At 62.6% G+C, this 115343-nt stretch carries 103 protein-coding genes, 1 tRNA gene and 4 pseudogenes (1 of these 108 only partly in view); 55 read left to right on the top strand and 53 right to left on the bottom strand.

Annotated elements, in window-relative coordinates:
• Positions 1 to 71: 71 nt before the first annotated feature.
• The 5 genes from BLT09_RS10685 to BLT09_RS10665 form a co-directional block, all read right to left on the bottom strand.
• The gene (locus tag BLT09_RS10685; protein ID WP_023796744.1) at positions 72 to 1403 is read right to left on the bottom strand and encodes a UDP-glucose dehydrogenase family protein; all 1332 of its coding nucleotides are present in this window, start codon (positions 1401 to 1403) and stop codon (positions 72 to 74) included.
• Between the two features lie 61 nt (positions 1404 to 1464).
• Positions 1465 to 2334 (bottom strand): endo-1,3-1,4-beta-glycanase ExoK, encoded by an 870-nt coding sequence (gene exoK, locus BLT09_RS10680; protein ID WP_167366402.1) that lies wholly within the window; start codon positions 2332 to 2334, stop codon positions 1465 to 1467.
• Positions 2335 to 2479: 145 nt separating this feature from the next.
• Positions 2480 to 2878: a hypothetical protein gene (locus BLT09_RS10675; protein ID WP_091592800.1), complete on the bottom strand. Its 399-nt coding sequence runs from the start codon at positions 2876 to 2878 to the stop codon at positions 2480 to 2482.
• A 266-nt stretch (positions 2879 to 3144) separates the two neighbouring features.
• Positions 3145 to 4158, bottom strand: coding sequence for a glycosyltransferase family 2 protein (locus BLT09_RS10670; protein WP_091592797.1), 1014 nt, complete (start codon positions 4156 to 4158; stop codon positions 3145 to 3147).
• A gap of 406 nt (positions 4159 to 4564) precedes the next feature.
• Positions 4565 to 4885, bottom strand: coding sequence for an exopolysaccharide production repressor exox (locus BLT09_RS10665; RefSeq protein ID WP_236473765.1), 321 nt, complete (start codon positions 4883 to 4885; stop codon positions 4565 to 4567).
• Positions 4886 to 5439: 554 nt separating this feature from the next.
• On the opposite strand from BLT09_RS10665, the gene BLT09_RS10660 reads away from it, so the two are divergent.
• The 3 genes from BLT09_RS10660 (at position 5440) to BLT09_RS10650 (ending at position 8456) form a co-directional block, all read left to right on the top strand.
• On the top strand, positions 5440 to 6114 hold the full coding sequence (locus tag BLT09_RS10660; RefSeq protein ID WP_091592795.1) for a sugar transferase: 675 nt from the start codon (positions 5440 to 5442) through the stop codon (positions 6112 to 6114).
• Positions 6115 to 6284: 170 nt separating this feature from the next.
• Positions 6285 to 7493 carry a polysaccharide biosynthesis/export family protein gene (locus tag BLT09_RS10655; RefSeq protein ID WP_091593002.1) on the top strand — a complete coding sequence of 403 codons (1209 nt, stop codon included), beginning with the start codon at positions 6285 to 6287 and terminating at the stop codon, positions 7491 to 7493.
• A gap of 204 nt (positions 7494 to 7697) precedes the next feature.
• Positions 7698 to 8456, top strand: coding sequence for a class I SAM-dependent methyltransferase (locus tag BLT09_RS10650; RefSeq protein ID WP_091592793.1), 759 nt, complete (start codon positions 7698 to 7700; stop codon positions 8454 to 8456).
• 133 nt (positions 8457 to 8589) lie between these two features.
• Here the strand turns inward: BLT09_RS10650 and BLT09_RS10645 are convergent, their stop codons facing one another.
• Positions 8590 to 9852: an O-antigen ligase family protein gene (locus tag BLT09_RS10645; protein WP_091593000.1), complete on the bottom strand. Its 1263-nt coding sequence runs from the start codon at positions 9850 to 9852 to the stop codon at positions 8590 to 8592.
• Positions 9853 to 10307: 455 nt separating this feature from the next.
• On the opposite strand from BLT09_RS10645, the gene BLT09_RS10640 reads away from it, so the two are divergent.
• From BLT09_RS10640 to BLT09_RS10630, 3 genes are all read left to right on the top strand, one after another.
• Positions 10308 to 11237, top strand: a complete 930-nt coding sequence (locus tag BLT09_RS10640; RefSeq protein ID WP_091592790.1) for a TIR domain-containing protein — start codon at positions 10308 to 10310, stop codon at positions 11235 to 11237.
• 213 nt (positions 11238 to 11450) lie between these two features.
• The gene (locus BLT09_RS10635; protein WP_091592787.1) at positions 11451 to 12203 is read left to right on the top strand and encodes an SDR family NAD(P)-dependent oxidoreductase; all 753 of its coding nucleotides are present in this window, start codon (positions 11451 to 11453) and stop codon (positions 12201 to 12203) included.
• Between the two features lie 51 nt (positions 12204 to 12254).
• On the top strand, positions 12255 to 13595 hold the full coding sequence (locus BLT09_RS10630; protein WP_091592785.1) for a glucoamylase family protein: 1341 nt from the start codon (positions 12255 to 12257) through the stop codon (positions 13593 to 13595).
• Positions 13596 to 13779: 184 nt separating this feature from the next.
• Here BLT09_RS10630 and BLT09_RS10625 read toward each other — a convergent pair whose 3' ends face one another.
• Positions 13780 to 15216 carry an aldehyde dehydrogenase family protein gene (locus tag BLT09_RS10625; protein WP_208602495.1) on the bottom strand — a complete coding sequence of 479 codons (1437 nt, stop codon included), beginning with the start codon at positions 15214 to 15216 and terminating at the stop codon, positions 13780 to 13782.
• Between the two features lie 262 nt (positions 15217 to 15478).
• Between BLT09_RS10625 and BLT09_RS10620 the strand changes: the two genes are divergently transcribed.
• Positions 15479 to 16510, top strand: a complete 1032-nt coding sequence (locus BLT09_RS10620) for a hydroxyacid dehydrogenase (protein ID WP_091592779.1) — start codon at positions 15479 to 15481, stop codon at positions 16508 to 16510.
• Between the two features lie 29 nt (positions 16511 to 16539).
• Here BLT09_RS10620 and BLT09_RS10615 read toward each other — a convergent pair whose 3' ends face one another.
• From BLT09_RS10615 to BLT09_RS10565, 11 genes are all read right to left on the bottom strand, one after another.
• Positions 16540 to 17025 carry a hypothetical protein gene (locus BLT09_RS10615; protein ID WP_091592777.1) on the bottom strand — a complete coding sequence of 162 codons (486 nt, stop codon included), beginning with the start codon at positions 17023 to 17025 and terminating at the stop codon, positions 16540 to 16542.
• Between the two features lie 90 nt (positions 17026 to 17115).
• Complete coding sequence (locus tag BLT09_RS10610; RefSeq protein WP_091592775.1) at positions 17116 to 19821, bottom strand: nitrate reductase; 2706 nt, start codon at positions 19819 to 19821, stop codon at positions 17116 to 17118.
• A 3-nt stretch (positions 19822 to 19824) separates the two neighbouring features.
• Entirely contained in the window at positions 19825 to 20160 is a 336-nt protein-coding gene (nirD, locus tag BLT09_RS10605) for a nitrite reductase small subunit NirD (protein ID WP_208602492.1), read from the bottom strand.
• Entirely contained in the window at positions 20160 to 22610 is a 2451-nt protein-coding gene (nirB, locus tag BLT09_RS10600; RefSeq protein ID WP_091592773.1) for a nitrite reductase large subunit NirB, read from the bottom strand. Before nirB ends, nirD begins: the two co-directional genes overlap by 1 nt.
• Positions 22611 to 22629: 19 nt before the next feature.
• Positions 22630 to 23871: an MFS transporter gene (locus BLT09_RS10595; protein ID WP_208602494.1), complete on the bottom strand. Its 1242-nt coding sequence runs from the start codon at positions 23869 to 23871 to the stop codon at positions 22630 to 22632.
• A gap of 115 nt (positions 23872 to 23986) precedes the next feature.
• The gene (locus BLT09_RS10590) at positions 23987 to 24178 is read right to left on the bottom strand and encodes a hypothetical protein (protein WP_091592996.1); all 192 of its coding nucleotides are present in this window, start codon (positions 24176 to 24178) and stop codon (positions 23987 to 23989) included.
• A 398-nt stretch (positions 24179 to 24576) separates the two neighbouring features.
• On the bottom strand, positions 24577 to 25374 hold the full coding sequence (locus BLT09_RS10585; RefSeq protein WP_023796767.1) for an ABC transporter ATP-binding protein: 798 nt from the start codon (positions 25372 to 25374) through the stop codon (positions 24577 to 24579).
• A gap of 11 nt (positions 25375 to 25385) precedes the next feature.
• Positions 25386 to 26282 (bottom strand): nitrate ABC transporter permease, encoded by an 897-nt coding sequence (ntrB, locus tag BLT09_RS10580; RefSeq protein WP_091592770.1) that lies wholly within the window; start codon positions 26280 to 26282, stop codon positions 25386 to 25388.
• A gap of 59 nt (positions 26283 to 26341) precedes the next feature.
• Positions 26342 to 27658: a CmpA/NrtA family ABC transporter substrate-binding protein gene (locus BLT09_RS10575; RefSeq protein WP_091592768.1), complete on the bottom strand. Its 1317-nt coding sequence runs from the start codon at positions 27656 to 27658 to the stop codon at positions 26342 to 26344.
• A 360-nt stretch (positions 27659 to 28018) separates the two neighbouring features.
• Positions 28019 to 29257 carry a CmpA/NrtA family ABC transporter substrate-binding protein gene (locus tag BLT09_RS10570; RefSeq protein WP_167366395.1) on the bottom strand — a complete coding sequence of 413 codons (1239 nt, stop codon included), beginning with the start codon at positions 29255 to 29257 and terminating at the stop codon, positions 28019 to 28021.
• 2 nt (positions 29258 to 29259) lie between these two features.
• Positions 29260 to 29859, bottom strand: coding sequence for an ANTAR domain-containing response regulator (locus BLT09_RS10565; protein WP_023796771.1), 600 nt, complete (start codon positions 29857 to 29859; stop codon positions 29260 to 29262).
• A 690-nt stretch (positions 29860 to 30549) separates the two neighbouring features.
• On the opposite strand from BLT09_RS10565, the gene BLT09_RS10555 reads away from it, so the two are divergent.
• From BLT09_RS10555 to BLT09_RS10535, 6 genes and pseudogenes are all read left to right on the top strand, one after another.
• The gene (locus BLT09_RS10555; RefSeq protein ID WP_091592765.1) at positions 30550 to 30840 is read left to right on the top strand and encodes a hypothetical protein; all 291 of its coding nucleotides are present in this window, start codon (positions 30550 to 30552) and stop codon (positions 30838 to 30840) included.
• A gap of 1490 nt (positions 30841 to 32330) precedes the next feature.
• Positions 32331 to 32507: pseudogene (locus tag BLT09_RS36005) on the top strand (ATP-dependent DNA ligase); the annotation flags it as partial.
• A 43-nt stretch (positions 32508 to 32550) separates the two neighbouring features.
• On the top strand, positions 32551 to 32709 hold the full coding sequence (locus BLT09_RS36000) for a DNA ligase-like domain-containing protein (protein WP_461435578.1): 159 nt from the start codon (positions 32551 to 32553) through the stop codon (positions 32707 to 32709).
• Between the two features lie 63 nt (positions 32710 to 32772).
• The gene (locus tag BLT09_RS35995) at positions 32773 to 33171 is read left to right on the top strand and encodes a hypothetical protein (protein WP_461435577.1); all 399 of its coding nucleotides are present in this window, start codon (positions 32773 to 32775) and stop codon (positions 33169 to 33171) included.
• A gap of 459 nt (positions 33172 to 33630) precedes the next feature.
• Positions 33631 to 33924: a hypothetical protein gene (locus tag BLT09_RS10540; protein ID WP_091592992.1), complete on the top strand. Its 294-nt coding sequence runs from the start codon at positions 33631 to 33633 to the stop codon at positions 33922 to 33924.
• Positions 33925 to 34082: 158 nt separating this feature from the next.
• Complete coding sequence (locus BLT09_RS10535; RefSeq protein WP_139172577.1) at positions 34083 to 34334, top strand: hypothetical protein; 252 nt, start codon at positions 34083 to 34085, stop codon at positions 34332 to 34334.
• A 149-nt stretch (positions 34335 to 34483) separates the two neighbouring features.
• Here the strand turns inward: BLT09_RS10535 and BLT09_RS10530 are convergent, their stop codons facing one another.
• Positions 34484 to 34816, bottom strand: coding sequence for a hypothetical protein (locus BLT09_RS10530; RefSeq protein WP_091592761.1), 333 nt, complete (start codon positions 34814 to 34816; stop codon positions 34484 to 34486).
• Between the two features lie 147 nt (positions 34817 to 34963).
• On the opposite strand from BLT09_RS10530, the gene BLT09_RS10525 reads away from it, so the two are divergent.
• From BLT09_RS10525 to BLT09_RS10515, 3 genes are all read left to right on the top strand, one after another.
• Positions 34964 to 35440 (top strand): hypothetical protein, encoded by a 477-nt coding sequence (locus tag BLT09_RS10525; protein ID WP_091592759.1) that lies wholly within the window; start codon positions 34964 to 34966, stop codon positions 35438 to 35440.
• 402 nt (positions 35441 to 35842) lie between these two features.
• Positions 35843 to 36040 (top strand): hypothetical protein, encoded by a 198-nt coding sequence (locus BLT09_RS33625; RefSeq protein WP_139172573.1) that lies wholly within the window; start codon positions 35843 to 35845, stop codon positions 36038 to 36040.
• Positions 36041 to 36066: 26 nt separating this feature from the next.
• Positions 36067 to 36513: a potassium channel family protein gene (locus tag BLT09_RS10515; RefSeq protein ID WP_236473766.1), complete on the top strand. Its 447-nt coding sequence runs from the start codon at positions 36067 to 36069 to the stop codon at positions 36511 to 36513.
• A gap of 1111 nt (positions 36514 to 37624) precedes the next feature.
• On the opposite strand, the gene BLT09_RS10505 is transcribed toward BLT09_RS10515, so the two are convergent.
• Both BLT09_RS10505 and BLT09_RS10500 read right to left on the bottom strand, forming a co-directional pair.
• A tRNA-Ala gene (locus BLT09_RS10505) sits at positions 37625 to 37700 on the bottom strand.
• A gap of 169 nt (positions 37701 to 37869) precedes the next feature.
• Complete coding sequence (locus BLT09_RS10500) at positions 37870 to 38256, bottom strand: TIGR02300 family protein (protein WP_091592989.1); 387 nt, start codon at positions 38254 to 38256, stop codon at positions 37870 to 37872.
• Positions 38257 to 38452: 196 nt separating this feature from the next.
• Between BLT09_RS10500 and aroA the strand changes: the two genes are divergently transcribed.
• From aroA to rpsA, 4 genes are all read left to right on the top strand, one after another.
• Positions 38453 to 39811, top strand: a complete 1359-nt coding sequence (gene aroA, locus BLT09_RS10495; RefSeq protein WP_091592754.1) for a 3-phosphoshikimate 1-carboxyvinyltransferase — start codon at positions 38453 to 38455, stop codon at positions 39809 to 39811.
• A 9-nt stretch (positions 39812 to 39820) separates the two neighbouring features.
• The gene (locus BLT09_RS10490) at positions 39821 to 40180 is read left to right on the top strand and encodes a hypothetical protein (RefSeq protein WP_091592751.1); all 360 of its coding nucleotides are present in this window, start codon (positions 39821 to 39823) and stop codon (positions 40178 to 40180) included.
• A gap of 56 nt (positions 40181 to 40236) precedes the next feature.
• The gene (gene cmk / locus BLT09_RS10485) at positions 40237 to 40902 is read left to right on the top strand and encodes a (d)CMP kinase (RefSeq protein WP_091592749.1); all 666 of its coding nucleotides are present in this window, start codon (positions 40237 to 40239) and stop codon (positions 40900 to 40902) included.
• A 204-nt stretch (positions 40903 to 41106) separates the two neighbouring features.
• Positions 41107 to 42804, top strand: a complete 1698-nt coding sequence (rpsA, locus tag BLT09_RS10480; RefSeq protein ID WP_027151507.1) for a 30S ribosomal protein S1 — start codon at positions 41107 to 41109, stop codon at positions 42802 to 42804.
• Positions 42805 to 42949: 145 nt separating this feature from the next.
• Here the strand turns inward: rpsA and BLT09_RS10475 are convergent, their stop codons facing one another.
• The 3 genes from BLT09_RS10475 to BLT09_RS10465 all read right to left on the bottom strand — a co-directional run bounded on the left by BLT09_RS10475 (position 42950) and on the right by BLT09_RS10465 (position 46244).
• On the bottom strand, positions 42950 to 43657 hold the full coding sequence (locus BLT09_RS10475) for an SDR family NAD(P)-dependent oxidoreductase (RefSeq protein ID WP_091592748.1): 708 nt from the start codon (positions 43655 to 43657) through the stop codon (positions 42950 to 42952).
• Between the two features lie 161 nt (positions 43658 to 43818).
• Positions 43819 to 45399 (bottom strand): 5-guanidino-2-oxopentanoate decarboxylase, encoded by a 1581-nt coding sequence (locus tag BLT09_RS10470; RefSeq protein WP_091592746.1) that lies wholly within the window; start codon positions 45397 to 45399, stop codon positions 43819 to 43821.
• Positions 45396 to 46244, bottom strand: coding sequence for a dimethylarginine dimethylaminohydrolase family protein (locus BLT09_RS10465; protein WP_091592744.1), 849 nt, complete (start codon positions 46242 to 46244; stop codon positions 45396 to 45398). The genes BLT09_RS10470 and BLT09_RS10465 overlap by 4 nt, the downstream gene beginning before the upstream one ends.
• A gap of 218 nt (positions 46245 to 46462) precedes the next feature.
• Between BLT09_RS10465 and BLT09_RS10460 the strand changes: the two genes are divergently transcribed.
• From BLT09_RS10460 to BLT09_RS10430, 7 genes are all read left to right on the top strand, one after another.
• Positions 46463 to 47275, top strand: coding sequence for an ABC transporter ATP-binding protein (locus BLT09_RS10460; RefSeq protein WP_091592986.1), 813 nt, complete (start codon positions 46463 to 46465; stop codon positions 47273 to 47275).
• 49 nt (positions 47276 to 47324) lie between these two features.
• Positions 47325 to 48119: a transporter substrate-binding domain-containing protein gene (locus tag BLT09_RS10455; protein WP_091592741.1), complete on the top strand. Its 795-nt coding sequence runs from the start codon at positions 47325 to 47327 to the stop codon at positions 48117 to 48119.
• 159 nt (positions 48120 to 48278) lie between these two features.
• Positions 48279 to 49001, top strand: a complete 723-nt coding sequence (locus BLT09_RS10450) for an ABC transporter permease (protein ID WP_208602491.1) — start codon at positions 48279 to 48281, stop codon at positions 48999 to 49001.
• Positions 49001 to 49810: an ABC transporter permease gene (locus tag BLT09_RS10445; protein WP_091592739.1), complete on the top strand. Its 810-nt coding sequence runs from the start codon at positions 49001 to 49003 to the stop codon at positions 49808 to 49810. The genes BLT09_RS10450 and BLT09_RS10445 overlap by 1 nt, the downstream gene beginning before the upstream one ends.
• 175 nt (positions 49811 to 49985) lie before the next feature.
• Positions 49986 to 50987, top strand: coding sequence for an Ldh family oxidoreductase (locus BLT09_RS10440; protein WP_091592738.1), 1002 nt, complete (start codon positions 49986 to 49988; stop codon positions 50985 to 50987).
• 231 nt (positions 50988 to 51218) lie between these two features.
• The gene (locus tag BLT09_RS10435; protein WP_023796785.1) at positions 51219 to 51671 is read left to right on the top strand and encodes a DoxX family protein; all 453 of its coding nucleotides are present in this window, start codon (positions 51219 to 51221) and stop codon (positions 51669 to 51671) included.
• Between the two features lie 117 nt (positions 51672 to 51788).
• Positions 51789 to 52763 (top strand): complex I NDUFA9 subunit family protein, encoded by a 975-nt coding sequence (locus tag BLT09_RS10430; RefSeq protein ID WP_091592736.1) that lies wholly within the window; start codon positions 51789 to 51791, stop codon positions 52761 to 52763.
• Positions 52764 to 52907: 144 nt separating this feature from the next.
• On the opposite strand, the gene BLT09_RS10425 is transcribed toward BLT09_RS10430, so the two are convergent.
• On the bottom strand, positions 52908 to 54278 hold the full coding sequence (locus BLT09_RS10425) for a cytochrome P450 (RefSeq protein ID WP_027151496.1): 1371 nt from the start codon (positions 54276 to 54278) through the stop codon (positions 52908 to 52910).
• Between the two features lie 311 nt (positions 54279 to 54589).
• Here BLT09_RS10425 and gyrB point away from each other — a divergent pair, with 311 nt between their 5' ends.
• On the top strand, positions 54590 to 57061 hold the full coding sequence (gyrB, locus tag BLT09_RS10420; RefSeq protein ID WP_091592734.1) for a DNA topoisomerase (ATP-hydrolyzing) subunit B: 2472 nt from the start codon (positions 54590 to 54592) through the stop codon (positions 57059 to 57061).
• 245 nt (positions 57062 to 57306) lie between these two features.
• Positions 57307 to 58224, top strand: a complete 918-nt coding sequence (locus BLT09_RS10415) for a hypothetical protein (protein ID WP_091592732.1) — start codon at positions 57307 to 57309, stop codon at positions 58222 to 58224.
• 311 nt (positions 58225 to 58535) lie between these two features.
• Here the strand turns inward: BLT09_RS10415 and BLT09_RS10410 are convergent, their stop codons facing one another.
• Positions 58536 to 60317: a saccharopine dehydrogenase family protein gene (locus tag BLT09_RS10410; protein WP_236473767.1), complete on the bottom strand. Its 1782-nt coding sequence runs from the start codon at positions 60315 to 60317 to the stop codon at positions 58536 to 58538.
• Positions 60271 to 61770 (bottom strand): hypothetical protein, encoded by a 1500-nt coding sequence (locus tag BLT09_RS10405; protein ID WP_236473768.1) that lies wholly within the window; start codon positions 61768 to 61770, stop codon positions 60271 to 60273. Before BLT09_RS10405 ends, BLT09_RS10410 begins: the two co-directional genes overlap by 47 nt.
• Positions 61771 to 61813: 43 nt before the next feature.
• On the opposite strand from BLT09_RS10405, the gene BLT09_RS10400 reads away from it, so the two are divergent.
• Genes BLT09_RS10400 through BLT09_RS10390 form a run of 3 tightly spaced genes read left to right on the top strand, consistent with a single transcriptional unit; the run spans position 61814 to position 63116 of the window.
• Positions 61814 to 62086, top strand: coding sequence for a hypothetical protein (locus BLT09_RS10400; protein ID WP_139172571.1), 273 nt, complete (start codon positions 61814 to 61816; stop codon positions 62084 to 62086).
• A 35-nt stretch (positions 62087 to 62121) separates the two neighbouring features.
• Positions 62122 to 62700, top strand: coding sequence for a biotin transporter BioY (locus tag BLT09_RS10395; protein ID WP_091592727.1), 579 nt, complete (start codon positions 62122 to 62124; stop codon positions 62698 to 62700).
• Positions 62697 to 63116 carry a DUF1284 domain-containing protein gene (locus BLT09_RS10390; RefSeq protein ID WP_091592725.1) on the top strand — a complete coding sequence of 140 codons (420 nt, stop codon included), beginning with the start codon at positions 62697 to 62699 and terminating at the stop codon, positions 63114 to 63116. Before BLT09_RS10395 ends, BLT09_RS10390 begins: the two co-directional genes overlap by 4 nt.
• Before the next feature lie 46 nt (positions 63117 to 63162).
• On the opposite strand, the gene BLT09_RS10385 is transcribed toward BLT09_RS10390, so the two are convergent.
• The 10 genes from BLT09_RS10385 to BLT09_RS10340 all read right to left on the bottom strand — a co-directional run bounded on the left by BLT09_RS10385 (position 63163) and on the right by BLT09_RS10340 (position 75239).
• Positions 63163 to 64560 (bottom strand): NAD(P)(+) transhydrogenase (Re/Si-specific) subunit beta, encoded by a 1398-nt coding sequence (locus tag BLT09_RS10385; RefSeq protein ID WP_091592723.1) that lies wholly within the window; start codon positions 64558 to 64560, stop codon positions 63163 to 63165.
• A 6-nt stretch (positions 64561 to 64566) separates the two neighbouring features.
• Positions 64567 to 64992, bottom strand: a complete 426-nt coding sequence (locus tag BLT09_RS10380) for an NAD(P) transhydrogenase subunit alpha part 2 (protein WP_029347614.1) — start codon at positions 64990 to 64992, stop codon at positions 64567 to 64569.
• Positions 64992 to 66263, bottom strand: coding sequence for a Re/Si-specific NAD(P)(+) transhydrogenase subunit alpha (locus tag BLT09_RS10375; RefSeq protein WP_091592721.1), 1272 nt, complete (start codon positions 66261 to 66263; stop codon positions 64992 to 64994). The genes BLT09_RS10380 and BLT09_RS10375 overlap by 1 nt, the downstream gene beginning before the upstream one ends.
• An 86-nt stretch (positions 66264 to 66349) precedes the next feature.
• Entirely contained in the window at positions 66350 to 66574 is a 225-nt protein-coding gene (locus BLT09_RS10370; RefSeq protein WP_091592720.1) for an aa3-type cytochrome c oxidase subunit IV, read from the bottom strand.
• 200 nt (positions 66575 to 66774) lie between these two features.
• Positions 66775 to 66924 (bottom strand): DUF3096 domain-containing protein, encoded by a 150-nt coding sequence (locus BLT09_RS10365; RefSeq protein ID WP_023796799.1) that lies wholly within the window; start codon positions 66922 to 66924, stop codon positions 66775 to 66777.
• A gap of 128 nt (positions 66925 to 67052) precedes the next feature.
• The gene (locus BLT09_RS10360) at positions 67053 to 67823 is read right to left on the bottom strand and encodes an N-acyl amino acid synthase FeeM domain-containing protein (protein ID WP_236473769.1); all 771 of its coding nucleotides are present in this window, start codon (positions 67821 to 67823) and stop codon (positions 67053 to 67055) included.
• Between the two features lie 154 nt (positions 67824 to 67977).
• Positions 67978 to 70287, bottom strand: coding sequence for a putative bifunctional diguanylate cyclase/phosphodiesterase (locus tag BLT09_RS10355; protein WP_091592981.1), 2310 nt, complete (start codon positions 70285 to 70287; stop codon positions 67978 to 67980).
• A 110-nt stretch (positions 70288 to 70397) separates the two neighbouring features.
• Positions 70398 to 73877 (bottom strand): indolepyruvate ferredoxin oxidoreductase family protein, encoded by a 3480-nt coding sequence (locus BLT09_RS10350; protein ID WP_091592718.1) that lies wholly within the window; start codon positions 73875 to 73877, stop codon positions 70398 to 70400.
• Positions 73878 to 74098: 221 nt separating this feature from the next.
• Positions 74099 to 74638 (bottom strand): hypothetical protein, encoded by a 540-nt coding sequence (locus tag BLT09_RS10345; RefSeq protein ID WP_091592717.1) that lies wholly within the window; start codon positions 74636 to 74638, stop codon positions 74099 to 74101.
• Entirely contained in the window at positions 74631 to 75239 is a 609-nt protein-coding gene (locus BLT09_RS10340) for a CGNR zinc finger domain-containing protein (RefSeq protein ID WP_091592713.1), read from the bottom strand. Before BLT09_RS10340 ends, BLT09_RS10345 begins: the two co-directional genes overlap by 8 nt.
• Before the next feature lie 100 nt (positions 75240 to 75339).
• Between BLT09_RS10340 and BLT09_RS10335 the strand changes: the two genes are divergently transcribed.
• The 4 genes and pseudogenes from BLT09_RS10335 (at position 75340) to BLT09_RS10320 (ending at position 79912) form a co-directional block, all read left to right on the top strand.
• The gene (locus tag BLT09_RS10335) at positions 75340 to 76245 is read left to right on the top strand and encodes a branched-chain amino acid ABC transporter permease (protein WP_091592711.1); all 906 of its coding nucleotides are present in this window, start codon (positions 75340 to 75342) and stop codon (positions 76243 to 76245) included.
• 273 nt (positions 76246 to 76518) lie between these two features.
• Complete coding sequence (locus tag BLT09_RS10330) at positions 76519 to 77103, top strand: TRAP transporter small permease subunit (RefSeq protein WP_091592709.1); 585 nt, start codon at positions 76519 to 76521, stop codon at positions 77101 to 77103.
• A complete protein-coding gene (locus BLT09_RS10325; RefSeq protein ID WP_208602490.1) occupies positions 77100 to 78872 on the top strand; it encodes a TRAP transporter large permease in 1773 nt (590 codons plus the stop codon). The genes BLT09_RS10330 and BLT09_RS10325 overlap by 4 nt, the downstream gene beginning before the upstream one ends.
• A 19-nt stretch (positions 78873 to 78891) precedes the next feature.
• Positions 78892 to 79912: pseudogene (locus tag BLT09_RS10320) on the top strand (zinc-dependent alcohol dehydrogenase family protein).
• Between the two features lie 61 nt (positions 79913 to 79973).
• On the opposite strand, the gene BLT09_RS10315 reads toward BLT09_RS10320, so the two are convergent.
• Positions 79974 to 81083 (bottom strand): TRAP transporter substrate-binding protein, encoded by a 1110-nt coding sequence (locus BLT09_RS10315; protein ID WP_091592707.1) that lies wholly within the window; start codon positions 81081 to 81083, stop codon positions 79974 to 79976.
• A 287-nt stretch (positions 81084 to 81370) separates the two neighbouring features.
• Between BLT09_RS10315 and BLT09_RS10310 the strand changes: the two genes are divergently transcribed.
• Positions 81371 to 82144 carry a gamma-glutamyl-gamma-aminobutyrate hydrolase family protein gene (locus BLT09_RS10310; protein WP_091592977.1) on the top strand — a complete coding sequence of 258 codons (774 nt, stop codon included), beginning with the start codon at positions 81371 to 81373 and terminating at the stop codon, positions 82142 to 82144.
• A 17-nt stretch (positions 82145 to 82161) separates the two neighbouring features.
• Here the strand turns inward: BLT09_RS10310 and BLT09_RS10305 are convergent, their stop codons facing one another.
• From BLT09_RS10305 to BLT09_RS10290, 5 genes and pseudogenes are all read right to left on the bottom strand, one after another.
• Entirely contained in the window at positions 82162 to 82557 is a 396-nt protein-coding gene (locus tag BLT09_RS10305; protein ID WP_091592705.1) for a hypothetical protein, read from the bottom strand.
• Positions 82558 to 82647: 90 nt separating this feature from the next.
• The gene (locus tag BLT09_RS10300; RefSeq protein ID WP_091592703.1) at positions 82648 to 83631 is read right to left on the bottom strand and encodes a 2-hydroxyacid dehydrogenase; all 984 of its coding nucleotides are present in this window, start codon (positions 83629 to 83631) and stop codon (positions 82648 to 82650) included.
• A complete protein-coding gene (locus BLT09_RS10295; protein ID WP_091592701.1) occupies positions 83628 to 84650 on the bottom strand; it encodes a LacI family DNA-binding transcriptional regulator in 1023 nt (340 codons plus the stop codon). Before BLT09_RS10295 ends, BLT09_RS10300 begins: the two co-directional genes overlap by 4 nt.
• A gap of 123 nt (positions 84651 to 84773) precedes the next feature.
• Positions 84774 to 84881, bottom strand: a pseudogene (locus BLT09_RS34880) (EamA/RhaT family transporter); the annotation flags it as partial.
• A 50-nt stretch (positions 84882 to 84931) separates the two neighbouring features.
• Positions 84932 to 85338 (bottom strand): annotated as a pseudogene (locus BLT09_RS10290) (DUF2000 family protein).
• Between the two features lie 35 nt (positions 85339 to 85373).
• On the opposite strand from BLT09_RS10290, the gene BLT09_RS10285 reads away from it, so the two are divergent.
• Positions 85374 to 86252 carry an AraC family transcriptional regulator gene (locus tag BLT09_RS10285; protein ID WP_091592699.1) on the top strand — a complete coding sequence of 293 codons (879 nt, stop codon included), beginning with the start codon at positions 85374 to 85376 and terminating at the stop codon, positions 86250 to 86252.
• A 16-nt stretch (positions 86253 to 86268) separates the two neighbouring features.
• On the opposite strand, the gene BLT09_RS10280 is transcribed toward BLT09_RS10285, so the two are convergent.
• Entirely contained in the window at positions 86269 to 86739 is a 471-nt protein-coding gene (locus tag BLT09_RS10280; RefSeq protein ID WP_023796815.1) for a MarR family winged helix-turn-helix transcriptional regulator, read from the bottom strand.
• Positions 86740 to 86965: 226 nt separating this feature from the next.
• Positions 86966 to 87694 carry an intradiol ring-cleavage dioxygenase gene (locus BLT09_RS10275; protein ID WP_091592697.1) on the bottom strand — a complete coding sequence of 243 codons (729 nt, stop codon included), beginning with the start codon at positions 87692 to 87694 and terminating at the stop codon, positions 86966 to 86968.
• Between the two features lie 203 nt (positions 87695 to 87897).
• On the opposite strand from BLT09_RS10275, the gene BLT09_RS10270 reads away from it, so the two are divergent.
• The 5 genes from BLT09_RS10270 to BLT09_RS10250 all read left to right on the top strand — a co-directional run bounded on the left by BLT09_RS10270 (position 87898) and on the right by BLT09_RS10250 (position 94065).
• On the top strand, positions 87898 to 88956 hold the full coding sequence (locus BLT09_RS10270; protein ID WP_091592696.1) for a CobW family GTP-binding protein: 1059 nt from the start codon (positions 87898 to 87900) through the stop codon (positions 88954 to 88956).
• Positions 88957 to 89217: 261 nt separating this feature from the next.
• The gene (locus tag BLT09_RS10265) at positions 89218 to 90192 is read left to right on the top strand and encodes a WD40 repeat domain-containing protein (RefSeq protein ID WP_091592694.1); all 975 of its coding nucleotides are present in this window, start codon (positions 89218 to 89220) and stop codon (positions 90190 to 90192) included.
• Between the two features lie 246 nt (positions 90193 to 90438).
• The gene (locus BLT09_RS10260) at positions 90439 to 91821 is read left to right on the top strand and encodes an aspartate aminotransferase family protein (RefSeq protein WP_091592692.1); all 1383 of its coding nucleotides are present in this window, start codon (positions 90439 to 90441) and stop codon (positions 91819 to 91821) included.
• Between the two features lie 13 nt (positions 91822 to 91834).
• The gene (locus tag BLT09_RS10255; protein WP_091592691.1) at positions 91835 to 93256 is read left to right on the top strand and encodes a glutamine synthetase family protein; all 1422 of its coding nucleotides are present in this window, start codon (positions 91835 to 91837) and stop codon (positions 93254 to 93256) included.
• Positions 93257 to 93333: 77 nt separating this feature from the next.
• Entirely contained in the window at positions 93334 to 94065 is a 732-nt protein-coding gene (locus tag BLT09_RS10250) for a UdgX family uracil-DNA binding protein (RefSeq protein ID WP_425284460.1), read from the top strand.
• 3 nt (positions 94066 to 94068) lie between these two features.
• Here BLT09_RS10250 and BLT09_RS10245 read toward each other — a convergent pair whose 3' ends face one another.
• The 4 genes from BLT09_RS10245 to BLT09_RS10230 form a co-directional block, all read right to left on the bottom strand.
• The gene (locus tag BLT09_RS10245) at positions 94069 to 95334 is read right to left on the bottom strand and encodes a glycerate kinase type-2 family protein (protein WP_091592687.1); all 1266 of its coding nucleotides are present in this window, start codon (positions 95332 to 95334) and stop codon (positions 94069 to 94071) included.
• Positions 95331 to 95834, bottom strand: coding sequence for a heme-degrading domain-containing protein (locus BLT09_RS10240; RefSeq protein ID WP_091592685.1), 504 nt, complete (start codon positions 95832 to 95834; stop codon positions 95331 to 95333). Before BLT09_RS10240 ends, BLT09_RS10245 begins: the two co-directional genes overlap by 4 nt.
• A 74-nt stretch (positions 95835 to 95908) precedes the next feature.
• Positions 95909 to 97222 carry a guanine deaminase gene (gene guaD / locus BLT09_RS10235; RefSeq protein WP_091592683.1) on the bottom strand — a complete coding sequence of 438 codons (1314 nt, stop codon included), beginning with the start codon at positions 97220 to 97222 and terminating at the stop codon, positions 95909 to 95911.
• Between the two features lie 2 nt (positions 97223 to 97224).
• Entirely contained in the window at positions 97225 to 98442 is a 1218-nt protein-coding gene (locus BLT09_RS10230; protein ID WP_091592681.1) for a urate hydroxylase PuuD, read from the bottom strand.
• Between the two features lie 243 nt (positions 98443 to 98685).
• Between BLT09_RS10230 and BLT09_RS10225 the strand changes: the two genes are divergently transcribed.
• Positions 98686 to 99606, top strand: coding sequence for a LysR family transcriptional regulator (locus BLT09_RS10225; RefSeq protein ID WP_023796825.1), 921 nt, complete (start codon positions 98686 to 98688; stop codon positions 99604 to 99606).
• A 21-nt stretch (positions 99607 to 99627) separates the two neighbouring features.
• Here BLT09_RS10225 and xdhC read toward each other — a convergent pair whose 3' ends face one another.
• The 4 genes from xdhC to uraH all read right to left on the bottom strand — a co-directional run bounded on the left by xdhC (position 99628) and on the right by uraH (position 104902).
• Positions 99628 to 100617 (bottom strand): xanthine dehydrogenase accessory protein XdhC, encoded by a 990-nt coding sequence (gene xdhC / locus BLT09_RS10220; protein WP_091592976.1) that lies wholly within the window; start codon positions 100615 to 100617, stop codon positions 99628 to 99630.
• Between the two features lie 77 nt (positions 100618 to 100694).
• On the bottom strand, positions 100695 to 103043 hold the full coding sequence (gene xdhB / locus BLT09_RS10215) for a xanthine dehydrogenase molybdopterin binding subunit (RefSeq protein WP_091592679.1): 2349 nt from the start codon (positions 103041 to 103043) through the stop codon (positions 100695 to 100697).
• The gene (gene xdhA / locus BLT09_RS10210) at positions 103043 to 104524 is read right to left on the bottom strand and encodes a xanthine dehydrogenase small subunit (protein ID WP_091592677.1); all 1482 of its coding nucleotides are present in this window, start codon (positions 104522 to 104524) and stop codon (positions 103043 to 103045) included. Before xdhA ends, xdhB begins: the two co-directional genes overlap by 1 nt.
• A 3-nt stretch (positions 104525 to 104527) precedes the next feature.
• Complete coding sequence (uraH, locus tag BLT09_RS10205; RefSeq protein ID WP_091592675.1) at positions 104528 to 104902, bottom strand: hydroxyisourate hydrolase; 375 nt, start codon at positions 104900 to 104902, stop codon at positions 104528 to 104530.
• Between the two features lie 193 nt (positions 104903 to 105095).
• On the opposite strand from uraH, the gene puuE reads away from it, so the two are divergent.
• The 11 genes from puuE to BLT09_RS10150 all read left to right on the top strand — a co-directional run.
• The gene (puuE, locus tag BLT09_RS10200) at positions 105096 to 106529 is read left to right on the top strand and encodes an allantoinase PuuE (RefSeq protein WP_091592673.1); all 1434 of its coding nucleotides are present in this window, start codon (positions 105096 to 105098) and stop codon (positions 106527 to 106529) included.
• A 29-nt stretch (positions 106530 to 106558) separates the two neighbouring features.
• On the top strand, positions 106559 to 107422 hold the full coding sequence (locus tag BLT09_RS10195) for a bifunctional allantoicase/(S)-ureidoglycine aminohydrolase (RefSeq protein WP_091592671.1): 864 nt from the start codon (positions 106559 to 106561) through the stop codon (positions 107420 to 107422).
• Positions 107419 to 107922, top strand: coding sequence for an ureidoglycolate lyase (locus BLT09_RS10190; protein WP_091592669.1), 504 nt, complete (start codon positions 107419 to 107421; stop codon positions 107920 to 107922). Before BLT09_RS10195 ends, BLT09_RS10190 begins: the two co-directional genes overlap by 4 nt.
• Positions 107922 to 108515: a nucleoside deaminase gene (locus tag BLT09_RS10185; protein ID WP_091592974.1), complete on the top strand. Its 594-nt coding sequence runs from the start codon at positions 107922 to 107924 to the stop codon at positions 108513 to 108515. The genes BLT09_RS10190 and BLT09_RS10185 overlap by 1 nt, the downstream gene beginning before the upstream one ends.
• Positions 108516 to 108568: 53 nt before the next feature.
• A complete protein-coding gene (locus BLT09_RS10180; RefSeq protein WP_091592667.1) occupies positions 108569 to 108874 on the top strand; it encodes a type II toxin-antitoxin system MqsR family toxin in 306 nt (101 codons plus the stop codon).
• Between the two features lie 2 nt (positions 108875 to 108876).
• Complete coding sequence (locus BLT09_RS10175; protein ID WP_167366394.1) at positions 108877 to 109296, top strand: type II toxin-antitoxin system MqsA family antitoxin; 420 nt, start codon at positions 108877 to 108879, stop codon at positions 109294 to 109296.
• An 86-nt stretch (positions 109297 to 109382) separates the two neighbouring features.
• On the top strand, positions 109383 to 111368 hold the full coding sequence (locus BLT09_RS10170; protein WP_091592665.1) for a CocE/NonD family hydrolase: 1986 nt from the start codon (positions 109383 to 109385) through the stop codon (positions 111366 to 111368).
• A 156-nt stretch (positions 111369 to 111524) separates the two neighbouring features.
• Positions 111525 to 113111: an ABC transporter substrate-binding protein gene (locus tag BLT09_RS10165; RefSeq protein ID WP_091592663.1), complete on the top strand. Its 1587-nt coding sequence runs from the start codon at positions 111525 to 111527 to the stop codon at positions 113109 to 113111.
• 16 nt (positions 113112 to 113127) lie between these two features.
• Positions 113128 to 114087, top strand: coding sequence for an ABC transporter permease (locus BLT09_RS10160; RefSeq protein WP_091592661.1), 960 nt, complete (start codon positions 113128 to 113130; stop codon positions 114085 to 114087).
• A gap of 12 nt (positions 114088 to 114099) precedes the next feature.
• On the top strand, positions 114100 to 114924 hold the full coding sequence (locus tag BLT09_RS10155; protein ID WP_091592659.1) for an ABC transporter permease: 825 nt from the start codon (positions 114100 to 114102) through the stop codon (positions 114922 to 114924).
• Positions 114924 to 115343, top strand: the 5' end (the start) of a protein-coding gene (locus tag BLT09_RS10150; RefSeq protein ID WP_091592657.1) for an ABC transporter ATP-binding protein. 1233 nt of this gene lie beyond the right edge of the window; the window shows 420 of its 1653 coding nt (coding positions 1-420); its start codon is at positions 114924 to 114926; the stop codon falls past the right edge of the window. The genes BLT09_RS10155 and BLT09_RS10150 overlap by 1 nt, the downstream gene beginning before the upstream one ends.

Genomic DNA, 115343 nt, shown 5'->3' with positions numbered 1-115343 from the left:
GACACGAGCGCGTTCATCGAAGCCTTCGCGATCGTCCTTGATGTCCTAGCCACCGGCCTGTCCGCCTGATCTCACGCCGCCATCCTGCCGATCGAGTGATATTCGATGCCGTAGCGAGCGATGACCTTGGGGTCGTAGAGGTTTCGACCGTCGAAGATGATCGGCGTGGACAGCGCATCCTTGATCGCGTCGAACGACGGTGCCTTAAAATTCTTCCACTCGGTGGCGATCATGAGCGCATCGGCGCCACGCAGCGCTGCCTCCTTGGTCCCGCACAAGAGCAGATCCTCGCGCAGTCCGTAGACGGCCTGGCATTCCTGCATCGCCTCGGGATCGTAAGCCTGCACTTTGGCGCCGGCCTTCCAGAGCGCTTCCATCAAGACCCGAGCCGGCGCCTCACGCATGTCGTCGGTATTGGGCTTGAACGCCAGGCCCCACAGCGCAAAAGTCTTGCCCTTCAGATTGCCGTTGAAACAGCGGTTCACCTTATCGAACAGGACCGATTTCTGTTCGTTGTTGCGTTCCTCGACGGCGCGCAGCAGCTTGGCATCGAATTTGACGCCTTCGGCGGTCTTGATCAGGGCGCGCACATCCTTGGGGAAGCACGAGCCGCCATAACCGAGGCCCGGATAGATGAAGTGGTAGCCGATGCGCGGATCGCTGCCGATGCCCTTGCGGACCTCCTCGATGTCGGCGCCGAGTTCCTCGGCCAGATTGGCCATTTCGTTCATGAAGCTGATCTTGGTCGCCAGCATGCAATTGGCCGCGTATTTGGTGAATTCGGCGCTGCGCACATCCATCACGATCATCTTCTCGTGGTTGCGGTTGAATGGAGCGTAAAGCTCACGCATCACCGCCTCGGTGTCCTCGCTGCCGGTGCCGACGATAATGCGGTCGGGCTTCATGCAGTCGGCCACCGCGGAGCCTTCCTTGAGGAATTCCGGATTGGAGGCGACGTCGAAAGTAAGATCCTCGCGGCCCCGCGCCTTCAGCGTCACGGCGATCCTGGCCTTAATCTTTTCGCAGGTGCCGACCGGCACGGTCGACTTGCCGACGACGATCTTGGGCGCATCCATCTCCCGGCCGATGGCCTCGGCAACGGCCAGCACATATTTGAGGTCGGCCGAACCATCTTCGCCCGGAGGCGTGCCGACAGCGATCATCTGGATCTGGCCATGCTTGACGGCGGCCGCGGCGTCGGTGGTGAACTTGATGCGGCCGGCCGCATGGTTCTCCTTGACGAGGTTTTCGAGCCCGGGCTCGAAAATCGGAATGAGGCCCTGATTGAGCCGCTCCACCTTTTTCACGTCGATGTCGACGCATAATACCTGATGGCCGACTTCGGCAAGCACCGCCGCCTGCACCAGACCGACATAGCCGATTCCAAAGACCGTCAAATTCATTTGATTTCATTCCTGTTCAAGACTTCGGAGCGCTTTCGGCCCGGCCGGTTCAGATTGGTCTCTACTTAATGCTGCATGCCAGCGATTCCGGAAACTGGCATGGCTGGCCGAGCGCCGTGAATGCGATGCGATCCACTTGCAAGGTAAGCTTGCGACCCGGATCCGAAAACGGCCCGAGCCATTCCTTCATCGTGTTGCTGCCCCAGAGGCTAAAAAATATCTTTTGCGCATGGCTGGGCAGCTTTGCCGGATCGGTGATCGTGTTCACCAGCTCGCCATTGACGTACCAGCGCAGCCGGTCCTTCTCCCAGACGAAGGCGTAATCGTTAAAAGCCTTGTCGGTGCCGCCAGCTACATCGACCACTTTCTCGTTATTGCCCTTGCCGGCGATGTAGGCGTTGACCTGCACTTTGGAGGTGTCCTTGGTCAGCACCTCGAAGTCGATTTCATCCCACGGCTGCTTGTCGGTTGGGCCGATGTAGGTGAAGAAGGAGGCGTTGATGCCAGAGCCCGAATCGGTTTTCATCCGCGCCTCATAGGTGCCATAGCCGAAGCGCTGCTTGGATTGGACCTCGCCGCAGGCAAAGTCGCGATCCTTCACCTTCTGCTTTTCGAAACCGAGCGTCAGCATGCCATTGGAAAGCTTGACCTGTCTTTTGGACCAGATGCAGTTCTGATACTTGCCGTTCGCCCAGCCGTCGGCAATGTACCAACGCGCCCGGTCGAAGCTGGTGAAATCATCGACGAACGATGGCGCAGTCGGGATGTCCTGCGAACGGGAAGGGGTCGGGCCCGCAACCAGGCTGCCGAGTGCGACCAGCAGAAACGCTCCGCCCGAACATAGCTGCCTCAGTTTCCCTTGCCTCATCATGCGCGTGAACGGCCGGTCGCCGGTTGCTGGGGTGGACGTGCTTTTCGAATCCGCGTTCATACCAAACTCACCTTGTGCTGTGCGCCCCCCCAACCCAAGTCGATGTTCAAAACCATGACGAAACGAGCTGATCTTGACCTTCTGCCGGTAGCGTCCCCGGTTGCCTGCTTCTTGCCCAGTGGCGCCAGCCAGGCTCTTTGAAATTTCACCCCGCGCCGGCGGCAGGGTTGGCGAAATCGGCCTTGGTGGCCGAGCCAGGTTGGGCGCTTTCATCGAAGATAGCATCCAGCGAATGCCGGAGACCCTTCATCAATTCGTTCTGGCGGGCGAGCGCCGCGATGCGCCGCTCGTAATTCAGGATCGACTTCGTCAGTTCGCTGACCTCGGAGGATCTGCTGGAGGAGGCCGCGCCATTTTCCATCGCCTCGACCAGGAAGGCGGCGTTGGTGGCCTTGGTCCGGTAGCGATTCTCAAGCCCGTTTTTCTCCGCCTCGATCTCGGCTGCGATCTGGTCAAGCAGCTTTGCCAGGCGGTCAAGGCGCGAGATATCGGTCTGCCTGTCTCGAGCCGGATCCCTTGATCTGAAGCCAAATATCGAGGCCATGCGCTCAGTTTCCTGTCATAGCCGGCCTAAGCTGTCCCTTGTGCCCGGCCGGGCCAAAAAAGTTCTTGTCGCATCGTCCAGCTCCTCTGACAGGCGGACATTTTCGGCCGATTCAAACAGCCAATCAGAATTGCTGCACCGCAACATACATGCCATTCCCAAAGCGAGTAGGCAACCACCTAGTGCGGCGAATCGGAAATTCGCATCGCTTTGAGGCAGGGTAAGGACCTGTTGACATGATCGGTGTGGGGCGCCGGCGGACCAGATCAAGCCTCGCCGACCGGGCTGGTTGCGGCCATGAGAAAGCGCCGCGACGGCACAGGCTGTTTCGAGCCAAAGCCGGCGCGGCGAAACAGCGCATCCAGCTTGTCGGCGGCCACGCCGCGAACGATGGGGATGAGATTGGATTGGCTGGCCAGGGCGTAGGCCGCAGCCGCTGTCAGCCCTCTCTCGTTCTTCACGTCGAGGAAGTTTCGCAACCGATATTTGTCGCGCACCTGCCGTTCGTGCTTTCTGAGCACGGCCTTGGAGCCTTCCGGCAAACTGTCGATCGCCAGCAGCGCCAGATCCGCGTCGGCCAGACGCTTGAGATCCTGCGTCTTGTGCTGGCCGCTCAGCGAATCCGCGCGAACGATCGCGCCGTAGCCGCAGGACCTGATGACCTTGAAGCGCGCCCCGCAAGCAACTGCGCGCGCGTAGAGTTCATAGTCTTCGCCCAGCCGCAGGTTTTCGTCATAGCGCAGCCCATGCCGGTCCAGAAAAGCGCGGCTGATCACCGGTTTGAGAAAACCCAACTCACCTCTCTGCACACGACGACTGGAGATGTTGCCTTCGATGAAGCGCTCGAAATCGAGAAATTCCGGATCGGCCGAAAACCGCGGAGCGGTGATTTTCGAAACGTCGGTCGCCGCATCGTCCCTGATCATCATGATGTTGTCGGCAGCGAAATCCCAATCGGCGCTGGCGAACAACTCGCGAAATCTGCCCTCGAGAAAAAAATCGTCGGCGTCCAGAATGCTGATGAACGGCGATTTGGAACTGACGATCGCGGCGTTGCGGGCGAAGGAAGGACCGCCGTTGACGTCGAGCCGGATGACGGAAAGCCTGCCGCTGCCATCGTCGGCCGCTCGAACGACTTCCGCGGTATCGTCAGTGGAGGCGTCATCGACGACGACGACTTCGGCCACCTCCGGCTCGCGCAAGGCCGATGCGATGGCAACCGCAATTGTCCGCGCCGCGTTGCGAGCGGCAATGATCACGCAGACTTCCGGTTCTGTCATCAATTCGCCTCTCGACTGCACAGGTAGCTCCGAATTTTCTCCCCAATGCAGCTCTCGTTCTCACTGACTGCCCGGCTGTACGAAACGTCAGCCGGCGCCTATGCTGCGAGTGCGAAGCATCGTTAAAATCACTCGCTCCGTCCAGTCTTTCCTTTCGGGGTCGTCATGGCGCAAATCGACGGGCGGTGAAATGCCAGCGGATAGGCGGGCCGCTTCGCACACCGTCCCTGCCCATTCTGGATGGGTGATCAGCGCACTCGAATCGCTGATCACCAGGTCGATCGACAGGGTTTAGGCAGTGGTGGCCAGGGAATCCGAGGCTGAAGGGAAATCACAAGTCGGTTGCCCAGGATGCTGTCGGGCGAGCAGTGCGCCAGGGACCCGGCCGACGCTACCTGCCGTCAGGTCAGTGGAGGCTTCTCCTGGCACTGAACTTCTCGCCATCGGCCGCTTCGGTCGAACTCAGCTTTCGTTCGACGTCGCGAATCTTGTCAGCCGACGTCGGGGTATTTCTGGCAACCATGGCGAAAACGAGCAGAAAGTAGCCCAGTTGAATGACAATGGCGCAGGCTATGGCGCGAAGAAGCGTTGTGCCTAGCGAAGCGCCGTCGAGATAAGACCAGGCGACCACGATCGCCAGCGCGAAAATCATGCCGATAATGAATTTTGGTAGCGACATACCCGACAGCCCGTCAACCTGCTCGGGCAAAAATCGATGATTGACCACCCCGAGCCTCCCTTCGCCATGCGAGCTTGTTGAGGCCACCCGCCTTTTGGCCGGTTGCTTCCGGCCTTCCCACGCTGTCCATACTCTGACAGAAACAATTTGCAACTCTATTAAGGTGTGCAATAGCGGGCAAGGCCAGCCGCAAATTATTTTGCATAAGTTCGGGGGATCGACTCTGCCATGTTGCGACGCACACCCCGGCATCACAACCAATCACCCGGTATGGACTCACGTCAGTAAGAGCCGCAATATTAATCAGTATTTTACTTTAGGAGCGCTTTATATTTTAAAAAGCTACAGCACGATAATTCTCAACCACGCGGCACAAAGAGCGATACGCCCAAAATCAGCCTCAAAAAGGCACTAACTTTTTCAAGGTTGCCCATAATTTGTCACGAACGCGCCATAAAAGGCCAAAATTTGCGCAGGATCGGTTTATTATTTAATCAATGCATGACGCGATTATTTCAGGCGCTCAAGGAATTGTGTGTTGCGATGCAGCATTTTTTTGATATCGTGCGGCAAACCATCCGTTCAACGTATGGAGTTTATGCATGAGGGACGTAGCCAAGCCGGCCGACGCGGATTTTCCACAGGCCGGTATCGACTTTCCACCAATCGGCGGCCTGCTCAAACGCAGCTTCGATATCGCCGGTTCACTGATTGGGCTGGTTGCTCTCAGTCCGTTGTTTGTGATGGTCGCGCTGCTTGTCAAGTTTTCCGACGGCGGGCCGATTTTCTACGGTCACAGGCGGATCGGGCGGGGCGGACGGATTTTCCCGTGCCTCAAGTTTCGCACTATGGTGCAGAATGGCGAACAGGTGTTGGCGGCATACCTTGCCGCCAACCCGGACGCCAAGGCCGAATGGATAGCTACCCGCAAGCTCAAGAACGATCCGCGCGTCACGCGTGTCGGGGCCGTGCTGAGGAAGCTCAGCCTCGATGAACTGCCGCAGATCATCAACATCCTTCAGGGTGACATGAGCCTTGTCGGTCCTCGCCCGGTGGTGCGTGACGAGCTCGAAATCTACGGCAGTTCGGCCGTCTATTACCTGAAATCGCGCCCTGGCCTGACCGGGCTCTGGCAGGTCAGCGGCCGCAATGACGTTTCCTATGACAGCCGTGTCGCGTTCGATCGCCACTATGTCGAAAACTGGTCGCTGTTCGAGGACATTCGCATCATCATCAAGACCGTGCCTGCCGTCTGGATGTCGCGGGGCTGCTATTGACCGGCCGGCAGCCGGTTGTGCGCGGAAGTGACTGTCCAGACGCCAGGCATTCTGCAGCAAGCTTCATCGGACCGGCCCAAAGCGAATCGGAAAACATACAGTTGAAAACAGACATCTTCGAAATCTCCTGGGCCGGCACGGTTAGCAATCGCATGCGACCGATGCGGCTTATGACCACCTGCCTCGCGCTGGCGCTCGCCGTTCCGCAACTCGCCGCGGCCGACGAGTACCGGCTTGGATCCCAGGACAAGCTGACCATCCGCGTGGCCGAATGGCAGACCGTTGAAGGCACGTTCCGCGACTGGACAGCCGTCAACGGAGAATACACGGTCGGCCCGTCTGGAACATTGTCGGTGCCGTTCGTCGGCGAAATGCCGGCATCCGGCAAGACCACATCCGAGATCGCGGCGGCGATCAGCCAGGCGCTCCAGCGCAAGCTCGCTCTGGCGGACCGGCCGGAAGCCTCCGTCGAAATGGCGCAGTACAGGCCGTTCTACATTTCCGGGGAGGTGCAGACGCCGGGCCAGTATCCCTACGTGCCCGACCTGACCGTCCTGAGGGCGATGAGCATCGCCGGCGGTGTCCGGCGGGCCCCCGAAGGACAGCGGTACGACCGCGACATGATCAACGCCAAGGGCGAGTTTGACGTTCTCCAGGACCAACGGGTCCGACTGATCGTTCGGCGCGCGCGCATCGAAGCACAGATCGCCGACAAGCCGACATTCGACGTGCCGAAAGAGCTGGCCGAGGATCCGAAGCTGGCAAGCATCGTTGCCGACGAGATGGCGATCCTGACGGCCGATCAAAAGAATCTCAAACTGCGCCTTCAGGCGCTCGACGATTTGAAGAAGCTGCTGCAGAGCGAGATCGATTCGCTGCAGAAAAAGATCGTCAACCAGCAGCGGCAGGTCGACCTGGCAAAGGAACAGCTCAGCGGCATCGGTTCGCTGGCGCAAAAGGGCCTTGTGGTCAACACTCGGGTTCTGGGTTCGCAGCAAACGATCGCCGACCTGGAAGGACAGATCCTGGATTACGAAACGGCTATCCTCACCGCCAGGCAGTCGATCAGCAAGGCCAACCAGGACGCCATCGACCTGGAGAACACCCAGAATGCCGACCTCGCCACTGGCCGGCAACAGGCAGAAGCCGATCTCGCCGAAACAATGCTCAAGATGAACATGCACACCGGCCTGATGGCCGAAGCCATGTCGGGGAACCCGGCGCTACAAGGCTATCGCGACGGCGAAGAGCCAACGATGTCGTTTGGCCTGGTCCGGATGGTCGACGGCAAGACCAGCGAAATCGCCGCCAGCGAAGATACACCCGTGCTGCCTGGGGACGTCATCAAGGTGAAGCTGGTGCCAATGGCAAGCCAGTAAGCCTTCGAGCGATCGGCGGATCCGATCAAGCCGAACAAGATTCGATCGGCAAAGAGTTCGACCCGGACGAGTTCGACCATGAACTCGTCGACACTGTGCTCGCTGCCCGACAAGCCAGCCTGCCGCCAACTCGGGACGTGAGTAATTACAGCGCAAGGAGATGTTGTGCTTTAGCTGCAACTCAAATCCGAGGAGGACTTCGTCATGCACAGTGCAAGGGACGAAATCGTCAGTCGAGAAAGAGAATTTCACAATCTCAGGTTTAGTCAGGAGGAGGATCCAAGAGGAAGCCTGGACAAGTGGTATCGAACGATTCGACATGGCGCTGAACGTCAAGACGAGCAGATAAAACGGCTTTCGAAAAATGCAGACGTGCTCGAGTATGGTTGCTCCAATGGCGGGTGGTCCCTGCATTCCCTGCACCTGCCCGATCTTTGCCGATCTCTGACGGGGATCGATATTTCGGATGTAGCAGTAAACAAGGCGAACGAACGGGCGAGCGCGCTTGGAAGCACGAACGCTACATTCCTGGCGATGAATGCGGAAGCCATGTCGTTCGAGGACAACAAGTTCGACCTGGTGTATGGACGCGGGATCATCCATCACCTGGACCTGGACCGGTGTTTTTCCGATGTGGTCCGTGTCCTGAAGCCGAACGGCGTGGCGTCCTTCTACGAGCCGATGGGACACAATCCGCTGCTGAATGCCTACAGAAAGCGGACACCCCTCATCCGCACCGCTGATGAACATCCCTTGCTGATTTCGGACTTCGCTTTGGCCCGCCGCTATTTCAGCGATGTCCAGGTGGACTATTTCGGCCTGTGCTCCGTAGGAAGCGCGCTGATGCCGCGAACCATCTCGGAGACCGTCTACACGGTTGGCAAAGCTGTCGATTCAGTGGTTTTGACGCTTCCCTTTGTGAAGCGGTTCGCATGGTACGCGCTCCTGACCCTCAGGGCCTGATCAACAGGCAGCAAACCCGACTCGGGCGAGGCTCGCCTGCTGCCTGTGAGATGAGATGATTGCTTGGCCTTGGCGCTGTCAGGCGGCGTTTTTGTGCGCGCCACCAAAATCAAGGTAATATTTTAGCCCTTGCTTAGCGCCCTGCGGTTTCTGGTTCCGCGAGGTCCGCTGCGGTCCATCGGGGACGGGCGACATGCACCCTGACCAGCTTGAAGTAGCTGTAATACAGGAGGAAGGAGCCCGTGATGTAGGGGTTGAAGGTGTCGATCTCAACGAAGGACCGAATGAACAAAAGCACCATCACGCCGGCAAGAATCACCGACTCGGCTTGCCATGCCCTGAATATCAGGGCCGATATATGGCCCCATAGCGTGCGCAGGATGATCAGCGAAATCAGCGTCGCCCCGACATAACCGAGCTCGACGAGGGCTTCGATATAGGTGTTGTGGAAGTGGAAGCCGCTTCGGGTTGTGATGTAGAATTCGTTCCAGAGCCGCTCGGCCTCGGCGAACCCCTGCACCCAATAGGCCGCGTAGCCGACGCCGAGGACTGGCGCCTGCTGCGCCGCTTCCCAGCCCTGCTCCCAAAGATAGGTCCGTCCGGTGAGCGTGGAATCCTTTCCGAAGGCGCCAAGGACGAAATCCAGAAGTCCTGCAAAGGCAACCGCGGTGACCACGACCAGCCCGCATGCGCCGACCACGAAAATCACCCGTCGGTAGCGGAGTGGAAGCTTTTTGGCCATGGCAAGCAGAGCCACCAGAGCGAGAACTGCCGGTATCGAAGCCGTCGAGGTGGCGGAATGCGCCATGATCAGAAGATAGGCCGATAGGACGAGGATGGGCGCCGTCAGGATGAAGCTTATCCGGCCGCGCCTGAGAAAAACCAGGAAGACAATGCAAAAATAGATGCCAAGGGAGGCGACAAAGCCGATCTGGTTCTTGGAGCTGAATGCGCCGACGAAATTGTACGTCCCGTCGAGCATATCATAGGAATAACCCCCGACCTTGAGCGAATAGAGCAGGACGACAAAAATCCCGATCAGTGAGCCTATCGTCAACGTCCGGACGCTGACGGTGCGCGCGGCGATGTAGGCGCAGGCGATATGGGAGCAATACTGGATTGACGTCCTCAACGTGATGCCGGGGGCATCCGACCAGAACACCGAGAGGCAGACATAGAATGCAAACGCCAGCGGCAGCCACGCGCTGGAGGCATGCCGCAACAGCCGCCGGTAGTCTACCAGAATCAGGGGAAGCCAGACCGCATAATAGGCCAGGATCAGGATCGGCCCGAAAACCGAGGAGTAGGAGAACGCCCAAATGGAGATGGCAACAGCAAATGCGCCGTAGACGGTGCTCTTCTCCGGGTCGACCAACAGAGATTTTGGAATCTTCATCTCGGTAGCGAATTCCCGTCCATGCAGTTCAATGCCGATTCGCCGCCGCGCCATGCGCGAACGCTCTCATTGTGCAGTGCAATATAACCCATCCCCCACAGCCTGTCACCCAAATGAGGCAAAAACAGCCATAAGGCGCCCGAGACAGCGGTAAAAGGCCACGACAGGCCGTGCGGCAAGAACCCGAGCATCCCGGCGCAGGGCTGGGGCATCGCTCTCGGCGCCGTCAAACACCATCGCCGCCGCATTTAACGAGACGGTCGGCATGACCGCCGCGCGGAACTGTTTTTGCAGTTGCTTTCAGCACCGGACCGAAAAATAGCAGCCGGCATTCGTTGCATCCTGCAATGAATGAGGCCCTCCGCGTACGCTATCTCGGGGACAACCAGACGATGGCCACACCAACAATTGGCAGACGCTGGTCGTCCCCGATCTGTTGAGTTGGAGCAAAACGGATGGACAAACCTCGAATCTTCCTGGGCTCGTCGGGGAAGCAGAAAAAACTGCTGCAGGCGCTGACACGCGGTCTTGAAGACATCGCGCATGTGGAACCCTGGACGACGTCCTTCAATCCGGGGACAACCACCCTGGGGCGCCTGCTCGAGCTTACGCGGGAAGTCGACTTCGCCGCTTTCGTCTTCGCCCAGGACGACTGGACCAGTGGAAGCCTGCCAGCATCATCTGCTCCTGTATCCGCTCAGGCTTCTCCGCGAGACAATGTCGTCTTCGAAGCCGGCCTTTTCGGCGGAGTCCTTGGAATGCGCCGAACGTTTATCCTTCATGCCAACGGTTCCAAGCTTCCAAGCGATCTCCTGGGCCTGACGTCCGTGAGGTATGGCGAAGCGACGACCGCCGCGGAGATGAGAGCGGTCAACCAAAAGCTGCGAAAAGCTGTTGAAAATGAAGGCCGCGTCGCCCGAATAGAGGGCCTTTGGTGGCAATTTTCCCTGTCGGAGCGGACCGCAAAGGAACCGTCCGCCGTGAGCCTCCTGCGTATCGCGCGAGACCGCGATGGCGCGTTGGAGTTGGCCGGCCGCTCATGGCAAGAGAATGGCAGTCTGTCAGCCAGATACTGGAGCGAGGCGGTAAAGGAGAGAAAGGAGCCTGCCGGCATCTTCTACTTTTGGAATGGAGAACGGCCCTTGGATGCTAACGCGTCGCAGTTGTACGGGACGGGGGAGATTCGGCTGGAGTCCGCCGATCGCGCGTCCGGGTACTTTACCACACGCGCCGACACGCAGCCAAAACTGAACGCGCGCACCTCAGGCGTTTACTTGCGCGCCGAACCGGAGGACTTGAGCATCCTGGACGGGCGCGACAACCAGCGACGAGTGGAGTTGATCGCGGAGCGGCTGAGCCATTGGAAGTCGATCAAGAACGTTTGAACTGTGCGCGTGGAAGTCGCCTCGCAGAGACGGCAGCCCCAGCATCGAATGGTCAGGTCGTAGCCAAGAGCGGCTCTCAACCGCCTGCTCCTGGCCCGCCATGAACCTGTTCGAGGCTCCAGTCCCCGGCTTGAACTTCTCCGCTGTTGACTTCACATTCGCCGCCGGCGGTGTCGCCAGCGCCCGTCGGGGCGGGCAAATGAGGGAGACCATATGCCAATGAGTTTTGCGGGACGGTTTGCCGGACGATCGGCGGTGGTCACCGGTGGCGCCTCAGGCATCGGCCTGGCCGTCGCGCAACGAATCGTTGAAGAGGGCGGGCGCGTTTGCGTCTGGGATCGCAACTCCACCCAGATCGAGCAGGCCAAGGCTGTCATCGCCGACTTGCACGGCGTGACCGTCGACGTCGCCGATCCTGTAGCGGTCGCACAGGCCGCCCGGCAGACGATCGAAGCCCTTGGCGCGGTCGATATCCTGGTCACCAGCGCGGCCATCACCGGACCGAACATGACGACCTGGGACTATTCGGTGGAGGATTGGCACCGGGTCATCGACATCAACATCAACGGCGTCTTCTACTGCAACAAGGCGCTGGTTCCGCACATGCTCGAGCGCAATTACGGCAGGATCGTCAACATCGCTTCGATCGCCGGCAAGGAGGGAAACCCGAATGCCTCTGCCTACAGCACCTCCAAGGCGGCGGTGATCGGCCTGACCAAGTCGCTGGGCAAGGAACTGGCGAAGACCAAGGTGACGGTGAACTGCGTCACGCCGGCAGCGGTGCGCACCGCGATCTTCCAGCAGATGAGCCAGCAGCACATCGATTTCATGCTGTCGAAAATACCAATGGCGCGGTTTGGCGAGGTCGAGGAGGTGGCGGCGCTGATCTCGTGGATCGCTTCCGAGGAATGCTCCTTCACGACGGCTGCCGTTTTCGACGTTTCCGGCGGCCGGGCGACCTATTGAAGCAACTGGAACGATTTGCAACCTAGGACGCCGGACTGGAGTTTACGTCGTTTGCTTAGGATCGAACCTCCACAGTCCGACGAAGAACTGCTCGACCGCTTCCAGCGCGCCGCCTTCGGCTATTTTCTGGAAACCGTGAATGCGGAAAACGGACTGGTTGCCGACACGTCGCGGCCAAATTGGCCGGCAAGCATCGCGGTCGTCGGCTTCGCCCTGTCCTGCTATCCGGTCGGGGTCGAGCGCGGCTGGATAGCACGAGACGCAGCCGTGAAGCTGACGCTTGCCGCACTGCGTTTCTTCTGGAACAGCCGGCAAGGCGATGGCGACGACGTCACCGGCCACAAAGGCTTTTACTACCATTTCCTCGACATGCGGACCGGCCTGCGCGCCTGGCGATGCGAGTTGTCGGTGGTTGACACGGCGCTGCTGATGGCCGGCGTGCTCACGGCTGGCGCCTATTTCACAGGCGACACTGACGACGAAACCGAAATCCGCGAGCTGGCGGAAATGCTCTACCGACGCGTCGACTGGCGATGGATTCAAGGCAGCAGACCGATCTTGCGACAGGGCTGGAAGCCGAAGAGCGGCTTTCTGCGTTATGGCTGGGAAGGCTACAACGAAGCGACGATCCTTTACGTCCTGGCAATGGCCGCCCCCGACAAGCCAGCCTCGGACGACAGCTATGCCGGCTGGACGGCGACATATCAGTGGGAAAACATCTACGGCTACGACGTGCTCTATGGCGGCCCGCTGTTCATGCACCAATTCTCGCATGCCTGGATTGACTTCGATGGCATCCGGGATGCGTTCATGCGGGACAAGAACTCGGACTATTTCGAAAACAGCCGCCGCGCGACCTACCTTCACCGGGACTATGCGCGGCACAACCCCTCTGGCTATGACGGCTACGGCGAAGCACTTTGGGGACTTTCGGCGGGTGACGGACCCGGCAAATTCCGCGCGCGGATCGAGCGGCGGCCGCGCAAATTTTCCGGCTATGCAGCGCGCGGCGCACCGTTCGGCCCCGATGACGGAACGATTGCGCCGTGGTCGTATCTCGCATCGCTGCCCTTCGCACCGGAAATCTGCCTGCCTGCGCTGCGCCACCTCAGAGAACGCCACCCTGAGGTGGTCGACGGTTTCAGGATGCCGAGCGGCTTCAACCCGACGCTGGCGAACCGGCGGAAGTTCGGGCCGAGCGGCTGGATATCGGATGCGCACTATGGACTGGACCAAGGCATCGTCGTGCTGATGATTGAAAACCACCGCTCGCGGCTGATCTGGGAGCTGATGCGGTCGAGCCCGCATATCCGTCGCGGCCTGTGCAAGGCCGGGTTCTCCGGCGGCTGGCTGTCGCAGCCGGCGAGCCCTCCTCGCAAGGACCCCTGCTGAATGACGGCTAAAACGCGCCGCGTTTGACCGGCCTCCTGCGACGCGCTTTAGGTTGCTGTTTCATGCATGTGCGCGACATGCATTAGCGCCCAGTGGTCGCTGTCGTTTCGGCCACGAAGACGTTCGCCTTCCCGGCAACTCGCGCTGCTGGGAAGGCCGTTCGATTTCGTCTGGCTTGATTTACTTAGCCGGCGAACGTGTAGGCGGTCTTTACCGTAGTGTAGAATTCCGCTGCGTAGCGGCCTTGCTCGCGCGGGCCGTAGCTCGATCCCTTGCGTCCGCCGAAAGGCACGTGGAAGTCAACGCCCGCCGTCGGCAGATTGACCATCACCATGCCGGCCTCCGAGTTGCGCTTGAAATGCGTGGCATGCTTGAGGCTCGAGGTGCAGATGCCCGACGTCAGCCCGAACGGCGTGTCGTTCGCTACCGCCAGCGCCTCGTCATAGTCCTTGACGCGGATGACGTTGGCGACCGGCCCAAAAATCTCCTCGCGTGAAATGCGCATGGCGTTGGTGGCTTGCGTGAATAGCGCCGGTTGCAGGTAGAAGCCGCGGGTTTCGCGATCGAGCCGCTCACCGCCGAAGGCGAGATCGGCGCCTTCCTGGCGGCCGATGGCGATATAGTCTTCGTCCTGTTTCAACTGGCTCTGGTCGACGACGGGTCCGATCTGGGTTTTCGCATCGAGAGCGTCGCCGACGACCAGCTTGGCGAGGCGATCTTTCATCGCATCGACGAAGCGGTCATGGATGCCGTCCGTCACGACCAAGCGGGACGACGCCGTGCAGCGCTGGCCGGTCGAGAAGTATGCGCCATTGATCGCGCAGTCGACGGCGACGGCAAGATCGGCATCGTCGAGCACAACGAGCGGGTTCTTGCCGCCCATTTCGAGCTGGTACTTGCGCATGTGCTCGACGCTGGCGGCAGCCACGCGCTTGCCGGTGCCGACCGAGCCGGTGAAGGTGATGGCATTGAGGTCAGGGCTGTCGAGCATGGCCTGGCCGACTACCGAACCCTTGCCCATGACGAGATTGAGCACACCCTTAGGCAGGCCCGCACGGTGCAATATGTCGACAATGGTCCAGGCGCTCTCCGGAACCAGCTCGGCCGGCTTGAAGACGATGGTGTTGCCGTAGGCCAGGGCAGGAGCTATTTTCCACGCCGGGATGGCGATCGGGAAATTCCAGGGTGTGATGATGCCGACGACGCCGACCGCTTCGCGTGTGATCTCGACACCGACGCCGGGCCGCACGCTTGGAACCAGCTCGCCTGACAGGCGCAGCGTCTCACCAGCAAAGAAATCGAAGATCTGGGCGGCCCGCACGGTTTCGCCAATCCCCTCGACCAGCGTCTTGCCCTCCTCGCGCGCCAACGCCCGGCCGATTTCATCTTTCCGCGCGGTGATCTCGTCCGACGCCTTCCTCAGCACCGCATGGCGTGCCAGCAAGCCCGATCGGGACCACGCAGGAAATGCCGCTTTCGCCGCCGCGATGGCCTGCCGCGCCTGCTCGGCGTCGCCCGACGCATATTCGCCGACCACGTCGTCGAGATTGGAAGGGTTGATGTTGCGGGAGCCGGCATCGCCCACCCACTCGCCATCGATGAGGTTCTTTCGAAACGGGATCATGTCGCTGTCTTCCTTGTCCTTCGATTGCCGTCTATCTGGACCACCAGCCGCCACACCGCAAGGCCGCCAGCGGCAAAGTTCTGCTCCTCGACAGGCATGTGCTAAGCAGGTTTCGGAAAAGTGTTCGATTGTTTTCCGATAAAAACCTGCGACAAACACAAACCCGGCAGGCGAAGCCCGGCAAGCCTGCTTGGGTGTCGAGGTGGTAAACCATGATTCTAGTGCGGCGCGACGCGGATCGCGCCAGGAGGAGGCTGCCATGTCCGACAGCGCGTTGCCGCTGGTGATCAGCGCGCCCGAGCCACGCACGCTCGACCTGATTTTCACGCCCGAGGCACTGGCGAGATTCCGCGCCAGATACCGTATCGTCGAAACGTCGCCAGAAGGCGTCGCGGCCCTGACACACGATGTGCTCGCCGAGGCGCGCTACATCGTTGGCCAGCCGCCGATCGCGCCGGAGACGCTGGAAAGGATGACGGCGCTGCGCTGTGTCTTCAATGTGGAGAGCAACCTCATCAACAACATGCCGTATGAAACGCTGTTTTCTCGCGGCATCCATGTCGTCACCACCGGCATGGTGTTTGCCGAGCCGGTGGCCGAGCTCGGTCTTGCCATGGCGCTCAACCTCGCCCGCGACATCGTCGACGCCGATCTTGCGTTTCGTCAGGGCAAGGAGCTGTGGGGCGGCGAGGGCAACCGGGCGGCGCGGCTTCTCTCCGGCGCGGATGTCGGTATCATCGGCTTCGGCGATCTCGGCCGTGCGCTCAACCGGCTGCTGTCGGGCTTTCGCACGCGGACCAAGGTCTTCGATCCGTGGCTGCCGCCCTCGATCCTGATCGAGAACGGCGTCGAGCCGGCTTCCCTCGACACGGTTTTGTCGAGTAGCGATTTCGTCTTCGTCGTCGCTTCGGTGACCAGCGAAAACCAGGGTTTTCTCGGCACTAAGGCCTTTGCCAGGATGCGCAAAGGAGCCGCCTTCATCCTGCTCAGCCGTGCCGGCGTGGTCGATTTTCCGGCGCTGATGGATGCAGTTCGCAGCGGCCACATCGTCGCCGCCAGCGATGTGTTTCCGCAAGAGCCGCTGGCGCAGGACCATCCTGTCCGCACGCTGCCCGGCTTCCTGCGCTCCGCCCACCGGGCCGGCGCGCTCGACATCGCGTTCAAGCGCATGGGCGACATGGTGCTGGAAGACATGGACCTGATCGACCGCGGCCTGCCGCCAATGCGTTCGAAGCGGGCCGAACGCGAGACCGTTTCGCGCATGCGCTCGAAGCCGGTCGACAAGAACTGAGCCGTCAGGCCCAGCGGCTGCGAGGTCTCTCAGATGGTGAACGACCAGAACAGGCAGGCGAGCTTCGCTGCGGCGAAGACGACAAAGAACAGGCTTCTCAGCAGGATATTGCGGCGCAGTTCGTTCATGAAGAGATGGCAGCCGACGACGGCCACGACAAACAGGAACCGCCAATTCAGCAGTGCCGGCAGGACATTGCTTCGATCGAAAGCCCATCTGGCGGCGAGGCCGCCAATGATGGCCGCGAACAACACGATGACTGTCCAGAAGATCGCATCCGCAGCATGTGTCAGGACGATGCCGGCGACCCTGATCGGCAGGATCATCATCAGCATCGCGCTGAAGAAGTACACGGCCGCGAGCGGGATAAACGTCCCGGCATCGGCGACGTCGTCCAGGCGTTCTGCGCCAATCGCACCAAAGGGATAGCCATGCCTGGCCACCGCCAGGCTGAGAGCCATCAGCAAAGCCGTCAATATGGCCACCAATGCGAATGAAGTGAGGGCTTTGCTCATAATGGTCCTGCTCGGAACGAATCGGATAACGACGTTGGTAGCCCACCGTTTGTAAATTGCTGGTAAGCGCCGCGATGCGCTTTGGACGCCTCACTCCGCCGCGTGAAGGCGCCGCGCCTCGATGATGGTCCTGATCTCGGCGCGGCAGGAGCCGCAATTGGTGCCGGCATGCAAGGTGGCGCCGATCGCTTCGACGCTTACGCAGCCTCCGCGCACCGCTTCGGCGATCTGATTGGCGCCGACCCCGAAACATGAGCAGACGATGGCGCCGCGATCGACGCTGTTGCCGCCCGGCCGCCCCGCCACGATCGCCAGTCGCCCGCGCCGATCGGCATGGTCCGCGCTCAACTGCTCGACCGCCCAGCCGCGCGACACCGCGACCGGCCTGGGCGCAAGATAGAGCGCGCCAGTCAGCCGGCTGCCGGCAAAGCGGGCGAAGCGATAGTGCCCGCCGGCGACATCATGATAGGCGAGCGTCTCGCCTGGCGCGTCCGCCCCGAAAAGCGAGGCCGCGAAACCCGGCCAGTCCCGGTCGGCTTCCAGCGCAAGCTCGAGACGCCAGCCGGCGGCGCAGCGGGCGAGGCTCCAATAGTCGGCGTCGATCGAGGCTGGCCGTTCGGCAAGCACCGCGAAGCCGAACGCGACGGCAGCGAAGCGTTCCACCCTGGCGGCAACATTCTTCGAGGCCGGCTGTCCTGAAATCGGATCGGTGATGGGCGCCACCAGCGCATCGACACGAGCCCGCGCGGAAAACTGGTCCGTCCAGTGCATTGGCACGAAGACCGAGCCTGGCCGCTGCCGCGCCGTCACCAGCGCACGAAGCAGCACCTCGCCATGCTCGGTTGAGACGCGGACGATGTCGGCATCGCCGATGCCGAAGCGCTGAGCGTCGGCCGGGTGGATTTCGGCGAACGGCTCGGCCAGGTGCTGCGACAGCCGCTGGCTTTTTCCCGTCCGCGTCATGGTGTGCCAGTGGTCGCGAACCCGCCCAGTGTTGAGCACCAGCGGGAATCTTTCGTTCGTGCGGGTTTGCGGAACTGGACGGATCGGGATGAAGCGCGCCTTGCCGTCGGGTGTGTAGAAGTTGCCGTTGGCGAAGAAGCGGGTGCTGGCTGAGCTATGTCCAGCTTGAATACCCCCCTCTGGCCAGAGGGGGGTGCCTTGGCTCGGCGCCGGCCATTGGAATGGCGCCAACTCCTCATAGGTCTCTGCATCGACCCCGGCATACGCACCGATGTCGAAATCGCGGGCGCCGTCATTCTCGAACGCTGACAGCGCGGCGTGCTCGGCGAAGATATCGGCTGGCGACGGATGCGAAAACGCTTCGTCAAAACCCATCCGCTTGGCGACTTCGGCGACGATCCACCAGTCGGCCCTTGCCTCTCCGGGCGTGGCCAAAAAGGCGCGCTGGCGCGAGATGCGGCGCTCCGAATTGGTGACCGAGCCGTCCTTCTCGCCCCATGCGGCTGCGGGCAGCCGGACGTGGGCGTGGCGGACCGTGTCGGTCTTGGCCAACACGTCCGACACCACGACAAACGGGCAGGCCTTGATCGCCGCCTCGACGGCATCGGCGTCCGGCATCGAGTCGACCGGGTTGGTAGCCATGATCCACAGCGCCTTGATGCGCCCATCGGCTACCGCCTGAAACATCTCGACCGCCTTCAGGCCGGGCTTTTCGGCGACGGCCGGCGCACTCCAGAACCGCTGCACGCGGTCGCGGTGCTCGGGGTTTTCGATCTCCATATGGGCGGCCAGCATGTTGGCCAGGCCGCCGACCTCCCGACCGCCCATGGCGTTGGGCTGGCCGGTCACCGAAAACGGTCCGGCGCCGGGCTTGCCGATACGGCCGGTAGCGAGATGACAGTTGATGATGGCGTTGACCTTGTCGGTGCCCGAGGACGACTGGTTAACGCCCTGGCTGTAGACGGTCACCGTATTCGCCGTCGCGGCGAACAGGCTGTAGAAGCGGACAAGCTCGTCCTCGCCGAGGCCCGTGGCAGCGGCGATGCCGGCAAGGTCGAGCGCGGAAGCGGCAAAAAGGGCTTGCCCGAAGCCGGTTGTGTGCGCCGTGATATAGGTGCGGTCCAGCGCGTTGTGCTGGCCGAGATAGGCGAGCAGCCCTGTGAACAGCGCGACGTCGCCATCCGGCGCGATCGCCAGATGCATGTCGGCAATATCTGATGTCATCGTGCGGCGCGGGTCGACCAGTACCACCTTCATGTCGGGCCGTTTTTCCCGGGCAGCGGCAATGCGCTGGTAGAGCACCGGATGGCACCAGGCGAGATTGGAGCCGACCAGCACGATCAGATCGGCGAGTTCCAGATCCTCGTAGCTGCCCGGCACCGTGTCAGAGCCGAAGGCGCGGCGGTGGCCGGCAACCGACGAGGCCATGCACAGGCGCGAATTGGTGTCGATATTGGCCGAGCCGATGAAGCCTTTCATCAGCTTGTTGGCGACATAATAGTCCTCGGTCAGCAACTGACCGGAGACGTAGAAGGCGACCGCGTCGCGACCGTGCTCGGCGATGGTCCGCGAGAAGGTCGAGGCGACGAGGTCGAGCGCTTCGTCCCAGTCCGTGCGGCGACCGTGGATCTCCGGATAGAGCAGCCGTCCGTCTAGGTCGATCGTCTCGGCCAGCGCTGAGCCCTTGGAACAGAGCCGGCCGAAATTCGCCGGATGGTCAGGGTCGCCGCGAACGGTTACCTCTCCGTTCGCGGCGACCTTCGCCAACACGCCGCAGCCCACCCCGCAATAGGGGCAGGTGGTCCTCACCTCGCGCGCTTCGTCGATCTTCATAATTCAAGCCGCGCGACTGGCCAGCGCTTCCAGCGCAATGAACAGGCGCTCGCCCTCGATCCGCACCGGAATGGTGCGCACCGCACCTTCGTCGGCGCCGAGCGCCTTGCCGGTTTCCAGCGAGATCACCCAATTGTGCAGAGGACAGGTCACCGCCGCGCCATGGACGATCCCCTGCGAGAGCGGCCCGCCCTTGTGCGGGCAATGGTCCTCGATGGCGAAGACCTGGTCGTCAGCGGTGCGGAAGACAGCAATCTTGCCTTGAGGCGTGGCGACGCAGCGCGCGCCGCGGCGCGGAATGTCTGAGAGCGTGCCGACAGCAATCCAATTCATCATCATCACTCCGCCGCCTGCGCGAAGCCGACCGAAGCCATCGGCCGGAATTCGTGCTTGTCCTTGCCGGAAACGCGTTCCGACCATGGGTCGACCTGAGCGAATCTCTGCGAAAAGACGAAGCGGTCGAAATAGGCCTTGCGCTTCTCGCCATCGTCCATGATCTGGCGCTTGATCTCGGCGATGCCGATGCGCTTGGCCCATTTGTAGATGCGCTCGAGATAGCGGCCCTGCTCGCGATACATCTGCGTCAGCGCCACGATATGCTCCAGTGCCTCGTCCTCGGTTTTGACCAGGCCGAGCACCTCGGTTCCCTTGATGTCGAGGCCGGCTGCCCCGGCGAAATGGATCTCATAGCCTGAATCGACGCAGATCACGCCGACATCCTTGCAGGTTGCCTCGGCGCAGTTCCGCGGGCAGCCCGACACCGCCATCTTGACCTTGGCCGGCGTCCACGAGCCCCACATGAATTTCTCGATGCGGACGCCGAACCCCGTCGAATCCTGCGTGCCGAAGCGGCACCAGTCCGAACCGACGCAGGTCTTTACGGTGCGCAGTCCCTTGGCATAGGCGTGGCCGGAGACGAAGCCGGCCTGGCCGAGATCGGCCCACACCGCCGGCAGATCCTCCTTGCGGATGCCGAGCATGTCGATGCGCTGGCCACCGGTGACCTTGACCATTGGAATTTCGAATTTGTCGACGACGTCGGCAATGGCGCGCAGTTCGGCGGCATTGGTGACGCCGCCCCACATGCGCGGCACCACCGAATAGGTGCCGTCCTTCTGGATGTTGGCGTGTACGCGTTCGTTGATGAAACGCGACTGGTAGTCGTCGGCATACTCGTCCGGCCAGTCGCAGACGAGATAGTAATTGAGCGCCGGCCGGCATTTGGCGCAGCCGCAGGAGGTGGTCCATTCCAGTTCCTGCATGACGGCGGGAATGGTCTTCAGGCCCTTGGCCTTGATCAGCCGGCGGACCTCATCATGGCCGAGCGTGGTGCAGCCGCACATCGGCTGCACCGCCGCCGGATTATATTTGTCGCCGATGGTAAGTACCATCAGCTTCTCGACCAGCCCGGTGCAGGAGCCGCAGGAGGCGGACGCCTTGGTGTGAGCGCGCACGTCGTCGAGCGAGGTCAGGCTTTTGGCCGTGATCGCGCCAGTGATCTTTCCCTTGCAAACGCCGTTGCAGCCGCAGATTTCCGCATCATCCGGCAAGGCTGCAACGGCCGCCATAGGGTCCAGGGAGGCGCCTCCCTGGTATGACTGGCCGAAGATAAGCGTGTCGCGCATTTCCGATATGTCGGTCTGCTTCTTCTTGAGGTCGTTGAACCAGGCGCCGTCCGCCGTCTCGCCGTAAAGCACGGTGCCGATGATGCGGTCATCCCTGAGCACCAGGCGCTTGTAGACGCCGGCCGCGGCATCGCGCAGCACGATCTCCTGGCGGTCCTCGCCCTCGGCAAAGTCGCCAAGCGAGAACAGCTCGATGCCGGTAACCTTGAGCTTGGTCGGCGTGTCCGAATGGACGAAGGCGGCGGCCTCGTCGCCGGCCAACTGGCTGGCGGCGACACGCGCCATCTCATAGAGCGGTGCGACCAGGCCGTAGACCATGCCGTTGACCTCGGCGCATTCGCCGAGCGCGAAGATGTCGGGATCGTTGCTGCGCATGCCGGCGTCGACGACGATGCCGCGATTGACGGCAATGCCGGCGTCTTTCGCCAGCGTCGCATTCGGCCTGATGCCGACCGCCATGACGACCAGCGTCGCCGGGATGACGGTGCCGTCGGCGAGTTCCACCTGCTCGACCTTACCCTTGCCTGTGATCGCCTGGGTGTTGGCCTTGGTGATGACCTTGATGCCGCGTTGCTCGACAGCGCGCTGCAGCAGATAGCCGGCGGCCGGATCGAGCTGACGCTCCATCAGCGTCGGCATGACATGCAGCACGGTGACGTCCATGCCTTGCGCGTTCAAGCCCGCTGCCGCCTCCAGCCCGAGCAAGCCGCCGCCGATGACCACGGCCTTGGCCCGTGACTGCGCGGCCAGCATCATCGCCCGAACATCGTCGAGATCGCGATAGGTCAGAACGCCCGGCAGATCATGGCCGGGCACCGGGATGATAAACGGCACCGAGCCGGTGGCGATGACGAGCTTGTCGTAGGGCTCGGTCACGCCATGATCGGAGGTGACGGTCTTTGCCTGCCTGTCGATGGCGACGATCTTGTGGCCCTTGTAGAGGGTGATCCCGTGCTTGATGTACCAGCCATCGCCATGGATGATGATCTCCTCATAGTCCTTTTCGCCTGACAGAACCGGCGACAGCATGATGCGGTCGTAGTTCACGCGCGGCTCGGCATTGAAGATGGTGACCTGGTAGAGGTCCGGCGCCTTTTCCAGCAGGTGCTCCAGCATGCGCCCGGGGGCCATGCCGTTGCCGATGATGACGAGTTTTTCGGTCATGTCCTGATCCACTCCTGTCTCATTCAGCCGCGTAGGAAAGGCCTGAAGCTTCGGCGGCGGCCGCGCGCTCCATCCGCCGGATGCTGAAATGCATCCAGGCAAAGCAGGTGGCGACGATGACGAAGAGCAGCATGAAGCAACTCGACCAGACGCCGGTGAGGTCGTTGAGTGCGCCGAAGGCGATTGGCAGGATAAAGCCGCCGAGCCCGCCAATCATGCCGACAACGCCGCCGACCGCGCCGACACTCTGCGGGTAGTAAACCGGGATGTGCTTGTAGACGGCGGCCTTGCCAAGGCTCATGAAGAAGCCGAGCACGCAGGCAACGGCTATGAAGGCGAACGGGCCGATCTCGAAATGGAAGGCGATCGGCCCGCTGATGCCGTGCACGACGTAGTCTGCCGAGGGGAGAGACAGAACGAGAGTCGCGACGGCACTGACCGCGAAGGTCCAGTAGAGCACGGTGCGGGCGCCGATCCGGTCGGATAGCACGCCGCCATAGGCGCGAAAGATACTCGCCGGGATCGAATAGGCCGCGCCGATCATGCCGGCGGTCGCGATGCCGAATCCGTAGACGCCGATCAGGTAGCGCGGCAACCACAGCGACAGCGCCACGAATGCACCGAAGGCGAAGAAATAATAAAAGGCGAAGCGCCAGACCTGCAGGTTCTTGAGTGGCGCGAATTCCTGCAAGAAGCTTCTCGCGGGCGCTGCCTTGCCGGCGCGGCGCTCGCGGATGACCGGGTCGTCGTCGGTGGTGAACCAGAAGACGACGGCCATGACCACGAGTGCTGCCGCCCAGATCAGCGCAACCGACTGCCAGCCCCAGGAGAGAAGCACGAATGGTGCCAGGAACTTGGTGACCGCGGCGCCGACATTGCCGACACCGAAAATGCCAAGCGCCGTGCCCTGCTTGCCGGCCGGGAAGAAGCGCGAGACATAGGCGACACCGACGGCGAAGGAACCACCGGCGAGCCCAACGCCTAACGCGGCGACCAGCATCTGTCCGTAGGTTTGCGCAAAAGCGAGCAGGAAGGTCGCGACCGCCGCCGCAAGCATGGTCGCGGTGTATACCAGCCGTCCGCCAAAACGGTCAGTCCAGACACCGAGCACCATGCGCACGAGCGAACCGGTGAGGATCGGCGTGCCGACCAGCAGGCCGAACTCCGTCTCGTTCAGCCCAAGGTCCTGCTTTATGCGCACGCCGATGATTGAAAATATCGTCCACACCGCGAAGCAGACGGTGAAGGCGATGGTGGACATCACAAGCGCCTGGCGGGGAGCATTGTCCTGGCTGGGCGCGGCTGGGAGATTTGCGGTCAACGTCTGGCTCCGGTTTGCGGCGTGGGAGGCACCGCGGATGTTTGTGGGTGAATGATCAGCGGCGCGGCATCGGTGCGTGCAACGAGACCGGGCTCGCCACGGTCAGGTCCTTGCTTTCCGTCTTGGCGCCGACGGGAAACAGCAGGAGCGCGGCGGTGAACAGTGCCGCCGTCAGCGCGCTGCTGGCCAGAAAATCGCGGCGCGTGAAGTCCGCGAGGGACGCGGCAGTTCCGATCCGTTTCGTCATCGTCGTCTCCGGTTGGGCGCCGCTTGGGACCAGCGCCGTCGATCGCGTAAAAACAAAAAAGCCGCCGGTCAGGTCTTTGCGCGTCCGTCCATCCGGGATCGCGTATTGACCTGAGCGGCAGCTTTGCCTGTGGCGCCCGCCATTGGACGCCGTGTCACTTGGCCCTTTCGGACCCACAATCTGAAAAGCAGGAAGCGTGCCAACTCGACAGCGCTCCAGATTATCGAATGAAATCAATGTGAACCGCAACCGCGCGATTTTTGACCAAGCCCGGCAGCGGATCAAAGATTAGTCAGAATGCCTTGCACAGCAGCATAATATTTGTGCAATGCGGTAGATTGCCCATTGCCGATGCAGATTGCCAATTGTGGATGATGACGCGATTTCCGGTCATGGCCTCACTCCGCGGCTTCCACGAAGCGGTGGCGTTCATAGAGGAACTTCAGCACCGCCTCGCGGCAGCGCAGGAAGGTCCGGTCGGAGGAAAGCTCGATGCGCCGGCGCGGCCGGGCCAGCGGCACCGCAAGCACCTCGCCGATGGTCGCCGCTGGACCGTTGGTCATCATGACGATGCGATCGGACAACAGCACCGCCTCGTCGACATCGTGCGTGATCATGATCGTCGTCGAGCCAAGCCTCGAATGGATATCCATCACCGCATCCTGCAGATGGGCGCGCGTCAGAGCGTCCAGCGCACCGAAGGGCTCGTCGAGCAGCAGGATCTTCGGCTCCATGGCCAGCGCGCGGGCGATGCCGACGCGCTGCTTCATGCCGCCCGATATCTCGGCGGGCCGCTTGTCCCTGGCATGCGCCATCTGCACGAGGTCGAGATTGCGCATGATCCAGTCATGCCGCTCGGCCTTGGTCCTGGTCGAACCGAACACCTTCGACACCGCCAGATTGATGTTCTCGTAGACGGTGAGCCACGGCAAAAGGCTGTGGTTCTGGAACACCACGGCGCGCTCGGGTCCAGGGCTGTCGACCTCCTTGTCCTCGAGCAGGACCGCGCCGGCGGAGACTCTGGTCAGCCCGGCGATCAGGTTGAGCAAGGTCGACTTGCCGCAGCCGGAATGGCCGATGATGGAGACGAATTCGCCTTTGTCGATGGTCAGCCGGATGTCTTTCAGCACCTCGCTGACCTGGCCGCCGCGGGCAAAGGATTTGTCGATATGGTCGAGTTTCAGGTAGGCCGTCATCGCCCCTCTCCTCACTTTGCCGTTGTGCCGCGGGTGACGAAGGCGCCGGCCGCCGCGACCAAGCGGTCGAGGCAGAAGCCGGTGACGCCGATATAGGCGAGCGCGACGATGATGTCGGGCAGCCGCGACGAGTTCCAGGCGTCCCAGATGAAGAAGCCGATGCCGACGCCGCCTGTCAGCATTTCGGCGGCGACGATGGCGAGCCAGGACAGGCCGATGCCGATGCGCAGGCCGGTGAAGATGTAAGGTGCCGCGGCCGGCACCATGATCTTTACGAAGAATTCGAGCTGGTTGAGCCTGAGGATGCGGGAGACGTTTCGATAATCCTCTGGAATGTTGCGGACGCCGACGGCAGTGTTGATGATCACCGGCCAGATCGAGGTGATGAAGATGACGAAGATCGCCGACGGGCTGGAATCGCGGAAGGCAGCCAGCGACAGCGGCAGCCAGGCGAGCGGCGGCACGGTGCGCAGAATCTGGAACACAGGATCGAGGCCGCGCATCGCCCAGATCGACTGGCCGACCAGCGCACCGAGCGCGACGCCGACGATGGCAGCCAGGCCGAAGCCGATGGCGACCCGCTGCAGCGAGATCAGCACCCGCCAGGCCAGTCCGATATCCTGCGGACCATAGTCGAAGAACGGATGGGCGATCAGATCGTAGGCCTCGTTCCATACCTGGCTAGGTGGCGGCAAGCTGGCATTGGGCGACGAGCAGGCGACCTGCCAGACGACGAGCATGACGATGATGACTACGGCCGGCGGCACCAGCGTGCTCGCCAGCTTGCCGGCGATCGCGGTGGGATCGAAGCGGCGCCTCACCTTGGCGGTGAAAGCTATGACCTCTGCAGGCTTGGCAGGCGCGGGGAACGCCTTCACCTTGGTGTCCTCGATGGCTTGAATAGACATTTCGCAAAAAGCTCCTTGAGCACTGGCAAGCGGCGCAGCGGCGGCGCTTGCCGTCCACGTCAGGCCGATGCCTTGATCTTGAGGCTGTCGAGATAGGCGGACGGGTTGGCCGGATCGAAAATCTTGCCGTCAAAGAAGGTCTCGACGCCGCGCGATGGAGACGCCGGGATATCGGCCGCAGCAACGCCAAGATCCTTGGCCGCCTCGCGCCACAGATCTTCGCGGTTGACTTGATCGACCAGCGCCTTGATGTCGGTGGTCGCCGCGAATTTGCCCCAGCGGATGTTTTCGGCGAGGAACCAGCTGTCGTGGCTCTTGAACGGATAGGACACACCGCCCTTCCAGAACTTCATGTAGAGGTCGGTGCCGGTGGCGACGCGGTCATTGCCGTAATTGATGTCGCCCTTGAGGCGGCCGATGATGTCGGCTGTCGGCACGTTCATCCATTGCCGCTTGCCGATGATGGCCGCCATCTCGTCCTTGTTTTCCATGGCTTCGCACCATTGCTGGGCTTCCATGACGGCCATCAGGATCGCCTTGGTGGCGTTCGGGTTCTTGTCGATGAAGGCGGCGCGCAGGCCGAGCGCCTTTTCCGGATGGCCTTTCCACAACTCGCCCGTGGTGGCGGCGGTAAAGCCGACGCCCTGATGGACGAGTTGCTCGTTCCATGGCTCGCCGACGCAGAACACGTCCATGTTGCCGACCTTCATGTTGGCGACCATCTGCGGTGGCGGCACGACGATGGTCGAGACATCCTTGTTGGGATCGATGCCGCCAGCGGCCAGCCAATAGCGCAACCAGAGATCATGAGTGCCGCCCGGGAAGGTCATGGCGGCCTTCACCTCCTTGCCTTCGGCCTTCTTGGCCGCGAAGGCGTCCTTCAGCTTGGAGGCGTCGAGGCCGACGCCGGTGCCGGCATATTCCTGCGCGACGGAAATCGCCTGGCAGTCGTAATTCAGCCGCGCGACGATCGCCATCGGCATCGGCTGGTTGTTCTGCGTCACCTTGCCGGTATGCATCAGGTAAGGCATCGGCGTCAGGATATGGGCGCCGTCGATGCCGTTGGCTTCGCCGCCGAGCATCAGATTGTCGCGCGTCGCGCCCCAGGAGGCCTGCTTGAGCACCTCGACATCGGGCATGCCGAATTTCTCGAACAGGCCCTTCTCCTTGGCGATCATCAGCGGCGCCGCATCGGTCAGCGCGATGAAGCCGAGCTTGGCGCCGGTGACTTCCGGTGCCGCGGGCGCCGCATAGGCGCCAGACGGCAGCAGCGCGCGTGCCGCTGCCAGGGTTGCCGCCGTGGCAGCACTTGCCGTCAGAAAATTGCGGCGGGTCATGCCCTCGAGAGGGGCTTCAGTCTTGATGCGTTTCGTCATCGTCGTCTCCCGTTGGGCACTGCTTGGGATCAGCGCCGTCGATTGCCGTGCTCGGTCAAAACAAAAAAAGCCGCCGGCCAGGCCGCGCGCGTCCGTCCATCCGGGATCGCGTGTTGACCTGAGCGGCAGCTTTGCCTGTAGCGCCCGCCATTGGACGCCTGTTCCGTGACCCGAAAAGAGTCTGCTTATTGCAATGCAGGAACCGTGCCAGTTTCGGAATGGATGACAAACATCAATGAGATCAACGGCATGCCACAATCATCGGCGCGCTGGCCCGTTGGACGAGCAAGCCAAAGATTGTTCATTAGCGCAGTTGCACGCATAATTTTTGTGCAATGCACAAGAATGGCGCGAAAATGATCAGGCTTCGGCGCGCGCCAATTTCTGCCCGGCAATGTAGGCGTCGACCTCGTCGGGATCGAATATCTGGCCATCGAAGAAACCATCGGGGCCGAGCACCAGACTGGCGCCGGCGGAGCCGACAGGTGTGGCAGACGCCAGCGCGCCCTCCACCTTAGAATTGGCGCCGGGAAGTGCGACGCCGAGCGGCTTCAGCGCTGCGCGATAGAGGTCGGGCCGGTAGGTGTCCCGCCCGAGCGCCATGTGGGCAGCGCTGTGCTTGACCTGCCCCCAACGGACCATCTGCGTGTAGAACCACAGCGCGTGGCTTTTCCACGGAAAATTTGCCGCCTTGCCGAAAGCCAGAAAGAAGTCCTCGACGGTCAGTTCCGCGCCGCCGCCCAGCGCAAGATGTCCGGTCAGGATCGGCATCTGTAGCGCCGGCGAAAGGCCGAGGAAGGAAGGCTGCGCCATCAGGGCGGCCAGTTCGCCGCGGTTTGCCGGATCTTGGCACCAGCGCGCGGCGTGATGGAGCGCGCGCAGCAGCGCCGAAAGCGCTTCCGGGTGTTTTTCGGCCCAGGCCTTGCGCACGCCGACGACTTTCTCGGGGCTGGTCTTCCAGATGGTGGCCTTGACCGTGGCGATATGGCCGGTGCCGGCGACGACCGAGGCGCTGTTCCACGGTTCGCCGGCGCAGTAGCCGTCGATCCTGCCGGCGGCGAGTGCGTCGGCCATGAAGGGCGGCGGCACGATGACGATTTCTATTTCGCGCGACGGATCGATGCCGCAGGCGGCGAGCCAGTAGCGCAGTTCGTAATTGTGTCCGGAGTGCGGATGCACGACCGCAAAGCGCAGGGGGTCGCGACCGGCATTTGCCCGTTCACGGATCAGCGCTCCCAAGGCCTTGCCGGCCCGCGCCGGATTGAGATCGGGCAAGGCGCCGTGCGCGGCCATACCCGCCCAGAGCGTGTTCGAAACCGTTACGCAGTTACCGCCCAGTCCCAGCGAGAACGGCACGATCGTGTCGGAGGCGAGCGGGGTGAGCCCCAGATTGCAGGCGATCGGCATCGGCCCCAGCATATGCGCCAAATCGAAATGCCCGATCGCGATGCGGTCGCGGATGTTGGCCCAAGAGGTTTCGCGGCTGAGCGTCAGGTCGACGCCTTCGCGTGCGGCAAAGCCGATCTCCCTCGCTGCGACAAGGACGGCGCTGTCGAAGAGCGGTATGAAACCTGCGTTGATCTGGTGTTCGGCCGCCATGCTCAACTCTCTCCGGGATCCAGAAGGCCTGCCGCCGTCACCAGGCTCTGCGCGATTTCGCTGATCTTGCGGTTCTGGTTCATGGCGGTCTTGCGCAGAAGCGTATAGGCCGCGTCCTCCGACAGGCCGCGTGATCGCATCAGGATGCCCTTGGCGCGGTCGATGACCTTGCGGTCCTCCAATTCACTGCGGGCTTCCTCAAGTTCGCGCGCCATCCGCGAGAACGCGTTGAAGCGGCTGATCGCCATGTCGAGGATCGGCTTGACGCGCTCCTGGCGCAGCCCGTCGACGACATAGGCGGAGACCCCCGCTTCCACCGCAGCTTCGATTGATGCCTGATCCGACCGGTCCACGAACATGGCGATCGGCCGCTTCACCACGCGCGAAAGCTGGAACATGTTTTCAAGCATATCGCGGTTGGGATTTTCGAGATCGATGACGATTACGTCCGGTTCGATCTCGGCAATGCGCCGCGCTATTCCCGCAACATCGTGAACGACCGTGACCTGCTCATGCCCGGCCTCCCGCAATCCCGCCTCGATGATGGAGGCGCGGATGTGGTTTTCGTCGATCACCAGGACGGTGAGGGATTTCCGGATCATGCCGCATTTTGCGCACGGCGCGCGATTGTGCAATGCGGCATGGCGAGAATTGACGAAGTCATCGCTTCGGAGACCGTAACATATTTCGCGGAACCGACCGTTAAGCCTCTCTAAACGCATCTGACTTTGCTTTTGTATCCACCGCGCTATTTCCCAATTGCGACCTTGTCTCGCTGGCTTTGAAATTGGAGGTTTCCATGGATCGGCGATTATTTTTGACAGGAGTGTTTGGCGTTGCTGGGGCAGCAGCCCTTGCGAGCGCAGTTCGGCCAATCAACGCGGTGGCCGGCGTACCGAGCGCCAGAAGTGGCATCCTCGATGAACTCGACGCGCTGGAGACAGAGCCGTTCGAAGATGAGGATACTCAGGCGGAGCCGGTCCGCCATCGGCGCTGGCACCGCAGGCGGCGGCGCCGGCGGCGGCATTGGAGAAGGGTCTGTCGTCGTGCCTGGCGGTATGGCCGTCTGCGCAGACGGTGCTTTCGCAGGCCTGTTTGGGTTTGGGCCTGGTATTACTAGCAGTTAGTGTGCTGAAAACCCCGGTGGTTGCCGGGGTTTTCAGTCTCAGACTAGCCGAATACGGATCAGCCAGTCCTTCGCGCTCAGAAATTTCTACCAATCATTCCTGACCCCTAATGCAACCATTCCGTGACCTGCGAGTTGCGGCAGGGCGGGGTAGGGACATGCAGACATGGCAAAGCGTGAAAGGCTGGGCTACCCCCCACTTGCCGAGGCCATTCGGCAGTTCATCAGCGCTGAAGACAATCGCCATCACGTACACAAGCTGCTTGGGCTGGAGGTCGAACAGGAATTGACGCCAACGCTGGCATCATTGCTTGAGGCGATCGGCAAGGCCGGTCGGGAACGAAACTCCATAGCTGCCCTGACGGGTCCTGCTAAGGGAAGCCCGCCGCCGTTGAGGAACAAGCGACGGGCCCACAACGGCTGTGCTTCCACGGAGAACTGGCCGCCGCAATTCTAAACCCGCGCGGGCCTACATCGTTCCTCTTCCCGCTCTAAATTACCCTCCATGGCAACCTACTGGTTCTCCCCTCCGGTGTTCGTGAAGACCGAAATGGTCGGTGTCAGCTATGCCTGTAATAATGTCCGAGGTGCATCCGAGCAGCTCCTGAAGTGGTCCAAGAGGGCCCAAGTGGAAACGTGCGTCGGCCCTCTGCCTTCAAGCCCTGGGGGGTGAGGAGGTTGACCCTAAGGAAGTACGCAAGGACTTGGAGGCTGCTGCCGAGGAGGAGGGGGGTACTATGGCCCATGAAGCTCTCACTTTAGCTCGCATGAGCCTGTTATCCGATGGGTCGTAAGAAAATTTGGCCCGGATATTCCGACCCTCCTTTTGACCCCGTTGAACCCGCTCACCCGAATTGTCTATCCGAGCTAGCTCAAGCGGCCGATTTGGGGGCGATCTTTATCGGCTACTAATGACCTGTCGCTTGACGCTGGGTTGGGTGGGCACGCGCGTCAGGCCGGAGTGTAGGCTGGGGTACGGAAGTCGCAATCTTTGAAGGCCCGTCCCCGGCCGCACTCTTGAGACACCCGCCCGGGTGGCCTTTGGGGCCGGCACTAGCCGGTGTAAGACTGACAGGGTGCCCAAGGCTCCGCTGACTTGGTCCTGTCATCGCTCAGTCACTATTTAGTTGTGCTGCCACTGCACCCCGCGAAGGCAGCTCAAAGCAGCGGGGACTAACCCCAAGCCCCCCACCCGGTCCCCGCTGCTCATTTACCGTCACGGAACCCCGAAGGTCTAGCCGACCCAGAGCGCCATCTTCAGCGCCTATGCCAGCGCCTTCCGCATCGCCCTCGTCGCATGCTCCAGCCGCCTCTCAGGCCCGCCGTATCGTTCGCTACGTCGCCAAGCGCGTGGCCCTCTCTCCCAAGCATCCGTGCCTAGGCCCTCGCCTCTACCAAACACATGAGCATCCCTAAATTACCCTCATAGCTCTCCATTGGTTTCACCCTCCGGTCAACATCGAGACAGACCGACCTGGACTCACCTATGGCTGCAACAACGTCGAGGGTGCCGCCACGGAACTTATGAAGTGGGCCAAGCGAGGACCAAGAAGCCTGCATGGCCTGCCTTGGAGGCGAGGGCACACCCGACGACGTAAGGAAGGCCTTAGAAGCCGCGGCCAAGGAGGAGGGGTTGCTGCGCTCCCTGGTTAGGTTTCCATTTGCGTTATTTGTTCTATCTCGTCGCACGTTGGTCGCTACAGTGCGTTTGATGGGGCAGCCCGGCAGCCCTACTTGGGGGCGCAACGGCCGCCGGGCCTGGCCGGCTGGCAGGTCGGGGGGCGGTCGCCGGCTTGGGCGAAATTGTATGCCGCTTCATGCATCGTTGCTAATTTAGTAAAATGGTCATGGTCCGTTCCCCTAGCCATCAAATCGGATGAGCCTAGACTCGAACCTGTGCGTAAACGAGTGACTGCCGGTGCTGGCCGGCTAGAGTTCATTCCTCCGATGATGCCTACCTTGGTCGCCAAGCCGCCCCAAGGCGACGACTGGATGCATGAAGCCAAATTCGACGGCTACCGCTCCCAAATCATCATCGACGCCGGCCGTGTGCGGATCTTCACCCGCCGCGGCCTAGACTGGACATCGAAGTACCGCGATCTAGCTGCGGCGGCGCGAACGCTGGACGTCGAGAATGCCATCATCGAGGGCGAAGTCGTCGTCTTGAATGAGGCTGGGCCTGTCGGACTTTGCCGCGCTGCGCAAGGCCATCACCAGACGCCAGCACGACCTCTATTTCGTTGCGTTCGATCTCCTGCATCTCAACGGCCACGATCTGCGCGACATGGTACTTGAGGATCGGCGGGAAATCCTAGCCGGCTCATAGGGTCTGACAGCCGCATCCAGTTCAGTGAGACCATGCCGGGCGAGGCTAATGCGATCTATCATCTTGATCGACGCGGCTGGCCTGGAAGGGATGGTATCGAAGCGTCGGGACAGCAAATATCGCAGCGGCCCGACCACCAATTGGCTGAAGACAAAATCCTTCACAGAAAGCGAGTTTGAACTACTCGGCGTCGAACGCGAGAGGGGCAAGCCCGCGTTTGCTCTGATGGCTGACCCAGCCACCCGCAAATATGTCGGCAGCGCGTTCGTGAGCGTCAATCGCGAGATGCGGGAACGACTTTGGAAAAGGGTCCAGGAGCATGCCGGGTCACCGCCCAAGGACATGCCAAAGCGACCGGCAACGCAGTGGGTCAAGCCGGGCATCAAAGCCCGCGTGAAGCACCTCAGGGGCGAGGACGACCTTCGCCACGCTTCGCTTCAGGACTTCTGGGATGAAAGCTAGCTTTCCGCGTTCTATGCGCTGCCGCTTGCCTCGCTTTCCTCGTCAAGTGCTGAGGCACCGGCAAAATAGGCGTTGGCAATCAGCCAAATTAAGCGGACTAATGGTTTCCAGCAAAGGACGCGCGGCGTGGTATACCATCACTATCCGGGGAAACATTGGATACGCAGCCGCTCAGCGCCATCAAAATCAACACCAAAAATAGTCGCATCTTTCCCTCCGAATTGGGGGCACTTAGCACGGATGTCATGCTGGTGCCTGGCCGCCGACCGAAAGCGAGGCCCGTTCAGAAACTTATGGAGACCGACATTCCCCGGATGAACCCGGTTCTGGCGACACAGTAGCCGTCATGGCCGCCCCAGGCAATGTTGAGCGCGGTGCGGGAGGGTAAGGCCGCCATTGCACAGCTGCCCTGCGACATGCGAGTTTGTCAACCAAATGGCTCATCATGGGAGTCTCGTCATGTCCATTCGCCGGATTGCGTTGACCTCGGCAGCGGTCATGCTTGCCTTCACAACCCTCGCCCAGGCCAGGCCGGACGCCCGCGCCATGACCTGCCAACAGACGCAGGCGCTAATCCAGAGCCATGGCTCGGCGGTGCTGACCACCGGCCCGAACACCTATGCCCTCTACGTCCGCCGATACAGCAATGCGTGCGACTGGTCGGAAATCCCAGCGGTAGGGTTTGTGCCGACGCTCGATGGCCAGTGCTTAGTTCATCGATGCAGAGAGCCGCTCTACACTCCTCCCGGCTGACGGTGACGAGCATAGCTATTCTGCTGCGCCTTTCGGCAGGTAGCCCTTAGCCTCAAGGTTTTCTCGACATAGGCAGCAACCATGCGCCTGTCTGGGAACGGAGTCGCATCATCGGCGTTACCGGCCAGCCAAACGCTGCGATGATATGGAGGAACGGCGTGATCGAGTTGACTGAGAAGGAAAAGCGCTTTCTCAAGCGCGTTGACACCATCACTCACGTTCCCTGGTCGAACAAAGTCACCGCCGCAGATTCCAAAGGCAAGCCAATGCGGATCGCACGGGCGACGTTTGCCCGATTAAGAGACGACGGCATCATCATCCGATCTACTAGCGACCTAACCTCGAACACCTACGTCATTAATTCTGCACCCGTGACGCCACAAGTCGAGGAAGTGCAGGAAGCGTCCTGATCGGGCGGGGGCACGGCGGCGCGTCAATCCTCAGCCTCACGCCGGCGCCGCCACCATTCTCTAGGCCGGAGGGTGATGACGCGCAAACATTCGCCGTCGAGCGTTCGCAATGAGAGAGGCGGGCGCTCATTCCGCCTCTCGGTGTCGGCTCAAAACGTCGTGCAGTTCACGGTGTTGCCAAAGCGGTTGCAAGTCGTCGTTTTCGGCTGACTGTTTTGCATGTCGGCAAATGCCGCATTCGCCTTGGCAGATGCCCTGCCGCGAGACGAAATGGACTCGTTTTGGATGCATTGGGCCATGGCCGGGGTCCCTGGCTCGAAGCCGTAGGAAACGCATCGGTTGCGGAAATAGGTTGCCTGTTCCGCCTGCGGTGTGGTGGCAAACCAAGCAGGTGAGCCAGGCATACCTAGGCCCGAACCGGAGCAGCCGCTTAAAAGGATGGTCGCGGCCCCTGCCGCCGCGAAAATATGGTATTTGCGCATGCTGCCCCCTGCGCATGCACTGAACTTCAAAAGCTTCGGCCCCGCAAGGGCCGGCGCGGCGCGCAAATATCCCTTCGAAGCCGAACTTTGGGCAGCGCAGCTGGCGGCGTCGGTTCTCCAGCTGGCTTCCGCAGGGGACGCATCAGCATGAGCGCCGGCGTCAAGACAAAGGCGCTGGCTGCATTCGTGCGGCAGTGCCTTGATCCGCTGCCCGATGCCGTCCTCATCGACACGCACCACAATCAGCTCATGCGTCAGGCGCGCCGACTTCCTTGGCGCAAGGCTGATGCTGTCACCAGCCTGGCAACAGCGGAAACGGCTTACTGGCAAGAGAAAAGCATTCACGCGATGTACGTCCTGGAGGACGAGGACAAATCTAGCGCCTATTCTGACAAACGGATGATCAGCGTCGACAGGAGCCGGCAGGCTGTGGCCGATCAAATCCGAGTTCCAGCGCCCGATCTAATGGCCGTCCAATGGAAGCGAGAAGCCGCAAAGGACCGATATCTGCCGATCGGCAAGGACGAAGTCGCCAAGCTCATTGCGGCGGACGAGGCGTTTCTTGCAGCGCATCCGATCACGAAGCAACCTCGTAGAAAACGTGGGCGGAGCGACCATCACTGAACCGGACAAAAAACTGTCATAGCCCGCTGCCTCACGGTGGCGGGTTTTTCTTTGTGTGAACCTCCAATTAGGATTGACACCTAGCGGCATTTCTCCCTCGCCCCGTCATGACCGAACCGTAACCTCGACCGGCAAGGGGGAGCGCTGGTTTTGCAGCGAGGCAGAAGCCCGAGCGGCCGGCTGGCGAAAAGCGCGACGGTGGCGTCCGCCTTGCTCCTGTCCCGCAGCTATTGCGCGATTTTGGTTCCGTTGACGCCCGGCAATCATGGAAGGCCGAGGGGCGAGTGATCGAGCTCCGGTTCCCATAGCACACTAGCCCAGCACTAAGCCTGCAATCAAAACGGCAAATCCGATAGAAAGCGGGACCGCCAAAAGCCAGCCCGCCTCCAAAACGCTATTTTCTTGCCGATCCATAACAGTCTCCTCTTTGATGCTGCCCCTGATTACGAAAGCCATTGGGAGCGGTTCGGTTCCGACGATTTTGCCAAGGACCCGGGGAGATGGCACCACCGGGTGCTCGCGTTCGTCCTCACCATTCGCGTGTTCGGCATCGCATCGCGTCGCGTCAGGTCGACGCTGTTCGAACCGCTCGCGCGGTGATAAGCGGTTGAGGATCTGAGTCCTACTTGAAGGTACCGCAATTGCTCATCGCGTTCGCCATATCTGTAGGTCTCGCACTGGTAACGGTTCTGATGCACTATGAAGTGCTAAATATCGCCGGAACGATGAGGCGTCGTTTTTCACTTCCGATGCGGGTTGATCTGCTGCTCTTGGTCGTCGCAGCAATCATTGCTCACGTGGTGGGGATCTGTCTTTTCGCGCTCGCCTACGCCTGGATGAACCACCATCCAGACCTTGGAGGTCTCGCAGGCTTGTTTTCCGGAAGCGCAGCGGATTTCTTCTATTTCTCGGTTACCTGTTACACGACGATCGGCTTTGGCGAAGTCTATGCCACTGGGCCGATGCGAATCGTTGCTGCCTTGGAGGGTCTCAACGGACTCGTCCTGATCGCTTGGTCAGCATCGTTCGCATACGCATCGACTTCGGATCTGTGGAAGCGGGAGCAAGACTGACGCGCGTTTCAGAGGTCGTGTTCCTTCGTCATAGCTGTTCGCGCCGAAAGGTGCGGCGGGCTTTTTCGTTCGGGCGCCAAGGAGCTTGTAACCGTTTACCTGAATGTTCCCCATAGGGGCTTATTCAAAATTTCGCCACTGCACCGCTATCAGAACGGCCCGTTGCTATAACGTGGTAATCGAGGCCATTACCAATGGCTTAGCCCATTTTAAATAACGGGTTCCCGGTTAATCCACTGCCGCTGATAAACAGCAGGGAAACAGCGAGCAGCCTGCGGCCCAGACCCTTTTGAACCTTTTGAGTGTTCCCTGTAGGGCGCCCATAGAAAATTTCGGCCAGCTGATAGGCGATGCCTCTCTGGTGCGGCTTACGGCGCTCTAGGCACCTCAAAGTGGTCCCGTCGCCATCGCGATCCAGCTTGGAAATGTGCGGAACCGTACGAAGCGGATTGCACGGCAACCAACGCGGTGGCCGGGCATTAATTTAGCAAAGCATCAAATAGGAAAGCATCGGGAGGAAGACCATGCTGCACCTTAACATGCCTGGCGAATTTGAGGTCGGCGATGAGGTTGCGCTAGCAGGTACCGTCATCTCCATTCTCCCTAGCGGCCGAGCCAGAGTGAGCATTCCATCCTATGACCATCCTTACACGCTAGAGCCGCCACCCAAAGCCCGGGCCGGCGACCGAGTAGTTCTTGTTGGGGACGTCACCCGCATCGATCGCGGAGCAGACAAACTCACCGTGCGGATTGACTGCGGCGGCGTGATTACGGTCGCCAGGTCGGCAATCACTCGGCTGAGGAAGCACCGCCGGGCTTCAGCCGGTTGACGCTACGGCGACACAACGGCCTGCGCTCGTCGGCATACGGAACATGCAAGCGTATCGTGCCTCAAGCCAATCTAACTTCGAGGGACCTAGGCCTGCGCTAAAAAGTCCGAACATTTCCCATCCCCTCGCCTTTCGGCAAATCTGGCGGAAAACGGAGACTAGGCAAATTTTGCGACCCCCAAAAAGCGCCTCGGGGTGCCGCGGCGGTGCCCCGAACGATTTCAGGGCAACAGGCCCCCGAGGGGGAGATTGCTAATCAACTGAAATCATTATAGAAATTTTGGTGGAGCCAATCGGAATCGAACCGACGACCTCTTGAATGCCATTCAAGCGCTCTCCCAACTGAGCTATGGCCCCACTCCGGCAGTCAACCGGCGCCGTTGCCGGCGAAGAGATCGGCGCGGGTTGAGACCGCGCCGTTAGTGCAGGCGGCTTCTAACCCCGCCTTCCGTCAATATCAAGCCTTTAAGAGCCGCTTTTTATTAACACCCCGCGAAAGTCGGTGGGTACTGTAGGAGAGGCCGGATCAGACTTCGTCGTCGTCGTCGCCGACGCCGATCATGTCGGCGACATCGTCGTCCTCTTCCTCTTCGTCGGCGAGGAAGGTATCGTCGTCGTCGCCGAGGTCCACATCGTCCTCGTCATCGCCGAGATCGGGAAGATCGTCGGGCTTCGCATCCTCGTCCGCCTCTTCGAGCGAGACGACCTCGACGCCCTCTTCCTCCTCGGCGTCGACTTCCTTCTCGGCAACTTCCTCTTCCTCCTCAAGGGCGGCAATCTTGCCTTCCTCGAAATAAGAGCGGGGATAGCTCTTGCCGGTATAGGGCGAGACGATCGGATCCTTGTTCAGATCATAGAATTTTTGACCCGTCTCGGGGTCGATACGTTTGGTGCCAAGTTCGGGTTTTGCCACAGCAAGCCTCGTCGATGAAAGTTTGGTCCCCATAACCACAGTTTACGGCGCTGTCAAAGCCTAAAGCCAAGGTCACAAATCCCCGCGTTGAGCGACCTCTTGCAAGGGGATGACCATTTCCGTCCGCCGTGATACGAGACCGCGCAAACCAGAAGAAAAAGGCCGGCCACCGGCGTTTTTCACCCAAGGAAAACCCATGTCGCATACTGCCGCCCCGAAACCGGCCACCGCCCGCAAATCGCCAGCGCTTTCAGGCACAGCACGGGTGCCCGGCGACAAGTCGATCTCGCACCGCTCGTTCATGTTCGGCGGCCTCGCCTCCGGCGAAACCCGCATCACCGGCCTGCTGGAAGGCGAGGACGTGATGCGCACGGGCGCCGCGATGAAGGCAATGGGCGCGCATATAGAGAAGCGCGGCGCTGAATGGGTGATCCGCGGCACCGGCAACGGCGCGCTGCTGCAGCCGGAAGGCCCGCTCGATTTCGGCAACGCCGGCACCGGCTCGCGCCTCACCATGGGCCTGGTCGGCACCTACGACATGGAGACGACCTTCATCGGCGACGCCTCGCTGTCCGGCCGACCGATGGGCCGCGTGCTCGAGCCGCTGCGCCAGATGGGCGTGCAGGTGCTGAAGGCGACGCCCGGCGACCGCATGCCGATCACGCTGCGCGGCCCCAAACACGCCGCGCCGATCACCTACCGCGTGCCGATGGCCTCGGCCCAGGTGAAGTCGGCGGTGCTGCTCGCCGGGCTGAACACGCCCGGCATCACCACCGTCATCGAGCCGGTGATGACGCGCGACCACACCGAAAAGATGCTGCAGGGATTCGGCGCCAATCTGTCGGTCGAGACCGACGAGCGCGGCGTGCGCCACATCTTCATCGAGGGCCAGGGCAAGCTCACCGGCCAGACAATCGCTGTGCCGGGCGACCCGTCATCGGCCGGTTTCCCGCTGGTGGCGGCGCTGATCGTGCCGGGCTCGGACATTAAAATCGAAAACGTGCTGATGAACCCGACCCGCACCGGTCTTTTGTTGACGCTACAGGAAATGGGCGCCCGGATCGACGTTCTCGACCCGCGCAATGAAGGCGGCGAGGATGTCGCCGATCTGCGGGTACGCTATTCCGAGCTGAAGGGCGTCACCGTGCCGCCCGAACGGGCGCCGACGATGATCGACGAATATCCGGTGCTTGCTGTCGCGGCGAGCTTTGCCGAGGGCGAGACGCTGATGCAGGGGCTGGAAGAGCTGCGGGTGAAGGAATCGGACCGGCTGTCGGCGGTCGCCGAAGGGCTGAAGCTCAATGGCGTCGACTGTACCGAGGGCGAAGCCACACTGGCCGTGCGTGGAAAACCCGGCGGCAAGGGGCTTGGCCAACATCCGAACGGAAAGAGCACCATCGTCCAGACCCATCTCGACCACCGCATTGCCATGAGCTTTCTGGTCATGGGACTGGCAACGGAAAAGCCTGTCACCATCGACGACCAGGCGATGATCGCGACCAGCTTTCCGGAATTCATGGGGCTTATGAAGGGGCTGGGGGCGGAGATCAGCTAAGGTCTGCGAATGTTTTGGACGTTGCTCGTCGGCGGTTTGGTTTTGACGGCATTGGTCGGGCGCGTGGCGGCGCAGTCAAGTTTCGATCTGGGATATTCCGACAGGAAGCCAGGTGCGATTAGCCTGATCGGCTTTCTTTTTTTCCCGTTTTGGATCGTCCTCTTCATCTTGCTGGCGACGACGGCGCATTTTTTTCCAGACGTTAGCGGCGCTCTCATGCCATATGTTTCGAACTTCGTTTTTAAGCTGGCTGCCGGGATCACATTCGTCGCGATCGCCACGTTTCCCATTTCCGTACCGCTTCTGATAGGAATTCCCGTTGGATTCTTGGCCGGATATTGGACCGGACGGCGGTCTTCCGGACTTTGACGTTGAACCCGATTGGTTCTTGATTTAATGACCTTCCTCCGTTTGAAGCGGCACGTATGAGCTCAATCACTGATAAAGCTGGCTTCACCATCGCCATCGACGGCCCAGCAGGCGCGGGCAAAGGCACCGTTGCCCGCCGATTGGCCGACCATTACCGGCTGAACCTGCTCGACACCGGCCTCACCTATCGCGCGGTGGCGCATGCGCTGCTTCGGCTCGGCCTGCCGCTCGACAATGTCTCGGCCGCCGAGACCGCTGCCCGGCAGGTCGACCTGGCCAAGCTCGACCGGTCGGTGCTGACGGCGCATGCGGTCGGCGAAGCGGCTTCGAAAGTGGCTGTCATCCCTTCGGTGCGGCGCATACTGGTCGAAAAGCAGCGCGAATTCGCCAAGGCGCCGCCGGGCGCCGTGCTCGACGGCCGCGACATCGGCACCGTGGTCTGTCCCGACGCCGACATAAAACTCTATGTGACGGCGAGCGCCGAGGTGCGGGCACAACGCAGGCTGGCCGAGATCGAGAGCATCGGCGGCACCGCCGATTTCGACGATATCCTCGCCGATATCCTGCGCCGCGACGAGCGCGACATGGGTCGCGCCGACTCGCCGCTGAAGCCGGCCGCCGACGCGCACTTGCTCGACACGTCGGAAATGGCTATAGAAGCCGCGTTCCTGGCGGCCAAGGCGATCATCGACGACGTTCTGGCCAAGAGAAACAAAGCCTGAGCCGGGTTTCCTGCCGTTGCCGATTGCCGGCGGCGAAAAGATACCCATATCGGGCACGAACCAGCCTGCCAGCATTCTTCATGCGCCGGAATTGCCGCTTAGGCGGCCAAGGGCTTTTTTGAGGCCCGGAACGCCGGCAGGCCAACGCAACGCTAACCCACGGCGCCCGCCCCGCTTGAGATGCGGGGCATTCCAGGAGAAACTATGTCAGTTGCAAATCCCACTCGCGATGATTTCGCGAGCCTGCTCGAAGAATCTTTTTCCGCCGGCCATTCCGGCGAAGGCCAAGTCGTCAAGGGCACGATCACTGCGATCGAAAAGGACATGGCAATCATCGACGTCGGCCTCAAGGTCGAAGGTCGCGTGCCGCTGAAGGAATTCGGCGTCAAGGGCAAGGATTCGACGCTTAAGGTCGGCGACACGGTCGAGGTCTATGTCGAGCGCATCGAGAACGCGCTTGGCGAAGCGATGCTTTCGCGTGAGAAGGCCCGCCGCGAAGAGAGCTGGGTCCGTCTCGAAGAGAAGTTCACCAAGGGCGAGCGCGTCGAAGGCGTCATCTTCAACCAGGTCAAGGGCGGCTTCACCGTCGATCTCGACGGCGCCGTGGCCTTCCTGCCGCGCAGCCAGGTCGACATCCGTCCGATCCGCGACGTCTCGCCGCTGATGCACAATCCGCAGCCTTTCGAAATCCTCAAGATGGATCGCCGCCGCGGCAACATCGTGGTGTCGCGCCGCACCGTGCTCGAGGAGAGCCGCGCCGAACAGCGTTCGGAAATCGTGCAGAACCTCGAAGAGGGCCAGGTGGTCGAAGGCGTCGTCAAGAACATCACCGACTATGGTGCGTTCGTCGACCTCGGCGGCATCGACGGCCTGTTGCATGTCACCGATATGGCATGGCGCCGCGTCAACCATCCGACCGAAATCCTCAACATCGGCCAGACGGTCAAGGTGCAGATCATCCGCATCAACCAGGAAACCCACCGCATCTCGCTCGGCATGAAGCAGCTCGAGAGCGATCCGTGGTCCGAGATCGGGACGAAATTCCCGATCGGCAAGAAGATCAAGGGCACCGTCACCAACATCACCGACTACGGCGCGTTCGTCGAGCTGGAGCCGGGCATCGAGGGTCTCATCCACGTTTCGGAAATGTCGTGGACGAAGAAGAATGTACATCCCGGCAAGATCCTGTCGACGACGCAGGAAGTCGACGTGGTGGTGCTCGAGGTCGATCCGGCCAAGCGCCGCATCTCGCTCGGCCTCAAGCAGACGCTCGAGAACCCGTGGCAGGCTTTCGCCAGCAGCCATCCGGTCGGCAGCCAGGTCGAGGGCGAGGTCAAGAACAAGACCGAGTTCGGCCTGTTCATTGGCCTCGAAGGCGATGTCGACGGCATGGTCCATCTTTCCGACCTCGACTGGACCCGTCCGGGCGAGCAGGTGATCGAGGAGTACAATCGCGGCGACATCGTCAAGGCGCAGGTGCTCGACGTCGACATCGACAAGGAGCGCATCTCGCTCGGCATCAAGCAGCTGGCCAAGGATACGGCCGGCGAGGCGGCGACTTCAGGCGAACTGCGCAAGAACGCGGTCGTCACCTGCGAGGTCACCGGCGTCAAGGATGGCGGCCTGGAAGTGCGGCTGGTCGACAGCGGCATCGAGACCTTCATCAAGCGCTCCGACCTCAGCCGTGACCGCGACGAGCAGCGCCCCGAGCGCTTCACGGTCGGCCAGAAGGTTGATGCCCGCGTCATCGCCTTCGACAAGAAGACCCGCAAGCTGCAGGTCTCGATCAAGGCGCTGGAAATCGCCGAAGAGAAGGAAGCGGTCGCCCAGTACGGCTCGACCGACTCCGGCGCTTCGCTGGGCGACATCCTGGGCGCCGCGCTGAAGAAGCAGGGTAGCTAGGTCCACTAACGCCGCGCCTCGCGCGGCCTGTTAAAAACCCCGCCGGAGCGATCCGGCGGGGTTTTGTTTGACCATGGTCAGAGCATCGTAACCCCAAACGTGGCAAACCGATTTTGGGAAATCCGCGCTCAAACAAAGAGATAGATCAGGCCCTGCCGTAAAGCGGCACCAGTGTGCCGCTCATCGCCAGATTGGCCGGCGAAGCGAGGTAGGCGATCGCTTCCGCCGCCGCTTCGAGGCTGACCCATTTGCCGAAATCGGCGGCCGGCATGTCAGCCCGGTTGGCCGGCGTATCGAGGGTCGAGGGCGCGACCGCATTGACCAGGATGCCCTTGCCCTTGAGTTCTTCCGCCATCGCCACCGTCATTGCCGCGACCGCTGCCTTGCTGGCGGCATAGGCGATCATGCCGGAACCGCGCCGCAGGTCGAGCCCGGCACGCGCCGTGATATTGACGATGCGGCCCGACACGGAAGATTCCAGCATTGAGCGGATCGCCGCGCGGCAGCACAGGAAGGTGGTGCGGGCGTTGGTGTCCATCATTTCGGCAAAAGACGCGGGCTCGATCTTCTCGACCGGCGCGGCGGTGAAGCCGCCGGCCAGATGGATGGATGCCCACAAATCCGTAACACTGGCGAAGAACGCATCGACCTTGGCGGGATCGGCGAGATCGACATTGTGCGCCAGCCTAACACGCTCATGTGCCGGGAAGGGAAAATGCGCGGGCGCGGCGGCATGGGCGTTCGGCACATGGCAGATCGCGCCCTGCTCCAGCAGTTTGCCGACAACCGCGCCACCGAGCGCTCCGGTGCCGCCGGTCACCACAACATGCCTGCCGTCCAGTGTATCCGTCATCTACGACCGCTCCTGTCACTCTTATGCCGCACCGCCGCCGAAGGTCGCGCCTTTCGCGCAATCACTCAACCGAAATCTTGATGACGCAGCGCCGCTTGTGCGCGTCAGAACGTCGGCCATCCGACGCGGATCGCATCCCCAGGCAGACGCTGCCACAGCACTCAATCGATGGTGATCTCGATGACATACGGCAGTCCGGTCGCCCGCGCGCGCTTGAGTGCGTCTGCCAGATGACCGATGCCGGCGAGCCGCTCGGCGGCAATGCCGTAGGCCTCAGCCAGCTTGCAGAAATCAGGCGGCGCCGGCGAGACGCCGACCGGCTCGACGCCGACATCGAGCATCGAGGTTTTGATTTCGCGATAGCCGAGATTGTTCCAGACGACGAAGATCACCGGCGCCGCAGCGTCGAGCGCGGCGCCCAGTTCCGGCAGCGTGAACTGGAAACCGCCGTCGCCGGTGAGACAAACGACCGGCGCATCAGGCACGGCAAGGGCTGCGCCGATCGCCGCCGGCGGACCATAGCCCAGCGCGCCGAAGCCGGTGGCGGCGTTGAACCAGCCGCCCGGACGGTCGTGATCGTAATAGAGGTTGGCGGCATAGACCGGCTGGGTCGAATCGCCGACGATGATCGAGCCCGGCAATGCATCGCGGATCATCTCGACGGCGCGGGTTTGCGCCTGGAGGGCCGGGGCCATTTCGGCAAAGGCTGCTTGCCTTGTCGCAGCGGCGCGAGACTGGCCGTCGCCCGATGGCGGCTTGTCCGCACCAATCTCGACAAGCAGCGCCTCGAGTGCTGCGCCGCAATCGGCATGGATCGAAATCCGGGCGGGCCGGCGGGCAAGCTGGTCGGCGCCGATGTCGATGCGGATCAGATTGGACGGCAGGACAAAGCCACCGTCGCTATATCCGTCGTAGTCGGTCGGGCCGAATTCGGTGCCGGCGGCAATGACCAGATCGGCCTCGGCCATCAATGCACGCACCGCCTTCAGACTGGGGCTGGCCGGCACGCCGAGCGGATGGCGGTGCAGCAGGCCGCGGGCATTGGCCGTCTGGACAACCGGCGCTCCCAGCCTTTCGGCAAGGCGCTGTAACGGCGCTTCGGCTCTCTTGGCGCCGCCGCCGGCAAGGACCAGCGGGCGGCGGGCAGCCGCGCAAAGTTTTGCCGCCTCTGCTATATCAGCCGGATTCGGCTCGGGCGGCGCGACATTCGTCAGCAAAGCGGCGATGCCGCCGGCCGGCTTGACCATGATATCGGTCGGGATCTCGATGTGCACCGGGCCCGGACGCGACGACGAAAACAGGGCGAAGGCGCGGGCAAGAACGCCCGGCAGTTCGTCGGCGTCGGTGACACGGTGCGAAAACAGCGCGACCTTTTCCATCATGCCGCGCTGGTCGGGCAGTTCGTGCAGATGGCCAAGGCCCTTGCCCAGAGTCGGCGTGGCGTTGACGCCCGAGATCACCAGCATCGGAACCGAATCGGCACGGGCCTGGCCCATGGCGGTGATGGTGTTGGTCAGCCCCGGTCCGGTGATGACGAAGGCGATGCCGGGCCTGCCGCCGGCGCGCGCATAGCCGTCGGCCATGAACCCGGCGCCCTGTTCATGACGCGGGGTGACGTGGCGGATCTTCGAGCGCGCCAAGCCGCGATAGAGTTCGACCGTATGCACACCCGGAATGCCGAAGACCGTATCGACATCATGGGCTTCGAGCAAAGTGATGAGCGCTTCGCCGACTGTCGTCATTGCCTGAGCACCGGACGTGTGAGGCAGGTCGGTCCGCCCTCGCAGGCGATGCACAGTGCGTCCGCCTCGAAGGTTGAAACCCTGCAGCCGGCGGCCGCCATGGCCGCCGCCGTCTTCGGGAAGCCGGCAACGGCGATCACCTCGCGCGGCGCGGTCGGCAGCACATTGAGGCTGAGGCCGTTGGAGGCGAAGAACTCCCCGGCGTCGCCTTCGACAAGGCGAATGCCTCGCGCCCGCAGCATCTGATAGAAGGCAGCCGGCAAAAGCGGTGCATAGACCAGCGCCAGATCGTCGGCCAGCGGACTGATTACCGACATCAGATGCAGGCAGGCGTCCTCGCCATGCCAGAGCGGCAGGTCGTAGCCATAGACCTGGATACCCCTGGGGGTGAGCAGGTTGGCGAGTTGCTGGATGCCGTCCTGGTTGCTGCGCACACCGCGGCCGACGGCCAGGGTACCTGAATCCACCCAGACGCAATCACCGCCCTCGACCTGTCCGGGAGGCTCGATGCGACCGAGGATTGGTACGCCCATGCGCTTGTAGGCCGCCTCATGCAGGCCGGGCTCGGCCCGGCGCAGCGCCTTGCCCATGGCGAGGATGATGGCGCCGTGGTCGGTCATCAACGATGGATCATGCGTGAAGACCGAATCGGCAAGCCCGTCATCGGCGTCGGTCAGCCATTCGATCGCGGCGCCGGACGCAAGAACCAGCGTCGTCAGCGCCTCATGCTGGGCGGCGGCCTTTTGAGGATCGAAGCCCGCACCATAATGCCATTCCGATGCTTTGGCGCGGGCCATGGCGCTTGCGGCGGACCGCATCAGCACGCGCTGCAGGGGCCCGGCCATGGACTGCGACCCGAATGCTTTACCCACCAAGTGCTCCTGAACCATCCCATCCAGCCAATAGCCACTCAGCGAGCAGTGATCAATGGTCCAAAAAGCATGGTTGACGGAGGCAAGCGGAACGGTACATCTTGAGAATGAGAAGTCTGTCCAGTGATGGTAATGGGTAAAAAATTCCAGCAGCGACGGGTCCGGCCATTTCGTGAGGCACCGCAAAGGTGATAGCGCAAGGCACCGCCCCCGCCCTGAAGTACACGGCGCAGAACGACGCCGCCGAAGCCATCCATGTCGAGAACCTGCATAAACGATTCGGCGAACTGCATGTGCTGAAAGGCGTTTCGCTGTCGGCGCGCGACGGCGAGGTCATCGCCATCATTGGCGGCAGCGGCTCGGGAAAATCGACCCTGCTGCGCTGCATCAATTGCCTGGAGAACCCGACCAGCGGGATCGTTCGCGTCAATGGCGAGGAGATCCGGATGAAGGCCGACAGTCACGGCCACACCGTTCCCGCCGACCGCAGGCAAATCGAGCGCATCCGCTCCAAGCTCGGCATGGTTTTCCAGAATTTCAATCTGTGGAGCCACATGACGCTGATCGAGAACGTCATCGAGGTTCCGGTGCATGTTCTGGGCGTCAAACGCGATGTGGCCATCGCCGAGGCGGAAAAGCTGCTTGCCCGCGTCGGCCTGGCCGAAAAGCGCGATGTCTATCCGGCCTATCTGTCAGGCGGCCAGCAGCAGCGTGCGGCCATCGCCCGGGCGCTGGCCATCAATCCGCGCGTCATGCTGTTCGACGAGCCGACCTCGGCGCTCGACCCGGAACTGATCGGCGAGGTGCTGAAGGTGATCGGCGACCTGGCACGCGAAGGCCGCACCATGGTGCTGGTCACCCATGAGATGAAGTTCGCCCGCGAGGTCGCGACGCATGTCGTCTACCTCTACAACGGACTGGTCGAAGAAGAAGGGCCGCCGGAGCAGATCTTCGGCGCACCGAAATCCGAAAGGCTGAAGCAATTCATCCGCAACATCGGTTAAGCCAAGGCGGACGAAAAACGGGAACAACAACAAACTGGGAGTTTTTGGCATGAAGACCGTTCTGAAAACATTTGCCGCAGCACTTCTGCTCGGCGTCGCCGCGATGAGCATGGCAAAGGCCGAGCCGGTCAAGATCGGCGTCGCTGCCGAACCCTATCCGCCGTTCACCTCGCCGGATGCTTCCGGCAAATGGGTTGGCTGGGAGATCGAATTCATCGACGCGGTCTGCGCCGAGCAGAAACTCGATTGCGTCATCACCCCCGTCGCCTGGGACGGAATCATCCCGGCGCTGACGACCAAGAAGATCGACGTCATCGCCAGTTCCATGTCGATCACCGACGAGCGCAAGAAGACGATCGACTTCTCCGACAAATATTACAACACCCCGACAGCTATCATCGGACCGAAGGACCAGAAGTTCGGCGCTAGCCCGGAAGATCTCAAGGGCAAGATCATCGGCGTGCAAGTTTCGACCGTGCATGCCGACTACGTCAAGAAGCACTTCACCGAAGCCGCGGAAATCAAGGAATATCAGACCCAGGACGAAGCCAATCAGGATCTTGCCGCCGGCCGTGTCGATGCCGTGCAGGCCGATTCCATCGCGCTCGATGCCTTCCTGAAATCGGATCAGGGCAAGCAATGCTGCGATCTGAAGGGCACGGTCGCGCCGGATCTGGCGATCCTCGGGCCCGGCGTCGGCGCCGGTGTCCGCAAGGAGGACACCGAGTTGAAGGAGAAGATCAACGCCGGCATCAAGGCGATCCGCGCCAACGGCAAATATGACGAGATTTCGAAGAAATACTTCGATTTCGACATCTATGGCGCCGACCCACAGTCGAATTGACGGCGTGCATCCCCGAGCGAACAACCACGCGGCGCAGACAACGCGCCGTGTGGCTTCGTCGAACTCTACCTATGCAAGCTTTCCGCTGACGGCATCGCCGGTGGTTTTGGCGCCAGCAATTCGGGGGCGACGCTGATCGACGCATTTCTTCCGGCCTCTGTGGCCCGCATCATCGAACTGCTTTCGCCGACGCCACCCGGTTGGGGCGGAACGCTTCTGGTCGGACTGCTCCACTCGGTCGAGATCGCTGCCGGTGCGTTCGGTCTCGGCCTCGTCATCGGCATTTGCGGTGCGTATGGCAAGCTCTATGGCGGGCCTGTGGTGCGCGATCTGCTGGCAGTCTATACGACGATCGTCCGCGCCGTGCCGGAGCTAGTGCTGATCCTGCTGCTCTATTATGCCGGCACCGATTTGATCAACCAGTTGCTGACGGCAATGGGATATCAGCGCATCGATATCAGCGGGCTGGTGGCCGGCATTGCCGTGCTCGGCTTCGTCCAGGGCGCTTATTCGACAGAGGTGATGCGCGGCGCGATCCTTGCCATCCCGCAGGGACAGATCGAAGCCGCGCGCGCCTATGGCATGTCTCCCGGCCTGCTGCTGCGACGCATCACGCTGCCGGCGATGCTGCCTTTCGCCATACCCGGCCTTGCCAATCTCTGGCTGATCGCCACCAAGGACACCGCCCTGCTGGCGGTCGTCGGCTTCTTCGAACTGACATTGGCCACCCGGCAAGCGGCGGGCGTGACCAAAGCCTATCTTACCTTCTTCCTCGCCGCGGGCGTGATCTATCTTCTGTTGACGCTGGTCTCCAATCTGATCATCGGCCGCATCGAGGTCTGGGCTCGGCGCGGCATGCCCTCGCTCAAGGAGGCGCGTTGATGGCTGTCGAAGCGACCATCGTCAACGTAGCCGCCCGCGCGTCGCTGTGGTTGCAGCCGCACCGTATCGTGCTGATTGTGATTGGACTGGCGCTGGTTTTCGCGGCCGCTTTTTTCATGCGCTGGGACTGGCTGCCGCAATATTACGAAATGGCGCTTGTCGGCCTCTGGCGCACGCTCTGGATCCTCGCCGTCACCTGCACACTGGGCTTCCTGCTCGCCGTGCCGCTCGGATTGGCGCAGGCTGCCGGCCCGTTCTGGCTCGCGGCGCCTGCAAAGGCCTTCTGCACCGTCATCAGGGGAACGCCACTGCTGCTGCAGCTCTGGCTGCTCTACTATGGGCTCGGCTCGCTGTTTCCACAGTACCCATGGGTACGCGAGTCCTGGATGTGGCCGTATCTCAGGCAAGCATGGCCCTATGGCGTCCTGGCGCTGACCTTGTCCTTCGCCGGTTACGAGGGGGAAGTCATGCGGGGTGCCTTCGCTGGCGTGCCGAAAGGACAGTTGGAAGCGGCGCGCGCCTTCGGCATGAGCCGCTGGAAGATCCTGCGGCGGATCTGGCTGCCACAAGCCTTCTACCGGGCGCTGCCGACGCTGACCGGCGAAACCGTGCTGCAACTGAAATCGACGCCGCTGGTGGCGACCATCAGCGTGATCGACATATTCGCCGTCTCGTCAAAGGTGCGGCAGAGCACTTTCCTCACCTATGAACCCTTGCTGCTCCTGGCGTTGATCTATATGGCGATCACCGGCATCCTGGTCTTCGTCCTCGGCAAGATCGAGGCGCGGATCCCGAACAAGATTGGCTGATAGGGGAGTAGGGGAGTAGGGGAGTAGGGGAGTAGGGGAGTAGGGGAGTAGGGGAGTAGGGGAGTAGGGGAGTAGGGTCAGCCACTATTCACATACACATTTCCATCCTATTCGCATTCACTGCTCACTATTCCCCTATTCCCTTACTCCCCTACTCCCCCCTAGGATCGCTACGATGCAACTCAGTCTCGACCAGGCGACAGGGCTGTGCCGGATGGCGGCGCTCGGCGCTGGCGCCAATGAGGAAGCGGCGCAGTCGCTTGCAGCCTCCGTCGTGGCGGCCGAGGCAGAAGGTCTGTCGACGGTCGGACTGTCGCATTTCATCGACTATCTCGAAGCGCTGGAGGCCGGCCGCATCGATGGCAAGGCCGAGCCGGTCATCACCAGGCCGGCTTTGGCGATCTATCTCTCCGACGCGCGCGGCGGTCTGGCGCATACCGGCTTCGACCGCACCATCGACGATCTCGCCAAGGCGGCGCGCCTGTTCGGCGTTGCCATCTTTTCGCAGAAGAACGCCTATACATGCGGCGCGCTCGGCTATTTCACCGGGCGGCTGGCCGCGCAGGGGCTGGTGTCCTTCGCCGCGACCAATGGACCGGCCGTGCTTGCCGGCTCCGGCTCGGTCAAGCCGGTCTACTGCACCAACCCGATGTCCTTCGCCGCGCCCGCCGCCGACGGAGCGTCGCTGGTGATCGACCAGTCATCGAGCGCCACTGCCTTCGTCAACATCCGCAAGGCAGCCGAGGACGGCAAGAAAATTCCAGAAGGCTGGGCACTGGATGCGAGCGGCAACCCGACCACCGATCCGGCCGCCGCCATGAAAGGCGCGATGCTTGCCTTCGGCGGCCAGCGTGGCGCCAACATCGCGCTGATGGTCGAAGTGCTGGCGGCGGGCCTGTCGGGCGCCAACTGGTCACTCGATGCGCCATGGTTCACCGACGGACCGGACAGTCCCGGAACCGGCCTCTTCGTGCTGGCCGTCGAGCCCAAGCTGCTCGATCCAAATTTCGAGAAGCGCATGAAAGATCAACTCGACCGGTTGCGCCGCCGCTACGGCGTGCATGTCCCCGGCCGTGCCCGGGCCGAAGCGGCGGAGAAGGCAGCGGCACGGGGCATAACGGCTCCGAAAGCCGTGGTGCAGCGCATCTCCGAATTCGCCGCCCGGTATTCTTCCTGAAGACGTCCACACCTTCGGATAGTTGATCGCGCGACAGCGGGCGTACTTGCCGTTACGCCCAGGCTGCCTCGTCGAACCACGTTTCGGAAACAGCCGGAAACCCTCGCGTCGGCTGGGTTTTCCGGGCTCTCCGCAACTGACTCGTAACATGCAATTCCCGGTCAACTTTTGTTCATTTGACTTTGACTGGGGTGGCGGCTGTTTGCGCGGAGCAGCAAAAGAGGAACCCTAATGGCCGCAAGCACCCACAATCCCAGCACCAATCTTGTCGTTCCGGCCCTTGGCAGCCTCTATGCGGCGCTGAACACCACCTCTGAAACCATCCTGCGCGCCGTGGCCGGCATCTTCCTCACCATCCACGGCTCTGGCAAGATCATCGACCCGCTCGGCGCCGCTGAGATGGTCGAAGGCCTCGGCTTCTATCCTGGCGCGTTCTGGTCGGTGCTGCTGGCCTGCACCGAGTTCTTCGGCGGCATTTTCATCGCCATCGGTCTCTTGACCCGCCCGGCCGCCTTCGCCGGAATGTTCGTGCTCCTGGTCACCGTCTGGTTCCACTGGGTCACCCTGGGAGAGGGCTTTTCGGGTGCCGAAAAATCGCTGCTGTGGGCGGCGATCCTGTTCTTCTTCGTCATCCGCGGCGGCAACCGCCAATCGGTCGACGCGCGCATCGGCAGGGCGTTCTGAACCGGCCGACACCGCGGCAAACGGCGACAAAGGATCGCCCTTTGCCTTCGGCGCGAAACGGATTATGAACGGCTTCAGCCAAGCCCAGTAGATCTGGAAAGCGCGCCGGAGCCAGCCATGACCGAAATCCTGCAGACCCCAAAGCTCGTCGTCGTGTTCGGCGGCTCCGGCTTTGTCGGCCGCCATGTGGTGCGGGCGCTGGCCCGGCGTGGCTATCGCATCAGGGTCGCCTGCCGCCGGCCCGATCTCGCCGGCCATCTGCAACCGCTCGGCAATGTCGGCCAGATCCAGCCGGTGCAGGCCAATATTCGCGTGCGCTGGTCGGTCGACCGCGCCGTGCAGGGCGCCGACCATGTCGTCAATTTGGTAGCCATCCTGCATGAGAGCGGCCAGCAGAAATTCACGCCCGTCCACGAGTTCGGCGCACGCGCGGTCGCCGAAGCGGCGCACGCCGTCGGCGCCGGGCTCACCCATATCTCGGCGCTGGGCACCGATCTGAACGCGCAATCCGAGTATGCGCGCACCAAGGCGCTCGGTGAAAAAGCGGTCCTGGAGACGATCGAGGATGCGGTCATCTTGCGGCCCTCGATCAATTTCGGCCCCGAGGACAGCTTCTTCAACCGCTTCGCCAGCATGGCGCGCTATTCGCCGGTCCTGCCTCTGATCGGCGGCGGGCGGACAAAATTCCAGCCGGTCTATGTCGGCGATGTCGCCGAAGCGGTGGCGCGCTCGGTCGACGGCAAAGTCCAGGGTGGCCGGACCTACGAGCTTGGCGGACCTCAGGTGCTCACCTTCAAGCAATGCATGCAGGAAATGCTTGCCATGATCGACCGCAAGCGGTTGCTGGTGTCGGTGCCGTGGTGGGTGGCGAACATGCAGGCATCGATCCTCGGGCTTTTGCCCAATCCGCTGCTGACCAAGGATCAGGTCCTGCAGCTGCGCGGGGACAACATCGTCTCGGAAGCGGCCATCAGGGAAAACCGGACGCTCGCCGGTCTCGATATCCAGCCACAGTCGATCGGCAGCATCCTGCCGAGCTATCTCTGGCGCTACCGGCCCGCCGGCCAGTTCCAGCGCAAGACGGCGGAATAGCCAATCAGGCGGCTCGCTAAAGCGCGTCGCGTTTGACCGGCCTCATGCGACGCGCTTTAGGTTGTTGTCTCATGCATGCCGTTATCGCAAAACCGCTGCACACCCTCGGTTCAAGCCCGAGGGCATGCTTTTGCGCGACATGCATTAAAGCCGCCGCGTGACCTGCATCGGCAAGCCGCCCTGCGGTTGCGTCGTCAGTTTCTGCACCGGCCACGGTTTGGTCTCGGCGGTGGTATCGAAGCGGAAGCGCGACAGCATGATCGCCAGAGCGATGATCGCCTCCTGCATGGCAAAGCTGGCGCCGATGCAGACGCGAGGACCGGCGCCAAACGGCAAATACTGAAAACGGTCGATCTTCTCGCGATTTCCCGGATGGAAACGTTCGGGCATGAAGGCGTCGGGCCTGTCCCACAGCTTGCGATGGCGGTGGACGACCCAGGGCATGACCAGCACCGCAGCGCGCCTCGGTATGTAGAGGCCGTTCCAGGTTTCAGGCTCGATCGGCTCGCGGTTGATCGACGGCGCCGGCGGATAAAGCCTGAGCCCCTCCTCAAAGGCGGCGCGGGTGAACGGCATGGCGTCGAGCCACTTTGTCGGATCGGGCTCGCGCGCCAGCACGGCGTCGATCTCGCGCTCGACCTTTTCGCGCTCCCAAGGCGCTTCGGCCAGGCAATACAGTGTCCAGCCAAGCGCACGCGCCGTGGTCTCGTGACCGGCGCCGATGAAGGTGATGATGTTGTCCTCGACCTCGGCGCGCGTCAGCCCGTCCGGTCCCTCCGCCTTGAGCAAAAGCGTGAGAAAATCCTGCGGCACCTTGTCCGGATCGTGCTTGACCCGCTCTTCGCGCATCTTGACAGTGTCGGTGACGATCTTGCGGAAGTAGGCCATGGTTTTGCGGCCGCGGATGCGGGTCAGGCGCGGCAGCCAGTCTGGCGCCCGCAACAGGTCGAGCGGATCGACGCGGCCCATGGTTTCGAACAGCCGGTCGATCTCCTTGGCGAAGCTGCCCGGCTCACCCGATATCTCACCGGAAAACAGTGTCTCGGCCAGGATGTCAAAGGTAAGCAGCGTCATGTCGTGGGCGATGTCCGACGTGCCGCCGCCCTCGTAGCGGGTGACGAACTCCCGCGTACGTCTCAGCATCGGCTCGGCAAAACCGAAGATGTGGCGCGGCGTGAACACCGGCGCCATCGCCTTGCGTGAACGCCGCCAGACCTCACCCTCGGCGGTCAGCAGGCCGTCGCGCAGGATCGGCCGCAGGATCATCTGGCGCACCGTCGCCATCTTGTAGTTTTTGGCATTGTCGACCAGCACGTGGCGAATGAGGCCGGGATCGTTGGCGATGACCAGCGGCCCGCCAATGCCAGTCACCGAAATCCAAGGCTGGTTGTAGGTCGGCTCGCCCCACAGTTCGAGCGGATTGCGATAGACGATGCGGATCATCTCCAGCGTCGAAGGCGGCGACGTGCGCGGCTTCGGCGCCGGCGGGACAAAGGGGGCGGGCTGACTGTCCATGGCGTGCTCCGCTGGTGACCTCAATGTAGTGGCTGGCAGGGCAAGCGTCCATGTCGCCGGCTGTAACGGGCATTAGAAAGTGCCTGAGCGTCGGAACAGGTCGGCCCGCATTTGTGCGGCCGTTCTGTTCCCAAAACCGGTTCGACTTTTGGGTCCGATGCCGTGCCGGCCAGGCGTGCTCTTCTTCCATTCGGAAATGCTTGCAAACCTTGGAAAAACCGCCTTTTGCACCTATATCTTGAACATCAAGGACGCGCGATTCGGAGCCGATTTTTTGCGCTGGATGTGCGGCATCAATCAGACAGGTTTTCATGAGCGATCAGATCGACAACGCCAACGGCGCTGAGGCCGAGTACGGCGCCGATTCCATCAAGGTTTTGAAGGGCTTGGATGCCGTCCGCAAGCGGCCCGGCATGTATATCGGCGATACCGACGACGGCTCGGGCCTGCATCACATGGTCTATGAGGTCGTCGACAACGCCATCGACGAGGCGCTGGCCGGCCATGCCGACCTCGTCACGGTGACGCTCAATCCCGACGGTTCGGTGACGGTCATCGACAATGGCCGCGGCATTCCGACCGATATCCACACCGGCGAAGGCATTTCGGCGGCCGAAGTGATCATGACGCAGCTGCATGCCGGCGGCAAGTTCGACCAGAACTCCTACAAGGTGTCTGGTGGCCTCCACGGCGTCGGCGTCTCCGTCGTCAACGCGCTGTCGGCCTGGCTGAAGCTGAAAATCCGCCGCAACGGCCAGATCTACGAGATGAGTTTTTCGCATGGCAATGCCGACGGGCCGCTGAGGGTCACCGGCAGCTATGAGCAGCGCAAGGTTGCCGGCACCTATGAGGGGCGCAGCGGCAGCGAGATTACTTTCTTTCCATCGACCGAAACCTTCACCATGGTCGAGTTCGACTTCGGCACGCTGGAGCACCGGCTGCGCGAGCTCGCCTTCCTGAATTCCGGCGTGCGCATCATTTTGACCGATGCCCGCCATGCCGACGTCGTGCGCCATGAACTGCATTATGATGGCGGGCTCGAGGAGTTCGTCAGATATCTCGACCGCGTCAAGAAGCCGCTGATCGACAAGCCGATTGCGATCAAGGCCGAGCGCGACGGTATCACCGTCGAAGTCGCCATGTGGTGGAACGACAGCTACCACGAGAACGTGCTGGCCTTCACCAACAACATTCCGCAGCGCGACGGCGGCACGCATCTTGCCGGTTTCCGCGGCGCGCTGACGCGCCAGATTACCGGCTATGGCGAATCCACGGGCCTCACCAAAAAGGAGAAGGTGGCGCTGATCGGCGACGATTGCCGCGAAGGACTGACGGCCGTGCTGTCGGTCAAGGTTCCCGACCCGAAATTCTCCTCGCAGACCAAGGACAAGCTGGTCTCGTCCGAAGTCCGTCCGGTGGTGGAAGGGCTCGTCAACGAGGCGCTCGGCACCTGGCTCGAAGAGCACCCGACCGAGGGCAAGGTGGTCATCGAGAAGGTCATCCAGGCGGCAGCGGCGCGCGAAGCCGCGCGCAAGGCGCGCGACATCACCCGCAAGAGCTCGCTCGGCGTCACTTCGCTGCCCGGCAAGCTGGCCGACTGCCAGGAACGCGACCCGGCGAAGTCCGAAATCTTCATCGTCGAGGGCGACAGCGCCGGCGGCTCGGCCAAGGGCGGCCGTTCGCGCCAGAACCAGGCCATTCTTCCGCTGCGCGGCAAGATCCTCAACGTCGAGCGGGCCCGATTCGACCGTATGCTGGGCTCCGACATGATCGGCACGCTGATCACCGCGCTCGGCACCTCGATCGGCAAGGACGAGTTCAACGCAGACAAATTGCGCTACCACAAGATCATCCTGATGACCGACGCCGACGTCGACGGCGCCCACATCCGCACCTTGCTGCTGACCTTCTTCTTCCGGCAGATGCCGGAGCTGATCGAGCGCGGGCATCTCTACATCGCCCAGCCGCCGCTCTACAAAGTGACGCGCGGCAAGAGCTCGCAATACATCAAGGACGAAAGCGCCTTCGAGGAATTCCTGATCGGCTCAGGACTGGAAGAGGCGTCGCTTGCGCTCAGCACCGGCGAGGTGCGGGCCGGGCAGGACCTGCGCAGCGCCATCGACGATGCGCTGGCAGTGCGCCAGCTCATCAACGGGCTGCACACCCGCTATAACAGAGGCGTGGTCGAGCAGGCGGCGATCGCCGGCGCGCTCAATCCGGACGTCTTCGTCGATCTCGGCCGGGCCAACGCTATGGCCGAGCGTGTCGCCCGGCGCCTCGACATCATTGCCGAGGACACCGAACGCGGCTGGACCGGCCGTATGTCGACGTCAAACGAAGGGGTCGGCGGCTATGTGTTCGAGCGCACTGTGCGCAGCGTCAAGGAGTTCGCGCATCTCGATCTGGCGCTGATTAATTCGGCCGACGCCCGCCAACTCGACCGCTATGCGCCGCGCCTCGCAGAAGTCTATGGCGAGCCGCCGGTGCTGCGCCGCAAGGATGTATCCGAAACCATCTCGGGACCGCTGGCGCTGCTCAATGCCGTGTTTGCCACCGGCCGCAAGGGCCTGACCATGCAGCGCTACAAGGGCCTCGGCGAAATGAACGCCGAGCAGCTCTGGGAGACCACGCTCGACCCGAATGTGCGCTCGCTTTTACAAGTCAAGGTCAATGACGCCACCGATGCGGACAGTCTGTTCTCGCGGCTGATGGGCGACGAGGTCGAGCCCAGGCGCGAGTTCATCCAAGAAAACGCGCTGTCGGTCGCCAACCTGGACATTTAAAGCCCAAGCAGCTGCTCAGCTTCGGACACTTAAGGCATTGGTAGGCCAAGGCCCACCAACGATCCCTGCTGCGTCGCAACAAAGGATCATGAGGGCCGGTCGGAACGGAAGAGCATCCAAGGCATTGTAATCGATCACAATCGCCGCAGGAGGCACTCATGGGACGTGGCATTTTGCTCTGGCTTCTCGGAGTCCCGATTCCGATCATTATTCTCATCATGCTTTTCGCACGTTAGGGGGCTGACATGCAGTCAACCCTAACAGCTGTCGACGTTTCCGCACCGACGGAATCCTCTTCTACCGCTGTCAGCTGGGGGCCAATCGTGGCCGGCGCCTTTGCTGCCTCGACGCTAACATTGATCCTGATGCTGCTCGGCTCCGGGCTCGGGCTGACGATGGTTTCGCCGTGGTCCGGCTTGAGCACCTCAGTCACAACTTTCGCGGCCTCCACGGCTGCGTGGCTGATCATCGTGCAGTGGCTGTCGTCGGCCGTAGGCGGTTATCTTGCCGGGCGCCTACGCACCAAATGGGTCGGCGTCCACACCGATGAGGTCTTTTTCCGCGATACCGCACACGGCTTCCTCGCCTGGGCGCTTGCAACGTTGCTCGTCGCCGGCGTGCTCGGCTCGGCGCTCTCCGCAGCTGTCGGAACCGGCGTCCACGCCGCTTCGACAGTCGCGTCGGGCGCGGCAATGGGCGCTTCGGCAGGTGCTACTGCAAACGCCGGAGACGCCGCGACCGACAACGCAACGTCGTACTTCGTCGATGCGTTGTTCCGCCCGGCCGATGCGGCCAGGCTTGCTGCCGCCAACCCGGAGAGCGATGCGGCGGCGACGGCGCAGGCCTCGCGCATTTTGATCGCGAGCGCAGCAGCAGGCGAAGTGTCAGCCGACGACAAGACCTATCTGTCGCAGTTGGTAGCCGCCCGCACCGGGCTGTCGGAACCCGATGCCAGGGCCCGTGTCGATGCCGTGCTTGCCAGGGTCGAAGAGGCGAAGGTCCAGGCCCAGCAGGCTGCCGATACCGCCAGGAAAGCCGGTGCCACCTTCGCGCTGCTTGGCGCTCTGTCCCTGGTCGTCGGCGCTTTCATCGCAAGCGCCGCGGCAGCACTTGGGGGCAGGCAGCGAGACGACGAGGAGGCGGTCTTCCTGACCGACCGTTGATCGGTGCTTGAGGGGTTCTATCGACGCCGAGACTTTCCCCGGCATCGACCGGTTGTTTTGACGACGTCATCGCCATGAACTGCGCGCTGATTCGCCCAAACGAGCGTGCCCTATCTTCCGGCAGAAGTCGTCGGTGCCGGCTGGCTTGGCTCCAGTTTGCGGCCGAGATTGACGGTGTCACGCAGCACGTCGATATGCGAGCACGGCGGGGTGCCGGCGGCAGGCTGCTGGTCCTCCACACCGAATCCAGGATTTTTTGCCCAGGTGCGGATGGCACACCGTTACCGTTACCTGTCTCTGGCTCAACCTATTCAGGTTGGGCTGAGCGTCCCCCGATACGCCACGATCAGGCCGATCAACGGCATCGAAATTTCCACATCGAAGCAGAATTGCCCGTCCCGTTCCGTTTCGAAGCTCGAGCCTTTGGGAAGGAGGAAGCCGGGCATTGGAATACCCAGCAGCGACCATCGTCTCGGAACCAGGGTCAGACGATCGCCGTCCACCACCAGAGCCAACGCGAAGGACGCGATCCCAAACCGTTCCACCAGAAGATGCTGGTCCCTCCCAGTGCCGGCCGACTGAATCGAAGAAAAACACTTGCCGTCGAAACTACGGATCCAGTGTTCAGAGCGGTTCTCGCGCGAAAATGTCACCGTGACCGGCACCCGTGGCGCAGCTTTCGGGAAGCCGACAAGCGCCGCCACGAACGCGGCCGCCGGGCGGCGACCGCGTCGTACCTCGGCGAAGCCCGTCCATTGGCGGGTGGCGGTGCTGCCATGCAGATCCTGAAGGCGCGGAGCAAGTGAGGAGAAGGCGGATCCGAGAATCCCCCAGTACAGGGGCGCAACGATCTCGTGTCCCCGAAACCCGGTGAATATCTTCCGGCTTTGGAACAGCGCCTCATAGTCTGCAAGCTCAAGGGCGCGAACCCCGGACCGTGCTCCGGCCTCCGGACGAGTGCCCGCCAGCAATTTACGGATGATCGCTTCGATGGCCATCGATGGGATGTATGGCCCGTCATCCCCTTCGGCCAAAAGATGCCAGCTCCGTTCGGCGTCCTGCCCATCCGTGGTGCCGTACGCGCTGACGAACATACCGCCGCGATGCTCGCCAAAACGCATTCGGTTGAGCACCGCGTAGAAGAGACGCGAGAAAGGTTCCAGCGACGAGAGCCTGAACCTCGCCCGCGCCTTCGCCAGGAGGTTGAGTGTCCGGTGCAAGATTTCCGGGACCGGCCCGGCTCCCATCCAGATATCGGTCATTGAGGGATGCTCGGGCGGGATGACCTGCAAGTCCGGCACGTCCACCAGCGAGAAACGGATGTTCCGGAGCGGCAGCCGGCCCGGCACCGCGATGGTAAAGCGCATGCTTTCAGCCAGAGCGATGCCATGCGATTGCACCCCATGTCGTCGCAGCTTCACCGGAGCGCCGGCATAGCCCACCACCGCACGCATGACGTTGAGGCCGATTCCGGCATAGGGCGAAGGGGCGATGCCGCCTTTCACAGAGACGATCTCCATCGTTTTCGCCATCTCGCGCAGGACGGCGGCGGTCAGCACAGGAAAGCTGCTAATGCCCGATAGAATGAATATGCCTGCGTCCTTTGCTTGCGCGTCGAACTGAGGCACGCCGAACACAAAGTCGGCGGCGTCGGCAAAGTCGAGATAGTCGATGCCAGCGTCGATGCAGGCCGAAATCACACGATAGCGATTGGTCCCATAATGTTGGAACGGCCCGGACGCGTCGACGACCAGATTGGGCCGTTGCGCGCGCAGGCCGGCCACAATTTCTGCGCGATCAAGCGCAAGCGGCCGAACCCGGGCCCGCCCTCTGTAGCGCGCGCAGAACGCCTCGGCGCGAGAGAAGTCGCGGCCGCAGATGAAGAGTTCAATCTCCGCTATGTCGGATAGGAGCTCCACCAGGCGCCCGCCGAAAACGCCGTATCCGCCCAGGATCAGGATTCTCATGCGTGCTGCGCTCTCTTGGCTCACAGAAGCCTGTCTCCATGTTCCGGCGGTATTGGCTGCTCCGGCGCGCCAATCCGCTTTATGCTTCGGGTCGTTCCAGTTTTCGGCCGAGATCGACGGCGTCACGCAGCACGCCGATATGAGAGCGCGGCGGGGTGCCGGCGGCTGCCGCGACCTCGACGCCGGTCGCCTCCAGCGACCAGTAGAGCCTGTGCGTGAAGATGCGGCCAAGCGAACTGCGCAGTTCGACCTGAATGTTCTCCACGCCGGGGCCGAAATTTTCCGCCATCGGTCCTGAGATCGGGTCGCCGGTCAGCCAGCCATTGCCCATGTCGAAGATATTGGTCCAGCGCGTCGCGGCAAACGCCGCACCGTGATGCACCGCCCGCTGCGGCTTGCCCGAACGGCTGCGCCCTTCCTGATAGAGGACGGTTCCACCGGCCGCCGTGTCGGCGATCGGCGGACATGCCGAGAACAGCCGCTCAGCGATGCCGCGCCTGAATTCGGCGAGATTGTAGGTCACCAGAAATTCGCTGTGGGTCAGCGGACTGCCGAGCGTGACGAAATCGCTGATCTTCCAAGGCAATGGATGATCGGCGTCGCCGGCGCGGAGGTGGCGGTAGAGCTCCCATTGGGCGCGCCGGAATCCGGAAAAATCATCCAATTTGTCTGGCCACGCAGAACCATCTGACTTGAGCGTAGCTTTGTCGACGGCGCGGATCGCTTTCAGTCTCGCCTTGTCGCGGAGGGCTTCCAGCTTTCGTGGCCTGAAATCGGCCCACAATATCTGCAGCAGATCATAGGCGATGATTGACCCTAGGCTGTGCGAGACCAGCACGATGCGGTCGTAGCCGTCGTCCACCATGAGGCGCCTCAACAGTGTCAGGCCACGGTCGCGGACAAGCGCGCGCTTCTCGACCGTTGCCGCTTCAGCCCGCACATAGGCGGCCACATCACCGAAATAAGGAAGACCGAACCGGTCCACCGACCAGACGACGAACGAGGCCAGGATCGTGACGAGCATGCCCGTGGTCCAGGAAATATGCCCTCGCAAGGTCGAGGTCGCGAGCACGAATGCCGCGCCCAGGACTGCTATGACGGCCAGAACGGTGACGACATAGAGCCCGCGGGCGTCGCGCGGAATGTCGGCGGGCTTGCGCCAGAGCAGATTTGTCACCCAGGCCGCAAGCCGGCCCCGCGTCGTGCCTTGCGTGATGTCGGCCCAGTAAAGCTCGTAGAAATCGGTGCGGCGGCCGTCGACATCATAGGGGGTGGTGATCCGACGAAGCTCGTGCGAATTGGTGCGGCTGTCGGGCGTGATCCAGCTCTGGTTGATCTTCGCGCCGGCGGGACCGTCCGGATCGGCGACCTGGGCATAAAACGGCGCGCGGGCGGGATCATGACTCCAAACAGCCTGAACAAACTCCTTCAGCGTGCCCATCGGCCGCTGTTCACCCATGCCATGCACGATCACCACGGCCTGGCTGAGCTTGCGCGGCGCCTTTCCGGGGGCCGGCAGGCTAGCCTTCGCGGGCGAGCCGGTCTTGGTCGGCGAAGCGACAGGCTGGCGTTCAGACACCGGCGCCTCCGTTGGTGACAAATCCCGTCCATCGGAACAGAACTTGCCCATCGTAGTGCTGAATCCAAAGCAAGTGCAAAAAGCATCGCAGATATCTGTCGCAAATCGCCGACTTTTTGCGCAGTGGGTTTTGCGACAGGAATTCGTTGAAGAGTTCAACGCCGGCGATTTTGTCGCGAAACTTAGGACTGTGACTTCCGGCGCCGTTTGTCGCGCCGCCATGAAGCATCGGCAAGCCGCCGTTGCCGACAGCCGCCTGATCCGCTACTCCGTCCTCGCGGGCAGCACGTCGTTCAATCCCGCAAGTCAGGCATAGCGCCTGCTTCACAGCCAGTACGAAAGAGAACACATATGCCTCATAACCCCACCTCCGACAGCCACGCGGCTTCAAGCGCGCCGCGCATCCGCGACTGGTCGCTGTCCTGGCAGATCGGGGCGGTCGTCCTGGGAACCGTATTTCTGGCGCTGGCGTCTTACATCGAAGTGCCTATGGTTCCGGTGCCCGTGACCATGCAGACCTTTGCGGTCACCCTGATCGGTGCAGTCTACGGCTGGAGACTCGGCGCGGCCACGATCGTTGCATGGTTGGTCGAAGGCGCGATCGGGTTGCCGGTTTTATCTGGGGGCGCTGCCGGTGCGCATCACTTTGTCGGCCCGACCGCCGGATACCTCTTTGCCTTCCCCGTGGTCGGCGCGCTCACGGGATGGCTGGCGGAGCGCGGCTGGAACGGCAACCGCCCCTGGCTGGCGTTCGTCTCCATGCTCCTGGGCAACGCGCTTTGCCTCGTGCTGGGCGCAGCATGGCTTTCCATCGCCATTGGCATCGAACAGGCAATCGTCCACGGCGTCACGCCGTTCCTGATCGGCGGGGCGCTCAAGTCGGCATTGGCCGCGACCACGCTCAAGCTCATGACACGCGCGCAAAAATGACCGTCCGGCTGCGGCCGCACCATCTCCTTTGCCTGCTGACTTACGCAGGCAAGGGTTACAGCGCTGCGTTCGTCGTCAATTTCGACGCGATCGCGGCTCGGCTCTCCGCAGGCGAACACATGCTGATCGTCTCCGGGCCTGACGATATTTGCGCGCCCTTGCTCGGTGAGGCGGAGCCGCACTGCCTTCGCGACAGCGTGACGGAGCGCGACCGTCAGGCGGCGGCCAGTGTTGGTACGCTTCTGGGGTACTCGATTGCCGAGGACATGGAACTTCAGCTCCATCCCTCGCTTCTGCGAACTATGCGCGATGCGTTCTCTTCGGGCCGTACCCGGGGTGCTTGCGGCGGGTGCGAGTGGTTTGACCTTTGCAGTTCAATCGCCGCTTCAGACTATGGAACGGTGGCGCTCCGGTGAAAGGCAACGCTCGCAGTGGGACGATTGTCGGGGTCGCCAACCCGGATCAGTGATCCATCGCCTTGACGATCTCTTCGGTCATCTTTTTGGCGTCGCCGAGCAGCATCATGGTGCCGTCCTTGTAGAACAGCGTGTTGTCAATGCCGGCATAGCCGGAGCCGAGCGAGCGCTTGACGAACAGACAGGTGCGGGCCTTGTCGACATCGAGGATCGGCATGCCGTAGATCGGCGACGACTTGTCGTCGCGGGCGGACGGGTTGGTGACGTCGTTGGCGCCGATGACATAGGCGACGTCAGCCTGCGCGAATTCGGAGTTGATGTCCTCGAGCTCGAACACTTCGTCGTAAGGCACGTTGGCTTCGGCCAGGAGCACGTTCATGTGGCCGGGCATGCGGCCGGCGACCGGATGAATAGCGTATTTCACGTCGACGCCATTGGCCTTGAGCTTGTCGGCCATCTCGCGCAGCGCATGCTGCGCCTGGGCGACCGCCATGCCGTAGCCCGGCACGATGATGACCTTCTGCGCGTTCATCATCAGATAGGCCGCATCGTCGGCCGAACCCTGCTTGACCGTGCGCTCGATGCCGTCGTCGGCAGTGACGGAAGTCTCGCCGCCGAAGCCGCCGAGGATGACCGAGATGAACGACCGGTTCATGCCCTTGCACATGATGTAGGACAGGATCGCGCCGGACGAGCCGACCAGTGCGCCGGTGATGATCAGCGCCAGATTGCCCAGTGTGAAGCCGAGTGCCGCAGCCGCCCAGCCCGAATAGGAATTCAGCATCGAGACGACCACCGGCATGTCGGCGCCGCCGATCGGGATGATGAGGAGGACGCCAAGGACAAGCGACGCCGCCACGATCAGCCAGAACACCAGCTTGGACTCGGTGGTGACGAGCAGCACGATCAGCACGATCAGCCCGATGCCGAGGGCGGCGTTGATGAAATGGCGGCCACCGATCATGATCGGCTTGCCCGACATGCGGCCGTCGAGCTTGAGGAAGGCGATGACCGAGCCGGTGAAGGTGATGGCCCCGATGGCGACGCCGAGGCTCATCTCGATCAGCGCCTGGGCGTGGATGTCGGCGACCGTGCCGATGTCAAAACTTTCCGGCGCATAGACGGCGGCAGCCGCCACCATGACGGCGGCAAGCCCAACCAGCGAATGGAAGGCGGCGACCAGCTGCGGCATCGAGGTCATGGCGATGCGCCGCGCGGTGACCGCGCCGACTGAGCCGCCGATCAAAAGACCGAGCACGATGAGGCCGAAGCCTCCCGCCGAAGGGGTCGCCAGCGCCAGCGTGGTGGCAATGGCGATGCCCATGCCGATCATGCCGTACAAGTTGCCCTGGCGGCTGGTGGTCGGGTGCGACAGGCCGCGCAACGCCAGGATGAACAGGATGCCCGAGACCAGATAGAGGAAGGAGGCGAAGTTGGCGTTCATGGCGCTCTACTTGTCCTTCTTCTTGTACATCGCCAGCATGCGCTGGGTGACGAGAAAGCCGCCGAAGATGTTGACCGAGACCAGCATCAGCGCGACGAAACCGAAGCCGGTGGCGATGCCGGACGCCGAGATGCCGACGGCAAGCAGCGCGCCGACGACGATGACCGAGGAAATGGCGTTGGTGACGGCCATCAGTGGCGTGTGCAGCGCCGGCGTCACCGACCAGACGACGTAATAGCCGACAAAGATCGCCAGCACGAAAATGGCGAAGCGGAAGACGAACGGATCGATGGCCCCGCCGGACAGCGCGTGCGCGGCGTCGCCCGCCGCATCGGTGCCGCCAGGAGCTGTGGCCAGATCCTGCACAGCGAGCCGGACGGCGGCGGTAGCCTGGTCGAGCTGGTCGAGGGCTTTCTGCAAAGTCTGGTCCATCACGCGATCCCTTTCGACTTATTAGCGGGCGATTTGGGTGCGGCAGCTTTCCTGGATGCGGCAGCTTTCTTTGGCTGGGCTGGATCTTTTGCAGCGGCGGGCTTCGCAGGCTCAGCCGAGGCGATCATCACCGCCGGCTTGCCGGCGAAAGCCGGATGCACGACCTGGCCACCATCGGTCAGCATCGTCGCCTTGACCAGTTCATCGTCGCGGTTGATGGCGAGCGTCTTCGCGGTCTTGTCGACCAGCGTCTCGAGGAACGCAAAGAGGTTCCTGGCATAGAGCAGCGAGGCGGAGGCAGCGACGCGGCCCGGCACGTTGAGATGGCCGACGATTTTCACGCCGTTGGCCGTGGTCACCACCTGCCCGGGCACGGCGCCCTCGACATTGCCGCCGCGCTCGACCGCCAGGTCGACGATCACCGAGCCCGGCTTCATCGAGGCGACCATCGCGGCCGAAACGAGCTTCGGCGCCGGACGGCCGGGAATCAGCGCCGTGGTGATGACGATGTCCTGCTTGGCGATGTGCTCGGCGGTCAGCGTGGCTTGCTTGGCCTGATACTCCTTCGACATTTCCTTGGCGTAGCCGCCAGCCGTCTCGGCCGCCTTGAACTCCTCGTCCTCGACCGCCAGGAACTTTGCCCCCAGCGAGGCAACCTGTTCCTTGGCGGCGGGACGCACGTCGGTGGCGGTGACGACGGCGCCGAGACGACGCGCAGTAGCGATCGCCTGCAGGCCGGCGACGCCGACGCCCATGACGAATGCTTTCGCCGCCGGCACAGTGCCCGCCGCCGTCATCATCATCGGCAGCGCCCGGTCATATTCGGCAGCCGCGTCGATCACCGCCTGGTAGCCGGCGAGGTTGGCCTGGCTGGACAGGACGTCCATCGATTGGGCGCGCGTGATGCGCGGCATGAACTCCATCGAGAAGGCGGTGACGCCGGCCCTTGCCAGAGCATCGACGGCGGCATCGTTGCCATAGGGATCGATGATGGCGATGACGGCACTGCCCGGGCGATAGGCCTTCAGCTCCGCCTCATCAGGCCGGCGCACCTTCAGCACCACATCGGCCTTGGCGACATCGCCGGCCTTACCGATCGCAGCGCCGGCCTTGGCGAACTCCTCGTCGGGAATGCGCGATGCCGTGCCGGCGCCGCTTTCGACGATGACGTCAAACCCCAGCCCCGCCAGCCGCTTCACCGTGTCGGGCGAGGCAGCAACGCGCGGCTCGTTCGCATCGAGCTCACGAGGGATGAAAACCGTCTGTCCCACCGCATGATCCTTTCGGCTGGAACCTGTCTGCGCAGGACGCCGACCGAACTTCCGGCGATGTCGCGGGCAAGGGGGTTTTGAAGAATTTACCGGAGAATGAAAGCGCCGACGGCGAGGATCAGAACAAACAGGACAAAGCCCGAGAAGAAGCCGCCCGCAAAGAAGCCGAAAGCCATTGCCAGAAGCACGGCGGCGCAAAACAGCGACCCGTATTTGGCGAGCATGAGAAAGCCGGCATAGGTGCGGTCGTGCTCGGCATAGTCCATCTTCGCGCCTAGTTCGACAGGACCGGTCGGCGAGTGATCAGCCATAGGAATACCCCTTCGAAGACATCTTTCAGGCACATAGCGAAAAGCCAGGCCGAGGGCAATGGCGCTATTGCCGCATCGCTGGAGACAACAGCCTCAAAAGAAAATTGGAGCCGCCAGATGCAGGATGTCGTTTCGGAGGCGCTCGCGGCTGCCGCCCTCGCGCTTGCTTTCCAGCTAACGCGCCGCGCCTGCCGACATTTTCAGCCGGCGAGTTGCGGAAACAGCCCAAGCAGGCCGACGACGATCAGGTAGAGCGCGACGATGTAGTTGAGGAGTCGCGGCATCACCAGGATCAGCACGCCGGCAATCAGCGAGATCAACGGAGTGAGCGCGAGCGTGGGAATGGTCATGTCGGGTTCCTTTCGGTAGAATTTCCGCCGAAGCGATGCAGATTGACATCGTCCGCGCACCACCGGCGCGCCTCCCAGAACGCCGAAGCGGCCTGAAAGCTCCAGCCACGCTCTCAATTTGCCAATTGTCAGGCGGCTTCGCGGTAGTATTTGGCGGTCGGCAGAATGGTCAGCGGCGCGAGTTCACCGGCACTGGGTGTCTCAAACAGCATGCGCTGCTCCATCGGCGTCGACCGAAAGAATGGGAAACGCTGGAGTACCCGCTCCAAATTGATCTCGTAGTTCGCGTCATAGAGTACCACGGGAACGGTGAATGGAGGATAGTCTCTCGGTTGCCCCACTTGCACGGCACCGAAAGTCCGCTGGTAGAAAGCCGTGTGTTCCTTGCGGATCACGCCGAGACACGCCGTCACCTGGAAGTGGACGCTGGCAATTAGTGCTAGCCGCAACGTAACGTAAGGCAGGGCACGATGCATCGATATGAAGTCCGGGTCGGCTGCCAAGAGCGTCGGATTGACGAAGGATTCGCCGCGAAGCAGCCGCGGATGAAGCAGATCGCCAAATCTGGTCATTGCGGGCGCGTAAGGTTCGCTCGGTGTCAGATGATGAAGACGGAGCGTACACACGAGGGAATTGTCGACGAAGACACCAAAGCGATAACAGTTCGGCGTGTCGTCGAGCACATCCATCATCATCTGGTCGCTGGATTCAGGCAGAAAGCCGTTCAGCCGGTAAGCCTTGTAGCGAAGCCGGTAAATCGCCTCCATGTCTTCACCGCTTTCGCAGCGCCTGTATTCCACGCGCTCAAGAAGGGTCGAAACATTGCGCGAGAAGGAAGACATCCCGCTGAGGTCGGTCGGTCGGTCATCCACATGAACAACCCCATCGGATACCGCCACAATACAATTCCCTTCTGCCATCTTCCCTGAAAACCTATCGTGTGCGGTCGTGGCATAAAAGATGGAAATCCAATCGAAGTCGTTTACCTAATATTAACCTTAACTTGCCGCCGCGGCACGTCTGGTCGAGTTGGTCGAAAATGAAGCGCGGAAATCAGCTAAGCGCTCGTTTGCCCGCAGGCTTTTTATCGATGGCGAATGGCCAGACCGTGGTAGCCATCGTTCCGATGCCGGACGCTGTCAGCGCTGAACCAAACAAAAAGCCCTGGACCATATCCGGTTTGATAGAATGCGTCAGAATCTTGAGCTGCTCGTATGTCTCAACGCCCTCGATAGTCACGTTGAGACCGAGAACTCTGATCAGTTCGACCACGCCCTTCAACAGCGCGAGCGAACTCGGGTTGTGGGTGACGTCCATCAGGAACGAGCGGTCAATCTTGACCTTGTCGAGCGGCAGCTTGTGGAGATAGCTCAAGCTCGAATAGCCCGTGCCGAAGTCGTCTAGCGCAATGCGCACGCCAAGCCGTTTCAACTCCTCGATATACTGACGCGTCAGCGATTTGTCGTCGAGAAGCGCGGTCTCGGTGACCTCGATTTCCAAGCGGCCAGCGGCGAGGCCGGAGTTGGCGAGCGCATCACGGACTTTCTGGACGATGCCACTGCTGCGGAAATCCTTGGCCGAAAGGTTGACCGAGACGCTGGTCGGGTCGGGCCATTTGACGCATTCGGCACATGCCGCCTGCAGGACAAACGTGCTGATCTCGGAAATGATGCCCATTTCTTCGGCCAGCGGAATGAAGATGCTGGGCGAGATCGGTCCGAGATCGGGGTGATCCCAACGACACAGCGCCTCGCAACTGGCGATCCGCATCGTGCTCATCGCGACGATCGGCTGATAAACCACCCGCAACGCCTTGCTTTCCACCGCGGTGCGCAGATCCGCCTTCATCAGCTGACGATCGCGAAACGCCGCATCCATCGAGGCCTGGAACAACCGCCAAGTGTTCTTGCCGAGTTCCTTGGCCTTGTAGAGCGCGAGATCCGCCTTGACGATCATGGCGTCGACATCGGTGTCCCTGACCCGCGAAAGCACCGCGCCACCGCTGGCCTGGATGCGCAGCCCATGGCCGGCGACGTCGACCTCGCCCTGCAGTTCATCGAAAATCCCGTCGATTTGGCTGGTCAGGTGGCTCTCATCCTCAACGCGATCGAAAAAGATCATGAACTCGTCGCCGCCGAAACGGCTGACGGTGACGCCTGGTCCTGCGATCGCTGCCAGCCGCTCCGCGACGGCGTAGATCAATCCGTCGCCGACCGGGTGGCCAAGCGTGTCGTTGACGTTCTTGAAGTCGTCGAGGTCGAGCACGGCGAGCCCGCAGAGACGCTCGAGATCGCCGGATGCCATCGCCTCTCCGATCAACTCGTGGAAATAGGCGCGGTTGGGCAGGCCGGTGAGGCTGTCGTAGCGCGCCATGAAGCGGATCTTGCTTTCTGCCTCGACGCGGGCCGTCACATCCTCGAAGGTGATGACGCCCAGTTCCTGGCTGCCCTCACGCGCCGAGAACTCATAGTGCTGCCCATTCGCGAGCGAGACGAGAACCTTGCGGTCGCGGCCCTCGCGCAGGGCGCGCGTGAGCTGGGCCTCGATGTAGCGGCAGTCCTTCGGCGCCAGCATGCCGCCGGCAACGCCGCGCATCAGCAGGCCGTGGATCGATCGCCCGAGCAGCGCGTCGGGCGACTTGAGCGACATCAGATGCGCGGCTTCGGCATTGGCCACCACCACCCGGCCATCAGGGCCGAGCATGACAAGCCCGTGCGACATGGTGTTCAGCGCCCGATTGAAGCGCTGGGCGAGGCGGTTCGCCTTCTTCTCTTCGCTGATTGCTGTAAATAGCACCTTTCGCACAAGATGCGCCATCTTGTTGATGGTGAACATGAAGGGGATGACGAAGAGGCCCAAAATGACATTGTACACGTCGCCCTTCAGCATCAGGCCGACCGCAATCGGCGCGACCACGGACACGGACAGGATGGCCACCATCTTTCGGGAGCCGAAATTGCGGCCGGCGATGGTGATGGTGCTTGCCAACACCAGCGACACCGCTGCAATCTCGCCAAACAGGTCCGGAACCACGTAGAGGCATACGAACGCGAAAAGTCCGACCGCGGACCCATGAATCGTCCCGGCAACAATGTAGTAGCGTTCCCAGGCAAGCGCGGATTCGTAGGTGACGATGGTGTCGGGACTGACCCTCCGGATCGCAAGATAACGGCCGATGCTAGCGGCAACCATCAGGATGGCGAGAGCGAGATAGATTGCCGCAGACGTTTTCCAATACACGAGCAAGGCCATAGCGCCTTGCGTGAAGGCGCCAACGAGCAAGATGCCCGCGTCGCGAAACAGCGAGCGAACGAAGCCAACGTATACGTCCTCGGATATGTCGTCGGGTCGATCTATGTTCATGACCTGCGGTGTCGCGCGAACCGCAGTCATGTCATAACCGCATTAAGAAAGGTTTAGAGGGGCCATCTCGGGCCTGCGTCAAGCCTGTTGAGTTTCTTCAGATAAGGCATTCACTCGGCGGCCTGGAGTTCCGGCCGAGCCGGTGTCTTCGCCAGGCGATCGAGCAGCCTCAAGCGCTCGCCAGCGGCCTTTTCGGCGCTGGCCTGCCTGACGTGACCATAGCCGCGAATGAGCGCCGGCACCGAGGCAAGCGCTGCCGCGGCCTCGACCTTGCCTGGCGCCAGCGCGCCGGCGACAAGCTCCAGGTCGGCCTCGTACTGCGCAAGAAGCTGCCGTTCCATACGCCTTTCGGAGCTGTAGCCGAACACATCAAAGACCGTGCCGCGCAAGCCTTTCATCGCTGCCAGCAGGCGGAATCCCTTCATCATCCAGGGACCGAAGCTCGACTTCCTCGGCTTGCCGTCCTTGCCGCGCCTGGCCATGATCGGCGGCGCGAGATGGAATTCGAGTTTGTCGTAGCTCTGGAACTGCTTGCCCAGTTCAGCGGCAAAGGAGCCATCGGTGTAGAGCCTTGCCACCTCGTATTCGTCCTTGATCGCCATCAGCTTGAACAGGTTCCTCGCGGCGGCTTCGGTCACATCAGTCGAACCGGGCGCCACGCTGGCTTCGGCCTTGCGCAGCACGGCCACTTTGTCGGCATAGCGCTTGCCATAAGCGGCGTTCTGATAGGCGGTGAGGAAGGCGACGCGGCGGGCGATGACGTCATCGAGCGTCTCGGCGACAGCGGTGTTCTGTGCAGCCGTGCCCGGCTGGACGACGAGGGCGCGCACGAAATCCGGCTGGTGGGAGGCGCGGCGGCCCCAGCGGAAGGCTGAGACGTTCATCGCCACCGACTGGCCGTTGAGCTCGATCGCCTTTTCGACTGCCTCGGCAGACAGCGGCAAGCCGCCATGCTGAAAGGCGAAGCCGAGCATGAACATGTTGGCGCCGAGCGAGCTGCCGAACAGCGCGGTGGCGGTGCGGGTGGCATCGAAAAAATGCGCCTTGTCGTCGCCGGCGGCAGTGCGGATCGCCTTTTTCAGCCGCTCAACCGGCAGCGAGAAATCGGCCGACCGGGTAAACTCGCCGGGCATGATCTCCGCGGTGTTGGCGAGGAAGATCGTGTGGCCTTCGCGCACCGCGGCGAGCACCTTTTGGGCGCCCGACACGACAAGGTCGCAGCCAAGCACAAGGTCTGCCTTGCCGGCCGAAACGCGGATGGCATGGATATCGCCTGGGCTGCGCGCGATGCGGACATGGGTGAACACCGAGCCGCCCTTCTGGGCAAGGCCGGCCATGTCGATCATGCCGCAGCCCTTGTCTTCGAGATGAGCCGCCATGCCAAGCACCGCGCCGATGGTGACGACGCCGGTGCCGCCGACGCCGTCGATGATCGCCGCCCAGCCTTGGTCACCGAGCGGGAATTCCGCGGGCGCGGGCACGCCGTCGAGCGGATCGGTGGTGCCGGCCATACCCTCGGCCTTCCTGATCTTGGCGCCATGCACGGTGACGAAGGACGGACAGAAGCCGTTGATGCAGGAGAAATCCTTGTTGCAGCTCGACTGATCGATCTTGCGCTTGCGGCCGAATTCGGTCTCGACCGGCTGGATCGACACACAATTCGACTGCACCCCACAATCGCCGCAGCCTTCGCAGACCAGTTCGTTGATGAAGACGCGCTTGTCGGGATCGGGGAAAGTGCCGCGCTTGCGGCGGCGGCGCTTTTCGGCGGCGCAGGTCTGGTCGTAGATCAGCACGGATGTGCCCCTGACCGCGCGCAATTCGCGCTGCACGAGGTCGAGGTCGTCGCGGTGATGGATGGTGGCGGCTGCAGGGAATTCGACCTTGCCGGTATATTTGGCCGGTTCGTCGGTGACGATGGCGATCCGCCCGACGCCCTCGGCCCGCACCTGCCTGGCAATCATGTCCACGGTCAGGCCACCCTCGTGCGGCTGGCCGCCGGTCATGGCGACGGCGTCGTTGTAGAGGATCTTGTAGGTGATGTTGGCGTCGGTCGACAGCGCGAAGCGGATCGCCAGCGCGCCGGAGTGGTTGTAGGTGCCGTCGCCGAGATTCTGGAAGATGTGGTCGCGCTTCGAGAACGGCGCCTGGCCGACCCATTGCGCGCCCTCACCGCCCATGGCGGTGAAACCTACGGTGTTGCGATCCATCCACAGCGCCATGAAATGGCAGCCGATGCCAGCGGCGGCGCGCGAGCCGTCGGGCACCTTGGTCGAGGAATTGTGCGGACAGCCGGAGCAGAAGAAGGGCGTGCGCGAGGCAATGTCTGTTGTCTCGGCGAGCATCGCCTGGAACTGGCGAAGTTTCGCCACCCGCGCGGCGATCTCGTCCGACGGACCGATCGTCCGCAAGATTCTCTCGCCGAGCGCGATGGCGATGTCGTTGGGATCGAGCGCGCCCTTGGCCGGGAACAGCCCGTCGCCGCGCTCGTCCTTCTTGCCGACGATGACCGGCTGCATGGCGGTGCCGTAAAGGTTCTCGCGCAGTTGCACCTCGATCAGCGAGCGTTTCTCTTCGACGACGACGATGGTGTCGAGGCCGCGAGCGAAGTCAGTGATGTGCTGCAGGTCGAGCGGCCACGGGCAGCCAACCTTGAACAGCCTGATGCCGATGCGGTTGGCGGCGGCTTCGTCGACGCCGATGTCTTCCAGCGCCTGGCGAACGTCAAGATAGCTCTTGCCGACGGTGACGATGCCAAGCTTCGGGCCACTGCCGCCGGAATAGACGATCCGGTTCAGCCTGTTGGCGTGGATAAAGGCCGAAGCGGCGGCGCGTTTGTATTCATGCAGTCGCTCCTCCTGGCCGAGCATATCGATCTCGTTGCGGATGTTGAGGCCGCCGGGCGGCATGTCGAAGTCCGGGACGACGATATCAAGCCGTTCGAGCGCTGCATCGACCGAAGCCGTCGATTCGATGTTGTCCTTGACGCATTTGATCGCCGCCCAGGTGCCGGCTAAGCGCGACATGGCAATGCCATAGAGCCCATAGTCGATGATCTCCTGGACCCCGGCCGGATTGAGGATCGGCACCATGGTGTCGACAAACAGGAACTCGGTCGCGTGCGCGTTGGTCGAGGACTCGGCCATGTGGTCGTCGCCCATCAGGGCGAGCACGCCGCCATGTCTTGACGAGCCGGCGAGATTGGCATGGCGGAAGACGTCGCCGGAGCGGTCGACGCCCGGTCCCTTGCCGTACCAGACCGAAAAGACGCCGTCATGCGTGCCCTCGCCCAGCAATTCGGCCTGCTGCGATCCCCAGCAGGCGGTGGCCGCGAGTTCCTCGTTGAGGCCGGGCTGGAAGACGATGTCCGACTGGGCGAGCTGCTTCCTGGCCTTCCAAAGCTGCATGTCGAGGCCGCCGAGCGGCGAGCCGCGATAGCCGGAGACGAAGCCAGCGGTGTTCAGGCCAGCCCGGCGGTCGCGCTCGCGCTGCATCAAAAGCATTCGGATGACCGCCTGCGCGCCGGAAAGGAAGATGCGCTCCTTTCGCAGGTCGAACTTGTCGTCGAGCGCGACATCATGCAGCGTCATCAGGCATTTCCTCTGCGGAGGCCGCAGTTCGAGCGCAGCCAACTTCGGAGTTGGAGGCTGCAGTGTTTCTCCCCTTGCCGGGCAGGTCAAACAAAATCGAAGATGCCAGGCGAGGCGCAACAAACGATCCGGTCCACGCCCGATTCTGTAAGAAACGCGCACCAATTGGTCCGTCAGCGCCAAGAAAATTCCGGCCGCGACTGATACCGGCGATGTTTGCGTCAGCCGGCCTTCGAACAGTCGGGCTTGGGCGCGCCCGGCAGCTTGCCGTCCGGATGACCGGCAAGCTCTGGATTGGGCGTATAGAGTTGATCGATGACCAGCGGCCGGTCGGGCAGGACCGATTGGTCCTGCGTCGACATCAGCGTGGTGTCGATCTTCTGGAGGATTGCACCGTTGGCATCCTTGATGCTGATCGAGATCGCATAGGGCTTGTCCTTGACGATGCAGGAAAGCGCCGGGCTCTCCAGCGACACCTTGCCGAGCTTCGGCCAAATTTTCTGTTCGACGATCAGTGGCTCGCCGCCTGCTGGGTTCTGGAAGCTGGCGACCGCAACCTGTCCTTCCTCCATAGGCTGCAGCGGCCTCAGCGTGACGACAAAGGTTGCCCTTGCGAGGCGATAATTGAAGACGACCAGCCTGCCGGAAATCTCGAACAATCTGCCTTCGCCGTCCTTGCCGGTATCGCGGCAGGCGCCGAGCGTTGCCGCGGCCACGAGCATGGCGCCGACAACGATCAGGCGCAAGATTTTCCTAGACATTGGCGGTCCCTCTGGCTGCCGTTCGGCGGCGATAGTGGCGACTTGCCTTCTGGCGGTTGCCGCACACCGCCATGTCGCACCAACGACGGCTGGAATTGCGGCTTCGGTCGAGAAACAACCAGCTGCAATTGGGGCAGATCCTCAGCCTTGCGACGGTGTCAGCCTGCAGCAGCGACAGTGCGGAAACCGCCAGTGCCGCCTCGAAGGCGATGGGCGTCGCCGGCTCGCCGAACGGCCGTCCCGGCGCACCGATCTCGGTGCGGCCGTCCGCGAGACCGTCGGCGCAGGCCTTCAGGAAGCCAGGCAGATCGCCTGTAGTGACCGCGCCCTTCGACACCGCACGACGAAACAGCCGGTCGGTCGTCTCGCGGATCGCCAGCACGACCGGCGCGATCTTGTCCGGGAACGGCGCTTCGAGCCGCCTGCCGCCAAGCTCGGCGGCGCGAAAGACGCTCGCCGTGTCGGCGAAACGGGCGATCTCCGCCGGATCTTTGAACCGGTCGAAGGTTTTCCGGGGATCGCCGCGCAGCACGACGGTGTTCGCAGTGTCGAGCGCAAGAAGGCCGCCAGTGAAGCGGTGCGGGGTCCAGGAAACCGTCATGGGCGCTATTTCTAACCGATAAGCTGCGTTTGACAAGTTAGATTGCCGATGCAAATCTGCTCCGCACGGACGCGGTTCTCCGCGATCCAAGGACATTGGCATGCTCTATTTCTTCCAGCAGGTGCTGAACGGGCTGCATTCCGGCGCGCTCTATGCCCTGCTCGCCTTCGGCTATGTGCTGACCAACGGCATCCTGCACCGGACGAACCTCGCCTATGGGGCGCTGTTCGCCTTTTGCGGACAGACGATGATCCTCACCGCGGCCTTCGGCTATCAGGCCCTGTGGCTGACCCTGTTCGCCGCCGTCGCGCTCGGTATTGTCGCGGCGTTCCTGTATGCGGGGCTGATCAGCCATGTCCTGTCGCGCAGCATCTTCGAGCCGCTGGCCGACCGCACGCCCAATGCGATCGTGGTGACGACGCTGGGCATATTGCTGCTGCTGTCGGAGGCAAGCCGCATCGCCGCTGACACGCATGATCTGTGGCTGCCGCCAATGCTGGCCCAGCCCATCATTTTTGCGAACGGGGCCAACTTCAATGCCACCCTGACGCTTATCCAATTGCTCGACTGCGGGATCGTCGTGGCAACCATTGTGCTCGCCTCCTGGGCGTTCGCCCGCTCGAGTTTCGGCCGGCGCTGGCGCGCCGTGTCCGACGACCCCAAAGCCGCCGCCATGTGCGGCGTCGACGTGCGCGCGGTGTTTCGGCACGCGGTGCTCGCCGGCGGCCTTTGCGCGGCGCTGGCCGGTGTCCTCGCCGGCCTTTACTATGGCAACATCAGCTTCGGCTCCGGCCTGGTCTATGGGCTGAAAATCCTATTCGTGACGGCGGTGGGCGGCTATCTCTCGCCGTCGCGGGCAGCACTTGGCGCTGCCGCTTTCGGCATGGCCGAATCGCTGTGGGCCGGCTACTTCCCGGTCGAGTGGCGCGACGCCTGGATGTATCTGTTGCTCGTCGCCATGCTGGTGCTGGTCGGCGCCGGGCGAGACCAAAGCAAGATCGTCTGACTGCGCCAACCTGGGTAGCGCTGGCCGCAGACGCCACTTTGATTTTGCGCATGATCCCTCCCGCGGCTGTTTCGCCCCTTCCCCATGCCACAAGATTGTTTTACTCGGTCTGCCCTGTGTTGACCCGCCGGTCCACGCACGGCATACCGTTGGGCCACATCAAAGCGGCGGAAAACAAGCGGGAATCGGCGCGTCGCTAATACTTTGAGTCACGCATCGTGCTTTCCGAAAATCGACACCGATTTTCGGGCCGAAGCGTAAAGGGAGGAATGTATGGCAGGGCTTCTCACTCTATCCAGAACGATTGACCGTGTGAACGAGTTCATCGGCAAATGGGTGTCGTGGCTGATCCTGGTGGCAATCCTGGTCAGTGCCGCCAATGCAGTCATCCGAAAGACGTTCGACATGTCGTCGAACGCGTGGCTGGAATTGCAGTGGTATTTGTTCGGCGCCGCCTTCATGCTGGCCGCTGCCTACACGCTTAAGCAGAACGACCATATCCGGATTGACATCGTCTACGGCATGTTCTCGCGCCGCGTGCAGCACTGGATCGACCTTTTCGGCCATCTCTTCTTCCTGATGCCGTTCGTCACGCTGATGGTGATCTATTTCGTCCCCTATGTGTCACTGTCGTTTCACAGCGGCGAAATGTCGAACAATTCCGGCGGGCTGATCATCTGGCCGGCCAAGGCGATTCTGCTGGCCGGCTTTTTCCTGCTCGCGCTGCAGGGCATCTCGGAGATCATCAAGAAGATCGCAATCATGCGCGGCGACATGGACGATCCCACACCGTTCATATCGGTGCATGAACAGGCCGAGCTCGAAGCGAAGGCGCTCGCCGAAGAGGTGCGCTCGTGATCGAGTTCATCGCCCAGAACATGGCGCCGATCATGTTCGCCTCGCTGGTCATCTTCCTGCTGATCGGCTACCCGGTCGCCTTCTCACTCGCCGCCAACGGCCTGCTGTTCTTCTTCATCGGTGTTGTGCTGTCACCCTATTCGGGCGGATCGATCAATCTCGCCTGGCCGCTGCTGCACGCGCTGCCGGATAATTTCTACGGCAGCCGGGTAATGTCGAACGACACGCTGCTGGCCATCCCGTTCTTCACTTTCATGGGCATCGTGCTCGAACGATCGGGCATGGCCGAGGACCTTCTCGACACGATCGGCCAATTGTTCGGACCGATCCGCGGTGGCCTCGCCTATGCGGTGATCTTCGTCGGCGCGCTGCTTGCCGCAACCACGGGCGTGGTGGCTGCCTCCGTCATCGCCATGGGCCTGATCTCGCTGCCGATCATGCTGCGCTATGGCTATGACCGCCGAGTGGCGTCCGGCGTCATTGCCGCGTCGGGCACGCTCGCCCAGATCATTCCGCCCTCGCTGGTGCTGATCGTTCTGGCCGACCAGCTCGGTCGCTCGGTCGGCGACATGTATGCGGGTGCGCTGATCCCGGGGCTGGTTCTGACCGGCCTTTACACGACGTATATCGTGATCATGTCGATCATTCGGCCGAACTCGATGCCGGCCCTGCCGCTGGAGGCCCGCACCCTCGGCCACGGTGTCCTGTCGCTGCTGGTCGCGGTGCTGGCGGCAGTCGTGGTTTCCTACGCGGCCTATCGCTATCTTGCGCCCTCGCAGGGCCAAAACGCCGACATCCTCGGCGCCACCATCGGCGTGATCCTCATCTATGTCGTGGCAATCGCCGACCAGCGCCTGAAGATCAACATGATGTCGCGGCTGGCGCAGCAGGTGATCATCGTGCTGATCCCGCCACTGGCGCTCATCTTCCTGGTGTTGGGCACCATCTTCCTCGGCATCGCCACGCCGACCGAAGGCGGCGCCATGGGCGCTGTCGGCGCGCTGATCATGGCGGCGATGAAGGGGCGGTTGTCGCTGGACGTGATCAAGCAGGCGCTGGCGTCGACGACGCGGCTATCCTCCTTCGTGCTGTTCATCCTGATCGGCGCGCGCGTGTTCTCGCTCACTTTCTACGGCGTCAACGGCCATATCTGGGTCGAACACCTCCTGACATCGCTGCCGGGCGGCGAGATCGGCTTCCTGATCGGCGTCAACATCCTCGTCTTCCTGCTCGCCTTCTTCCTCGATTTCTTCGAGCTCGCCTTCATCATCGTGCCGCTTTTGGCGCCGGCCGCCGACAAGCTCGGTATCGACCTGATCTGGTTCGGCGTGCTGCTCGGCGTCAACATGCAGACCAGCTTCATGCATCCACCCTTCGGCTTCGCGCTGTTCTACCTGCGTTCGGTCGCCGCCCGGGTGCCCTATCTCGATCGCCTCACCGGCAAAAAGATCGCGCCGGTAACCACCGGCCAGATCTATTGGGGGGCGGTGCCCTTCGTGTGCATCCAGGTCATCATGATCGGCTTGACCATCGCCTTCCCGCAAATGGTGATGCACTACAAGGGCACGGCAGCGGACCCGGGCACGATCGACTACCAGGTGCCGGAAACGCCGAGCCTGTCGCCGCTCGGCGTTCCGCCAGCGGATGGCGGCACGGCGCCGACTGCGCCTGCACCGGATCTGTCGCAGCCGCCGAGTTTCGGTGAAACGCCGGCTGCCAAGCCGGCAGCGCCAGCGCCCGATCTGTCCAAACCACCGAGTTTCAATTGATGCCGGAGGCTCCACAGACATGAAAGCGGTGCGGCTGGAGGGCGTCGGCAGCATCGTCCTTCGGGAGGTCGACAAGCCCGTGGCCGGGCCGGACGATCTCCTGGTGCGGATCGAGGCCTGCGGCGTCTGCGGCACCGACCGGCATCTTTTCCATGGCGAATTTCCCTGTACGCCGCCGGTGACGCTCGGACATGAATTCTCCGGGATCGTCGAGGCGATTGGTACCGCCGTGTCCGGCTTTTCGGTCGGCGATCGCGTCACCGGCGATCCCAACATCGCCTGTGGGCGCTGTCCGCACTGCCACGCCGGTCGCGTCAACCTCTGCCATAATCTGGTTGCCATCGGCATCCGCCGCGACGGCGGCTTCGCCGAATATGTCGTGCTGCCTCACAAGCAGGCCTTCCTCCTCCCGAAAGACCTGAAGCCGACGCATGGCGCGTTTTGCGAGCCGCTTGGCTGCTGCCTGCATGGCCTGGACCTGGCGCAGGTCAGACCCGGCTCCTCGGTCGCCGTGCTTGGCGGCGGCGTGATCGGCCTGCTCAGTGCAACTGGCGAGGCTTGCCGGCGCGACGACAATCGTCCTGTCGACGCGCCAGGCCTCGCGGCGTGCCCTCGCAGAAGAACTGGGCGCGACGGCAACGGTCGACCCAATCGCTGGCGATATCATCGACACGGTCGTCGGTCCGTCGGGCCTCATGCCGGGCGGCGTCGACGTGGTGTTCGAATGCGCCGGCGTAAGAGAGACGGTCGAGCAATCGATGCGACTCGCCAGGGCCGGCGGCACGGTTGTCGTCGTCGGCGTGATGCCTCAAGGCATGAAAGCAGAATTCGAACCTTTCGACCTGTTGTTCCGGGAATTGAGGGTGCTGGGTTCTTTCCTCAATCCGTTTACGCATCGCCGGGCTGCCGAACTCATCGCCTCGGGTGCGATCGAGATCGACAAGCTGATCTCCCGGCAGGTGGCGCTTGAGGAGGCGGCTGCGGTGATCGCCAATCCGCCTGCGCCAGGCGAGGTCAAGGTGCTGGTGCTGCCGCGCTGATCGACAAATAGAAGCGCTTCGGCGCCACGCGTCCGAAGAACGCGTGGCGCCGAAACTGTTGTCAGAGTTTGCCGGAGCGCTGCTGGACCATCATGAAGGTGTCGTAATTGTATTCGGCCACCTGCGCCCAGAGATAGTGCTCCTTGCGGAACGCCTTGATCGAGTCCCATATCTTCTTGAACGGCGCGTTCGAGGCTTCCATCTCGGCATAGACCTCGTTTGCCTTTTCGGAGCAGGCTGCCAAGATTTCCTGGCTGAACGGGCGCAATTTGGCGCCTGCGGACACCAGCCGCCTCACGGCCGCCGGATTCAGAAAGTCGTATTTCTGCAGCATGTTGGCGTCGGCGGCCTGCGCGGCGGTGCGCACCAGCGCCTTGTAGGCCGGCGAAAGCTCCTCATATTTCGCCTTGTTGAACATCAGATGGACGGTCGGCCCGCCTTCCCACCAGCCAGGATAATAATAATTGGGCGCGACCTTGTAGAAGCCGAGCTTCTCATCGTCATAAGGGCCGACCCATTCGGCGGCGTCGATGGTGCCTTTTTCCAGCGCTGGATAGATATCGCCGCCGGCGATCTGCTGCGGCACGACGCCGAGCCTTTCCACCACCTTGCCGGCAAAACCACCGATGCGCATCTTGAGGCCCGAAAGGTCGGCGACGGTATTGATCTCCTTGCGGAACCAGCCGCCCATCTGCACGCCGGTATTGCCGCCCGGCAGGCCAAAAAGGCCCTGCGTGGCGAGAAACTCGTTGAACAGGTCGATGCCGCCGCCGTGGTAATGCCAGGCATTGATCCCGCGCGCGTTGAGCGAGAACGGAACCGCGGCACCCAAAGCCCATGTCGGGTCCTTGCCCCAATAATAATATGCCACCGTATGGCAGGCCTCGACGGTGCCGGCGGTGGTGGCGTCCGCGGCCTGCAGGCCGGGCACCAGTTCACCAGCGGCGAAGACCTGCACCTGGAAGTTGCCGTCGGTCGCCTCCGAAAGCATCTTGGAAAAGACCTCGGCGCCGCCATAGATCGTATCAAGGGACTTCGGGAAGGACGACGCCAGGCGCCATGTCACTTTCGGATTGTTTTGGGCGATAGCCGGCGCGGCAAGCGCCGCCGTAGCCGCCGCAGCGCCGACACCGGTCACACCGGCCTTGCGGATGAATGATCGACGATCCATGAAGTCCTCCCTATTGGATCAACAGACCGACGTTCGGGAGATGCTCTGTGCCCCGGATCGGCTTCGCGGCAAACAATACACGGGCAAGGAGTCGAGTCCAGCCATGGAAGCCGGTTTTGCCGGCGGCGTTTTCGCGAAAAACGCGGCGCGAAACCACCTCCTGCAACTTAAGTCTAACGCCGTTTCCGTGGCCCATGCGACATGCCGAACTTGTCATGGCAAAGCGCCGTCGGATCGCCTATTTTAAAGGCAGAACAATCCTTGCACTGAATGGACCCGGATCAAAAATGCAGCAGCCGCTAGTCGCCATATCGACCGACGTCCGCCAGTTCGACAACTACACCTGGCATGCCGCTCCGCAGCAATATCTGGAGGCGGCACTTTCGGCGGCCGGCGTGTTCCCGGTGCTGGTGCCGTCCTTCGGCGACCGGCTCGATTTCGATGAACTGCTGTCATCGGTCGACGGCGTCATGGTCACCGGCTCGAAGTCCAATGTGCATCCCTCACTCTACGGCGGCGATGCCAGCGAGGCCAACGGCCCCTACGATCCGGCCCGCGACGCCACGACGCTGCCGCTGATCCGCAAGGCAGTGGAGCGCGGAGTGCCGCTGCTCGCCATCTGCCGCGGCATCCAGGAGATGAATGTGGCGCTGGGCGGCACGCTGGCCACAGAAATCCAGGAGCGCGAGGGATCGCTGGACCATCGCGCACCGGCGAGCGACAATCAGGACGAACGCTTCGCCATCCGCCAGACCATTTCGATCAAGCCCGGAAGCTGCCTCGCCGGCGTGTTCGGGGCAGGCGACATCATGGTCAATTCGGTGCACCGCCAGGCCATCGACCGGCTCGGCCCGAAGCTGCAGATAGAGGCGGTCGCCAGCGACGGCACGGTCGAGGCGGTTTCGGTGCGCGACGCCCGCGCTTTCGCCGTCGGCGTCCAGTGGCATCCCGAATACTGGGTCAAGTCGGACAGCGTCTCAGCAAGGATATTTCGCGCCTTTGGCGACGCGGTGCGCCTGCACGCCGCGACGAAATCCGGCGCGCGGGCCGCCGCGGAATAGTTCGTCGGACGTCAACGTCAATCGCTTTTGGCCGCCAGCGACAGCAGCGGCAGGGCTGGTGCGTAGGATTCATAGCCGTCGCCGTCGGCGACGCCGAAAGTGACGATCGGGTCGATGCCGTTCGCGCTGAAGGTGACGGTGCCGTCATCCTGCTCACGCCAGAATTTCGCGCGCTCGATGCCGGGCAAGACCTGGCGGCAATTCGCAGTGACCGTCAACAGCGACAGGCCGTCCGCAACCTCAGTGCCGCGCTTGACCGCGCAGGACGCTTCGTCACCATTGGCCACCAGCCGGTAGTCGCCGGGCGACTGCGCTGACTCGTCGGCTGTGCGGCCTTCGCTTCCGCCGCTGTAAAACAGCTGAATGCTGCCGAACAGCGCGACCGCTGCTATCAATGCAGCAAGTGCTTTCATCTGCGTCCTCCAATTGTTTGGCGATAGATGAAGAATGGTTTCAAAGCGTTAAGCCATCGTTAATCGTTAACAAATAGGAAAGCGTGCCGCTCAGCTGCGCGCCTTGACCTTTTCCGTTTCCGGCACCGGCGTCATCGCCCTCCCTTCCGAAAACCAGGAAATCAGATTGTCGACGCACAGATCGGCCATGGCGCGGCGGGTATGTTCCGAAGCCGAGCCGACATGCGGCAAAAGCGAGGTGTTGGGGGCGGCGAGCAGCGCCGGCGGCACGTTCGGCTCGTCGGCGAAGACGTCGAGCCCGGCAGCGGCGATGGTGCCGCCGGCAAGCGCCGCCGCAAGAGCTGCCTCGTCCACCGTGCTGCCGCGACCGATGTTGACGAAGACGCCATTCGGGCCGAGCGCCGACAGGATCTCGGCGTTGACCGCCTTTTCCGTCGAGGCGCCGCCGGGCGCCACCGAGATCAGCGTGTCGACCGCCTCGGCAAGGCCTTTCAGCGTGCCGTGGTATTCGTAGGGCAAGCCTTCGACCTGGCGCCGGTTGTGATAGGCGATCGGCAGCCCAAAGGCCTCTAGCCGGCGCGCAATGGCGAGACCGATGCGGCCCATGCCGAAAATACCGACACGACGGCCGCGCAAGGTCAGCCGACTTAGCGGATAGTTGCCATTGCGTGCCCAACTGCCGTCGCGCAGCCAGGTCTCGGCGCGCGGCAGCTCACGGACGGTGTTGATCAAAAGCCCGATCGCCGTATCGGCGACCTCCTCGGTCAGCACATCCGGCGTGTTGGTGACCATGACGCCGCGCTGCGCTGCGTGACGGGCATCGACCGAATCATAGCCGACGCCGAAATTGGCGATGATCTCGAGATTCGGCAGCGCGTCGATGAGGGCTGCGTTGATCCCGCCAAAGGCGGCAATGCCGCGCACCGTCCGGCGCATCTCGTCGGTGACCAGCGACGCATCCGGCCGTTCGATCCAGGCGCGGCTGAACGTCCGGTCGATGCGGCCTACCGCGTGGTCGTTGAATTGGCCCGGCACCAGAATGGCGACTGCTTGCTGCTGTTCGGCTTTTGTCATGCACGTTCCACTGGTTTGCCGGTCGACTGGCGCACATGCAGTTCCGGCTTGATCAGTTCCTGCGACGGCCGCACCATCTGCCCATTGAGCTTGTCGAGCAGCGCGCTCGCGGCGCGGCGGCCGACTTCACGCTGGCCATTCCACACGGTGGTCAGCGCCGGCGTCGCGATCGCCGCTTCCTCGAGATCGTCATAGCCGGTCACGGATATGTCAATGCCCGGCACCAGCCCGGCGCGTGCAATGCCGTTCATCAGGCCGATGGCGACGAGGTCGTTCCAGCAGCAGGCCGCGGTCGGCTTGTCCTTCAGCGCCAGGAACTGCCCGGCGGCCTCGAAGCCAGCCTGTTTGGTGCGCGGGCCGGGGATGCGCCAGGACGGCCTGACCTCCAGCCCTGCCGCCTCCATGGCGTTGAGATAGCCCTGGTAGCGGTCGCGGCCGGTCGAGGTCTGGTCGGTGCCGCCGATCATGGCGATGCGTTTATGGCCGAGCGAGATCAGATGGTTGGTGGCTAGCCCGGTGCCATAGGCATCGTCGCCACGAAACACCGGCACGTCAGCGCCTTCGACGGTGCGTGCGATCAGCACCGCCGGCAGGCCGTTTTCCTCGGCCATGAAGATGTCTTCGGGCGGCGTGCCGATGGCCGGCGACATGATGACGCCGTCGGCGCCAAGCTGCAGAAGCGTGTCTATGAAGGTGCGCTGCTTTTCGAGCTGGTCGTAATGGTTCGACAGGATGAAGGTCTGCCGGCTGCGGTCGAGCTCGCTTTCGATCGAGCGCAGGATCTCGGCGAAGAAGGGATTCATGATGTCGTGGACGACGACGCCGACGATGCCCGAACGCGAGGTGCGCAAGCTGGCGGCGCGGCGATTGTAGATATAGCCGATGGTGCGGGCATGTTCCTTGATGCGGTCGCGGGTGTTTCCAGCAACCAGCGGGCTGTCGCGCAGGGCCAGCGAGACCGTGGCCGTGGACACACCGAGCGCATCCGCGATCGTCGAAAGCTTGATCTTCTGTGCCAGCGCCTTGCGCTCCCCCGACGATCCAGAGCTAATCCATGATCTCCAGCGAAAACCGGATGCCCGTTTTCGGGATCATGGTCTAAACAGTTTAAACGCGGCCTTATGCCACCCTTCCGAAACAAATCAAAGTTTTTTTGCCAGCGCATCCACCTCGACGTCGAGGGCACCGCGGTTGCGCACGCGAAGCCGGTGCTCGCGATGAACGATATAAAAGCCGCTGGCGACGATGACGAGCACCGAGGACACCGAGCGTCAACAGGATGAACCAGTGTCGATATGCATCAGGGATGCATGCGGGCACCCTTGGTGATCTTGTCGACAAGCTTCCTTTCGGCGCGCAGCGCGATTCCGACGACCTTGGCATCGTCGGGTGCGAACTCGGCAAAGACGGCGCGGTTCGCCGCGTCGTGGCCGGTCGAAACATTTCGTCGACGTAGAGCGAGGTCGTCACACCGCGCTCCAGCGCCCGCCGGTGGATCGCACTGAGCGTCGAGCGATCGGCCGAAAGCACGATGATCGGCTGGATCGAGAGCGGATTATAGATATTGCCGGCGCGGTCGCGATAGGGTTCGCCGATGATGTCGCTATACTGCGCGACGATGCCGCTGGTCAGGAACGCGGTTACGTTGAGCTTTTGCCAGACGGGAAGGTTATCCTGCAGCACGATTGCAAATTTCGTGTCGAACATGAGACATTTGCCATTCGAGGTTTGTGAATGAAGTGATGTCACACGGTCTAGATGGCGAGGCCTTTCAGGGTCTTGGACGTTTGTGCGTTGACGCGGCTGAGAACTGCGTCATCTCGGCGCCCGATTGCGTCGGAATGGAGCGTATCGAGGCCCGGTTCCACGGCAGCGCCTTCGATCTCCATCGTCACGATACCTACGCCATCGGCGTGACGCTGCATGGCGTCCAGACTTTCCGGTATCGCGGCGCGACGCATCACAGCCTGCCCGGCCAGATTATCGTGCTCCATCCCGACGAATTGCACGATGGCGGCGCCGGCACTGAAGACGGTTTGCGTTACAGGATACTTTATCTGGAGCCGTCCATCGTGCTGGACTGCCTCGATCAGACAGGCGCATCGCTGCCTTTCGTCAGGAATGCCGTGGTGACGGATCCTGTTTTCCGCACGCGGCTGCTTTCGGCGCTGGGGCCGTTGGACGAGAAGCTGGACGATCTGTTTGTCGCCGACTTCGTTGCGCAATTGATGCAAAGCCTGGCACGGCATTCAGGCCGGCCGGCGAAACCGATCCCAAGGACAGCGTGGCGGGCTGTCAGCCTGGCACGCGACTATCTGGAAGAAAATGTTTTCCGTACCGTCCGTTCCGACGAGCTGGAGGCGATCACCGGGCTCGATCGCTACGCCCTATCGCGGCATTTCCGTGCCGCTTTCTCCACCAGTCCGCACCGCTTTCTCTTGATGCGCCGGCTTCAACGAGCACGCCGCATGATCGAGGCGAGCGAGTCATTGGCGCAGATCGCAATAGCGGCCGGTTTCAACGACCAAAGTCATTTCAGCAGGCACTTCAAGAAGGCGTTCGGTGTCACGCCGGGCCGCTGGTCGGCATTGGTGCATGGATCGTCAGCAGCCGCTGCCTGATGGCGTCAGCCGCGGATCATTCGTCGGCGTCGATCTCGTCATCGACGAGAACCATCTCTCCGTTCGAGAGGTTCGCCTCAACGCGGGCGAGCAGCTTGAACAGCGCCTTCTGGTCCTTTTTATCGAGCCCCTTCAGCGCCTGCTTCTCGGTCTTCTTCACCGATTTCTCGATGGCATGAATGATTTCGCGGCCAGTGTCGGTCAGAAAGATATGGGCCTGGCGGGCATCGGCGGAAGAAGCGCGTTTTTCCAGAAAGCCTTGCGCCTGCAGCCGGTTGATGGTCTTGGTGATGGTCGGCGGGCGAACACCGAGGCGACCGGCAAGATTGCCGGGCGTCTGCCCGTCCTCACGGTCGAGCGCCAGCATGATCTGGTCCTGGCCGGCATAGAAGCCGTGCGCCAAAAGCCGCGCGGCGAGTGCCGTACGCGCCAGCCGCGCCGCCGAATGCAGCCGGCTCATTGTCGCAGTCTTGTCCGCCTTGGCCATGGCTATCCCTCTTCGGCCGAACCGGTGTGGACAGCATAGAGGCAGCCGCCCGGTTGGCAATGGACGATCAAAAAAGATCCGGCTTTGCAAAACAGCTTTGCCGGCAAGCAATGCGGTGTCCGCCGAGGCTAATGCCAGATGTTTATTTCAGTTAGATGACAAACGACTTTTCAGCTGAGGTGGACGGGTTCGGCAGGAGCGCCGCACACCCGATGCGGGATTCTAATCAGCCTTTCACCGCGACGATCATCAGGGCCTGGTAGGCGTCCGCCACCTCACGCAGCGCCACCTGCGAAAGCGGCCCGGCGCGCCGCGCGATACCGTCTCTGGCGTTCGACGTATCCCGCTTGCCGGAGCGGTCGGTGTAGGGCGCGACAGTAGTGAATATCTGTTCGCTCAGGCCGTCGGGGAAAAACAGCTGGCCGGTCATCACCGAATTGTCGTTGGGGAAGACTTTGAAATGGATGTGGGTGGTGCGGCCGCGATACCAGCCGGGATAGATGGTGGCGAACGAGACGATGCCGCTGTCATCGGTCTTTTGCCAACCGCGCAGAAAACTCTGGCCTGACGTATCGACATCCTGGCCGTCGCCTTGTCCCGGATAGCCTGAATAATGGCCTTGCGCGTCGCAATGCCAGATATCGACCCGCGCGCCGGCAAGCGGCCGGCAGCCTGCGTCGATGACCTGCAGCCGCAGATTGAGGGCAATGCCCGCTTTGCCTTCGGTGATATCGGCGCGTTCGAGCTTCGGGTCGAAATAGAACGGGCCCTCGGTCGCTTCCGGTGTGATGGCGCAGACGCCGGCGCCGCTGTCGAACAGGGCAAGGCCGGCATAGGGCGAGGCCTGCTGCGCCAGCGCGATGCCCGGCAGAAAGACACCGCCGCTCGCGCTAACGGCAATGAGGCCAAGCGCCTGGCGCCGGCTCAACGGCAAGGAGGACGGTTTGTCGGACATCCGGCGCCTCTTTTTGGTTTCTGTCGAGCAAGCTGGCTTGGTCTTATCTAGGCAGTGAGACCCGCCAACGCCAATGAAACCCGGCATGTTGGGAAAGCCCGGCAATGTTGGCGACCTGTTTGGCCCATCGGTTGCCACGTGCAAAAGCACAGCGTGCATCCTATCATCCTATATTGAGCCAACAATCCTTTTCGAGGCCCAACATGAGCGATGCACAGACGACGCAGATCCCCGTAACCGTTCTCACCGGCTATCTTGGCGCCGGCAAGACGACGCTGCTAAACCGCATCCTTTCGGAAAACCACGGCAAGCGCTACGCCGTCATCGTCAATGAGTTCGGTGAGATCGGCATCGACAACGAGCTGATCGTGGAATCCGACGAGGAAATCTACGAGATGAACAATGGTTGCGTCTGCTGCACGGTGCGCGGCGACCTGATCCGCGTCGTCGAGGGCTTGATGCGCCGGCCAGGCCGCTTCGACGCCATCGTGATCGAGACGACCGGCCTCGCCGATCCGGTGCCGGTGGCGCAGACCTTCTTCATGGACGACGACGTGCGCTCCAAGACCAGGCTTGACGCGGTGGTGGCGCTGGTCGACGCCAAGCACCTGCCGTTGCGGCTGAAGGATTCCCGCGAAGCCGAGGACCAGATCGCCTTTGCCGATGTCGTCGTGCTCAACAAGACCGATCTCGTCACGCCGGAGGAACTGAGCAAGGTCGAGGCGACGATCCGCGCGATCAACCCGGCGGCCCGGATCCATCGCACCACGCGCGCCGGCGTGGCGCTGTCCGAGGTGCTCGACCGCGGCGCCTTCGACCTTTCCCGGGCGCTGGAGAACGATCCGCATTTCCTCGAGGCGCGCGACGACCACGACCATCATGACCATGACCATCATGACCATGATCATCACGATCATGACGGGCATCATCACCATGATCACGCGCACCCGTCCGATATCCATGACGTGACGGTGCAGTCGGTGTCTCTGCGGGGCGGCGAGATGGACCCGAAAAAATTCTTCCCCTGGATCGAGAAGATCACCCAGATGGAAGGCCCTAACATCCTGCGTCTGAAAGGGATCATCGCGCTTAAAGGCGATGACGAGCGCTACGTCATTCAGGGCGTGCACATGATCATCGAGGGCGACCACCAGCGCGCCTGGAAGGACGGCGAGAAGCACGAGAGCCGGCTGGTCTTCATCGGCCGCGAGCTCGACGCCGAGCGGCTGAAGAAGAGTTTTGATGCCTGCCAGGCGGCTTGATTTTCGGGCCTTATAACGCTAGCGCTGCACGTTCTCTCCTTCTCCCCTTGTGGGAGAAGGTGGCCGAGCGAAGCTCGGTCGGATGAGGGGTGTTCCAGCTTGGCAACGACGGCACTCCGTCCAGCACCCCTCAACCGTCTTGGCGCTGCGCGCCAATCCACCTTCTCCCACAACAAGGAGAGAAGGCAAGCTGCACCTATCCGCGCTGGCGGCTCCCCCGCGGAGGTAGACGACCAGCGGAAATCTCGAACGGAATCTCCCATGCCGACCGTCGCCCCGCTTGATCTCCAGGGACATTGCATCGCCGCCGTTTTCCTTGGCGACGTGCCGCATTTCGCACTGGCCGACGGCACAATCCATCGGCTGGACCATGGCCACAAGACGGCGCAGGCCAATGACGGGCTGCTCGCCGCCTGCCACGATGCGGCCAACGACCGGCTGATCACCGGCGGCGAGGACGGCAGGATTTTTTCTGTTACCGCCGGCGGCAATGCGGCAGAATTGGCAAGCGCCGGGAAGAAATGGATCACCAGCGTCGCCGCCGGACCACAAGGCGCCGTCGCCTATGCCTCGGGCAAGATCGCCTTCGTGCGTTTCTCCGACGGCAAGACCAAGGAATTCCTGCATCCGCGTTCGGTCGAGGGGCTGGCGTTCTCGCCCAAGGGGATGCGCTTCGGCGTCGCCCGCTACAATGGCGCGACGCTGCATTTCCCGGCGGCGAACGGCAAGCCGGTCGAGCTGGAATGGGCCGGCGCCCATACCGGCATCACCTTCTCGCCGGATGGCGCCTTCCTCGTCACCACCATGCAGGAGAACGCGCTGCATGGCTGGAAGCTCGCCGATGGCAAGCACATGCGGATGAGCGGCTATCCCGGCAAAGTCAAAAGCCTGTCATGGGCGCCCAAGGGAAAATGGCTGGCCAGTTCCGGAGCCCCGGCGGCGATCGTCTGGCCGTTTTCGGGCAAGGACGGGCCGATGGGCAAGGCGCCGCTGGAACTCGGCACGCGCGGCAACGCCATGGTGACCTCGGTCGCCTGCCATCCGAGCCAGGATGTCGTCGCCGTCGGCTATGACGACGGCATGGTGATGGCGGTGCGTTTCGCGGACGCCAAGGAGGTGCTTCTGCGCCGACCGGGCAAGGGCGCCATTACCTCGATGATGTGGGACAAGGAGGAACGCCGCGTCGCCTTCGGCAGCGCCGCCGGCGACTGCGGCGTCATCGATATTTCGGCCTAGGGCCGTAGGGGAGTAGGGGAGTAGGGGAGTAGGGGAGTAGGGGATGGGGGAGTAGGGGAGTAGGGGAGTAGGGGAGTAGGAAAAGAAAAAAGGAAGCGGCGCGCCAGCGCAACCACTGACACCTTCTCCCTGCCCTACTGCCCTACTGCCCTACTGCCCTACTGCCCTACTGCCCTATTCCCCTATTCCCCTATTCCCCTATTCCCCTATTCCCCTATTCCCCTATTCCCCTATGAGAGGGCATTCATGCATACAATCGACCATTCAAAGATGGCGATCGGTGGCATCAGCACTGCTCGCATCGCGGATCTGCGCGAGACCGAGGCCGAAGCCTTCCGCAAGGCAAGGCCGAAATCGGCAGCCAAGGTCGGCAACGGCCTGCCGGGTTTCTTCGGCGGCGTGCCGATGCACTGGATGAACGACTGGCCGACGCCGTTCCCGATAATGGTCGACAGCGCCAGAGGCGCCACTATCACTGACATCGACGGCAATCGGCTCGATGATTTCTGCCTCGGCGACACCGGCTCGATGTTCGGCCACTCGCCGCCGCCGGTCGCCCACGCCATCCGTAGGCAGGCCGGACGCGGCCTGACCTACATGCTGCCTTCGGAAGATGCACTCGCCATCGGCCCGCTGCTGCAACAGCACTTCGGCCTGCCGTTCTGGCAGATTGCGACAACGGCGACCGATGCCAACCGCTTCGCGCTGCGCGTCGCCCGCGCCATCACCGGCCGGGGCAAGATCCTGGTCTTCAACGGCTGCTATCACGGCTCGGTCGACGAGACGATGGTGCGCCTGGTCGACGGCAGACCGGCCAACCGGCCAGGACTGGCCGGCGAATTCCGCGACCTGACCCGGGCGACCGATGTCGTCGAGTTCAACGATGTGCCGGCGCTTGAGACAGCACTCAGGGACCAGCAAATCGCCTGTGTCGTCACCGAGCCGGTGCTGACCAATTCCTGCATGGTGCTGCCCGATCCCGGCTTCCACAACGCGCTGCGGCGTCTCACCCGCGCCGCTGGCACCCTGCTTCTGATCGACGAGACGCACACGATCTCGACCGGTCCCGGCGGCTACACCAGGAAACACGGCCTGGAGCCGGACCTGTTCGTGCTCGGCAAGCCAATCGCCGGCGGCGTGCCAGCCAGCGTCTGGGGCATGAGCGATGGCGTCGCCACCCGCTATGCCGACTATGTCAGGACCAAGGAACCAGGCTATTCCGGCATGGGCACGACGCTCTCGGCCAATCCGCTGCAGTTCGCAGCGATGCGCGCCACGCTCGAAGAGGTGATGACCGACGAGAACTATAGCCATATGGACCATCTGGCGCGGCGGCTCGACGCCGGGCTGACCGCCGTCATCGACCGTTACCGCCTGCCTTGGCATGTTGCCCGAGTCGGCGCCCGCGTCGAGTTCATCTGCGCACCCGGCCCGCTGAGGAATGGCGGCGAGGCGGAAGCAGCGCACGCACCGGCGCTCGAAGCGGCTGTCCATGTCGCGCTGGTCAATCGCGGCGTGCTGATCGCGCCGTTCCACAACATGATGCTGATCTCGCCGGCGACCAGCGCTGCCCAGGTGAACCGCCTGATCACCGCCTTCGGCGCGGTTGCGGCAAGGCTCGCGGCATGAGACAAGCTTGCACATGAGAGAAGCGCACAAGCAAACTTTGAACGCCATCATCGCCTCCCCTTCGGGCTCGACGCCCGCAGAGGCGCAAACCTTTCTCGACGCCCATCCCGAGATCGAAGCGTTCGACATCGTGCTGACCGATGCCAATGGCGTCGGGCGTGGCAAGATCGTGCGCCGGCACGAGTTGATGAGCATTTTCGAGGGCGGCAGGCATATGCCGATCTCGATCCTCGGCCTCGACATCACCGGCGAGGACGTGCACGAGACCGGACTGATCTGGACGACGGGCGACGGCGACCTGCGGGCATGGCCGATCCCCGGCACGCTGGTGCCGCTGTTCGGCACACAGCCGCCGCGCGGCCAGGTGCTGATGGCGATGTACCATCTCGATGGTCAGCCGATGTCCTCCGACCCGCGCCTGGCGCTGGGCCGGCAGGTGGAGATACTGGCGGCCAAGGGCCTGCATCCGGCCGGCGCCTTCGAGCTCGAATTCTTCCTGCTCGCCAACGAGCGCGACGCCGACGGCAAGGTGCAGCCGGCGCATGCGGTGCTCGACGGCCGCCGCTCGACCAAGACAGAGGTCTATTCCGTCGACCATCTGCACGGCATGGAGCCGCTGTTTTCCGACATCTATGCCGCGGCCAGGGTGCAAGGCATCCCGGCCGAGACGGTCATTTCCGAATATGCGCCCGGCCAGTACGAACTGACGCTTAACTATCGCAAGGACGTAATGCGGGCCGCCGACGACCTCGTCATGCTGAAGCGGCTGGTGCGGGCGCAGGCGCGCCGCCACGGCGTCACTGCCTGCTTCATGGCCAAGCCGATCGAGAAATACGCCGGCTCCGGCATGCATTTCCATGTCTCGCTGCAGGACAAGGCCGGCAACAACGTCTTTGCCGAAGCCAGCGGCGAGACCTGGTCCTTGCCGCTGCTGCGCGGACTGGGCGGCCTCATCCAGACCATGGCCGAATCGATGCTGGTGTTTGCACCGCACGCCAATTCATGGCGGCGTTTCGTTTCGCAATCCTATGCACCGGTGGCGCCGACCTGGGGCGTCAACAACCGCTCGGTGGCATTGCGCGTGCCGGCTGGCGACGCGAAAAACCGGCGCATCGAGCACCGGCCGTCGGGCGTCGACGCCAACCCCTATCTGGTGGCGGCAACCGTGCTGGCCGGTATCGTCAAGGGTCTCGATGAGGGCCTCGATCCAGGCCCCGAAACCACCGGCAATGGCTACGAATCAGCAATCACGCGCACCACCATGCCGGTGGACTGGCGTGCCGCTATCGAGGCGGCAAGGGCCTCGACATTCCTCAAAGCGGCGCTGGGGGAAGACCTGCACCGAACATTCGTGGCGATCAAGCAATCCGAATATCTGCGGGTGGCGCGCACGGTCAGCGAACTGGATTATCATCTCTATCTGCACGAGGTGTGAGGCATCGCATCGTCGGTCATTCGCCCAGCGAAAGCCGGGTCCCGGCTATTTGAAGGAACCTTTCTGGGGCTTCGCTCATTCCGCATCTGATCGCAGCAGCGGGCAAGGCCGCATCAGCCATGATCGCCAGGATGCAGACAAATTCTCCACACCGCGCCAAGGTGCAGGCAAGACGCTGGCCCAAGCCTGAATTGCCTGAGACGGCAGAAGGCGATGGCGCAAGCACCATTCCCGAACTCAGCGAAGTGGCGAAGGCATGTCGCCGCTGCCCGCTGTGGCGCAACGCAACGCAGACCGTGTTCGGCGAAGGGCCTGACAAGGCCAAGGTGGTTTTCGTCGGTGAACAGCCAGGCGACCAGGAGGATCTGGCCGGCAAACCTTTCGTCGGTCCGGCGGGAAAAGTCTTCGACGCCATCCTCGACGATGCCGGCGTCGACCGGCTGAAAGTCTATGTCACCAATGCGGTCAAGCATTTCAAGTTCGAGCCGCGCGGCAAGCGGCGCATCCACTCGAAGCCGAATACCGGCGAGGTGCAGGCCTGCCGCTGGTGGCTCGACAAGGAGCTCGATCTGATCAAGCCCAATCTGGCGGTGGCGCTCGGCGCAACGGCGGCGCAGTCGCTGCTCGGCAAGGTCGTGCCAATCATGAAGATGCGCGGCGCGGTCGTGGAGCGGGACGATGGCTTGCCTGTGTTCGTCACCATCCACCCGTCCTTCATCCTGCGTATTCGCGAGCCGGCGGACAAGCAGGCCGAACGCGAGCGGTTCCTGCAGGACATGAAGGCAGTGAAAAAGCTGATGGCCGCCTGACCCCTATCTGATCAGGATTGCCCTCAAATCATTGACGTTCGTTCCGGTCGGGCCGGGCACGAAGAGATCGCCGACGGCGTTGAATGCCGTCCAGGCATTGTTGCCGGCAAGCATCGCCTTGGCATCGACGCCTGCCGCCCGCATCCGCGACACCGTCGAGCCGTCGGCAAAGGCGCCGGCATTGTCCTGCGAACCGTCGATGCCATCGGTGTCAGCGGCCAGTGCATGGGCGCCCTCCATGCCGCTGATGCCGATGGCGAAGGCAAGCAGAAACTCGGTGTTACGACCGCCCTTGCCCTTCGCCCGCACGGTCACCGTCGTCTCGCCGCCTGATAGAATCAGCACGGGCTTCGGGAAAGGCCGGTTGCGCGTCGCGACTTCACGGGCGATTGCCGCATGGACACCCCCAACTTCGCGCGCTTCGCCCTCGATGGAATCGGAGAGGATGGCCGCCTCGATGCCATGGCGCCTGGCTTCGGCCGCAGCCGCTTCCAGCGAGACGCCGGCCGAGGCGATCAGATGCACTTCGTTGCGCGAAAAACGCGGATCATCGACGCGCGGCGCATCGGCGGCCGGCGAATTGATATGCGCCATCACGGCAGCCGGCAGTTTCATGCCATAGGCGGCGATCGATGCCAGCGCCTCTTGACGGTTGCCGGAATCGGGAACGGTCGGGCCGGAAGCGACCAGCGCCGGATTGTCGCCGGGAATGTCGGAGACGACCAGCGACACCAGCTTTGCCGGATAGGCAGCTGCCGCCAGCCTGCCGCCCTTGATGGTGGAAACATGCTTGCGGATGGTGTTCATGGCGGCGATCGGAGCGCCGGAGGCGAGCAGCGCCTCGTTGACGGCGATCTCGTCAGCCAGCGTCAGACCTTCGGCGGGCGCCGGCAGCAGCGCCGAGCCGCCGCCTGAGATGAGCGCCACGACCAGATCGTCCGCGGTCAGCCCCTGCACCTTTTCGAGCAGCCGGCGCGACGCTTGGAGTCCGGCGGCATCCGGCACCGGATGCGCCGCCTCGATGATCTCGATGCGCTGGCAGGTCGCGCCATAGCCGTAGCGGGTGACGACCAGCCCTTCGATCGGCCCGTCCCACACTTTTTCGAACGCCGCCGCCATCTGCGCCGAGCCTTTTCCTGCACCAATGACGATGGTGCGCCCCTTCGGCATTGCCGGCAGATGATCCCTGATCGTCCTCTGCGGATCGGCGGCGGCAACGGCGGCATTGAAGATGGCGGCGAGGAAGGATTTGGGATCGAGTGCGGTCATTTTGCTTCCGGCGGCAGTGCCAGCTGGCGCCCGTCGACGCCGAGGTGGCTGCACAGCGCATCGACGACGACGCCGTGATCCTCACGCTCCGGCAGGCCCGAGACCGCGATCACACCGATGACGCCGGCACCTTTGACCGTTATGGGAAAGCCACCACCGGCCAGCACATAGTCTGATATGTCGAGCCCCTCGCCCGGCTTGAAGCTGCGGTCGGGACGCTGCTGCTCCAGCACCATGCGGTAGGTGCTTTTCAGGAACCGCTGCACCACGTTGATCTTGCGCCGCGCCCAATCCGGATTGGAGGCGTTCGAGCCCGGCATTGCCGCGTAAAACAGCGGCCGGTCGAAGGTCCTGATGTCGACGATGATCGGCAAGCCCTGGGCCAGTGCCCGGTCGCGGATCGTCGAGCCGATCTTGAAGGCGACAGCTTCATCGAAGACCGAGAAGACAAGCTCGGCTTCCTGTTTCTGGATCAGAGCGATATCGTCCGCAACGGCCATGTCATTCCCCTATCAACGTCGCGGCACCCTTTGACCGATGGCTGCCGCTGGGTCAAGCGGGACTTGTGGGATAGCTAAACCGCCATATCGGTCTTCATCGCCCGCCCGGCGACGTAGACCTCGCGCACGGCGCGGTCGTCGCCCAGCGTCTGCAGCAGAAACAGCTCCTCCGCCAGCGTGTCCGCCGTCTCCATCCGCAGCCGCATGGCCGGCGTGGCGCGGGCATCGAGGACGACGATGTCGGCATCGCTGCCTTGGTCGAGCGTGCCGATCTTTTCCACGATCGACAGCGCCTCGGCATTGCCGCGGGTGAGCTGCCAGAACGACTGGAACGGATTGAGCTTCTCGCCGTTCAGCGCGATCACCTTGTAGCCCTCATCCATGGTGCGCAGCATCGAGTAATTGGTGCCGCCGCCGATATCGGTGGCGGTGGCGATGCGGAGTGGTTTTTCGCGGCGGCGGTAACGCTGATAATCGAACAGGCCCGAGCCGAGGAACAGGTTCGAGGTCGGACAGAACACGGCGACCGAGCCCGTGTCCGAAAGCGCATCCGCCTCGCGTTCCGAAAGATGGATGCAGTGGCCGAACAGGCTTTTGCGCCCGAGCAGCCCATAGCGCTCGTAAACATCGGTATAGTCGCGTGCCTGCGGATAGAGTTGCAGCGTAAAGGCGATCTCGGCGTGGTTTTCCGACAGATGCGTCTGCATGTGCAGATCAGGATATTCGCGGCAGAGCGCGCCCGCCATTTCCAACTGTTCGGGCGAGGAGGTGATGGCGAAGCGCGGCGTGATGGCATAGTGCTGGCGCCCCTTGCCATGCCACTCCTTAATCAGCGTCTTGCTGTCGTCATAGGCCGACTGCGCTGTGTCGAGCACGCCCTCCGGCGCGTTTCGGTCCATCATCACCTTGCCGGCGATGTTGAGCATGTTGCGGTCATGCGACTCGGCGAAGAACGCCTCGGCCGATTCCTTGTGGACCGAGCAATAGGCGGCGACTGTCGTCGTGCCATGATGCACCATCTCGTCGAGGAACAGCCTGGCGATGCGGCGGCCATGCTGGGCGTTCTGGAATTTGGTTTCCTCGGGAAAGGTGTACGTGTTCAGCCAGTCGAGCAGCTCGGCGCCGTAGGAGGCGATAACCTGCATCTGCGGAAAATGCGCATGCGCGTCGATGAAACCAGGCAGCAGCAAATGCGGGCGGTGGTCGATCTTTTTTACGCCTTCATCAGCCTTTTTCTCGACGTCGGCATATGCGTCTGCGGCAACGATCCTGCCGTCGCGGAGCAGCAGGCCGCCGTCATCCTCGTAGCGCCAGGCGGAATGGTCGTCGACGGTCTCAGGCCAGCGCAGAAAGGACAGCGTGCGGCCGCGCAGGAGTGTGCTGGTCATGCCTATTTCCCCGCCTCCTCGAACCATGCCACCAGCAGCGCCCGCTCCTTGTCGGTGATATGGGTGACGTTGGCGGGCGGCATCGCGTGGCTGCGGCCGGCCTGCAGGTAGATCTCGCGGGCCTGCCCGGCGATACCGGCGTCCGTGTCGAGCATCACACCTTTCGGCGCGTGATAGATGCCCTCGTAGGACGGCTCCTGCGCATGGCACATCGAGCAACGGCCAAGCACCGTATCGCGCACTGCGGGAAAATGCGCCGAGGCGATATAGACCTGTGCCGTCGAGGACGCCTTGACTTCGCCGGTCAGCACTTTCGGCGCGGTTGACAGCCAGATGATGACGACGAACAGGACGGCGGCCGCCAGCCAGATCCAGGTCGGGTTGCCCTTGCGCGCATGCATGGTGTTGAAATAGTGCCGGATCAGCACGCCGATGATGAAAACCAACGAGGCGATCACCCAGTTGAACCGGGTAGCAAACGCCAGCGGGTAGTGGTTCGACAGCATCAGGAAGAGAACGGGCAGCGTCAGGTAATTGTTGTGCAGCGAGCGCTGCTTGGCGATCTTGCCGTATTTCGGATCTGGCTTCCTGCCGGCGATCAGGTCGGCGACGACGATCTTCTGGTTCGGAATGATGACCATGAAGACATTGGCCGACATGATCGTCGCGGTGATGGCGCCAAGATGCAGGAAAGCGGCGCGGCCGGTGAACAGATGGGTAAGACCCCAGGCGATGAACACCAGCACGCCATAGAGCACCAGCATCAGGCCGGTGTCGCTCCTGCCAAGCGGCGAACGGCATAAGAGATCGTAGACCACCCAGCCGACGCCGATCGTCGCCAGCGACAGCAAGATGCCTGTAGGCACCGACATGGCAAGCACGTTGGGATCGATCAGGAAGAGGTCCGCGCCGGCATAGTAGACGACGCACAGCATGGCAAAGCCCGACAGCCAGGTAGTGTAGGATTCCCATTTGAACCAGGTCAGGTGCTCAGGCATTTCGGTCGGCGCCACGAGATATTTCTGGATGTGGTAGAAGCCGCCGCCATGCACCTGCCATTCTTCGCCGAAGGCGCCGACAGGCATGCCCGGACGCTGGCGCAAGCCGAGATCGAGCGCGACGAAATAGAAGGACGAGCCGATCCAGGCTATGCTGGTGACGACATGCAGCCAGCGCACGGCGAAACTCAGCCAGTCCCAGAAAATCGCAAAATCGATCATTGAAAAGTCGTCCCTGCCGATTGGGTGACTTTACGGACTGGAGCGCAAACGGAAAGGGCCGAGCGGCACGATGACTTTCAAAAAAAAATGGAAAATACTACAGCGCCGCGCGTCCCTTGGACGCGCAAAGGACGCTGTAGAACTTTTATCTGGTGCATGATCCTTTCCGAAAATCGATTCCGATTTTTCGGGGTCATGCACTAGGGTTATCCCTGCGCAGCCGCATGAGAGCCCCAAAGCCGCATGGCCTATCTCGACAACATCTCCGTCTTCGTTCGCGTCGTCGAGCTCGGCAATCTGTCGGCGGCGGGGCGCGACATGCGCATTTCGCCAGCGGTCGCCTCCAACCGCATCAAGGAGCTCGAAAAACATCTCGGTGTCAGGCTGTTCAATCGCACGACGCGGCAATTGATGCCGACCGAGCACGGCACGGTGTTCTACTCCGGCGCCAAGCAGGTGCTTGAGGCGGTCACCGAGGCGGAAGCCGCTGTCAGCGCTTTGTCCGGCCAGCCGCGTGGCACCATCAAGGTGACAGCGCCGCTTGGCCTCGGCCGGCGGCTGGTGGCGTCGGGAATCCCCGATTTCCACGACAAATATCCTGACATCGAGGTTCGGCTGAGGCTTTCGGACCACAATGTCGACATCATGAAGGAAGGCATCGACGTCGCGTTCAGACTGGGTATCATCGAGGATTCCAGCCTGAGAATGCGCGGCATCATGGAGTGCGAGCGGGTGCTGGTGGCGGCGCCGAAATATCTGGAGACGCGCGGCGAACCGACCGAGCCGCAGGAACTGATCGCCAGCAAACACGACTGTTTGATGCTGCGCTACGCCGGCGCGCGCGAATATGTGTGGACGCTGCAGACGGCCGACGGTCCGCGGAAATTCGAGGTGCACGGACCCTATGACACCGACGATGGCGACGTGCTGACCGGCTGGGCGCTGTCGGGCCGCGGCATCATCAACAAGCCGCGCTTCGAGGTCGAGCCGTTCATCCGCGACCGGCGTCTGAAGGTGATCCTGCCCGACACGCCACCGACGCCGGTGCAGTTCGCCGCCGTCTACCCGCACAAGAAGCTGCAGGACCCGAAGGTGCGGCTGCTGCTCGATTTCATGGCCGAGCGCTGCCAACGGCTGATCAAGGAAATTCTGGCCGGCAAATGAGCGTTGCTCGAATTCTGGCCGTCAGCCGGCCATTGCCTTGCCACGAGAGACGGGGTGCGGCGCGGCTCGCGCGCCAGCATGGGCGGCCAGTGCCGTCATGATCTCGGCCGCCGCCAAGGCCGCAATGACTTGCGGACGCTTGTCCTTGACCGCATCGCCGCCGATCGGCGAGACGAGGCCGGCAAATTGCGCCTCGCTGCCGTCCGCCGCCTTCAGGAACCAGTTCCTGAATGTCGCCTTCTTGGTCTTCGAGCCGATCATGCCGACATAGGCGGCATCCCGGCGTTTCAGTGCCTCGGCGACGATCAGGAAATCCAGTGCGTGGTCGTGAGTGAGAACGACGAATGCGGCGCCAGCCGAAGCCTTGCGCACCATCGCCTCGGGCATTGGCGTCAGGCTGGTTTCGACCGTGTCCGGCATGCCCTCCAGCGCCCCGGCCCGCGTCTCGACAACGACGACACGGACCGGCAGCAAGGCCACCGCCGAGGCCAGCGCCTGGCCGACATGGCCGCCGCCGAAGATGTAGACATGCGGCAGCTGCGCCTGCTCGGCGTCCGCCGCCGCGACCAGCTCTTGCGCCAACGCCGTGTCGACCAGCCGGATCAGCACCTCGACCCTGCCGCCGCAGCACTGCCCGATCTCGGGCCCGAGCGGGACATCGAGGGTAGCACGGATATCCCTCCCCCTTGAGGGGAGGGTGGCGGCGAAGCCGTCGGGTGGGGTCGCCGCGGCAGTGCTCGACGCTCTGGCGGTGCCTTCTGAGACGACCCCCTCTGGCCGCTCCGCGGCCATCTCCCCCTCAAGGGGGGAGAAAAGCAGCTGCCGTGCCTTATCGATCGCGATGAATTCGAGCTGGCCGCCGCCGATCGTGCCAAAAATCGCCGCGCCCGAGACGAGCATGAAGGCGCCCTTCTCGCGGGGCGTCGAGCCTTTGGTGCCAGCCACCTCGACCAGGGCAACCCGCCCGGCGCCGCCAAGAAATGCTTTCAGGCTTTGCACTTTCGAGGTCATGTTTTTGCTTTCCCTATCGGGAAACATAGGGTTTTTCGGCCCGGATTGCACGCCTTGTACGAACCCCGGGACCGAGTTCAAGCACCAGCCTTGGCTTCCCTCTTCAGCCGTTCGATCGCCATCAGCACCCGCTCCGGCGTCGCCGGTGGGTCGAGGCGCGGGCAGATCCGATGGCCGGCAACGCTTGCCACCGCATCCGACAGCGCATGCAGCACCGAGATGCCGAGCGGCAGCGGCGGCTCGCCGACCGCCTTGGAGCGGTGCACCGTCGGTTCGCTCGCTTCCGGCCAATCGGCCAGCGTCACATTGAAGATCTTCGGTCGGTCCGAGGCGAGCGGAATCTTGTAGGTCGACGGCGCATGGGTGCGCAGCCGGCCCTTTTCGTCCCACCAAAGCTCCTCAGTCGTCAGCCATCCCATGCCCTGGATGAAGCCACCTTCGACCTGGCCAAGGTCAATGGCGCGGTTCAGCGAGCGGCCGGTCTCGTGCAGGATGTCGGTGCGCTCGACGACATATTCGCCGGTCAGCGTGTCGACCGAGACTTCCGAGCACGCGGCGCCATAGGCGAAATAATAGAAGGGACGACCCTCGCCCTTGTCGCGATCCCAGTGGATTTTCGGCGTCTTGTAGAAGCCCGCCGCCGAAAGCTGGATGCGCGCCATGTAGGCCTGCCTGACGAGATCGGCGAAGGCGATCTCCTGGTTGCCGATACGCACCCGGTTGGGCAGGAACAGCACCTGATCGCGCGGCACCTGGTATTTTTCGGCGGCGAAGTTGGTCAACCGCTCCTTGATCTGCCGGGCCGCGTTCTGCGCCGCCATGCCGTTGAGGTCGGAACCGGACGATGCGGCGGTCGCCGAGGTGTTCGGAACCTTGCCGGTCGTGGTCGCGGTGATCTTTACCTGGTTGAGGTCGATCTGGAATTCTTCCGCCACCACCTGCGCCACCTTGACGTAGAGACCCTGCCCCATCTCGGTGCCGCCATGGTTCAGATGCACCGAACCGTCGGTGTACACATGCACCAGCGCGCCGGCCTGATTGTAGTGCGTCGCGGTAAACGAGATGCCGAACTTGACCGGCGTCAGCGCCAATCCACGCTTGATGAAGCGGCTGTTGGCGTTGAAAGCTTCAATGGTGCGGCGACGCCTCGCATAGTCGCAACTCGCCTCCAGCTCGGCGACGATGCGGTGGATGATGTTGTCCTCGACCGTCTGGTGATAGGGCGTGACGTTGCGGTCGCTGGTGCCATAAAAATTCTTCTTGCGAATCTCGAGCGGGTCCTTGCCAACGGCAAAGGCGACCTCTTCGATGACACGCTCGGCGCCGACCATGCCTTGCGGCCCGCCGAAGCCGCGGAAGGCGGTGTTCGACACGGTGTTGGTGTAGAGCGGCGCCGATTGCGCATGAACCGCCGGCCAGAAATAGGTGTTGTCGCAGTGGAACAGCGCGCGATCGGTGACCGGGCCCGACAGGTCCGCCGAGAAGCCGCAGCGCGCCGCAAACATGAAATCGACGCCGAGGATATTGCCTTCGTCGTCGAAGCCGACCTCGTAATCGACGAGGAAGTCATGGCGCTTGCCGGTGGCGATCATGTCGTCGTCACGGTCGGGCCGGATTTTCACCGCGCGATGGTGTTTTTTCGCAGCAATCGCCGCGAGCGCGGCAAACTGGTTGCCTTGCGTTTCCTTGCCGCCAAAGCCGCCGCCCATGCGGCGGATCTCGACCGTGACGGCATGGCTCGGCACGCCGAGCGCATGGCTGACCATGTGCTGGATTTCGCTCGGATGCTGGGTCGACGAATAAATCGTGACGTCCTGATCCTCGCCGGGAATGGCCATGGCGATCTGGCCTTCGAGATAAAAATGGTCCTGGCCGCCGATGCGCATTTTTCCTTTCAGCCGGCGCGGCGCCGCCCTGATCGCAGCCGCGGCATCGCCGCGCCTCAGGGTCAGCGGCGGCGTGACCAGCTTGTCCTTCCTGGGATCGAGGACGCCGATGTCGGTGACGAAAGGCAATTCCTTGTATTCGACCTTGGCCAGCCTTGTGGCGCGGCGCGCCTGCTCGCGGGTTTCGGCGATGACGCAAAAGATCGGTTGGCCGAAGAACTGCACCTTGCCGTCGGCCAGCACCGGTTCGTCGTGGCGGCCGGTCGGCGAAATGTCGTTTTCGCCCGGCACGTCGCTCGCCGTCAGCACGTCGACGACGCCGGGTGCTGCGCGCACCGCCGCCAGGTCCATGCTGCTGATGGTGGCATGCGTGGCCGTCGAAAGCCCGAGGCAGCCATGCAGCATGCCGGATGATTCCGGCATGTCATCGATATAGACGGCCGTGCCGCGGACATGCTTGTGCGCGGAATCATGACGCTGGTCGGTGGCAACGCCACCAGCGATTTTCTGCGCCTTGAGGTTTGGAGCGTGCTTGGTCATCACGCCGCCTCGTGGCGCGATATCTGGATCGGTGCTTTGGTGCCGCTGGTCTCGGCGAAGAACCGCAACAGCAGGTTGCGCGCCGCCAGCGCCCGGTATTCGGCGCTCGCCCGCATGTCGGTCAGCGGGGTAAAGTCTTTGGCGTACTCGGCCATGGCGGTCTCGACCGTCGGTTCCGTCCAGGGCCTGCCGAGCAGCGCCTTTTCCACGCCGAAAGCCCGCTTCGGCGTTGCCGCCATGCCGCCATAGGCGATGCGCACCTCCGCCACCGTGCCGTCCTTGGCCAGGGCCAGCAGGAATGCGCCAAGTGCGGCGGTTATGTCCTCGTCACGGCGCTTGGTGATCTTGTAGACGGCGAATTTGGTATCCCTGCCCGGCACTGGGACATGCACGGCCTCGACGAATTCGCCCGGCTGTCGGTCCTGCTTGCCATAGGCGATGAAGAAGTCTTCAAGCGAGATCGTCCGCCGCTTGTTGCCGCGGCGCAGCGTCAGCCGCGCGCCGAGTGCGATCAGCGGCGGCGGCGTGTCGCCGATCGGCGAGCCATTGGCGATGTTGCCGCCGATCGTGCCCATGTTGCGCACCTGGTCGCCGCCGATGCGATCGAACAGCGGGCCCAGCGCCGGGATGCGTTTCGCCAGCATTGAGAAAGCCTCGGTGTAGGTGACACCAGCGCCGATCGAGATGATGCCCTTGTCTTCGGAAATCCGGCACAGCCCGTCGAGATTGCCGATGAAGATCGCCGGCGCAATCTCGCGCATGTGCTTGGTCACCCACAGGCCGACATCGGTCGAACCGGCAACGATGGTGGCACCCGGCTCCTTGTCGAGCACGGCGGCGAGGTCGTCGGCATCGGCCGGGACGACCAGGCGCTGCTTGCCGGCGCCGATCTCGATGCGCGAACCGTCTTTCATCGCTTCGAGCTTGCTCGTGATCGCCTCGCGCTCCGCTGCCAGCGGATCCTTTGCCGCCTTGCCGTAGCTGGAGATGGCACGTGCCGCCCGCATGATCGCCTCGTAGCCGGTGCAGCGGCAGAGATTGCCCTGAAGCGCCTTTTCGATGGCTGCATCCGACGGCTCCGGTGACCGCATCCACAGGGCATAAAGCGACATGACGAAGCCCGGCGTGCAGAAGCCGCATTGCGAGCCGTGGAAATCGACCATCGCCTGCTGCACCGGATGCAGTTTTTCGCCGTCGCCGCGCAGATGCTCGACGGTTACGACATGCGTGCGATCGAGCGAGCCAAGGAAGCGGATGCAGGCATTGACGCTTTCATAGACGAGCCGGCCGCCTGACAGCCTTCCGACCAGCACGGTGCAAGCGCCGCAGTCGCCCTCGGCGCAGCCTTCCTTGGTGCCGCGCAGCGAGCGCTCGAGCCGCAGCCAGTCGAGCAAGGTCTCGTCGGGCGCGACCGTAGTCAGCGCAACATCCTCGCCATTGAGGATGAAGCGTATCTCATTGCGTATCTTGAGCCTCGTCATGTCTCAGCTCCCCCGATAGGTCGAATAGCCGTAGGGCGATATGAGCAGCGGCACGTGATAGTGCATCGGCTCGGCCATGCCGAAGCGGATCGGCACGCTGTCGAGGAAGGCCGGTTCCGGCAGTCTCAACCCCTGCCGGCGCAGATAGTCGCCGGCGGCGAAGACCAGCTCGTATTCGCCGGTGCGGAATTCCGCGTCGGCAAGCAGCGGCGCGTCACACCGGCCGTCGGCGTTGGTGACCGCTGTCTTCAGATGCGTCCGCATGTCGTCGTTGATGCGGTAAAGCTCGATCGACAGGCCTGCCGCCGGCCTGCCGGCCGCGGTGTCGAGGACATGGGTCGTCAGACGTCCGCCTTCGGCTTTCGACGTTTCCGCCACTGGCTGCTCCCATTCCGGTACACTCGAACATGTCCGGTACAGTCGAACATGTTTGGCGAATTGTGCGCCCATTAAAGGCGATGCATAAGTCCCGGTCGAGTGAAGTGCTGCAAAAACACTTTCAAAAATTTTCGGGGGAATGCGCAAGCAATCCTTTCGACTATCCTGATCACACTATCCGGCAGGAGCGACAATGCGTTACGAACGAGACATGCGCGGCTACGGCGCCAATCCGCCGGATCCAAAATGGCCCGGCAGGGCGCATGTCGCGGTGCAGTTCGTCGTCAATTACGAGGAAGGCGGCGAAAATTGCGTCCTGCACGGCGACAAGGCTTCGGAAGCCTTCCTGTCCGAGATCGTCGGCGCTGCACCTTGGCCCGGGCAGCGCCACCGGAACATGGAATCGATCTACGAATATGGCGCCCGCGCCGGCTTCTGGCGATTGCTGCGCCTGTTCACCGAGGCTGAGGTGCCGATCACCTGCTACGGCGTCGCTACAGCACTGGCGCGTTCGCCCGACCAGGTCGTGGCGATGCAGGAGGCCGGCTGGGAGGTTGCCTCGCACGGGCTGAGATGGATCGACTATCGCGACCATGCGCCGGAAGACGAACGCCGCGACATGGACGAGGCAATCCGGCTGCATTACGAGGTGACAGGCGCACGGCCGACCGGCTGGTACACCGGCCGCACATCGATCAACACCGTGCGGCTGGCGGCGGAAGAGGGCGGCTTCGACTATGTGTCGGACACCTATGACGATGAACTGCCGTACTGGTTCGAGCATGGTGGGCCGGACGGGTCGGCAAAGCCGCAGCTCATCATCCCCTATACGCTCGACGCCAACGATATGCGTTTCGCCACGCCGCAGGGCTTCAACTCGGGCGACCAGTTCTTCGCCTATCTCAGGGATAGTTTCGATACGCTCTATGCCGAGGGCAAGGCAGGACGGCCGCGCATGATGAATATCGGCCTGCACTGCCGCCTCGTCGGCCGGCCGGGCCGGGTCGCGGCGCTGAAGCGCTTCGTCGACTACGTCAAATCACACGACAGGGTCTGGCTGGCGCGACGCATCGACATTGCAAGGCACTGGCAAGAGAACCATCCGTTCCGGCCGCCGACGCTGCGCCCGTCGAAGATGGAATTCGAGGCTTTCGTCCAGGCATTCGGCGGCGTATTCGAGCATTCGCCGTGGATCGCCGAGCGCGCCTATGAGCTGGAGCTCGGTCCGGCGCATGACAGTGCCGGCGGTCTGCACAATGCGCTGTGCCGTGTCTTTCGCGGCGCCAGCGGGGCCGAGCGGCTCTCCGTGCTCAACGCCCATCCCGACCTTGCCGGCAAACTGGCGCAAACCAAGCGGCTGACTGCGGAATCGGCCAGGGAACAGGCTTCCGCAGGGCTCGAGGCGTTGACCGACAAGGAGCGCGAGCTGTTCTCAAAGCTCAATGCCGCCTACGTCGCCAATTTCGACTTCCCCTTCATCATCGCGGTGAAAGGCAAGACCAAGAAAGAAATCCTGGCGGAGTTCGAGGCGCGCATCGGCAACAGCCGCGGCGTTGAATTCGAAACCGCCTGCAAACAGGTCGAGCGCATCGCACTGCTCCGCCTCAAGGACATGCTTCCGCAATAGGCCTTGCTTCCGCAATAGGCTCTGAACTGATGGACACGATGAAAATGGCCGACCGAACCTATTACGCGCCGCAGGGCGGCCACCCCGGCCAGAGCGAGCTGCTGACCGGCCGCGCTGTCTTCACCGAGGCCTACGCCGTTATTCCAAGGGGGGTGATGCAGGACATCGTCACCAGCGCCCTGCCGTTCTGGGACAAGACCCGCGTCTGGGTGCTGTCGCGCCCGCTGTCCGGGTTTGCCGAGACGTTTTCGCAATACATCGTCGAGGTCGCGCCCGGCGGCGGCAGCGACCGGCCGGAACCGGATGCCGGCGCCGAGGGCGCCCTGTTTGTGGTCGAGGGCGAGCTGAGCGTTTTGCTGGCTGGCGAGAAGCATGTCCTGCAGCCGGGCGGCTTTGCTTTCCTGCCGCCGACCAGCGGATGGAGCGTTCGCAACGAGAGCAGCGCTGCTGTCCGCTTCCACTGGATCCGCAAGGCTTACGAAGCCGTCGAAGGCATTGATGTCCCGCAAGCCTTCTTTGCCAACGAACAGGACATTGCGCCGACGCCGATGCCCGGCACCGAGGGCTGTTGGGCGACGACGCGCTTCGTTGACTCTGAAGACATGCGCCACGACATGCATGTCACCATCGTCACGCTCGAACCGGGCGCGGTCATTCCCTTCGCCGAGACGCATGTCATGGAACACGGCCTCTATGTGCTGGAGGGCAAGGCGGTCTACCGCCTCAACCAGGACTGGGTCGAGGTCGAGGCCGGCGACTATATGTGGCTGCGCGCCTTCTGTCCGCAGGCCTGCTATGCTGGCGGCCCCGGAAAATTCCGCTATTTGCTCTACAAGGATGTCAACCGGCACGCCAAGCTTGGTGGCGCCGGCGTCGGGAGGCGCGCGCCATGACCCGCATCGTGGCGCGGCCGCTGACCCGCGAAAATTTTGCCGAGTTCGGCGACGTCATCGATATGGGCGGCGACAATCACTACCCGATCAATGGCGGGAAGGCCGAGCGCTACCACGACCTCGCCACCTTCGAAGCGCAGGGGCCGAATGGGCGCGTGCTGATTTCCATGGTGCGCGGCACGCCTTACGATTTTCCGCTGAAGCTCACCATGGTCGAGCGTCATCCGTTCGGCAGCCAGGCTTTCATCCCGCTGTCGCCACGGCCGTTCCTGGTCGTCGTCTGCCATGATGGCGACGACGGCCCGGGCGAGCCGCACGCCTTCCTCACCGCGCCCGGGCAGGGCGTCAATTATCCTCGCAATCGCTGGCACGGCGTGCTGACGCCGATCGGCGAGGCCCAGGACTTTCTCGTCGTCGATCGCGGTGGCGACGGCTCCAACCTCGAAGAATGCCATTTCTCGCACGCCTATGAGATCCATCTTCCCAAGGGGACCGGATGATGGTCGACGTCTCGCTGATCGACCGACTGCTCGACGTCATCGAGCATGACATCGTGCCGAAGACAGCCGAAGGAGTCGCCCACGGCAACAAGCTGTTCGGCGCCGCGATCCTGCGCAAGAACGACCGTTCGCTGGTGCTCGCCGAAACCAACAACGAGACGGAAAATCCGCTCTGGCATGGTGAAGTGCATTGCCTGAAGCGGTTTTATGAAATGCCGAAGGCTGAGCGCGTCGACACCAGGGACGCGATTTTTCTCGCCACGCACGAACCCTGCTCGCTCTGCCTGTCAGCGATCACCTGGACCGGCTTCGATAATTTCTACTATCTTTTTTCGCATGAGGATTCGCGCGACAGCTTCGCCATCCCGCACGATCTGAAGATCCTGAAAGAGGTCTTCACCCTCGACCCCGGCGGCTACAATGCCGAGAACGACTACTGGAAGAGTTTTTCGATCCGAAAACTGGTGTGGTCGCTGCCCGAGACCGAGCGTGTGCGACTGGAAACGCGGATCGGCAAAATCTCCGCACGCTATGACGAATTGTCCAGCGCCTATCAGACGAGCAAGGCTGACAACGACATTCCGTTGAGTTGAATGCCGCAAAGTTCAAAGCTTGAAATGCCCCCTTTATGGTGGCATACTGCGTTATGGAGAAACGCAGGCCCACTTACGATCTTGATGCGATCAAGGCGGAGTTGGGCTCTGTAGATACGCTGGCAATCACGACGTCCGCCCTGCGGGATGCGGTTGGCCTCGGCTTCGATCGCTCCGGTATAGTCGAGGTGATCGGCAGCATCACGCGAAAAATGTTTGTAAAGTCAATGACGACATTCGCCGACCATCGTGTCTGGCAAGATGTCTACCACGTGCCAGCACGCGAGTTGGTGCTCTACGTGAAATTTCAGGCGGACGTCGTGACCGGATTCACAGTCATGTCGTTCAAGGAAAAGTGACTATGACGACGAAAGTAAATAATGAAACGAACACCATGATCTCCCCGGAAACAGGAGAAACGCTGACGCGTGGAGTGCGTCCGTTCACTGTGACTTACAAGGGCGAGAGCATGATCGTCGATCTGCCGGGGTATTATCTCCCATCGGGAGATGAGGGCGTGCATGTCGGGGACGACATGACTGTCGTCGATGCAGCGCTCCGCATCCTCAAAGAAAAGATCGACGGCGTTCCGGCGCCGGCCACCATCCGTCGCGTGCGCACAAAGCTCAAACTGTCGCAGCGCGAGGCGGGATCCCTGTTCAAAGTCGGCGAGAACGCTTTCGACAAATACGAACGGGGTTTGATTGAGCCGAGTGGCCCGACCATTCAGTTGATGACGCTGTTGGAAAAACATCCCGAACTGCTGGACGAGTTGCGATAGCGCGCTCCCTGACAGGTCGCATATTTTTTTGCTCCAGTCGCGAATGACGATTGAAAGTCGCCTCGCTGCGGGGCGTTATGCCCCGCATGAAGACCATCACTGAATTTGCCCGCAAGGTCGTCGAATTTCCGGACATGGGCATCGTCATGCCGGATGGCTGCCGGCTGTCGGCGCGAGTGTGGATGCCGGCCGATGCTGCCGACGATCCGGTGCCGGCGATCCTCGAGCACCTGCCTTACCGCAAGCGCGACGGCACGATCTTTCGCGATCAGCTGACGCATCCCTATTTCGCCGGCCACGGCTACGCCTCGATCCGCGTCGACATGCGTGGCAATGGCGATTCCGAAGGGCTGATGGATGACGAATATTCCGAGCAGGAATTGCAGGACGCTTGCGACGTGATTGCCTGGGCGGCGGCCCAGCCCTGGTGCAGCGGCAGTGTCGGCATGATGGGCATCTCCTGGGGCGGCTTCAACTGCCTGCAGACGGCAGCCAAGCAGCCGCCGGCGCTAAAGGCAGTCATCAGCCTCTGCTCGACCGTCGACCGCTATGCGGACGACATCCACTACAAGGGCGGCTGCCTACTGATCGAGAATTTCGGCTGGGCCTCGACCATGCTGTCCTATTCCTCGCGGCCGCCGGATCCGCTGCTGGCCGGCGACAACAGATGGCGCGACCTATGGCTGACCCGGCTGGAGAACCAGCCCTTCCTGGCGCCGCTGTGGCTGAGACACCAGCACCGCGACGCCTATTGGAAGCGCGGTTCGATCTGCGAGGACTATTCCGCCATCCAAGCCGCCGTGCTGTCGATCGGCGGCTGGCATGACGGCTATCGCAATACGATTTCCCACCTCGCGGCCAATATCGAGGCGCCGGTCAAGGGCATCGTCGGCCCGTGGATCCACAAGTACCCGCATTACGCCGCACCGAAACCAGCGATCGGTTTCCTGCAGGAGGCGTTGCGCTGGTGGGACCGCTGGTTGAAAGGCATCGACACCGGCGTCGAGGCCGACCCGGCCTACCGCGCCTATGTGATGGACAGCGTGCGCCCCGCGCGTTGGCATCCCGAGCGGCCCGGCCGCTGGGTTGCCGAAGCAGACTGGCCATCGCCCAACATCAAGGCTGAGGCGATCGAACTGATCCCGGAAGGCGCCAGGCCTGCAATCGTGGCTTCGCCACAAAGCTGCGGCCTCGCCGGCGGCGAATATTTCCCCTTCACCTTCGGGCCGGAACTGCCCGGCGACCAGCGCCCCGACGATGCGCTGTCGGTGTGTTTCGACCAGCCGGTGCTGACCGAAGCGATCGACATTGTCGGCGCACCGGAAGTGCTGGTCAGGGTTTCGTCCGACCGGCCGCAAGCGAACATCGCGATCCGGCTGTGCGACGTGCATCCCGACGGAGCGTCCGAGTTGATCTCCTACGGCGTGCTCAACCTGACCCACCGCAATTCGCACGAATTCCCGCAAGCGCTGGTGCCGGGCGAAGCCGTCAACGCCCGGGTCGTGCTCGACCAATGTGCCTATCGCGTACCATCAGGCCACCGCCTGCGTATTGCCGTTTCGAACGCCTACTGGCCGATGATCTGGCCATCGCCGGAACCGGTCCGGCTCGACCTGTCGGCGGCAACGCTGAAGCTGCCGCTGCGCCCGCTGGCGCAAGGCGACGAAGTCACGTTCCCTACGCCCGAGGCAGCCGTGCCCTGGGCAACCGAAACGGTCCGTGCCGCCAATTCGGAGCGTCATGTTGATCGCGACGAGAAGACCGGAATCGTCACGCTTTCCATTGTCGACGATTTCGGCGAGGTGCGCGACCTGGAGCATGGCCTCGCCAATGGCAGCGTCGCCCGCGAGACATGGGCGATCCATCCTGACAATCCGCTGTCAGCGTCGGGCAAGACGCACTGGACGCAGACGCTGTCGCGAAATGGATGGTCGGTGCGCACAGAAACGTCAGCCGAGATGCGGTCCGATGCGCAAAACTTCATTATTAGCGCCAGAATCGAAGCCTATGAAGGCGAGGAACTGGTTTTCGAGCGTAATTTCGAAGAGAAAATCCCGCGCGATCTGCTTTGAGCGCTTATGCGGATTGGTCCAATTGCGACGTACGATTTACGCCACGGCATGTCGCATTCGGTCTTGCTTACGGCGTTCCCTTGCGGTCATTATTCTCCTCACAAGAAACCATAAAAAACGACCACAAGGTCGAACCAACAGAGTGAGGAACTCAACATGTCAAACGAACTGGAATTTCTTAGCCGGCACGTCGCATCCGGCAAACTGAGCCGTCGTGATTTTCTCGGCCGGGCGGCAGCGCTCGGCGTCACCGCGACCTTCGCCAACTCGCTGCTTTCAAGTGCAGCGCGCGCCGCGGGCCCGGTCAAGGGCGGCACGTTGAAGGCCGGCCTGGTCGGCGGCGAGTCCACCAACAGCCTCGACCCGGCGCTGATGATGACGCAGGTTCCGTTCGCCTTCGGCAAATGCTGGGGCGAAATGATCGTCGAGCTGTCCCCCGACGGCAAGCTCGAAAACCGCATCGCCGAGGAAATTGGTTCGTCGGACGACGGCAAGGTGTGGACGCTGAAAATCCGCGACGGCGTCGAATTCCACAATGGCAAGACGGTGACTGCCGAGGACGTGGCCGCCACGCTCGAGCGTCATTCCGACGAGAAGTCGAAGTCCGGCGCGCTCGGCTACATGAAGGGCATCGAGAGCATCAAGGCCAGCGGCAAGGAAGTCGTGCTGACCTTGAAGGAGGCGAACGCCGACCTGCCCTACCTGCTCAGCGACTACCACTTGATCGTCCAGCCCAACGGCGGCAAGGACAAGCCCGACGCCGGTATCGGCGCCGGCCCGTACAAGATCGTGACCAACGAGCCTGGTGTTCGCCATGGTGCCGAGCGTTTCGCCAATTACTGGCAGGGCGACAAGATGGGCCATGCCGACCAGATCGAGGTCATCGTTATCAACGACGCCACGGCGCGTACGTCGGCCCTGCAGGGCGGCCAAGTCAACATGATCAACCGCGTCGAGCCGAAGATCGTCGACCTGATCAAGCGTCTGCCCGGTGTCACCATCCGCAACCATGCCGGCCCCGGCCACTACGTGTTTATCATGCATTGCAACACAGCGCCGTTCGACAACAACGACCTCAGGATGGCGCTGAAGCTGGCGATCGACCGCGAGGAGATGCTGGACAAGATCCTGCGTGGCTATGGCTCGCTCGGCAACGATTTCCCGATCAACGCGTCCTATCCGCTGTTTACCGAGATCGAGCAGCGCAAATACGATCCCGACAAGGCCAAGTTCCACTACAAGAAGTCGGGCCATGACGGCGCCGTCCTGCTCAGGACGTCGGACGTCGCCTTCCCCGGCGCTGTCGATGCTTCGCAGCTCTTCCAGCAGAGCGCCGCCAAGGCCGGCATCACCCTGGAGATCAAGCGCGAGCCCGGCGACGGCTACTGGCACGAAGTCTGGAACAAGCAGCCCTTCAGCGCTTCCTACTGGGGCGGACGCTCGACGCAAGACCAGATGTATTCGACCGCCTACCTGTCGACGGCCGACTGGAACGACACACGTTTCAAACGTCCGGATTTCGACAAGATGGTGCTGGCGGCGCGCGCCGAGCTCGATGAGGCCAAGCGCAAGCAGATGTACCACGACATGGCCGTCATGGTGCGCGACGAGGGCGGCCTGATCCTGCCGATGTTCAACCAGTTCATCGACGCGACGGGTGCCAAGGTCGCCGGCTGGGTGGACGATCCGCATCAGGAGCTGATGAACGGATACGCTCTGGCAAAGTGCTGGCTCGAAGCCTGAGCCCGGCCTTGCGGAGATGTCCTCACCCATCGTGAAACTGGTGGCCCAGCGCATTGCGCTGGGCATCCTCCTGCTGTTGGCCGTATCGGTCCTGATCTTCGCCGGCACCCAGATCCTGCCCGGCGACGTCGCGCAAGCCATCCTCGGACAGTCGGCGACACCGGAGTCGCTTGCCAATCTGCGCGAGCAGCTCGGCCTCAACGATCCGGCCTTTGTCCGCTATTTCCGCTGGCTAGGCGGCGTCGTGACCGGCGATCTCGGCACCGCCATGTCGAGCGGGCAGGATATTGCGACGTCGATCAAGGGGCGGTTGTGGAACACGCTGTTCCTCGCCTTCTGGGCGGCGGTCGTGGCCGTGCCGCTGGCGATCATCCTCGGCCTGATCGCGGTGCGTTACCGCAATGGCTGGGTCGACAAGCTGATCTCCGGATTGGCGCTCGCCTCGACGTCGTTTCCCGAGTTCTTCATCGGCTACGTGCTGGTCTATTTCTTTGCCGTGAAATACCAGATCTTCCCCGGCATCTCGACGGTCTATGACGGAATGCCTTTCGGCGAGCGCATGCAGGCGATCATGCTGCCGGCGGCAGCACTGACGCTGGTGGTGCTCGCCCATATGATGCGGATGACGCGCGCCGCGATCCTCAATGTGATGCAGTCGGCTTATGTCGAAACCGCCGAGCTCAAGGGGCTTTCGGCCTTCGCCGTCATTCGCAGGCACGCCTTTCCCAATGCGATCGCGCCGATCATCAACGTCGTCATGCTCAACCTCGCTTATCTCATCGTCGGCGTCGTCGTGGTCGAAGTGATCTTCGTCTATCCCGGCATGGGGCAATTTCTCGTCGACCATGTCACCAAGCGCGACGTGCCGGTGGTGCAGGCGGTCGGCCTGATCTTTGCCGCCGTCTACATCAGCCTGAACATCATTGCGGACATAGCGGCGATCGTCGCCAATCCGCGTCTCAGACATCCGAAATAGGGGGGAGCGGGCATGCTCGACATAAAACGCATCCCCATTCCCGCACTGGTCGGCCTGGTGCTGACGGCGCTATTCGTGCTGGCGGCGATCTTCGCGCCGTGGATCTCGCCCTATGGCAATGGCGAGATCGTCGGCGATGTCTGGGGGCCGATGTCGGCGACACATTGGCTGGGCACCGACAATCTCGGCCGCGACCTTCTTTCGCGCATGATCTACGGCGCCCGCGTCACGCTGTTCATCGCGGTGCTAGCCACGGCGCTATCGTTCTCGCTTGGCGCGATCCTTGGCTTCTCGGCGGCGGTTTTCGGCGGCTGGTTCGACACGCTGCTGTCGCGCCTCGTCGATCTCCTGATGTCGATCCCGACGCTGATCATGGGCCTCGTCGTGCTGTCGGTGCTGCCAACCAATCTGGTGACGCTGATCCTGGTCATGGGCATTCTCGACTCGACCCGCGTCTACCGCCTGTCGCGGGCGGTCGCCGTCGATATCAACGTCATGGATTTCGTCGAGGCGGCCAAGCTGCGCGGCGAAGGCAGCGTGTGGATCATCTTCCGCGAGATCCTGCCCAATGCGTTGTCGCCGCTGGTTTCGGAACTCGGCCTGCGCTTCATCTATGCCGTGCTGTTCCTGTCGACGCTGTCCTTCCTCGGCCTCGGCGTGCAGCCGCCTAGCGCCGACTGGGGCGGCATGGTCAAGGAAAACAAGGACGGCATCGTCTTTGGCATCGCGGCGGCGCTCATCCCTGCGGCGGCGATCGCCATGCTGGCGATTTCCGTCAACCTTGTCGCCGACTGGGTGCTCAACCGCACGACGAGCCTGAAGGGAGGGCGCGGGTAATGGCTGACCAGCGAGCAAAGTCCGTGCTGCTCGATGTCCGCAATCTGCGCATCGAGGCCACCGTGTTCCCGCCGGGCGAAGCGCCGAAGAACATCGTGCTGGTCCACGACGTCTCGCTGTCGCTCGAGAAGGGCAAGGTGCTCGGCCTGATCGGCGAGTCCGGCGCCGGCAAGTCGACCATCGGCCTGGCGTCGATGGGCTATGGCCGCGGCGGCGTGCGGATCACCGGCGGCGAAGTCATCCTCAACGGCCGCGACATCCTCAAAGGCGGCAAGGAGGGCTTTCGCAAGCTGCGCGGCCGCGAGGTCTGCTATGTCGCGCAATCGGCCGCCGCCGCCTTCAACCCGGCGCACAGGCTGATGGACCAGGTCGTCGAGGCGACGCTGCTGCATGGCACGGCGACACGGGCCGCGGCCGAA

Origin of the sequence: Mesorhizobium muleiense (assembly GCF_900099905.1) — a bacterium.
Lineage (GTDB): Bacteria > Pseudomonadota > Alphaproteobacteria > Rhizobiales > Rhizobiaceae > Mesorhizobium > Mesorhizobium muleiense.
Note: the sequence above shows the minus strand (reverse complement) of the source record. Positions and strands in the feature narration are given on the sequence as shown.

Coding starts and splice junctions, on each gene's coding strand:
- BLT09_RS10685 (WP_023796744.1), bottom strand. CDS start 1,403: ATGAATTTGACGGTCTTTGGAATCGGCTATGTCGGTCTGGTGCAGGCG.
- exoK (WP_167366402.1), bottom strand. CDS start 2,334: ATGAACGCGGATTCGAAAAGCACGTCCACCCCAGCAACCGGCGACCGG.
- BLT09_RS10675 (WP_091592800.1), bottom strand. CDS start 2,878: ATGGCCTCGATATTTGGCTTCAGATCAAGGGATCCGGCTCGAGACAGG.
- BLT09_RS10670 (WP_091592797.1), bottom strand. CDS start 4,158: ATGACAGAACCGGAAGTCTGCGTGATCATTGCCGCTCGCAACGCGGCG.
- BLT09_RS10660 (WP_091592795.1), top strand. CDS start 5,440: ATGAGGGACGTAGCCAAGCCGGCCGACGCGGATTTTCCACAGGCCGGT.
- BLT09_RS10655 (WP_091593002.1), top strand. CDS start 6,285: ATGACCACCTGCCTCGCGCTGGCGCTCGCCGTTCCGCAACTCGCCGCG.
- BLT09_RS10650 (WP_091592793.1), top strand. CDS start 7,698: ATGCACAGTGCAAGGGACGAAATCGTCAGTCGAGAAAGAGAATTTCAC.
- BLT09_RS10645 (WP_091593000.1), bottom strand. CDS start 9,852: ATGAAGATTCCAAAATCTCTGTTGGTCGACCCGGAGAAGAGCACCGTC.
- BLT09_RS10640 (WP_091592790.1), top strand. CDS start 10,308: ATGGACAAACCTCGAATCTTCCTGGGCTCGTCGGGGAAGCAGAAAAAA.
- BLT09_RS10635 (WP_091592787.1), top strand. CDS start 11,451: ATGCCAATGAGTTTTGCGGGACGGTTTGCCGGACGATCGGCGGTGGTC.
- BLT09_RS10620 (WP_091592779.1), top strand. CDS start 15,479: ATGTCCGACAGCGCGTTGCCGCTGGTGATCAGCGCGCCCGAGCCACGC.
- BLT09_RS10615 (WP_091592777.1), bottom strand. CDS start 17,025: ATGAGCAAAGCCCTCACTTCATTCGCATTGGTGGCCATATTGACGGCT.
- BLT09_RS10610 (WP_091592775.1), bottom strand. CDS start 19,821: ATGAAGATCGACGAAGCGCGCGAGGTGAGGACCACCTGCCCCTATTGC.
- nirD (WP_208602492.1), bottom strand. CDS start 20,160: ATGATGATGAATTGGATTGCTGTCGGCACGCTCTCAGACATTCCGCGC.
- nirB (WP_091592773.1), bottom strand. CDS start 22,610: ATGACCGAAAAACTCGTCATCATCGGCAACGGCATGGCCCCCGGGCGC.
- BLT09_RS10595 (WP_208602494.1), bottom strand. CDS start 23,871: ATGTCCACCATCGCCTTCACCGTCTGCTTCGCGGTGTGGACGATATTT.
- BLT09_RS10590 (WP_091592996.1), bottom strand. CDS start 24,178: ATGACGAAACGGATCGGAACTGCCGCGTCCCTCGCGGACTTCACGCGC.
- BLT09_RS10585 (WP_023796767.1), bottom strand. CDS start 25,374: ATGACGGCCTACCTGAAACTCGACCATATCGACAAATCCTTTGCCCGC.
- ntrB (WP_091592770.1), bottom strand. CDS start 26,282: ATGTCTATTCAAGCCATCGAGGACACCAAGGTGAAGGCGTTCCCCGCG.
- BLT09_RS10575 (WP_091592768.1), bottom strand. CDS start 27,658: ATGACGAAACGCATCAAGACTGAAGCCCCTCTCGAGGGCATGACCCGC.
- BLT09_RS10570 (WP_167366395.1), bottom strand. CDS start 29,257: ATGGCGGCCGAACACCAGATCAACGCAGGTTTCATACCGCTCTTCGAC.
- BLT09_RS10565 (WP_023796771.1), bottom strand. CDS start 29,859: ATGATCCGGAAATCCCTCACCGTCCTGGTGATCGACGAAAACCACATC.
- BLT09_RS10555 (WP_091592765.1), top strand. CDS start 30,550: ATGGCAAAGCGTGAAAGGCTGGGCTACCCCCCACTTGCCGAGGCCATT.
- BLT09_RS36000 (WP_461435578.1), top strand. CDS start 32,551: ATGAGGCTGGGCCTGTCGGACTTTGCCGCGCTGCGCAAGGCCATCACC.
- BLT09_RS10540 (WP_091592992.1), top strand. CDS start 33,631: ATGTCCATTCGCCGGATTGCGTTGACCTCGGCAGCGGTCATGCTTGCC.
- BLT09_RS10530 (WP_091592761.1), bottom strand. CDS start 34,816: ATGCGCAAATACCATATTTTCGCGGCGGCAGGGGCCGCGACCATCCTT.
- BLT09_RS10525 (WP_091592759.1), top strand. CDS start 34,964: ATGAGCGCCGGCGTCAAGACAAAGGCGCTGGCTGCATTCGTGCGGCAG.
- aroA (WP_091592754.1), top strand. CDS start 38,453: ATGTCGCATACTGCCGCCCCGAAACCGGCCACCGCCCGCAAATCGCCA.
- BLT09_RS10490 (WP_091592751.1), top strand. CDS start 39,821: ATGTTTTGGACGTTGCTCGTCGGCGGTTTGGTTTTGACGGCATTGGTC.
- cmk (WP_091592749.1), top strand. CDS start 40,237: ATGAGCTCAATCACTGATAAAGCTGGCTTCACCATCGCCATCGACGGC.
- rpsA (WP_027151507.1), top strand. CDS start 41,107: ATGTCAGTTGCAAATCCCACTCGCGATGATTTCGCGAGCCTGCTCGAA.
- BLT09_RS10475 (WP_091592748.1), bottom strand. CDS start 43,657: ATGACGGATACACTGGACGGCAGGCATGTTGTGGTGACCGGCGGCACC.
- BLT09_RS10470 (WP_091592746.1), bottom strand. CDS start 45,399: ATGACGACAGTCGGCGAAGCGCTCATCACTTTGCTCGAAGCCCATGAT.
- BLT09_RS10465 (WP_091592744.1), bottom strand. CDS start 46,244: ATGGCCGGGCCCCTGCAGCGCGTGCTGATGCGGTCCGCCGCAAGCGCC.
- BLT09_RS10455 (WP_091592741.1), top strand. CDS start 47,325: ATGAAGACCGTTCTGAAAACATTTGCCGCAGCACTTCTGCTCGGCGTC.
- BLT09_RS10445 (WP_091592739.1), top strand. CDS start 49,001: ATGGCTGTCGAAGCGACCATCGTCAACGTAGCCGCCCGCGCGTCGCTG.
- BLT09_RS10440 (WP_091592738.1), top strand. CDS start 49,986: ATGCAACTCAGTCTCGACCAGGCGACAGGGCTGTGCCGGATGGCGGCG.
- BLT09_RS10435 (WP_023796785.1), top strand. CDS start 51,219: ATGGCCGCAAGCACCCACAATCCCAGCACCAATCTTGTCGTTCCGGCC.
- BLT09_RS10430 (WP_091592736.1), top strand. CDS start 51,789: ATGACCGAAATCCTGCAGACCCCAAAGCTCGTCGTCGTGTTCGGCGGC.
- BLT09_RS10425 (WP_027151496.1), bottom strand. CDS start 54,278: ATGGACAGTCAGCCCGCCCCCTTTGTCCCGCCGGCGCCGAAGCCGCGC.
- gyrB (WP_091592734.1), top strand. CDS start 54,590: ATGAGCGATCAGATCGACAACGCCAACGGCGCTGAGGCCGAGTACGGC.
- BLT09_RS10415 (WP_091592732.1), top strand. CDS start 57,307: ATGCAGTCAACCCTAACAGCTGTCGACGTTTCCGCACCGACGGAATCC.
- BLT09_RS10395 (WP_091592727.1), top strand. CDS start 62,122: ATGCCTCATAACCCCACCTCCGACAGCCACGCGGCTTCAAGCGCGCCG.
- BLT09_RS10390 (WP_091592725.1), top strand. CDS start 62,697: ATGACCGTCCGGCTGCGGCCGCACCATCTCCTTTGCCTGCTGACTTAC.
- BLT09_RS10385 (WP_091592723.1), bottom strand. CDS start 64,560: ATGAACGCCAACTTCGCCTCCTTCCTCTATCTGGTCTCGGGCATCCTG.
- BLT09_RS10380 (WP_029347614.1), bottom strand. CDS start 64,992: ATGGACCAGACTTTGCAGAAAGCCCTCGACCAGCTCGACCAGGCTACC.
- BLT09_RS10370 (WP_091592720.1), bottom strand. CDS start 66,574: ATGGCTGATCACTCGCCGACCGGTCCTGTCGAACTAGGCGCGAAGATG.
- BLT09_RS10365 (WP_023796799.1), bottom strand. CDS start 66,924: ATGACCATTCCCACGCTCGCGCTCACTCCGTTGATCTCGCTGATTGCC.
- BLT09_RS10355 (WP_091592981.1), bottom strand. CDS start 70,287: ATGAACATAGATCGACCCGACGACATATCCGAGGACGTATACGTTGGC.
- BLT09_RS10350 (WP_091592718.1), bottom strand. CDS start 73,877: ATGACGCTGCATGATGTCGCGCTCGACGACAAGTTCGACCTGCGAAAG.
- BLT09_RS10345 (WP_091592717.1), bottom strand. CDS start 74,638: ATGTCTAGGAAAATCTTGCGCCTGATCGTTGTCGGCGCCATGCTCGTG.
- BLT09_RS10340 (WP_091592713.1), bottom strand. CDS start 75,239: ATGACGGTTTCCTGGACCCCGCACCGCTTCACTGGCGGCCTTCTTGCG.
- BLT09_RS10335 (WP_091592711.1), top strand. CDS start 75,340: ATGCTCTATTTCTTCCAGCAGGTGCTGAACGGGCTGCATTCCGGCGCG.
- BLT09_RS10330 (WP_091592709.1), top strand. CDS start 76,519: ATGGCAGGGCTTCTCACTCTATCCAGAACGATTGACCGTGTGAACGAG.
- BLT09_RS10315 (WP_091592707.1), bottom strand. CDS start 81,083: ATGGATCGTCGATCATTCATCCGCAAGGCCGGTGTGACCGGTGTCGGC.
- BLT09_RS10310 (WP_091592977.1), top strand. CDS start 81,371: ATGCAGCAGCCGCTAGTCGCCATATCGACCGACGTCCGCCAGTTCGAC.
- BLT09_RS10305 (WP_091592705.1), bottom strand. CDS start 82,557: ATGAAAGCACTTGCTGCATTGATAGCAGCGGTCGCGCTGTTCGGCAGC.
- BLT09_RS10300 (WP_091592703.1), bottom strand. CDS start 83,631: ATGACAAAAGCCGAACAGCAGCAAGCAGTCGCCATTCTGGTGCCGGGC.
- BLT09_RS10285 (WP_091592699.1), top strand. CDS start 85,374: ATGTCACACGGTCTAGATGGCGAGGCCTTTCAGGGTCTTGGACGTTTG.
- BLT09_RS10280 (WP_023796815.1), bottom strand. CDS start 86,739: ATGGCCAAGGCGGACAAGACTGCGACAATGAGCCGGCTGCATTCGGCG.
- BLT09_RS10275 (WP_091592697.1), bottom strand. CDS start 87,694: ATGTCCGACAAACCGTCCTCCTTGCCGTTGAGCCGGCGCCAGGCGCTT.
- BLT09_RS10270 (WP_091592696.1), top strand. CDS start 87,898: ATGAGCGATGCACAGACGACGCAGATCCCCGTAACCGTTCTCACCGGC.
- BLT09_RS10265 (WP_091592694.1), top strand. CDS start 89,218: ATGCCGACCGTCGCCCCGCTTGATCTCCAGGGACATTGCATCGCCGCC.
- BLT09_RS10260 (WP_091592692.1), top strand. CDS start 90,439: ATGCATACAATCGACCATTCAAAGATGGCGATCGGTGGCATCAGCACT.
- BLT09_RS10255 (WP_091592691.1), top strand. CDS start 91,835: ATGAGAGAAGCGCACAAGCAAACTTTGAACGCCATCATCGCCTCCCCT.
- BLT09_RS10245 (WP_091592687.1), bottom strand. CDS start 95,334: ATGACCGCACTCGATCCCAAATCCTTCCTCGCCGCCATCTTCAATGCC.
- BLT09_RS10240 (WP_091592685.1), bottom strand. CDS start 95,834: ATGGCCGTTGCGGACGATATCGCTCTGATCCAGAAACAGGAAGCCGAG.
- guaD (WP_091592683.1), bottom strand. CDS start 97,222: ATGACCAGCACACTCCTGCGCGGCCGCACGCTGTCCTTTCTGCGCTGG.
- BLT09_RS10230 (WP_091592681.1), bottom strand. CDS start 98,442: ATGATCGATTTTGCGATTTTCTGGGACTGGCTGAGTTTCGCCGTGCGC.
- BLT09_RS10225 (WP_023796825.1), top strand. CDS start 98,686: ATGGCCTATCTCGACAACATCTCCGTCTTCGTTCGCGTCGTCGAGCTC.
- xdhC (WP_091592976.1), bottom strand. CDS start 100,617: ATGACCTCGAAAGTGCAAAGCCTGAAAGCATTTCTTGGCGGCGCCGGG.
- xdhB (WP_091592679.1), bottom strand. CDS start 103,043: ATGACCAAGCACGCTCCAAACCTCAAGGCGCAGAAAATCGCTGGTGGC.
- xdhA (WP_091592677.1), bottom strand. CDS start 104,524: ATGACGAGGCTCAAGATACGCAATGAGATACGCTTCATCCTCAATGGC.
- puuE (WP_091592673.1), top strand. CDS start 105,096: ATGCGTTACGAACGAGACATGCGCGGCTACGGCGCCAATCCGCCGGAT.
- BLT09_RS10195 (WP_091592671.1), top strand. CDS start 106,559: ATGGACACGATGAAAATGGCCGACCGAACCTATTACGCGCCGCAGGGC.
- BLT09_RS10190 (WP_091592669.1), top strand. CDS start 107,419: ATGACCCGCATCGTGGCGCGGCCGCTGACCCGCGAAAATTTTGCCGAG.
- BLT09_RS10185 (WP_091592974.1), top strand. CDS start 107,922: ATGGTCGACGTCTCGCTGATCGACCGACTGCTCGACGTCATCGAGCAT.
- BLT09_RS10180 (WP_091592667.1), top strand. CDS start 108,569: ATGGAGAAACGCAGGCCCACTTACGATCTTGATGCGATCAAGGCGGAG.
- BLT09_RS10175 (WP_167366394.1), top strand. CDS start 108,877: ATGACGACGAAAGTAAATAATGAAACGAACACCATGATCTCCCCGGAA.
- BLT09_RS10170 (WP_091592665.1), top strand. CDS start 109,383: ATGAAGACCATCACTGAATTTGCCCGCAAGGTCGTCGAATTTCCGGAC.
- BLT09_RS10165 (WP_091592663.1), top strand. CDS start 111,525: ATGTCAAACGAACTGGAATTTCTTAGCCGGCACGTCGCATCCGGCAAA.
- BLT09_RS10160 (WP_091592661.1), top strand. CDS start 113,128: ATGTCCTCACCCATCGTGAAACTGGTGGCCCAGCGCATTGCGCTGGGC.
- BLT09_RS10155 (WP_091592659.1), top strand. CDS start 114,100: ATGCTCGACATAAAACGCATCCCCATTCCCGCACTGGTCGGCCTGGTG.